118 protein-coding genes, 1 tRNA gene and 1 other RNA gene (1 of these 120 running past the window's edge) are annotated in these 111,217 nt (G+C 57.2%); 46 read left to right on the plus strand and 74 right to left on the minus strand.

Translation table 11 applies throughout. The features are described 5' to 3' along the window. A protein-coding gene (locus ACR0IM_RS02520) for an acyl-CoA dehydrogenase (protein WP_480680722.1) crosses the window boundary here: on the plus strand, positions 1-800 show its 3' portion. Its footprint begins 430 nt before the window's first position; 800 of the gene's 1,230 nt are visible here — the last part of the coding sequence; the start codon falls outside the window, past its left edge; it ends in the stop codon at positions 798-800. 112 nt (positions 801-912) lie between these two features. Continuing rightward, the gene (locus ACR0IM_RS02525) at positions 913-1,680 is read left to right on the plus strand and encodes an SDR family oxidoreductase (RefSeq protein ID WP_480680723.1); all 768 of its coding nucleotides are present in this window, start codon (positions 913-915) and stop codon (positions 1,678-1,680) included. Between the two features lie 2 nt (positions 1,681-1,682). On the opposite strand, the gene ACR0IM_RS02530 is transcribed toward ACR0IM_RS02525, so the two are convergent. Then, on the minus strand, positions 1,683-2,546 hold the full coding sequence (locus tag ACR0IM_RS02530) for an acyl-CoA thioesterase (RefSeq protein ID WP_480680724.1): 864 nt from the start codon (positions 2,544-2,546) through the stop codon (positions 1,683-1,685). A 51-nt stretch (positions 2,547-2,597) separates the two neighbouring features. Next, entirely contained in the window at positions 2,598-3,818 is a 1,221-nt protein-coding gene (locus ACR0IM_RS02535) for a serine hydrolase domain-containing protein (RefSeq protein WP_480680725.1), read from the minus strand. Between the two features lie 174 nt (positions 3,819-3,992). Between ACR0IM_RS02535 and ACR0IM_RS02540 the strand changes: the two genes are divergently transcribed. After that, positions 3,993-4,598, plus strand: a complete 606-nt coding sequence (locus tag ACR0IM_RS02540) for a DsbA family protein (RefSeq protein WP_480680726.1) — start codon at positions 3,993-3,995, stop codon at positions 4,596-4,598. On the opposite strand, the gene ACR0IM_RS02545 is transcribed toward ACR0IM_RS02540, so the two are convergent. Together ACR0IM_RS02545 and ACR0IM_RS02550 are read right to left on the minus strand one after the other, a co-directional pair. After that, positions 4,595-5,617 carry a phosphotransferase family protein gene (locus tag ACR0IM_RS02545; protein WP_480680727.1) on the minus strand — a complete coding sequence of 341 codons (1,023 nt, stop codon included), beginning with the start codon at positions 5,615-5,617 and terminating at the stop codon, positions 4,595-4,597. The genes ACR0IM_RS02540 and ACR0IM_RS02545 overlap by 4 nt on opposite strands. Before the next feature lie 21 nt (positions 5,618-5,638). Beyond that, positions 5,639-6,457: an SDR family oxidoreductase gene (locus ACR0IM_RS02550; RefSeq protein ID WP_480591037.1), complete on the minus strand. Its 819-nt coding sequence runs from the start codon at positions 6,455-6,457 to the stop codon at positions 5,639-5,641. A gap of 138 nt (positions 6,458-6,595) precedes the next feature. Between ACR0IM_RS02550 and ACR0IM_RS02555 the strand changes: the two genes are divergently transcribed. The 3 genes from ACR0IM_RS02555 (at position 6,596) to ACR0IM_RS02565 (ending at position 8,903) form a co-directional block, all read left to right on the plus strand. Continuing rightward, a complete protein-coding gene (locus tag ACR0IM_RS02555; RefSeq protein WP_480640391.1) occupies positions 6,596-7,609 on the plus strand; it encodes an NADPH:quinone oxidoreductase family protein in 1,014 nt (337 codons plus the stop codon). Positions 7,610-7,701: 92 nt separating this feature from the next. Next, positions 7,702-8,151, plus strand: coding sequence for a type II 3-dehydroquinate dehydratase (gene aroQ, locus ACR0IM_RS02560; RefSeq protein WP_480680728.1), 450 nt, complete (start codon positions 7,702-7,704; stop codon positions 8,149-8,151). Continuing rightward, complete coding sequence (locus tag ACR0IM_RS02565; RefSeq protein WP_480591030.1) at positions 8,148-8,903, plus strand: helix-turn-helix transcriptional regulator; 756 nt, start codon at positions 8,148-8,150, stop codon at positions 8,901-8,903. The genes aroQ and ACR0IM_RS02565 overlap by 4 nt, the downstream gene beginning before the upstream one ends. Before the next feature lie 379 nt (positions 8,904-9,282). Here the strand turns inward: ACR0IM_RS02565 and tsf are convergent, their stop codons facing one another. After that, positions 9,283-10,158 (minus strand): translation elongation factor Ts, encoded by an 876-nt coding sequence (gene tsf, locus ACR0IM_RS02570; RefSeq protein ID WP_480591028.1) that lies wholly within the window; start codon positions 10,156-10,158, stop codon positions 9,283-9,285. Positions 10,159-10,234: 76 nt separating this feature from the next. Beyond that, a complete protein-coding gene (gene rpsB / locus ACR0IM_RS02575; protein WP_480591026.1) occupies positions 10,235-11,035 on the minus strand; it encodes a 30S ribosomal protein S2 in 801 nt (266 codons plus the stop codon). Positions 11,036-11,345: 310 nt separating this feature from the next. Here rpsB and ACR0IM_RS02580 point away from each other — a divergent pair, with 310 nt between their 5' ends. Next, on the plus strand, positions 11,346-12,296 hold the full coding sequence (locus tag ACR0IM_RS02580; protein WP_480680729.1) for a hypothetical protein: 951 nt from the start codon (positions 11,346-11,348) through the stop codon (positions 12,294-12,296). After that, on the plus strand, positions 12,287-13,426 hold the full coding sequence (locus ACR0IM_RS02585; RefSeq protein ID WP_480680730.1) for a hypothetical protein: 1,140 nt from the start codon (positions 12,287-12,289) through the stop codon (positions 13,424-13,426). Before ACR0IM_RS02580 ends, ACR0IM_RS02585 begins: the two co-directional genes overlap by 10 nt. A gap of 37 nt (positions 13,427-13,463) precedes the next feature. On the opposite strand, the gene olsA is transcribed toward ACR0IM_RS02585, so the two are convergent. The 3 genes from olsA to ACR0IM_RS02600 form a co-directional block, all read right to left on the minus strand. Further along, positions 13,464-14,318 (minus strand): lyso-ornithine lipid O-acyltransferase, encoded by an 855-nt coding sequence (olsA, locus tag ACR0IM_RS02590; protein WP_480591020.1) that lies wholly within the window; start codon positions 14,316-14,318, stop codon positions 13,464-13,466. After that, positions 14,305-15,060 (minus strand): L-ornithine N(alpha)-acyltransferase, encoded by a 756-nt coding sequence (gene olsB / locus ACR0IM_RS02595; protein WP_480591017.1) that lies wholly within the window; start codon positions 15,058-15,060, stop codon positions 14,305-14,307. Before olsB ends, olsA begins: the two co-directional genes overlap by 14 nt. Positions 15,061-15,158: 98 nt before the next feature. Next, on the minus strand, positions 15,159-15,341 hold the full coding sequence (locus ACR0IM_RS02600) for a DUF3553 domain-containing protein (protein WP_480591014.1): 183 nt from the start codon (positions 15,339-15,341) through the stop codon (positions 15,159-15,161). Positions 15,342-15,383: 42 nt separating this feature from the next. On the opposite strand from ACR0IM_RS02600, the gene ACR0IM_RS02605 reads away from it, so the two are divergent. Further along, the gene (locus tag ACR0IM_RS02605; RefSeq protein WP_480680731.1) at positions 15,384-15,980 is read left to right on the plus strand and encodes a histidine phosphotransferase family protein; all 597 of its coding nucleotides are present in this window, start codon (positions 15,384-15,386) and stop codon (positions 15,978-15,980) included. Here ACR0IM_RS02605 and ACR0IM_RS02610 read toward each other — a convergent pair. The 8 genes from ACR0IM_RS02610 to ACR0IM_RS02645 all read right to left on the minus strand — a co-directional run bounded on the left by ACR0IM_RS02610 (position 15,977) and on the right by ACR0IM_RS02645 (position 22,987). Beyond that, a complete protein-coding gene (locus ACR0IM_RS02610) occupies positions 15,977-17,239 on the minus strand; it encodes a glutamate-5-semialdehyde dehydrogenase (protein WP_480680732.1) in 1,263 nt (420 codons plus the stop codon). The genes ACR0IM_RS02605 and ACR0IM_RS02610 overlap by 4 nt on opposite strands. Before the next feature lie 46 nt (positions 17,240-17,285). Then, on the minus strand, positions 17,286-18,392 hold the full coding sequence (proB, locus tag ACR0IM_RS02615) for a glutamate 5-kinase (protein WP_480640396.1): 1,107 nt from the start codon (positions 18,390-18,392) through the stop codon (positions 17,286-17,288). After that, positions 18,380-19,414 carry a GTPase ObgE gene (gene obgE, locus ACR0IM_RS02620; protein ID WP_170427712.1) on the minus strand — a complete coding sequence of 345 codons (1,035 nt, stop codon included), beginning with the start codon at positions 19,412-19,414 and terminating at the stop codon, positions 18,380-18,382. The genes proB and obgE overlap by 13 nt, the downstream gene beginning before the upstream one ends. Positions 19,415-19,451: 37 nt before the next feature. Further along, entirely contained in the window at positions 19,452-19,988 is a 537-nt protein-coding gene (locus tag ACR0IM_RS02625; RefSeq protein ID WP_480591001.1) for a GNAT family N-acetyltransferase, read from the minus strand. 249 nt (positions 19,989-20,237) lie between these two features. Continuing rightward, positions 20,238-20,507 carry a 50S ribosomal protein L27 gene (rpmA, locus tag ACR0IM_RS02630; RefSeq protein ID WP_010440093.1) on the minus strand — a complete coding sequence of 90 codons (270 nt, stop codon included), beginning with the start codon at positions 20,505-20,507 and terminating at the stop codon, positions 20,238-20,240. 11 nt (positions 20,508-20,518) lie between these two features. Next, entirely contained in the window at positions 20,519-21,136 is a 618-nt protein-coding gene (locus ACR0IM_RS02635; protein ID WP_480640397.1) for a 50S ribosomal protein L21, read from the minus strand. A 208-nt stretch (positions 21,137-21,344) separates the two neighbouring features. Beyond that, on the minus strand, positions 21,345-22,145 hold the full coding sequence (locus ACR0IM_RS02640; RefSeq protein WP_480680734.1) for a DUF2059 domain-containing protein: 801 nt from the start codon (positions 22,143-22,145) through the stop codon (positions 21,345-21,347). Continuing rightward, positions 22,145-22,987, minus strand: coding sequence for a DUF2059 domain-containing protein (locus ACR0IM_RS02645; protein ID WP_480680735.1), 843 nt, complete (start codon positions 22,985-22,987; stop codon positions 22,145-22,147). Before ACR0IM_RS02645 ends, ACR0IM_RS02640 begins: the two co-directional genes overlap by 1 nt. Positions 22,988-23,110: 123 nt before the next feature. On the opposite strand from ACR0IM_RS02645, the gene ACR0IM_RS02650 reads away from it, so the two are divergent. After that, positions 23,111-23,200, plus strand: a tRNA-Ser gene (locus tag ACR0IM_RS02650). Between the two features lie 132 nt (positions 23,201-23,332). On the opposite strand, the gene ACR0IM_RS02655 is transcribed toward ACR0IM_RS02650, so the two are convergent. From ACR0IM_RS02655 to ACR0IM_RS02675, 5 genes are read right to left on the minus strand one after another with little or no spacing between them, the layout of a single operon-like run. Next, positions 23,333-24,397, minus strand: coding sequence for a 2Fe-2S iron-sulfur cluster-binding protein (locus tag ACR0IM_RS02655; protein ID WP_480590975.1), 1,065 nt, complete (start codon positions 24,395-24,397; stop codon positions 23,333-23,335). 12 nt (positions 24,398-24,409) lie between these two features. Continuing rightward, positions 24,410-24,883: a hypothetical protein gene (locus tag ACR0IM_RS02660; protein WP_480680736.1), complete on the minus strand. Its 474-nt coding sequence runs from the start codon at positions 24,881-24,883 to the stop codon at positions 24,410-24,412. Between the two features lie 2 nt (positions 24,884-24,885). Continuing rightward, on the minus strand, positions 24,886-26,052 hold the full coding sequence (locus ACR0IM_RS02665; protein WP_480680737.1) for an aromatic ring-hydroxylating oxygenase subunit alpha: 1,167 nt from the start codon (positions 26,050-26,052) through the stop codon (positions 24,886-24,888). 9 nt (positions 26,053-26,061) lie between these two features. Continuing rightward, positions 26,062-26,325, minus strand: coding sequence for a hypothetical protein (locus tag ACR0IM_RS02670; RefSeq protein ID WP_480680739.1), 264 nt, complete (start codon positions 26,323-26,325; stop codon positions 26,062-26,064). Beyond that, positions 26,322-26,912 carry a TetR/AcrR family transcriptional regulator gene (locus ACR0IM_RS02675; RefSeq protein ID WP_480680740.1) on the minus strand — a complete coding sequence of 197 codons (591 nt, stop codon included), beginning with the start codon at positions 26,910-26,912 and terminating at the stop codon, positions 26,322-26,324. Before ACR0IM_RS02675 ends, ACR0IM_RS02670 begins: the two co-directional genes overlap by 4 nt. Positions 26,913-28,081: 1,169 nt before the next feature. On the opposite strand from ACR0IM_RS02675, the gene ACR0IM_RS02680 reads away from it, so the two are divergent. The 9 genes from ACR0IM_RS02680 to ACR0IM_RS02720 all read left to right on the plus strand — a co-directional run bounded on the left by ACR0IM_RS02680 (position 28,082) and on the right by ACR0IM_RS02720 (position 37,326). After that, the gene (locus ACR0IM_RS02680; protein WP_480640409.1) at positions 28,082-28,606 is read left to right on the plus strand and encodes a hypothetical protein; all 525 of its coding nucleotides are present in this window, start codon (positions 28,082-28,084) and stop codon (positions 28,604-28,606) included. Between the two features lie 219 nt (positions 28,607-28,825). Continuing rightward, complete coding sequence (locus ACR0IM_RS02685) at positions 28,826-29,854, plus strand: alcohol dehydrogenase catalytic domain-containing protein (protein ID WP_480680741.1); 1,029 nt, start codon at positions 28,826-28,828, stop codon at positions 29,852-29,854. Positions 29,855-29,929: 75 nt separating this feature from the next. Beyond that, positions 29,930-30,805, plus strand: a complete 876-nt coding sequence (locus ACR0IM_RS02690; protein WP_480680742.1) for a branched-chain amino acid ABC transporter permease — start codon at positions 29,930-29,932, stop codon at positions 30,803-30,805. Between the two features lie 4 nt (positions 30,806-30,809). Next, positions 30,810-31,907 (plus strand): branched-chain amino acid ABC transporter permease, encoded by a 1,098-nt coding sequence (locus tag ACR0IM_RS02695; protein ID WP_480680744.1) that lies wholly within the window; start codon positions 30,810-30,812, stop codon positions 31,905-31,907. Continuing rightward, on the plus strand, positions 31,904-32,668 hold the full coding sequence (locus tag ACR0IM_RS02700; protein WP_480590951.1) for an ABC transporter ATP-binding protein: 765 nt from the start codon (positions 31,904-31,906) through the stop codon (positions 32,666-32,668). Before ACR0IM_RS02695 ends, ACR0IM_RS02700 begins: the two co-directional genes overlap by 4 nt. Then, on the plus strand, positions 32,665-33,438 hold the full coding sequence (locus tag ACR0IM_RS02705; protein ID WP_480640413.1) for an ABC transporter ATP-binding protein: 774 nt from the start codon (positions 32,665-32,667) through the stop codon (positions 33,436-33,438). Before ACR0IM_RS02700 ends, ACR0IM_RS02705 begins: the two co-directional genes overlap by 4 nt. A 4-nt stretch (positions 33,439-33,442) precedes the next feature. Next, a complete protein-coding gene (locus ACR0IM_RS02710; RefSeq protein WP_480590946.1) occupies positions 33,443-35,329 on the plus strand; it encodes an AMP-dependent synthetase/ligase in 1,887 nt (628 codons plus the stop codon). Between the two features lie 24 nt (positions 35,330-35,353). Next, entirely contained in the window at positions 35,354-36,514 is a 1,161-nt protein-coding gene (locus tag ACR0IM_RS02715; RefSeq protein WP_480680745.1) for an ABC transporter substrate-binding protein, read from the plus strand. Between the two features lie 155 nt (positions 36,515-36,669). After that, complete coding sequence (locus tag ACR0IM_RS02720; protein ID WP_480680746.1) at positions 36,670-37,326, plus strand: YrbL family protein; 657 nt, start codon at positions 36,670-36,672, stop codon at positions 37,324-37,326. A gap of 90 nt (positions 37,327-37,416) precedes the next feature. On the opposite strand, the gene rpsI is transcribed toward ACR0IM_RS02720, so the two are convergent. Then, positions 37,417-37,902: a 30S ribosomal protein S9 gene (gene rpsI / locus ACR0IM_RS02725; RefSeq protein ID WP_480590939.1), complete on the minus strand. Its 486-nt coding sequence runs from the start codon at positions 37,900-37,902 to the stop codon at positions 37,417-37,419. A gap of 5 nt (positions 37,903-37,907) precedes the next feature. Next, positions 37,908-38,366 (minus strand): 50S ribosomal protein L13, encoded by a 459-nt coding sequence (gene rplM / locus ACR0IM_RS02730; RefSeq protein WP_039536983.1) that lies wholly within the window; start codon positions 38,364-38,366, stop codon positions 37,908-37,910. Between the two features lie 237 nt (positions 38,367-38,603). Here rplM and ACR0IM_RS02735 point away from each other — a divergent pair, with 237 nt between their 5' ends. Next, complete coding sequence (locus tag ACR0IM_RS02735; protein ID WP_480590938.1) at positions 38,604-38,966, plus strand: nuclear transport factor 2 family protein; 363 nt, start codon at positions 38,604-38,606, stop codon at positions 38,964-38,966. Positions 38,967-38,970: 4 nt separating this feature from the next. Here the strand turns inward: ACR0IM_RS02735 and ACR0IM_RS02740 are convergent, their stop codons facing one another. Beyond that, the gene (locus ACR0IM_RS02740) at positions 38,971-40,374 is read right to left on the minus strand and encodes an aminotransferase-like domain-containing protein (protein ID WP_480590936.1); all 1,404 of its coding nucleotides are present in this window, start codon (positions 40,372-40,374) and stop codon (positions 38,971-38,973) included. A 99-nt stretch (positions 40,375-40,473) separates the two neighbouring features. Here ACR0IM_RS02740 and ACR0IM_RS02745 point away from each other — a divergent pair, with 99 nt between their 5' ends. Then, on the plus strand, positions 40,474-40,701 hold the full coding sequence (locus ACR0IM_RS02745; RefSeq protein ID WP_480640418.1) for a DUF1127 domain-containing protein: 228 nt from the start codon (positions 40,474-40,476) through the stop codon (positions 40,699-40,701). A 57-nt stretch (positions 40,702-40,758) separates the two neighbouring features. Here the strand turns inward: ACR0IM_RS02745 and ACR0IM_RS02750 are convergent, their stop codons facing one another. Further along, positions 40,759-41,202, minus strand: a complete 444-nt coding sequence (locus ACR0IM_RS02750; RefSeq protein WP_480590932.1) for a PaaI family thioesterase — start codon at positions 41,200-41,202, stop codon at positions 40,759-40,761. Between the two features lie 58 nt (positions 41,203-41,260). On the opposite strand from ACR0IM_RS02750, the gene ACR0IM_RS02755 reads away from it, so the two are divergent. The 4 genes from ACR0IM_RS02755 (at position 41,261) to gluQRS (ending at position 45,180) form a co-directional block, all read left to right on the plus strand. Then, the gene (locus ACR0IM_RS02755; protein ID WP_480680748.1) at positions 41,261-42,046 is read left to right on the plus strand and encodes an enoyl-CoA hydratase; all 786 of its coding nucleotides are present in this window, start codon (positions 41,261-41,263) and stop codon (positions 42,044-42,046) included. 251 nt (positions 42,047-42,297) lie between these two features. Then, entirely contained in the window at positions 42,298-43,638 is a 1,341-nt protein-coding gene (gene trmFO, locus ACR0IM_RS02760; RefSeq protein WP_480680749.1) for a methylenetetrahydrofolate--tRNA-(uracil(54)-C(5))-methyltransferase (FADH(2)-oxidizing) TrmFO, read from the plus strand. 37 nt (positions 43,639-43,675) lie between these two features. After that, the gene (locus tag ACR0IM_RS02765; RefSeq protein WP_480680750.1) at positions 43,676-44,290 is read left to right on the plus strand and encodes a class I SAM-dependent DNA methyltransferase; all 615 of its coding nucleotides are present in this window, start codon (positions 43,676-43,678) and stop codon (positions 44,288-44,290) included. Then, positions 44,287-45,180: a tRNA glutamyl-Q(34) synthetase GluQRS gene (gene gluQRS, locus ACR0IM_RS02770; protein ID WP_480680751.1), complete on the plus strand. Its 894-nt coding sequence runs from the start codon at positions 44,287-44,289 to the stop codon at positions 45,178-45,180. Before ACR0IM_RS02765 ends, gluQRS begins: the two co-directional genes overlap by 4 nt. 5 nt (positions 45,181-45,185) lie before the next feature. Here gluQRS and hisI read toward each other — a convergent pair whose 3' ends face one another. Continuing rightward, positions 45,186-45,575: a phosphoribosyl-AMP cyclohydrolase gene (hisI, locus tag ACR0IM_RS02775; protein ID WP_480590920.1), complete on the minus strand. Its 390-nt coding sequence runs from the start codon at positions 45,573-45,575 to the stop codon at positions 45,186-45,188. Between the two features lie 48 nt (positions 45,576-45,623). Between hisI and ACR0IM_RS02780 the strand changes: the two genes are divergently transcribed. Continuing rightward, positions 45,624-46,076, plus strand: coding sequence for an iron-sulfur cluster assembly scaffold protein (locus ACR0IM_RS02780; RefSeq protein ID WP_480590918.1), 453 nt, complete (start codon positions 45,624-45,626; stop codon positions 46,074-46,076). Between the two features lie 59 nt (positions 46,077-46,135). After that, positions 46,136-46,774 carry a MarC family protein gene (locus ACR0IM_RS02785; protein WP_480590916.1) on the plus strand — a complete coding sequence of 213 codons (639 nt, stop codon included), beginning with the start codon at positions 46,136-46,138 and terminating at the stop codon, positions 46,772-46,774. A gap of 185 nt (positions 46,775-46,959) precedes the next feature. On the opposite strand, the gene ACR0IM_RS02790 is transcribed toward ACR0IM_RS02785, so the two are convergent. The 5 genes from ACR0IM_RS02790 to sciP form a co-directional block, all read right to left on the minus strand. Continuing rightward, the gene (locus tag ACR0IM_RS02790) at positions 46,960-47,082 is read right to left on the minus strand and encodes a hypothetical protein (RefSeq protein WP_480590914.1); all 123 of its coding nucleotides are present in this window, start codon (positions 47,080-47,082) and stop codon (positions 46,960-46,962) included. Between the two features lie 112 nt (positions 47,083-47,194). Continuing rightward, positions 47,195-49,285, minus strand: a complete 2,091-nt coding sequence (gene recG, locus ACR0IM_RS02795) for an ATP-dependent DNA helicase RecG (protein ID WP_480680752.1) — start codon at positions 49,283-49,285, stop codon at positions 47,195-47,197. Continuing rightward, a complete protein-coding gene (gene ligA / locus ACR0IM_RS02800; protein ID WP_480680753.1) occupies positions 49,282-51,408 on the minus strand; it encodes an NAD-dependent DNA ligase LigA in 2,127 nt (708 codons plus the stop codon). Before ligA ends, recG begins: the two co-directional genes overlap by 4 nt. Positions 51,409-51,527: 119 nt before the next feature. Further along, positions 51,528-52,244, minus strand: a complete 717-nt coding sequence (ctrA, locus tag ACR0IM_RS02805) for a response regulator transcription factor CtrA (RefSeq protein WP_480590909.1) — start codon at positions 52,242-52,244, stop codon at positions 51,528-51,530. Positions 52,245-52,327: 83 nt separating this feature from the next. Continuing rightward, positions 52,328-52,621: a CtrA inhibitor SciP gene (sciP, locus tag ACR0IM_RS02810; RefSeq protein ID WP_480640423.1), complete on the minus strand. Its 294-nt coding sequence runs from the start codon at positions 52,619-52,621 to the stop codon at positions 52,328-52,330. Between the two features lie 129 nt (positions 52,622-52,750). Between sciP and mnmA the strand changes: the two genes are divergently transcribed. Continuing rightward, on the plus strand, positions 52,751-53,896 hold the full coding sequence (mnmA, locus tag ACR0IM_RS02815; RefSeq protein WP_480680754.1) for a tRNA 2-thiouridine(34) synthase MnmA: 1,146 nt from the start codon (positions 52,751-52,753) through the stop codon (positions 53,894-53,896). On the opposite strand, the gene ACR0IM_RS02820 is transcribed toward mnmA, so the two are convergent. From ACR0IM_RS02820 to ACR0IM_RS02905, 18 genes are all read right to left on the minus strand, one after another. Further along, on the minus strand, positions 53,893-54,474 hold the full coding sequence (locus ACR0IM_RS02820; RefSeq protein WP_480681433.1) for a cadmium resistance transporter: 582 nt from the start codon (positions 54,472-54,474) through the stop codon (positions 53,893-53,895). The two genes, mnmA and ACR0IM_RS02820, sit on opposite strands and share 4 nt — an antisense overlap. Further along, entirely contained in the window at positions 54,474-55,631 is a 1,158-nt protein-coding gene (gene lpxB / locus ACR0IM_RS02825) for a lipid-A-disaccharide synthase (RefSeq protein ID WP_480680756.1), read from the minus strand. Before lpxB ends, ACR0IM_RS02820 begins: the two co-directional genes overlap by 1 nt. Further along, positions 55,631-56,425 carry an LpxI family protein gene (locus tag ACR0IM_RS02830; protein ID WP_480680757.1) on the minus strand — a complete coding sequence of 265 codons (795 nt, stop codon included), beginning with the start codon at positions 56,423-56,425 and terminating at the stop codon, positions 55,631-55,633. Before ACR0IM_RS02830 ends, lpxB begins: the two co-directional genes overlap by 1 nt. 4 nt (positions 56,426-56,429) lie before the next feature. Continuing rightward, positions 56,430-57,215 carry an acyl-ACP--UDP-N-acetylglucosamine O-acyltransferase gene (gene lpxA / locus ACR0IM_RS02835; protein ID WP_480590899.1) on the minus strand — a complete coding sequence of 262 codons (786 nt, stop codon included), beginning with the start codon at positions 57,213-57,215 and terminating at the stop codon, positions 56,430-56,432. Next, complete coding sequence (fabZ, locus tag ACR0IM_RS02840) at positions 57,212-57,685, minus strand: 3-hydroxyacyl-ACP dehydratase FabZ (RefSeq protein WP_170398715.1); 474 nt, start codon at positions 57,683-57,685, stop codon at positions 57,212-57,214. The genes lpxA and fabZ overlap by 4 nt, the downstream gene beginning before the upstream one ends. Positions 57,686-57,756: 71 nt before the next feature. Continuing rightward, entirely contained in the window at positions 57,757-58,323 is a 567-nt protein-coding gene (locus ACR0IM_RS02845; RefSeq protein WP_480640426.1) for an OmpH/Skp family outer membrane protein, read from the minus strand. A gap of 24 nt (positions 58,324-58,347) precedes the next feature. After that, on the minus strand, positions 58,348-60,708 hold the full coding sequence (gene bamA / locus ACR0IM_RS02850) for an outer membrane protein assembly factor BamA (RefSeq protein ID WP_480590895.1): 2,361 nt from the start codon (positions 60,706-60,708) through the stop codon (positions 58,348-58,350). Between the two features lie 128 nt (positions 60,709-60,836). After that, entirely contained in the window at positions 60,837-60,965 is a 129-nt protein-coding gene (locus tag ACR0IM_RS02855; protein WP_480590893.1) for a hypothetical protein, read from the minus strand. A gap of 89 nt (positions 60,966-61,054) precedes the next feature. After that, positions 61,055-62,407, minus strand: a complete 1,353-nt coding sequence (rseP, locus tag ACR0IM_RS02860; protein ID WP_480680758.1) for an RIP metalloprotease RseP — start codon at positions 62,405-62,407, stop codon at positions 61,055-61,057. 4 nt (positions 62,408-62,411) lie between these two features. Continuing rightward, positions 62,412-63,584 (minus strand): 1-deoxy-D-xylulose-5-phosphate reductoisomerase, encoded by a 1,173-nt coding sequence (gene dxr, locus ACR0IM_RS02865; protein ID WP_480680759.1) that lies wholly within the window; start codon positions 63,582-63,584, stop codon positions 62,412-62,414. After that, positions 63,584-64,366 (minus strand): phosphatidate cytidylyltransferase, encoded by a 783-nt coding sequence (locus ACR0IM_RS02870; RefSeq protein WP_480680760.1) that lies wholly within the window; start codon positions 64,364-64,366, stop codon positions 63,584-63,586. The genes dxr and ACR0IM_RS02870 overlap by 1 nt, the downstream gene beginning before the upstream one ends. Further along, positions 64,363-65,094, minus strand: a complete 732-nt coding sequence (locus tag ACR0IM_RS02875) for an isoprenyl transferase (protein ID WP_480590885.1) — start codon at positions 65,092-65,094, stop codon at positions 64,363-64,365. The genes ACR0IM_RS02870 and ACR0IM_RS02875 overlap by 4 nt, the downstream gene beginning before the upstream one ends. 9 nt (positions 65,095-65,103) lie before the next feature. Next, complete coding sequence (frr, locus tag ACR0IM_RS02880; RefSeq protein WP_480590883.1) at positions 65,104-65,667, minus strand: ribosome recycling factor; 564 nt, start codon at positions 65,665-65,667, stop codon at positions 65,104-65,106. Positions 65,668-65,854: 187 nt separating this feature from the next. Then, a complete protein-coding gene (acuI, locus tag ACR0IM_RS02885) occupies positions 65,855-66,850 on the minus strand; it encodes an acryloyl-CoA reductase (protein ID WP_480680762.1) in 996 nt (331 codons plus the stop codon). A gap of 100 nt (positions 66,851-66,950) precedes the next feature. Further along, positions 66,951-68,054: a dimethylsulfoniopropionate demethylase gene (locus tag ACR0IM_RS02890; protein WP_480640432.1), complete on the minus strand. Its 1,104-nt coding sequence runs from the start codon at positions 68,052-68,054 to the stop codon at positions 66,951-66,953. Then, positions 68,055-68,564 (minus strand): DinB family protein, encoded by a 510-nt coding sequence (locus ACR0IM_RS02895; RefSeq protein ID WP_480680764.1) that lies wholly within the window; start codon positions 68,562-68,564, stop codon positions 68,055-68,057. It abuts the gene before it with no gap. After that, positions 68,561-69,265, minus strand: coding sequence for a DUF1326 domain-containing protein (locus tag ACR0IM_RS02900; protein ID WP_170324851.1), 705 nt, complete (start codon positions 69,263-69,265; stop codon positions 68,561-68,563). The genes ACR0IM_RS02895 and ACR0IM_RS02900 overlap by 4 nt, the downstream gene beginning before the upstream one ends. Before the next feature lie 4 nt (positions 69,266-69,269). Further along, a complete protein-coding gene (locus ACR0IM_RS02905; RefSeq protein WP_480680765.1) occupies positions 69,270-70,061 on the minus strand; it encodes a DUF2182 domain-containing protein in 792 nt (263 codons plus the stop codon). A gap of 86 nt (positions 70,062-70,147) precedes the next feature. Here ACR0IM_RS02905 and ACR0IM_RS02910 point away from each other — a divergent pair, with 86 nt between their 5' ends. From ACR0IM_RS02910 to ACR0IM_RS02940, 7 genes are all read left to right on the plus strand, one after another. Then, on the plus strand, positions 70,148-70,879 hold the full coding sequence (locus tag ACR0IM_RS02910; protein WP_480590874.1) for a FadR/GntR family transcriptional regulator: 732 nt from the start codon (positions 70,148-70,150) through the stop codon (positions 70,877-70,879). A 10-nt stretch (positions 70,880-70,889) separates the two neighbouring features. Further along, positions 70,890-71,252 (plus strand): DUF4345 family protein, encoded by a 363-nt coding sequence (locus ACR0IM_RS02915; RefSeq protein WP_480640436.1) that lies wholly within the window; start codon positions 70,890-70,892, stop codon positions 71,250-71,252. Between the two features lie 36 nt (positions 71,253-71,288). Beyond that, positions 71,289-71,661, plus strand: a transfer-messenger RNA (tmRNA) gene (gene ssrA / locus ACR0IM_RS02920). Positions 71,662-71,761: 100 nt separating this feature from the next. Further along, positions 71,762-72,193 (plus strand): ester cyclase, encoded by a 432-nt coding sequence (locus tag ACR0IM_RS02925; RefSeq protein WP_480590871.1) that lies wholly within the window; start codon positions 71,762-71,764, stop codon positions 72,191-72,193. Positions 72,194-72,321: 128 nt separating this feature from the next. Beyond that, complete coding sequence (locus tag ACR0IM_RS02930) at positions 72,322-73,137, plus strand: chromate resistance protein ChrB domain-containing protein (protein WP_480640437.1); 816 nt, start codon at positions 72,322-72,324, stop codon at positions 73,135-73,137. Next, positions 73,134-74,387 carry a chromate efflux transporter gene (gene chrA, locus ACR0IM_RS02935; RefSeq protein ID WP_480680766.1) on the plus strand — a complete coding sequence of 418 codons (1,254 nt, stop codon included), beginning with the start codon at positions 73,134-73,136 and terminating at the stop codon, positions 74,385-74,387. Before ACR0IM_RS02930 ends, chrA begins: the two co-directional genes overlap by 4 nt. Positions 74,388-74,463: 76 nt before the next feature. Beyond that, positions 74,464-74,922 carry an SspB family protein gene (locus ACR0IM_RS02940; protein WP_480640439.1) on the plus strand — a complete coding sequence of 153 codons (459 nt, stop codon included), beginning with the start codon at positions 74,464-74,466 and terminating at the stop codon, positions 74,920-74,922. Between the two features lie 14 nt (positions 74,923-74,936). On the opposite strand, the gene ACR0IM_RS02945 is transcribed toward ACR0IM_RS02940, so the two are convergent. Next, on the minus strand, positions 74,937-75,464 hold the full coding sequence (locus ACR0IM_RS02945; RefSeq protein WP_480591089.1) for a hypothetical protein: 528 nt from the start codon (positions 75,462-75,464) through the stop codon (positions 74,937-74,939). A 231-nt stretch (positions 75,465-75,695) separates the two neighbouring features. On the opposite strand from ACR0IM_RS02945, the gene fumC reads away from it, so the two are divergent. The 6 genes from fumC to ACR0IM_RS02975 all read left to right on the plus strand — a co-directional run bounded on the left by fumC (position 75,696) and on the right by ACR0IM_RS02975 (position 79,064). Next, positions 75,696-77,093 (plus strand): class II fumarate hydratase, encoded by a 1,398-nt coding sequence (gene fumC, locus ACR0IM_RS02950; protein WP_480680767.1) that lies wholly within the window; start codon positions 75,696-75,698, stop codon positions 77,091-77,093. Continuing rightward, the gene (locus ACR0IM_RS02955; RefSeq protein ID WP_480680768.1) at positions 77,090-77,266 is read left to right on the plus strand and encodes a DUF4169 family protein; all 177 of its coding nucleotides are present in this window, start codon (positions 77,090-77,092) and stop codon (positions 77,264-77,266) included. Before fumC ends, ACR0IM_RS02955 begins: the two co-directional genes overlap by 4 nt. After that, positions 77,263-77,490, plus strand: a complete 228-nt coding sequence (locus ACR0IM_RS02960) for a ribbon-helix-helix domain-containing protein (RefSeq protein ID WP_480590860.1) — start codon at positions 77,263-77,265, stop codon at positions 77,488-77,490. The genes ACR0IM_RS02955 and ACR0IM_RS02960 overlap by 4 nt, the downstream gene beginning before the upstream one ends. Positions 77,491-77,572: 82 nt before the next feature. Beyond that, positions 77,573-78,154: a TetR/AcrR family transcriptional regulator gene (locus ACR0IM_RS02965; RefSeq protein WP_480590858.1), complete on the plus strand. Its 582-nt coding sequence runs from the start codon at positions 77,573-77,575 to the stop codon at positions 78,152-78,154. Positions 78,155-78,166: 12 nt separating this feature from the next. Beyond that, positions 78,167-78,454: a YciI family protein gene (locus ACR0IM_RS02970; protein WP_480590856.1), complete on the plus strand. Its 288-nt coding sequence runs from the start codon at positions 78,167-78,169 to the stop codon at positions 78,452-78,454. 7 nt (positions 78,455-78,461) lie between these two features. After that, positions 78,462-79,064, plus strand: a complete 603-nt coding sequence (locus tag ACR0IM_RS02975) for a DNA-3-methyladenine glycosylase I (RefSeq protein WP_480680770.1) — start codon at positions 78,462-78,464, stop codon at positions 79,062-79,064. Between the two features lie 6 nt (positions 79,065-79,070). On the opposite strand, the gene ACR0IM_RS02980 is transcribed toward ACR0IM_RS02975, so the two are convergent. The 4 genes from ACR0IM_RS02980 to ACR0IM_RS02995 form a co-directional block, all read right to left on the minus strand. After that, positions 79,071-79,952 (minus strand): fructose bisphosphate aldolase, encoded by an 882-nt coding sequence (locus ACR0IM_RS02980; RefSeq protein WP_480590852.1) that lies wholly within the window; start codon positions 79,950-79,952, stop codon positions 79,071-79,073. Positions 79,953-80,025: 73 nt separating this feature from the next. Then, positions 80,026-81,375, minus strand: a complete 1,350-nt coding sequence (locus ACR0IM_RS02985; RefSeq protein ID WP_480680771.1) for a cytochrome P450 — start codon at positions 81,373-81,375, stop codon at positions 80,026-80,028. Further along, entirely contained in the window at positions 81,372-82,586 is a 1,215-nt protein-coding gene (locus tag ACR0IM_RS02990; RefSeq protein WP_480640447.1) for a hypothetical protein, read from the minus strand. Before ACR0IM_RS02990 ends, ACR0IM_RS02985 begins: the two co-directional genes overlap by 4 nt. Positions 82,587-82,649: 63 nt before the next feature. Then, the gene (locus ACR0IM_RS02995; RefSeq protein ID WP_480590846.1) at positions 82,650-83,402 is read right to left on the minus strand and encodes a cytochrome c biogenesis CcdA family protein; all 753 of its coding nucleotides are present in this window, start codon (positions 83,400-83,402) and stop codon (positions 82,650-82,652) included. Between the two features lie 105 nt (positions 83,403-83,507). Here ACR0IM_RS02995 and ACR0IM_RS03000 point away from each other — a divergent pair, with 105 nt between their 5' ends. Next, positions 83,508-83,741 (plus strand): sulfurtransferase TusA family protein, encoded by a 234-nt coding sequence (locus tag ACR0IM_RS03000; protein ID WP_480680772.1) that lies wholly within the window; start codon positions 83,508-83,510, stop codon positions 83,739-83,741. 125 nt (positions 83,742-83,866) lie between these two features. On the opposite strand, the gene ACR0IM_RS03005 is transcribed toward ACR0IM_RS03000, so the two are convergent. From ACR0IM_RS03005 to purC, 9 genes are all read right to left on the minus strand, one after another. Beyond that, positions 83,867-84,217 carry a hypothetical protein gene (locus ACR0IM_RS03005; protein WP_480680773.1) on the minus strand — a complete coding sequence of 117 codons (351 nt, stop codon included), beginning with the start codon at positions 84,215-84,217 and terminating at the stop codon, positions 83,867-83,869. Positions 84,218-84,343: 126 nt separating this feature from the next. Then, positions 84,344-87,187, minus strand: a complete 2,844-nt coding sequence (locus ACR0IM_RS03010; protein ID WP_480680774.1) for an Rne/Rng family ribonuclease — start codon at positions 87,185-87,187, stop codon at positions 84,344-84,346. Positions 87,188-87,690: 503 nt separating this feature from the next. Next, on the minus strand, positions 87,691-89,025 hold the full coding sequence (locus ACR0IM_RS03015) for a sigma-54-dependent transcriptional regulator (RefSeq protein WP_480590839.1): 1,335 nt from the start codon (positions 89,023-89,025) through the stop codon (positions 87,691-87,693). 13 nt (positions 89,026-89,038) lie between these two features. Then, positions 89,039-90,817: a sensor histidine kinase gene (locus tag ACR0IM_RS03020; RefSeq protein ID WP_480640449.1), complete on the minus strand. Its 1,779-nt coding sequence runs from the start codon at positions 90,815-90,817 to the stop codon at positions 89,039-89,041. Positions 90,818-90,853: 36 nt separating this feature from the next. Continuing rightward, positions 90,854-91,522, minus strand: a complete 669-nt coding sequence (gene purQ, locus ACR0IM_RS03025) for a phosphoribosylformylglycinamidine synthase subunit PurQ (protein WP_480680775.1) — start codon at positions 91,520-91,522, stop codon at positions 90,854-90,856. Between the two features lie 11 nt (positions 91,523-91,533). Further along, the gene (locus ACR0IM_RS03030; protein ID WP_480680776.1) at positions 91,534-92,577 is read right to left on the minus strand and encodes a zinc-dependent alcohol dehydrogenase family protein; all 1,044 of its coding nucleotides are present in this window, start codon (positions 92,575-92,577) and stop codon (positions 91,534-91,536) included. 4 nt (positions 92,578-92,581) lie between these two features. Then, positions 92,582-92,812, minus strand: a complete 231-nt coding sequence (gene purS, locus ACR0IM_RS03035) for a phosphoribosylformylglycinamidine synthase subunit PurS (RefSeq protein ID WP_109311572.1) — start codon at positions 92,810-92,812, stop codon at positions 92,582-92,584. A gap of 116 nt (positions 92,813-92,928) precedes the next feature. After that, entirely contained in the window at positions 92,929-93,591 is a 663-nt protein-coding gene (locus ACR0IM_RS03040) for a MarC family protein (protein WP_480590832.1), read from the minus strand. A gap of 131 nt (positions 93,592-93,722) precedes the next feature. Continuing rightward, positions 93,723-94,478: a phosphoribosylaminoimidazolesuccinocarboxamide synthase gene (gene purC / locus ACR0IM_RS03045; RefSeq protein WP_475209549.1), complete on the minus strand. Its 756-nt coding sequence runs from the start codon at positions 94,476-94,478 to the stop codon at positions 93,723-93,725. A 187-nt stretch (positions 94,479-94,665) separates the two neighbouring features. Here purC and ACR0IM_RS03050 point away from each other — a divergent pair, with 187 nt between their 5' ends. Then, on the plus strand, positions 94,666-94,983 hold the full coding sequence (locus tag ACR0IM_RS03050; protein WP_480590830.1) for a DUF1476 domain-containing protein: 318 nt from the start codon (positions 94,666-94,668) through the stop codon (positions 94,981-94,983). Between the two features lie 123 nt (positions 94,984-95,106). Then, complete coding sequence (gene bmt, locus ACR0IM_RS03055; RefSeq protein WP_480590828.1) at positions 95,107-96,120, plus strand: betaine--homocysteine S-methyltransferase; 1,014 nt, start codon at positions 95,107-95,109, stop codon at positions 96,118-96,120. Positions 96,121-96,123: 3 nt separating this feature from the next. Here the strand turns inward: bmt and ACR0IM_RS03060 are convergent, their stop codons facing one another. The 10 genes from ACR0IM_RS03060 to ACR0IM_RS03105 all read right to left on the minus strand — a co-directional run bounded on the left by ACR0IM_RS03060 (position 96,124) and on the right by ACR0IM_RS03105 (position 107,568). Continuing rightward, the gene (locus ACR0IM_RS03060; protein ID WP_480680777.1) at positions 96,124-96,900 is read right to left on the minus strand and encodes an enoyl-CoA hydratase-related protein; all 777 of its coding nucleotides are present in this window, start codon (positions 96,898-96,900) and stop codon (positions 96,124-96,126) included. A 74-nt stretch (positions 96,901-96,974) separates the two neighbouring features. Then, positions 96,975-97,430 (minus strand): cytochrome c-type biogenesis protein, encoded by a 456-nt coding sequence (locus ACR0IM_RS03065; RefSeq protein ID WP_480680778.1) that lies wholly within the window; start codon positions 97,428-97,430, stop codon positions 96,975-96,977. Then, the gene (locus ACR0IM_RS03070) at positions 97,427-99,391 is read right to left on the minus strand and encodes a heme lyase CcmF/NrfE family subunit (protein WP_480680779.1); all 1,965 of its coding nucleotides are present in this window, start codon (positions 99,389-99,391) and stop codon (positions 97,427-97,429) included. Before ACR0IM_RS03070 ends, ACR0IM_RS03065 begins: the two co-directional genes overlap by 4 nt. A 75-nt stretch (positions 99,392-99,466) precedes the next feature. After that, positions 99,467-100,045 carry a holin family protein gene (locus ACR0IM_RS03075; protein WP_480680780.1) on the minus strand — a complete coding sequence of 193 codons (579 nt, stop codon included), beginning with the start codon at positions 100,043-100,045 and terminating at the stop codon, positions 99,467-99,469. Next, positions 100,036-100,647 (minus strand): holin-associated N-acetylmuramidase, encoded by a 612-nt coding sequence (locus tag ACR0IM_RS03080; RefSeq protein ID WP_480680782.1) that lies wholly within the window; start codon positions 100,645-100,647, stop codon positions 100,036-100,038. Before ACR0IM_RS03080 ends, ACR0IM_RS03075 begins: the two co-directional genes overlap by 10 nt. A 148-nt stretch (positions 100,648-100,795) precedes the next feature. Beyond that, positions 100,796-101,242 (minus strand): cytochrome c maturation protein CcmE, encoded by a 447-nt coding sequence (gene ccmE, locus ACR0IM_RS03085; RefSeq protein WP_421599844.1) that lies wholly within the window; start codon positions 101,240-101,242, stop codon positions 100,796-100,798. Between the two features lie 7 nt (positions 101,243-101,249). Next, positions 101,250-102,278: an N-acetyl-gamma-glutamyl-phosphate reductase gene (gene argC / locus ACR0IM_RS03090; protein WP_480680783.1), complete on the minus strand. Its 1,029-nt coding sequence runs from the start codon at positions 102,276-102,278 to the stop codon at positions 101,250-101,252. Positions 102,279-102,372: 94 nt separating this feature from the next. Further along, positions 102,373-103,182 carry a glutamate racemase gene (locus ACR0IM_RS03095; protein ID WP_480680784.1) on the minus strand — a complete coding sequence of 270 codons (810 nt, stop codon included), beginning with the start codon at positions 103,180-103,182 and terminating at the stop codon, positions 102,373-102,375. A gap of 8 nt (positions 103,183-103,190) precedes the next feature. Beyond that, positions 103,191-104,069, minus strand: coding sequence for a lysophospholipid acyltransferase family protein (locus ACR0IM_RS03100; RefSeq protein ID WP_480680785.1), 879 nt, complete (start codon positions 104,067-104,069; stop codon positions 103,191-103,193). A 79-nt stretch (positions 104,070-104,148) separates the two neighbouring features. Beyond that, positions 104,149-107,568, minus strand: coding sequence for an indolepyruvate ferredoxin oxidoreductase family protein (locus tag ACR0IM_RS03105; protein ID WP_480680786.1), 3,420 nt, complete (start codon positions 107,566-107,568; stop codon positions 104,149-104,151). A 169-nt stretch (positions 107,569-107,737) separates the two neighbouring features. Here ACR0IM_RS03105 and ACR0IM_RS03110 point away from each other — a divergent pair, with 169 nt between their 5' ends. Further along, positions 107,738-108,646: a LysR family transcriptional regulator gene (locus ACR0IM_RS03110; protein ID WP_480590811.1), complete on the plus strand. Its 909-nt coding sequence runs from the start codon at positions 107,738-107,740 to the stop codon at positions 108,644-108,646. A 279-nt stretch (positions 108,647-108,925) separates the two neighbouring features. Next, complete coding sequence (locus ACR0IM_RS03115) at positions 108,926-111,211, plus strand: mechanosensitive ion channel family protein (protein WP_480680788.1); 2,286 nt, start codon at positions 108,926-108,928, stop codon at positions 111,209-111,211. Positions 111,212-111,217: the final 6 nt, after the last annotated feature.

Raw genomic sequence — 111,217 nt, forward strand, 5'->3', positions numbered from 1 at the left:
GTGGTGAATGGATCGGCTGTTTCGGTCTGACCGAGGCTAATGCAGGCTCGGACCCGGCCGGCATGAAGACTAAGGCCGAGAAGATTGACGGTGGCTATCGTCTAACCGGCAGCAAGATGTGGATTTCCAACGCGCCGATTGCGGATGTGTTTGTTGTCTGGGCCAAGTCCGATGCTCATGACGGCAAGATCCGCGGTTTTGTTCTTGATAAGGGGCTAAAAGGTCTGAGTGCCCCGAAAATTCAGAACAAACTGAGCCTGCGCGCCTCGATCACCGGCGAAATCGTCCTGGATCGTGTTGAGGTCGATGAAAGCGCGTTGCTGCCGAATGTTCAGGGCCTCAAGGGACCGTTCGGCTGTCTGAACCGCGCGCGTTACGGTATCAGTTGGGGTGTCATGGGGGCTGCCGAAAGCTGTTGGCACGCCGCACGGCAATACGGCTTGGATCGGAAGCAGTTCAATCGACCATTGGCACAGACACAGCTGTTTCAACGCAAGCTGGCGGACATGCAGACAGAAATCGCCTTGGCGCTGCAAGCGAGCTTGCGGGTCGGTCGCCTGATGGATCAGGCCGAAGCCGCGCCCGAGATGATCTCGATCGTCAAACGCAACAACTGCGGCAAGGCGCTGGATATTGCGCGGATGGCGCGCGATATGCACGGGGGCAACGGCATCTCGTTGGAGTTCCACGTCATTCGACACATGGTCAATCTTGAGACCGTGAACACCTATGAAGGCACGCATGACGTTCACGCGCTGATCTTGGGGCGGGCGCAGACTGGGCTACAGGCATTCTATTGAGGATATCGTGTAATTGGTATTATGGTTAAAAACCATAATGCCCAAATACCTGATTGCACAACAAGTCTAACAAGTTACGGTGTGAACCCGAACCAACGTTTGGGGTTGTGATATGGAACTGAGCGGAAAAACTGTGATTGTCACCGGAGCCGCTCAGGGTATCGGCAAAGGACTGGCTGAACGTTTTGCCCGCGACGGTGCCGTTGTCGTTTGTTCTGATATCGACGCCGATGGCGTTCAGCGTGTGGCTGAGGAAATTGGCGGCCACGCATTGGTTTGCGATGTTTCGCAAGAAGCTGACATCAGGATGATGATCGAGACTGTTGAGGATACCATTGGCCCGATTGATTTGTTCTGTGCCAATGCTGGCATTCTGACGCTTGGTGGCCCGGAAGTTCCTGACGATGATTGGGACCGGACCTGGAAGATCAATGTCATGTCCCACGTCTGGACCGCGCGGCACCTCGTGCCGCGTATGATTGCGCGTGGCAAAGGTTACATCATGATCACGGCTTCCGCTGCGGGATTACTGAACCAGCCCGGCGCAGCGCCATACTGTGTGACGAAGCATGCAGCGGTCGGGTTTGCCGAGTGGTTGTCCTTGACCTACGGGCACAAAGGTTTGCGCGTGTCGGTCCTGTGTCCGCAGGCCGTACGGTCCGAGATGACGCGTGGACACGAGGTTTCGGTCGCGTCGATTGATGGCATGTTGGAACCTGAAGACGTGGCGCAAGCCTGCGTCGAGGCCATCAGGTCCGAGCAGTTTCTGGTGCTGCCACATCCTCAGGTTTTGGACTACATCCGCCACAAAACCGGAGATTATGACCGTTGGCTTGGCGGGATGCGTAAGCTAAATCAGCAATTTACCGAAGACAGCTAAGGCTACTTGCGCGCTTTCCGCATAAGACCTTCCTGTGCGACCGACGCGACCAGGGTGCCGTCCTGTGCGAAAATCGAGCCGCGGTTGAAGTTGCGTCCCTGCCCGCTCCAGGGCGATTCCATCGCATAAAGATGCCAGTTTTCAAAGTGAACCGGCTCGTGGAACCACAACGCATGATCCAGGCTGGCAAAATTGACCTCACTACTGAACAAACTCAGCCCATGCGGCCGCAATCCTGATGTCATCAGGTACATGTCTGACGCGTAAGCCAAAAGAAGATGCTGGGTTACCGGATCGGCGCCAGCGGCAGCGCCCATGCGGAACCAGATCTGATTGTGATCGTCTGATTTTTCGGGACTGAAGGGATTCAGATGGTTCACTTCACGCACCTGGATTGGCCGTTCACGCAACAGCTCTCCGCGCAGTTTTTCAGGAACCAGATCCACGTAACGTTGCCGCAATTCTGATCGTTCTAGGTAGTTCTCCGGGGCCTCGGTCTGCGGCATGTCATGTTGGTGGTTCCACCCTTCGTCCTGAACATGAAAAGAGGCCGACATGTTTAGGATTTGCTTGCCGTGTTGGATCGCGACCACGCGCCGTGTTGTCATGGAGCCCCCATCCCGTGCTCTATCAACTTGATATATAACGGGAATGGATGGGTCGCCGGCGCGAATGAAATAGGCGTGCAGAGAATGGCACAACCGATCTTCTACGGTTTGATAAGCGGCCGCCAGAGCTTGGGCAATAACCTGACCACCGAAAATGCGGGTTGGAGTCTCGCCGCCTGATCCCGTGCCGCGAAACAGGTCGACCTCAAGCCTTTCGATGTTCAAAAGGTCCAGAAGGATGCGTTCTGCTTCGGTCATACTGGGGTCTCCGGTTGGTCGTCTCGGGCTTGGGTATCAGCGCCGGAATGATCATTCAATCATTGCCCCAAGGACAACCGCTTTCAACTCAGCCCGCGACGGGTATGAACTGGACGGCGACAGCTGCGTGAAGAAGACCGTTGTCAAATCATTCACCCGATCAATCCAGAAAAAGGTCGAGGCCATGCCGCCCCAGCTGAAATCGCCAACAGAGCCCGGCACCCGGGTTCGACCTGGGTTCAGCACCACCGAGCCACCCAGCCCGAACCCGGTGCCTTCCATGGGTTGTTCAGCAAAGCTCTGCGGTCCCATCGAGGCAATATCGCCCGGTAAGTGGTTGCGCAGCATATAGTCCACGGTTTTTGGGCCCAGCAGGTATTGTCCGTTACCCAGCCCTCGGTTCCGCAACATCTCGGCAAACAGGGAATAGTCGTCGATTGTCCCGACAAGACCACCACCGCCTGAGAATGTAGTGGTGTGTTCAAATGGCGATTCTCCGGCCTGATCAACAAGCCGCAGGGTTTCGCTGCCGGCTTCGGCAGAGTTCAGCGCCATCGCGTCCCCGGCCAATGGCGTGTAGAGCGAGGCAAATCGATCCCCTGCCCCAGGTGGCACCCGGAATCCGGTTTCCTGCATCCCCAGCGGTTCGAAAATTTCCTGCGCGAAGAACTGATCCAGCGACTGACCCGTGACCACCTCGATCACGCGGCCCAGAACATCTATGCCGACGGAGTATTCCCAGCGAGCGCCGGGTTGAAATGCCAGCGGAAGGTTCGCCAGATCGACCACACGGTCAGCAAGAAGGCCCTGATTTGGTTTAAACATCAGGTCCTGCTCATCCATCGCCCTGGGCAGAACTCCGGGATTGAACGGATAGCTGAGACCGCTCGTATGGGTCAGCAACTGATGCAGCGTCGGTGTCGGAGCATCCTCGGTCTGGTCCAATCGTTCCGCCCCTGGGATCAGAGCCTGCATGTTTCGAAATTCCGGAAGGAAATCCGATAGTTGTGCGTCAAGGTGAAATAACCCGCGCTCGGCCAACATCATAAGTGCTACCGTGGTCACCGGCTTAGTCATCGAGTAGATGCGTGCGATCGTATCGCGCTGAAACGGTAGATCGTTTTCGACGTTTCTTTGACCGCAGGCGTGGAAAAACAACTCGGTCCCTTCGTGTTTTACCAGTAAGGAACTGCCCGCATATTTCCGCTCATCGACGTAGCGTTGCATCCAGTCGGTGATACGGTTCAGGCGATTGAGGTCGAACGCAGCCATCTTTGATTTGCCCTCTGCATTATAGTCCAGATCTTGCGATGTTAAGCGCTGAATTGACAGGAAATTCGACCGTAGCGGTACGCCCGGCCCATCGGCTGATACACTGAGTGGGTAGCGGATTCGCTGGTTACGAGTTGGAGACATTTCGCCACCCAACCTTCCCGGAGGATAAATATGACGCAACGTATTGAATTATTGTATGATTTCTGTAGTCCGAATGCCTTTCTCGCCTATAAGGTCCTGCCCGCACTTGCTGCCAAGCATCGCGCCAAGGTCACGCTTATTCCAGTTCTGCTGGCTACGGTTTTCAAGGCTACTAACAACCAGAGTCCCTTTCAGGCGTTCTCGGAAAACCGCCAGAAAACGGCATACCTGACCCATGACCTGCACAGGTTTGCGCGGACCCGTGGCCTGAGTTTTCACATGAGCCCGCACTTTCCGGTCAATACCAGATTCGCCATGCGCGGGGCCGTGTATGCGTCTGGTAAATCCTGGGAAACCAAGTACATAGATGCAATATTTGATGCCATCTGGGTGCATGGCCAAAAGGTCGATGAGGTTGGTGTTCTTACCGAAATCATGCAGGAGAATAAGTTGCCGGTACGTAAGCTCCGCGAAGCGATGACCAGCGTCGAAGTCAAGCAGCAGCTCAAGGATCAGACCAAGGCCGCCGTAAAACGTGGCGTGTTCGGTGTTCCCAGCATGTTCGTGGGTGCCGAGATGTTCTTTGGCAAGAACAGTCTGGGAAATCTGGAACTGGAGCTTTCAAAGGAATCCTAGGCTTTTAGCGCGGCCAGACCATGTTGCGCGAATATCGGGACATAGGAACCAAGAACCAAGGCGCGCTTCGGGTCCGAGGCGTTGCCATCCTGCGCACGTTTGAAGACACCCTGCAGAATTCCCGCCATGCGGAAGAAGTTGAAGGCCAGATAAAATCCGAAATTGTCGATGCCGGAAAGGCCGCGACGCTGGCAATACTGATCGATGAAAGCCTGATCTGTCGGCAGACCCACGCTGTCCCGATCTATGCCCGCCAGACCGCGACCTTCAGTACCGGGCGGCATTCTCCATTGCATGATCACGGCAGCCAGATCCGCATAAGGGTGTCCGATGGTCGAAAGCTCCCAATCCAGTACACCGATGCACCGGGTTCCGTGTTTCTCGAACATCAGATTGTCGATGCGATAGTCGCCATGCACGAGCGTCCTTTGCCCGTCATCCTCTGGCACTGCATGCTCTAGCGCGCCAATCAGCGCGTTCATCTCGGGGATTTCCGAAGTTTCAGAGGCGCGGTACTGTTTGGTCCATCGTGCAATCTGACGTTCAAAATAGTTCCCGGGCGGGCCATAATCCGAAAGCCCGGCAGCCTCGATATCGACCATATGCAGCGCGGCCAGAACCCGGTTCATTTCATCCAGAACGGCGGTGCGTATCTCGTTGCTTTCGCCTTTCATGGTGGGTTCCAGAAAGATGCGTCCGTCAAGGTGCTCCATGACATAAAAGTCCGAGCCGATCACGCTGTCGTCCTGACACAACAGATGCATCCGCGGGACCGGTACAGCACTGTCGGCCAAAGCTGTCTGTACTCGATATTCGCGGTCCACCGCATGTGCGGACTTCAGCAGCACTCCCTGGGGTTTTCGACGCAAAACATACGCTTTTTCAGGGGTTTGCAGCAGAAAGGTCGGGTTGGACTGGCCGACCGAGAACTTGGTTGCCTCCAGCGGGCCTCGATACCCCGTAAGATGGGTGCTGAGATAGGTGTCAACGGCTGCGATGTCCAATTGCGTGCTGCTCATCCTGCGCCTCCGTGTCTCTGCTTATAAAGCTTCGGCAAAGATGTTCCCGGCCGTCACCACATTGATGCCGCCCGACACCGGAATAACCGCGCCGGTCACATAACTGCCGCCGCGACCGCACAGAAACAACATGCAGCCGGCGATATCGTCTTCGCGACCAACCCGGCCCAAGGGAACGGATTTACCAACTTTTTCCCGTGTTTCTTTGTCGCCTGTGGCAAAGGCAGTCATGCGCGAGACAAAAGGCCCAGGCGCCAGCGCGTTGACCGTGATGTGGTAAGGTGAAAACTCCTTGGCCATGATCTTCGTCAGGTGCAGAACAGCCGCTTTCGACGCCGAATAGCTGTAGGCGCCGTCACCCATGGGAACCTCCCCCATGACCGAGCCGACATTGATAACCCGAGCCGGATCGTCAGCCGAGCCAGAATTCATCAACACTGGCAACAGTTTTTGGGTCAGGTCAAACAGGCCCGCGACATTGACCGACATGACTTTGTCCCACGCTTCGTGAGGGAATTGACCCATCGGCGCACCCCAACTGACGCCTGCATTGTTCATCAGGATATCAAGCCGATCCGTGCGATCCCTGACCTCGGATGCAAGTGCTTCGACACCTTCTTTGGTCGCGACATCGCCCCCGAATCCAACGGCCTGACCCGAGGCGTCCAACGCATTCAGTTCCGCCGCGACGGCTTCGCAGGCCTCGGTCTTGCGCGACGCGATCAGAACTCGCGCCCCGGCCAACACCAGCGCTTCGGCAGCCATGCGACCGATCCCGGTCGCCCCACCGGTGACAAGCGCAGTCTTGCCATGCAATGAGAAAAGCGTTTCGGGGGTCATTGTCTGCTCCTGTTTATTTGTGGCGGGCGCATACCCTTTTCGGGAATTGGTGCGTCGTCGAAACCGGTGGTTTCTTGACAAGACCAATTGCTGCACCAAAGCTCGTACTAACCGAATAACAAGGATAACGGGTCTGATATGCAAGCTTTACTCAGCGTCGCGCCGGGTGGACCGGAAACACTGGAACTGACCACCCTACCCGATCCTACTCCGGGACGCGGTGAATTACTGATTGGAATCAGGGCGGCGGGCGTCAATTTTCCGGACACACTGATCATACAGGACCTATATCAGATCAGGCCGCCGCGCCCCTTTGCTCCGGGCGGTGAAATTGCGGGGGAAGTACTGGCCATCGGTGAAGGTGTAAGCGGCTTCGAAGTCGGTGACCGCGTTCTGGCACTGACCGGGCATGGTGGGTTCGCTACGCATCTGAACGTCCCGTCAGCTACCGCAATCAAGTTCCCCGACACCATACCGTTTGAAGACGCGGCCTGTTTTATTTTCACCTACGGCACCTCTTATCACGCCCTGAAGGATCGGGCCGATCTGCAGCCCGACGAGACGCTGTTAGTGCTTGGCGCCGCGGGTGGTGTCGGGTCCGCTGCGGTCGAGTTGGGCAAGGCTATGGGCGCGCGGGTAATTGCGGCCGTATCCTCGCGGGACAAGGCGGATTTCTGCCGGAGCCTAGGGGCGGACGAAACAGTTCTGTACGCGCATGACATGGACAAGGACTCTCAGAAGAAATTCACTACAGAAATCAAGGACCTGTCCGCGCCATTGGGGGTGAATGTTGTCTATGACGCAGTTGGTGGAGACTATGCCGAACCCGCGTTGCGCAGCATGGCCTGGAATGGGCGCTATCTGGTGGTTGGCTTCCCGGCTGGCATCCCCAAAATCCCGCTGAACCTTCCGCTCCTCAAGGGGTGTCAGATTATGGGCGTGTTTTGGGGTGCTTCGGTGATGCGCGATCCCGTTGGGCATTCGGAAAACGTGAGGGATTTGTTCAGGTTATACGGCGAAGCGAAGATAAAACCAAAGATCCATGCGCGATACCCGCTGGACCGTGCGTCCGAGGCCTTGGCGCATATGACAAGCCGTTCCGCTCTGGGTAAGACCGTGGTGACAATGCCGGTTCACGCCGAAGGTGAGTGACGTAGCTTCCCCAACTCGCCCTATGCGCGCGCTGGCCGGTGGACATTGACACCAGTTAGCGTCTATGAATTTCCAATGGGAACAGTGAAATAATGCACAAAGCTCTGATTTTGAACGGTCCGAACCTGAACCTCCTGGGTACAAGACAGCCCGAGGTCTACGGCGGCACCACTTTGGAAATGGTTGAGGACTTGTGCCTGAGCCATGGGTCTTCCATCGGGGTTCAAGTGTCGTGCTTTCAGTCCAACCACGAAGGTGCGTTGATCGATGCCATCCATGAAGCCAAAGGGGATCAGGACGGGATCGTTCTGAACGCCGGGGCTTATACGCACACCTCGATTGCACTGATGGACGCCATTGCGTCGGTCGAGCTTCCGGTGATCGAGGTGCACCTGTCCAACATCCACGCGCGCGAGACATTCCGGCACGTGTCCTATATCTCAAAGGTGGCTGTCGGCCAGATTTGTGGCTTTGGTGCGCGGGGATATGTTCTGGCTCTGGATGCATTGGCCGCACATCTGAAAAGCGGGTCATCTGAATGAAGCTGAGTGAATACCTGCACTTTCTCAGCTACACCAAAACTCTGGAAGAGCTTTGGGATGCCCATTGTCGCCAGATGGCGAGTTTCGGATTTGATCGCCTGATCTATGGTCACACTCAGTACCGTACTGAAACCTCACTTGGTGACCCCGAAGATTTCGTGATCCTGACCAATCACGAAAAAGCTTACCTGGATGGGTTTCTGCGGGACGGGATGTACTTCCACGCTCCGATGCTGAAATGGGCGCTGCACAATGAAGGCGCGGCCAGTTGGAGTATCGCGCAGGAGATGGTGGCGAACGGAAAGCTGACTGCAAAAGAACTAGACGTGCTCGAGTTCAACCGATCGCAGGGCGTGACCTTCGGGTACACGGTCAGCTTCACCTCGGTCTCGATGCGGTCTAAAGGGGCGATTTCCCTGTCGGCCGGGGACGCGGCCAGTCAGGCCGAAGTGGACGCGACGTGGGCTGAACACGGTGACGACATCCTGCTGATGAACAACGTTGCGCATCTGAAAATCCTCACCCTGCCCTACAACGCCCCCAACCGGGCCCTGACCAAACGCCAGCGCGAAGCGTTGCAATGGGTCGGAGACGGCAAAACCACGCAGGACATTGCGCTGCTGATGGGGCTGACATCGGCAACGGTTGAAAAGCACCTGCGCCTCGCACGTGAGGCCCTTTCTGTCGAGACCACGGCGCAGGCCGTTCTGAAGGCGTCTTTGCAGAATCAGATGTTCGTAATGGAGGCCTAGCGCCCCGGAATCTGACGCTAAATTGCGTCAATTTACCCTAGGTAAGGAAAACATGACTTTCCATTCCAGAGGCGGGGTTGCAAAGTGAGATAGTTCCGTGAGTGGTGGCTTTAGCCAGGGAACATTTGGTTGGATCTTTGCAATTCCAGAGCTCTCCAGCCGCTCTGACAATAAGGCGCCAATTTGTCCGCGTCTAATTGCCGGAATTTTGGGGGGCCTCGACCATCCCCATCATGCGGGGCCCCTCAATCCAATCTACAAATGCCAAGACGCTTCGGCGTCTTTTTTTGTTTCGACACATAAAAAAACCGGCTACGTCTTGCGCAACCGGTTCCGACATTTTCATGTCCGGACCTCTTGCGAGGTCCGGAGGTATTGCTTAGCCCTGAGCGGCCTTGGCAACTTCGGCTGCAAAGTCTTCTTTTTCGACCACGATGCCTTCGCCAACTTCTAGGCGGATGAAGCCGGTGATGGTTGCGCCTGCTTCTTTGGCCGCTGCTTCCACGGTCAGGTCAGGATTCACAACGAACTGCTGGTTCAACAGGGTCGATTCAGCCACGAATTTCTTCATGCGGCCCTCGATCATCTTTTCGATCACCTGCTCCGGTTTGCCGGATTCGCGGGCGATGTCCATCTGAACCTGCTTTTCTTTCTCGACAACGGCCGGATCCATGTCCGCTTCGGACAGAGCCGCCGGGTTAACAGCCGCGATGTGCATCGCAACCTGCTTGCCGATCGCTTCGTCACCACCGGTCAGAGCAACCAGAACACCAATTTTGCCCATACCGTTGGTGGCCGCATTGTGGACGTAGGACACAACCGTGTCGCCCGACAGTTTGGCCATGCGGCGAACCGACATATTCTCGCCGATGGTGGCGATCTTGTCGGTCAGGGTGTCGGCAACGTTCTTGCCGCCCAGATCGGCAGCCAGCAGCGCTTCGACATTGTCGACGCCTTCTGCAGCGTAGGCGATCTTGCCGACCATTTCCTGGAAATCGGCGTTTTTCGCAACAAAGTCGGTTTCCGAGTTCACTTCGACAGCAACACCATTGCCACCGTTGACGTGAACTGCAACCAGACCTTCGGCTGCGGTACGGCCCGATTTCTTGGCCGCTTTGGCAAGGCCTTTGGTGCGCAGCCAGTCAACGGCTTCGTCCATGTTGCCGCCGGTTTCGGTCAGCGCTTTTTTCGCGTCCATCATGCCTGCGCCGGTCTGATCGCGCAGTTCTTTAACCATTGCTGCTGTGATTGCCATCTTTAGGCTCTCCTCAATTCAAACGGAATTGGGGCAGGTCTACCCTGCCCCATATGTCATTTACGTGACGGGCAGCTTACGCTTCGGCTTTGGCTTCCGGCGCGGCTTCTTCTGCGACGGGCTCTTCCGCAACGACTTCTTCGACCGGTGCTTCTTCGAACGCACCCAGGTCAACGCCTGCTGCACCCATCTGTGCGGTCATACCGTCCAGAGCGGCACGCGCGGCCAGGTCGCAGTAAAGCGAAATTGCGCGCGCTGCGTCGTCGTTGCCGGGGATGATGTAGTCTACGCCATCGGGCGAGCAGTTGGTGTCGACAACAGCCACAACCGGGATACCCAGTTTGTTGGCTTCGGCGATGGCCAGTGCTTCTTTCTTGACGTCGATGACGAATAGCAGATCCGGAACGCCGCCCATTTCGCGGATACCACCCAGCGATGCCTGCAGTTTGCCCTGGTCACGTTCCATGCCCAGACGCTCTTTCTTGGTCAGGCCTTCGGCACCCGATTCCATGGCTTCGTCGATCTGGTTCAGACGGTTGATCGACTGGGAAACGGTTTTCCAGTTGGTCAAGGTGCCGCCCAGCCAGCGGTGGTTCATGTAGTACTGAGCCGACTTTTCAGCAGCTTCAGCGATCGGGCCAGCGGCCTGACGCTTGGTACCAACGAACAGAACGCGGCCACCTTTAGCGACGGTATCACGAACAGCCTGCAGCGCCTGGTCCAGCATCGGAACGGTCTGGGTCAGGTCCATGATGTGGATTCCATTGCGCGAGCCGTAGATGAACGGGCCCATGCGGGGATTCCAACGCTGTGTCTGGTGACCAAAGTGAACGCCAGCTTCCAGCAGCTGACGCATGGTGAACTCGGGAAGAGCCATGCTTTTCTTTCCTTTTCCGGTTTACGCCTCGGCGGGGGTGAAAGAAGCGGATGCTCCAACCGGCGGGCCAGATAGGGATGTCTCCCCTACAAAGCCCAAACCCCGCCTGCGGGTTTGAATGGCGCGCGTATACGGCAGGTTTTGAGGCAGTGCAAGCGAAGTTTCAAATTCTCCAGGATTTTGGAGAATTTTACCCGATGTGCTACATTGAAACTCATCCCCGACGAGCAAAGGCTTTTGGGGGCATTATTATTACGAGTAAATCAATTGCCTGAATTTCATACCGTTACATTTTTTCGGAGAACAATAGATGGGTCGCCGAATTACGAGAAAGAAAGCGAACGACGAAAACCAAACAGGATCAGTTTGGCGTTCACGAATGGCCAGCCTTGCCGGTTTCCTTAAGGACGCAGGGATCATTCTTGCTGTTGTTGCAACCCCAGCTATTTTCATTCTGGCGTTAACGTGGACAGGGGTTGTCCGGCCGTGGCTGGCTTCCGAGCTATTCGAGGAACTTCGGGATAAAGACGAAGAAAAAGCCTACGATGAGCTGACCACAGAATTTGTTCTAATGACGCTGTCCAACTTTGATGACGACGTGGTTCAAAAGTGGATGAATCACTCTGGCCCAATTATCGAGCGCCTGGATCGATCTCCGACTTCAGAAGACATGACTATTCTTTTTTCTTCTCCCGAGTTCCGGCAGCAATTTCTAAGAGAAATTTTGATGGCGTTGCTAAACAGACAAGAAGAAAAAGTGAATGAGGTACTGAATGAACATGCCAATAAAGACTTAGTTGAAAGCTGGTTACAAAGCCAAGTTTCCGATCTGTCGCAAACAGTCGTGCAGCAAGTAGATGATGTTCACGTCAGAAGGATGTACTTCAAATATGGAGAAAACGAGCAAGAGAACCCGGATGCAAACACTGTAGATCGATTTTATGCCAGCAGAAATCAGATTTACTCGCTGGAAGTCGATGTTAACGCCTTTGATCACTTTGACGAGGTGGTTGAACAACACAATCGGGCGCTGTTTTTGAAATTGGGCAGCGAGCGTCCCAGAATAATTCGCAATGGCGCTTTATCAGCAAGGGATATTACATGCGAGGTTCGCAAAATTCTGACATCTCCGTCGGGTTTTGTCCGATTGGAGGCCGGTGTTGCCGAGCAAGACGGAGTAACGCGCGCACCCATTCCCAAAGGCGGATTTGACATCACAGTAATTGTCGCGGCGAAAAAAGGGCGGAAGATATGCAGCTAATATTGGCCGTTTTTGTACTGCTTTTCTTTTTTTCGAGCGCTGTTAGTGCTGAAACAGGAAAGTGGACAGAGACGAATGAAGATAGCGCATTTTGGACAAAAGAAGGTGCTCGTTTTATTCCGAAGGATAATGCCAAAAGGCAGTTTCAGTATTCCGCGTTGAGGTTTGATCGATCCCGTTACTCCTATGAGTTATTGGATCTTGAGAGGTTACTCGACACTGCATTCCCGGAAAAAACTAAAGATGGCTTTGTATTTGACAAGAGCACGGGCCAATACAGGGCGATTCAAGCCAGCGTACTGCAAGCTTGGGAAGCTTTTCAGGAGGACAAGTCCGTCGTAGCGCTGGTACCAATGGGTTTCGCCAGAACTGCGGGTGAACCACGCATCGTTGGTTACCGGAAAATAGACGGTAAGCTGTTCAGGGGACTGTTCAGCGCCAGCAATTTAGACACTATTCTTTGCTTGGATGACGTCGGCGACCCCCGTAAGAATAGATATCCTTTTCAAGTGCCTCTGATAGTGGGCATTAATTTTCCAAACCAAAAATTCACTTTCAACTACTTGGGAGACTTGGCGCCAATTAATTTGTCCGGGAAAGAAACGAAAAGTAGCGCCGAACAGATTGATTACTATAAGTCACGCCTGGACGCATGCCCCGATGCCGTACAGGTTGGACCGAGGATTCTACAGCCTCGTGATTACGAACCAGCAGAAAACGCTCCTGGTAGATTGGCCTATAGCATAAACAGTGTCGCCAGCGACAAAAGCACGAGCCGGATCGTGATGCTATACGACTGGAATGGATGGGTAAATTTTGTCAGAACAAGTGGAAACTCAACGCTTTACGATATCGGCACCTTACTCAGTTCTGACGCGTTCTACGACAAGGAGCCGGGAGACCCCAGAAAATGTAAGTGGGGCCCTCTACCACCTTCTCTGAGCTGCGAGTTATGGGCGGTAACGGTGGCAGCCTTTGATAATGCAGCGGTTGCAATCCGCAAAGGGGACGAAGTGGAGTTCTGGGGTGATCCAAATCGTTTCACCCCGGGTGTTTTGGTGATCCGAAAACGACCGGAAACAAATACGATCTCCTCGCAAGTCGAAGAAGATCAAATTGAGAACCAGTAGCCTGATTCAGTGTTTTTCTCAGAGCTGGATATCGCCCTCAAACTCGGGCTCGAACAGCAGCATGAGAATTCCGTATCGCCCGTTCGCAATGCGCGGCCAGCGCCTTGCGGTTCGCAAAGTCGCTGACCTTGGCCGGTGTGTGATAGATCAGTTCCACGGAACCCTGTCTGCGCGCGCCAAGTGTTTTGAGTAGATGCGGCCCGAACTCCATGTCGCCCCACCAGCCATAGAACCTGTCCGGCTGACCGTCGGGTGCATGAAAGATCACCGAGACCGGTTGGACATACATAAAGTCACGCAGTTCCTCCACGAAGAACGCAGCAAAGAGTGTTGTTTTAAAAGGTAAAACGCGCAGTCCGTCCGTCGACGTCCCTTCGGGAAAAAACAGTAATTTGTGACCGGCTTTCAGGCGGGTCTCGAACACTTTCGTCTGTTCTTTGGCTTTCTTGCGGTCCCGCTCGATGAACACAGTGCCGGTTGCGCGGGCCAACCATCCGATGCCAGGCCATTTCGCAACTTCGGCCTTGGACACAAAGTACACACGCTTTCGCGCGTTCAATGCAAAAATGTCCAGCCAAGACGTATGGTTCGCAACAACCGCCCCTCGCTGCCACATCAGTTCTCCCGAGGTTCGAAAGCCCATCCCCAGGATACGAAACGCATTGCGGCACACAAACTGACTGATGAATGGTGTAATCGGACGGCGCACGCCAAAAAACGGAAGTTCGATCAGACGAATGGTCAAAAGGATGATCAGACCGCCGAACACCAGAAGGGCGAGGGGCACACCCCTCAGGATGACCAAAATCCAACCCACCAGACCCAGATCGATTGGGTCCGGCGCATCCTCACTGTTCCACAGCGCGTCGTTCACCGGGCTACGCTCCGCCATAAATGCGTTTCTGCCGCTCGTTCATCCGGGCGATGTCGAGGATCAGGCAAATGTCAGTCGTGTTGAAGGCGTGGTCGATGAAGGCCCCCTCGCCCACGAAACCACCCAGCCGCAGATAGGCTTTGATCAACGCCGGAACCTGCACCATCGCAGCGCGACGATCGAGGTTGTCCGGTGCCACAAGGTCCATAGATTGAAACGCGTCTGGTTGTGCCCTCACCCGCAGGTCCGGCGGCGCCAGATGGTTGTGATGCAGCATCGACAAAGGCTGCGCCAGATCCTGAACGTTCGTGCCGTGAAAGCTGGCAACACCGAACAGAACCTCGATCTCTCGTTCGGAGACATAAGCCGCCAACCCGTTCCACAGGTGATACATGGCCGTGCCGCCGCGATAATCGGGATGCAGGCAGGATCGACCCAGTTCCAACAACTTGCGGCCGCTTTGTTTCAGAACGGTCAGATCATATTCGTCCTCGGAATAGAACTGCCCCAGTTCTGCTGCACGTTCGCCCGGTAACAGCCTGTAAACGCCAACAGTTTCCCCGGTCAGGTCATCAATCGCCAGCATGTGGTCGAAATACGGATCGAACTTGTCGCGCTCCAACCCGGTCTCGTGATCGACCATCTCTCCGCCACCACCCAATTCGCGAACGAACACGTCATAACGCAGCCGTTGGGCAGCGTGCAGCTCGTCCTCGGATTCGGCGAGTTTGACGGTAAAGGAAGGGCCTGCATCCGGCATCGGTGTTTCCGTTCTTGTTTTTGCGCTGATACCGCAGTTTCCGGGGGGATGGCAACAAGAGCGGATTTGCCGGGATGTTAACCATTCCTAAACCAGTTTCACGGATCAAAGACCGGCACTAGGGCGATGCGTGTTCCGTCAATCACCACTTTCCCCTGCTCGCGAAAGTTGACGGTGATCTTGCCCCGGATGTTGGACTGAACCTGTCCAACGCCCCAGTCGGGGAAATCGGGGTGGCGGACATACATGCCCGGTGCAAGAATGGCATTGAGGTCTGACATGTCTGGGCTCCGGTCCGGCGGCAGATGCAGCAGGAGGTACGCATGAGCGACACCACAGTCAACCTGGCCGAGTTGATCGGTGCTCGGATCTGTCACGATCTGATCAGCCCCATCGGCGCGATCACCAACGGTCTGGAGCTGCTTGAGATGGTTGGGGGCACTCAGGGCCCCGAGATGGAGCTGATTTCGGGCAGTGTCGGCAGTGCCGGGGCGCGGATACGGTTTTTCCGCGTCGCATTCGGCTCGGCCAGCGACCAGCCCTTGGGGCGGACCGAGGTGTCGGACCTGCTGAAGGATGTCGAACGCGCGGGCCGAGTGCGGGTCAACTGGCACCTGACCGAAGCTGTGCCACGCAATCAGGTGAAACTGGCGTTTCTGGCACTGATGTGCTGCGAAAGCGCGATGCCTTTCGGTGGTGAGGTCACGATCGCGAATACCGGGGATAGCTGGACGGTTATCGGATCGGCCGACAAACTGAATCTGGACAATGATCTGTGGAAGAACCTGCCTCTGGGTCGGTTTGCCAATAAAGTCACTCCTGCGCAGGTGCAGTTTGCCCTGTTGCCCGAGACCGCCGCGTCGATGGGGCGGCGGGTTGCGGCTGAAACCACTTCAACCCGCATTGTGATCCGGTTCTAGGACCGGGTCGTTCCGTTCCCACGTACAAGATACTTGAAGCTGGTCAACTGCGCGGCACCCACGGGGCCGCGTGCGTGCATCTTCCCGGTGGCGATACCAATCTCGGCACCCATGCCAAACTCGCCCCCATCGGCAAACTGGGTCGAGGCGTTGTGCATTAGGATTGCGCTGTCGAGCCGCTCAAAGAACCGCGCGACAGCGTCCGTATCTTCGGTCATGATACAATCGGTGTGGTTCGAGCCATACTGACGGATATGCTCGATGGCCGCGTCGATATCCGCGACCGTTTTGGCGGCGATGATACTGTCGAGGAATTCCTTGCCCCAGTCGTCATCCGTGGCGGCGACCGTGCTTTCCGTGGCCAGCGCCCCCTCGGCGTGAACCTCGACGCCTGCAGCCAGCAGAGCCGCAACCACGTCCCGACCCAGCGTTTCGGCCACGTCCTGATGGATCAGCAGGCATTCAGCGGCACCGCAGATTCCGGTCCGGCGGGTCTTGGCGTTCAGCACCACATCCAGCGTTTTCTGCGGGTCGGCATCCTTGTCGATATAGATATGCACGATGCCTTCAAGATGTGCAAAGACCGGCACGCGGGCTTCGCGCTGCACCAGACCGACCAGACCTTTACCCCCGCGCGGTACGATGACGTCCACATAGTCTGTCAGGGTCAGGAGTTCCTGAACCGCTGCTCGGTCGCGCGTCGGCACCAGTTGGATGGCGTCCTCGGGCAGGTTTGCGGCCTTCAGGCCCTCGACCAGGCAAGCATGGATCGCGCCAGAGGAATGAAAGCTTTCCGAGCCGCCGCGCAGGATCACGGCATTGCCGGATTTCAGGCACAGTGCACCTGCATCCGCTGTCACGTTCGGACGGCTTTCGTAAATCACGCCGATCACGCCCAAAGGTGTGCGCACGCGTTGGATGTTCAGGCCCGAGGGCATGTCCCATTCGGTCAGCACCTCACCAACCGGGTCCGCCTGATCTGCCACGGTACGCAAACCGTCAACCATGCCCTGAATACGCGCCTCGTCCAGCATCAGGCGGTCCATCATCGCCGGGCTAAGGCCCTTTTCGTTGCCGAACTCCAGGTCTTTCTTGTTAGCCTCGATGATGTCGGCCCGGTTTGCCCAAACCGCATCCGCTGCGGCAATCAGCGCGGCGTGTTTACGTTCGGCGCTGGCACAGGCCAGATCGGCCGAGGCCGCCTTGGCGCGTTTTCCAAGATCGGCCATCAAGGTGGGAATGCTGTCGAAATCCTTCATCTCATGTGCCTTTCGATCGGTCTTTTGGTGTTCTAACATCGCGCGCCTACAGCGCCAAATCGTCCCGGTGGATCAAAACGGCCCGGCCCGGATAGCCCAAAGTTGCCTCGATTTCCGAGGACTTCCGGCCTTTGATCGCATCCGCCTCTTGCGCGGTATAGCGGCTGAGGCCTTGCGCCAGTCGGCGCGAGTTTGGGTCAAGGATGGCCACGGGATCACCGCGACCAAAATCTCCGGTCACTTCGACGATGCCAGCGGGCAACAGGCTTTTACCATTACCGAGTGCCCGGGCGGCGCCTGCATCCACCACGATCTCTCCCCGCGGTTTCATCGCCGAAATCCAGCGCTTGCGTGCTGCATGTGGGTCCAGCGTGGCCGTAAACCAGGTGCAGTTCGCGCCGTTCGCAAGGGTTTTCAACGGGTTCAAGGGCGATCCTTCGGTGATCGCCATGTCGCAGCCTGCCGCCGTGGCCATTTTGGCGGCCAGCAGCTTTGTCTTCATGCCGCCCTTGGAAAGGCCCGATCCGGCATCGCCTGCCATCTCTTCGATCTCAGGCGTGATGTCGACGATCACGTCAAAACGCGTGGCTGAGGCGTCTTCGTTCGGGTTGCCGGTATAGAACCCATCCACGTCCGAAAGCAGGATCAGCTGGTCCGCTCCAACGGTGACTGCGATCTGCGCAGCCAAACGGTCATTGTCGCCATAACGGATTTCATCTGTCGCAACTGTATCGTTTTCGTTGACAATGGGCACCACACCGAGGCTCAGCAATGTCTCGAGCGTCGCACGTGAGTTTAGATAGCGGCGCCGATCGGTGCTGTCTTCCAGCGTCACCAACACCTGTGCTGTGGTGATCGTGTGCGGGGTCAATGCTTCTTCATAGGCTCGCGCGAGCCGAATTTGACCCACGGCGGCGGCTGCCTGAGATTTCTCGAGCGCCAATGCCTCCATCGGCAGGTTCAACACCCCGCGCCCCAGGGCGATTGACCCGGATGAAACCAGAATGACATCCGTCCCCTGCCCCTTGAGCCACGCCACATCCTGCGCCAGCGAGTGCAGCCATTCCGACCGCAACAACCCCGTATTCCGATCCACCAGCAATGCGGACCCGATCTTGACCACCAAACGTTTGGCCGAGGTCAGGGTTGCCACGACTTCGCCTCCTCAGCGGGCTTCTGCCGCAGGCGGTTTTCGTCGATCTGAGCGCGCAGCGCCCGCAGCACCTCGGTTACGCCCAGATGTGCCACGCCAGACATGGTCATGACGGGGCCGCCAACGGCTTCTTCCAACTCGGCCTTGGCCAGATCGCGCTCTTCATCGTCCAGCGCATCGACCTTGTTCAGCACCGTGATGCGGGGCTTTTCAGCCAGTTCACCACCATAGGCTTCAAGCTCATGGATGATGGTTCGATAATCGTCGGCAACGGTCTCAGAAGTTCCATCAACCAGATGCAACAGAACGGCGCAGCGTTCTACGTGACCCAAAAACCGGTCGCCGATTCCGCGGCCTTCATGCGCGCCTTCGATCAGACCGGGGATATCAGCCACGACGAATTCCACATTATCGACGCCAACAACGCCCAGATTGGGGTGCAGCGTCGTAAACGGATAATCGGCGATCTTCGGGCGCGCGTTGGACGTTGCCGCCAGAAAGGTCGACTTGCCCGCGTTGGGCATACCCAACAGGCCCACATCCGCGATCAGTTTCAGCCGCAGCCAGATAGTGCGATCGATCCCCGCCTGCCCCGGGTTGGCGCGGCGCGGGGCCTGGTTGGTGGCCGATTTGAAATGCAGGTTACCGAAGCCGCCATTGCCGCCCTTGGCCAGCAAGACCCGCTGGCCGACCTCGGTCAGATCGCAGATTACCGTTTCCTCGTCTTCATCCAGAATTTCGGTGCCAACGGGTACGCGCAGGACGATATCGTCGCCATCCTTGCCTGTACGTTGCTGCCCCCGTCCGGGTTGGCCGTTCTTGGCAAAGAAATGCTGCTGGTAGCGGAAATCGATCAGAGTGTTCAGCCCGTCCACGACCTCGGCCCAGACGGACCCGCCTTTGCCGCCGTCGCCACCGTCGGGACCGCCGTATTCGATATACTTTTCGCGCCGGAAGCTGACGCAGCCGCCACCTCCGGCCCCAGACCGGATGTAGACCTTTGCAAGATCGAGAAATTTCATGACTGTCCCCTACTGCAAAGGCCCCATCGGCCACAAGTCAGAGTTTTTTACTGTATGTCCAGGTGGGCACGTTTGCATCACGCGCTACCGAGTAGTTTTCGGCATCGCCAAGGTACTGGAACCCGCAATGGGTCAGAACCCGGGCCGAGGCCGGATTGTCTTGAAAAACGCTGGCAAACATGGTGGCGTTCTCCAGCGGGTTTGCATTGACCAGCGCCTCGACGGCCATCGATGCGATACCGGTGTTCCAATACACCGGTGCGACCCAATAGCCGACCTCGGACTGGTTGCGATCCAGTCGTGTCAGCGTGATCAGACCGATCAGTTCAGGGCCCCCATCCTTGGTGGCATCCATGACCCAGACGTCCTCGTCGCGTTCCTCGGACATGGACCGGGTCACGAAGGCCTCGGTCGAGCCGGGCGGCAACGGATGCGCGATGCTGGTTGTCATGCGCGCCACACGCTCGTCGCCTGCGTAATATTCGATGAGACCCATATCCGACCGACGCAGGGGGCGCAGGTCGAACCGCTCGGTTTCTATGACCGGCTGGTTAATTATCGTCTCAAGTTTCATGAGTTCGTTCCTCCTCCGAACAACACGTAAATCGCGGACGCAACGGTGAAACCAATTAACGTCCACATCAGATATTTCCGGCCCATCCGATCTTCAACCGCAGGGGCGATCCTGCCCTGAATCAGGGACGGGATTATGCTTGCTGAGTTTGTCATTGGAGCCATTGTTCAAAATTGCGTTAAAACGAGAAAGGGGACCGGCATTTTCTGCCGGTCCCCCAGGAATGTTTCAAACCTTATGGGTTTCGGCTTACTCTGCGGCCTCCGCCACTGGCAGGACCGAAATAAAGGTGCGGTTCTTGAGGCCCTTGTGGAACTTCACGGCGCCATCAACAGTTGCAAAGATGGTGTGATCTTTGCCCATGCCCACGCCTTCGCCCGGCCAGAACTTGGTACCGCGCTGACGCACGATGATGTTGCCTGCGATGGCAGCCTGGCCGCCATACAGTTTCACGCCAAGGCGGCGACCAGCTGAGTCGCGACCGTTACGGGAGGAACCGCCAGCTTTTTTATGTGCCATTCTCTCTCTCCTTAGCCTTGAGCCAGCTCTTTGGCTTGCTCAACCCATTCGGGCTTCACTTTGATGGTGTCGATAGCAGCAATCTGCTCGTCCGACAAGGCAGCCAGAGCGGCAAAGCTCTCGATACCGGCCTCAACCAGCTTTTTGGCGGCGGCAGGGCCGACACCGTTCAGCTTGGTCAGATCGTCCGCGGCAGCAGCAGCGGCGGGTGCCTCTGCTTTGGCTTCAGCTTTCTTGGCAGGCTTTTTCGCCGCCGGAGCAGCTTCGCCAGCCGGTGCCGAACCGGTTGCAGCTTTGATGCCCGACTTGTCAGCGCCCGACGAAAGGATGTCGGTGATCTTGACCAGGGTCAGCTTCTGACGGTGGCCAACGGTACGCTTCGAGCTGTGCTTACGACGGCGCTTGACGAACTTGATGACCTTGTCACCTTTGACCTGTTCGATCACTTCGGCCTGTACACCTGCGCCTTCAACGAAAGGTGCGCCGACAACCGGAGCGTCACCGCCCAGCATCAGAACATCGTTGAATTGAACTTTTTCACCTGCGTCGGCAGCCAGCTTTTCAACGCGGAGCACATCGCCCGCCTGAACCTTGTACTGCTTGCCGCCAGTCTTTAGGACCGCAAACATGCGTCTTTCCTTTTCTAACCCGCGTTCTGTGGTCCCCGTTTGGGTGTTGCCGGCCTCAGCCACCTCGAACAGCGCGCCCTTTTCGGGCTGTGTGACGACCCTTGGGACACGCCCTATGGGTCAACAATAACGAGACCCGGCGCGGAAAACCGGCCGGGATGCGCGCTTATCCATAGATTGCAGGGGAAAGTCAACATCAAATACTGGTTTAAAGATCGGACCCTTGCAGCACCTGCGCGACGGCCTGGCCGAGTTGAAAATAGATATTGTCGAACATCTGGTCAAAGCTTTCGAACAGGGCATCATTGATCGCCCTGCCCGCCTCGGTTCGGGAAAACGCGATATTCTCGCGTATCTGGGCCTCGCTCAGCGGTTGATAGGCCAGCAGAAAGAAGGAATACAGCCAGGTCTGGGTCTCTTCACTCATGCTGTCCTTTTGCGTCAGTAGCTGGGCTAAAAGCTCGGCATCATCCACATCACCACCCAAGTCCATCCCGCGGAAAAAGTTGTAATCGGCGCTGATGGAGTTCTGAACGTTTTCTTCAATCAGGTTGTTGACCCGAATGTACTCATCAACCAGGCGGTAAAACACTGACTCTCGGTCACCGTTCGCATAAGTGTCCTGCGCCATTTCTTCGATGGTTTCATCAGCAAGTGCGATGCGGGCAGTAATTTCAAGCGACACGATGGCCTGGCCCAGATCGCTTTCATAAAACAGGATGGCGCGGTCCAGTTCTCTTTCGGTCAGGGTCTGATCGAAGACCTCCACAACCTGATTGCGCATCCTGTCAGCGTCGTAAATCCGGTCGACCTGTTTCTGAAAAACCTGCCCGCCATTGTTGTTCAGAAAGGTTTCCTGAAGGGTTTTGCCCATCATGCCACCTTCATCCCGCAGAATCTCGATGATCTCATCCAGTTGCAGGGCTTGCAGCAGGCGTTCGACCTTTTCTTCGGCCTGCAGCGGCACGGACCACAAAAACAGTGCAGCAGACACCAAAATCAGTCGCATTAAATATCCTGTGCCGGGTGCAGTTCGGCCATTCGTGAGGCCAGAGCTTCGAACTTCATGGCCATGATTTCGTATTGAACCGCGTTGAGTAGCTCATAGACCTCCTGCATGAGCGGCTGCTCCAACGCCTCAACATAGGTGATGACATCGGCGTCCGAGAAATCCTGATAGGTGTATGCGGCCCCTGCAAGCGCGGATAGTTGCAGCGCTTGCCGCATACTGGTTTCGTTCTGCTTCATCATTTGTCGCAGCTCATCCGCGCCCAGTTGCAGGTCGATCACTCCGGATGCGCTGGCAGCCAGCAGAAAGCGCAATTGGACTTCCTGCAATGCCCTCAACGCCGTGCCGCTGGAATCAATGGCAGCGTTCATGCGCTTAAGGCTCTCGACCCGCCTAGACCCGTCCTTGATCAGACCGGCCACGATTTCCTGCCCCTGCTGCAGTTTGGCGTCGTCGTCTTCGGCCATGTGAGACTCATTTTCTGCCACGACCAGCCGCTGTCCCAGTTCCGAGGCATAGAATTCGACCGCATGGTTCAGCGCGGCGTCACTCAGCGTCTGTTCCAGGATGGTAACGGCGGTTTCGTGCATGTCGTGGGTATCAAACACCTCTTCGGTCAGGCGTGCCCAGTCCGAGCCGAACCCTTCGGGATCGATTCCCAGCATCCGAGGGGCCGAGGCTGACGCAAGCGCTATGCTTTCCAGTGCCACGTCAAAGCCGGTGGTGGTCAGAAAGGCCTCTACCCGGTCGCGTTCGGCAGCAAAAGTTTGCGCAGATAGCGTGGCAAGCGTGAATAGCAACGGAAAAAAGGTCAATGCGAAGCGGCGAAGGTGATATGTCATACTCAGAAGCCTAGGTGTTTTATGCCATCTGGCAATGGAAAATCCCTTGTTGGTGAATTTCCGGAATTTTCTGCTTGCACCCCCGTGCGTTCCTCACTAAATCCCCCCCTCACAGACCCCCGCGGAGAGGTGCCGGAGTGGTCGAACGGGGCGGTCTCGAAAACCGTTGTGGGTGCAAGCCCACCCAGGGTTCGAATCCCTGTCTCTCCGCCACTAAGCTTCAGAACATCATAGTGTTTTTGTATGAGGCTTGGAGTTACTGAGGCTACCAACGTTCCTCAATGCTGAAAGCCGTTCCAATCACCACATAGGTTCAGCACCTGACGGACTATTATTTTCGTTTGTCTAAACTTGGCCCTCAAAAACCAGTTCGATGTTCTTTTGCGTGGCAACACTTTGGCAGCACAGTATGAAACCCTTGGCGATGTCATTGTCTTCAAGTGCAATGCGGCTCCGCATATGGACGGTTCCATCGGTCAGACGGGCCATGCAGGCGCCACAGACGCCAGACTGGCAACTGAATGGCGGGTTTAGTCCGCCTGATCGGGTGGCTTCTAGTATGGTTTGACCGGCAGCAACCGGAACGTCTTGCCAAGCACCGTTTAGTTTTATCCGGGCCGTTGCGGCGATCCCCGACACGCTTAGGTCGCTTTCGGTATCTCCACCGAAGCTCTCTATATGAATGCGACCATCGGGAACGTCCAGATTTTGTAACGCCCTCCGAATATCGGTGTTCATGCTACCGGGACCGCAGATCCAGTACTGGGCGTCTTGTGCAACCGGGGGCGCTTCGGCAATAGCGGCCTCAATGGCGTTTGCCTCCAACCGCCCCGTACGCCAAGGGGTGAACCAACTGAACATGGAAGGCCGGGACAGAACGTGGCGGAGGGTGAACCGCTGCGGGTATTGCGCTTGCAGTTGCTCCAGTTCCTCCCGGAAAATAATGCTGTTCGCGTCCGAGTTGCCAAGGACCATGTGCGCTGCAGAATGCGGCTCATCTGCCAAAACTGCCTTGATCATCGCGTAGAGCGGAGTAACTCCACTGCCGGCCCCAATAAAGTAATGGGTACGCCGTTTCAGGGCACCGGGCGACAGCGTGAACTTTCCGAAGGGGGGCATCACCTCTACTCTATCCCCTGCCTTAAGAGTGTCGCCGATGTGGTTCGAGACGACTCCCCCTTTGACGCGTTTGACAGTGATACGCAACGCGGCCCCCGGCAGGTTCGAGATAGTGTAGCTGCGCCTGTGCTCCTCTCCTTTGATCAGAAACCTGACCGTCAGGTGTTGCCCGGCCGTCCATTGGAACAAGCCCGTCAGAGAGGATGGAATGTCGAAGATGACAGTGGTGGCCGCGCCGCCGATCTCTTTGCGGATTTCGGATACCGTCAGTGAATAAAAGTCACGTTGCATGAAGGTTTCCAATCACCGGTAATCGTAGGTCGTGGTCAATGACCGGATCACGGCCCCGCCAAGATAGGATGCAAAAACGAACTCGTCCGTCTGACGCATTTTGCCCGAATAGCTCTGCCAGTCATAATCGACATGGGTCACGGCGGTGACATGGGACACGCCATCTTCGAGCCGCGATGAAATCTCGGGCGCCGATCGTGCGGTTTCCGTATACCCTTCCAATGCCTTTGCGGTCTCGGGGTCATCCAGATCGCTCTTCTCTGTGACCCTGTACGAAAAGACGTCATCCGGTTGCCGCATTCCGTATTTGAGGATGATTTGATGCGTGGCCTCGGGGTGCCAGTCGTCCCACGTGGCCAGCAGGCTTTGTTCGTCCTTTGCCTGCAGGATACGCGCGACAACTTCTTTGGGCGCGTCTGCTTGGGCGGTCAGAACCAGAGAGGACGCGAGTAAAACGCCAATCAGAGTGGCTTGAACAGGCTTCATGATCACTCTCCGCGGCTCTGGTTTTCCTGCATGAAACTCAGCACCGTTTTCTGGTGCTGAGTAACCGGGCCTTCGCCAATCCCGGCAGGACCGACCTCAAAGTAAGGGCTTTTCAGAGACTTCTGCTGCTGTTCGCAGGCGTAGATATCCTCAGCTGTGAAGTCACCGGAAGCCATAGGGTCGTCTGCACCGGTGGCATCGTCCTCTTGGTATTTCGCACCGCCAAAATCCTTCCAGAAGCCCAAGCTCTTCCACTGTTGCTTCTGAAAAGCCCAATCCGATACGTTGGCCAGCTTTGTGCGGTTCTCGACACGTGTCAGATCGGGAGCCAGCGGTGTGATGATGAACAGGTTCCAGCTTTCCTCACTTGCACCGATGCCAATACCCGGAAAAAGCATCGGAACCCAAGCACCGACATGAGGTTCGGGGATCGTGCGCGGCATCGGCAGGTTGGCTTCGTGTCCCTTCGCATAAGCGGCTGATGGGGGCTCCCAGAAATGATAGTGCGGCCCCTTCCACCCGTATTCGGCCTTGGCATGGTCATACATGTGCAGCGTATTCGAGTGCAGATGGCTCAGGTGGTAGACGTCGATGTAATTCTCGACGACAATTTTCCAGTTGGCCTTGATCTCGTAAGTATTTCGCCCTTCAGCAAATTCGACCAGTTCTTCCGGCTTGTGAGGCCCGAGATTCGGGTCAATTTCCCCGAACCATTCCGCCAAAGTCGGCGCATCCGGGTCGGGGTGAACGAACAACATGCCGCGCCAGACATCAACGCTGGCCGGTTTGAGGCCAAGGCAGGATTTATCGATACCGTTTGGAAACTCGGATGGCTCATCGGGAACCGAAATCAGGTTGCCTTCCAGATCGTAAGTCCAGTCGTGATACGGACATGTCAGCGCCTTTTGCGTTTTGCCAACCGCCCGGATCAACTGGGTGCCCCGGTGGCGGCAGATATTGTGAAAGGCGCGCAGGCGGTGGTCGCGTCCCATTACGATGAAAAGGTTGTTCAGGCCTGCCTGAACCGACAGGTAGTTCCCCGGCCCCTCAATATCCTCGACAAGACCGGCAAACCGCCAGGTTCGCGAGAAGATAAGGCTTTGTTCCCTCTCGAACCAATCCTGCGAGGTGTAGGCCTCGACCGGTAGGTGGTGGTACATTTTGGTCATCTCAGTCCCTCAGGTAAGCAGATAGGCGTATTGGGGAAACAGGCTTGCGGCGATCATCATCAACCCCGACAAAGCCCAAAGGCAAACAATGGCCCAGTAGAGAAACGGGTCGTCGTCCCGGTTAATCTCAAACATCAAAAAAGCCCGTCCGCTCATTAGTGACGGGACGACCCACCAAAGGAAAAGCAACCCCCATACCCAGTAGAGACCAAGCGCTGCGGCCACCAACAGGATGGGCAAGGCAATGTAGTTCGTGGTTCTCGCGAGACTCATTGCTTGGCCTCCAGAACCGAAGCCAGAAGCGTGGCGGCTTGTCTCAATTCAGAGCGCCATTCTTCAGGCGGATTCAGTGGGGTCAGAGCATCCATACTCACAAAGATCGCCGATACTCCCTGAGTGACCGCGCGAATGCGCGTGTCAGGCACCGTAGGGGCTGCCCGCGCAAGGATTGCTTCGACCAAATCAAAGAAATCCGTGAGGCTGTCCATCAGGCCGTGGCGAAGATCCGGCCGGTCAGGAACCACCGTTACCAACGCCTGATAGGCCAGCATCAATCGGGGATCGGTTCCAACCCCTTCTGAAAACAGAGCGTCCACAAGATCTGAAGGCGTTGCATTGTTTGGCAGTGCCTGACGTAGCCCTTCCAGCGAAGCGGCAAAGCCGGCGATGGTGTGGTCGGCCAGTGCGGTTATCATTTCATCCTTGTTTCCAAAGTAATGACGCAAAAGAGGACGCTTGACGCCAGCTTCCTCTGCAATCCGTTCCTGAGTCGCACCATCGAGCCCGAACCGCGCTACACATGTGAGGTAAGCGTCCAGAATCTCTTGTGATCTTTGGTCTTTCAGCGAAGGTCTTGGCATTTCGGCCTCATAAACTGTCACCATTGACAAATAACGATCAATGCTACTTTGTCAATGGTGACAATAAACTTCTTGAACCAGCTACTAAGGCGAAACCGTCCTAGGAACAGAAAAGTCCTGCTAAGCTAAGCCGAAACTATGCATTGGAGGTTTTCAAGCGAGGTTTACCTGCTACCAACCTCTGCATCGCGACGGGGTCGACAACCAGCGACTTCAACATCCGTTCGGACCACTGCAATGCGCCCGAAGTCAAAAGAAACGTCTCAGGTACGACGACCCGCTCTCCGATCCAGACGCCGCCGGACCGCTCATGTTCTTGCAGGGTCAGTTCCCCAATCTGTTCAGCATGTTGGCGTCCCAGACGGGCAACCGCTTCGCCGAGTTCCGAAGCCCGTTGGTTTTTTGTGTGTCATCGCAGAGGATGCACCTTTGCCCGGCTCATATCCGGTCCAGCAGCCGTATGAGCCACCGCCGCTCAAACTCTGGATTGTCCGTTACAGCAATTCCGGTGCTTTTTGCCTTGAACCATTGCGCAACCCTCTGGGGATCGTCGCCCTCTGCTTCAAGATAAGCGCGGCTTAATCCGTGGATTCGTACACTGGCGTCCGACCAGCCCGCCGCGTCCCAATCAGGATGGGGTTTGATGAGACGCGATCCGGTGATCACTTTGCCTTTGACTACGCGTGCAATGCCAATCTCAATTGGCTAACTGATCGCGCTTAGTGAACTGGCTTCGAAATCGAGGAAGTATGCGGGCTGAGTCAGGAATAGATTCTGAGTTTACTCGGTCAAAACAGGCTATCCATACTATGCGCAATACGCTCGTACGAAAGGCATCAAGCCAAAGCTGCTTGTTCGAGGCAGGAACACTCACTTCGAACGCCGTTCTGAGATCGGCTGACGTCCAAGAGCGCAAGAAGTTTGCGCGATCTTCGAGAAGAACGGCGCTTCCGATCACCAAAGTGGCAACGGAACCGATAGTACATTTCCAACAATCACAAGCAGCCCGTGCTCGGACAAAGTGTTGTGGCATGTTATTGCCATTGCGGTTCAACGGATAGGCATAGCATGGCTCAATCCACGGATTTGAAAAGAACTTCCGGGATTTCCCCTTTGCATCCGGTTAGATTTAACCCATCTCGGCGACACATTTTCCAAAGGAGAGACACATGTCGCGCACTATCCTATTAGCTGTAGCCATCGCCGCCATCGGCGCTGGCGCGTATTATTACTTTACTCAACCTGAACCCACACCAGCCGAGCAATTGCAATCGGCGGCACAAGACGCTGGCGACGCGGTCAGCGAGGCAGCCCAGGATGCAACCGATGCTGTCAGCGAGGCCGCAAGCTCGGTCGCGGATCAAGCAACCGAAGGCGCCTCCTCCATCGCGGAACAGGCCAATGATGCGGCCGAGCAGGCCGGTCAAGCGGCCACGGATCTGGCCAATCAGGCCGGTGAAGAAGTTGCTGCATTGGCGAACCAGGGTCAGGACCTGCTGAATTCGTGGGTCGAGAACGGCGCGCTGAGCCTTGAGAATTTCGACTATGACACGATGGTGGCTTCGATTCAGGAAAGCGAGCTGGCGCAGGACCTGAAAACCCAGGCCATCAAAATTCTGGACGACATCAAGGCTTCGCCAGAGACAATCGCGGTGAAGTTTCAGGAACTCCGCGACCTGCTGTCGGGACAGTGAAGCAGTCGGGTCGCCCGGTTCGGGCGGCCCACCTTGCGGGCGTGGCGCAGGTTCCATCCACGTCAGGGCGTCGGCCGATTGACGCGCAACGGCTCATTTGTTTGGCTGTCATCAAGTTGGAACAAACCCAAATCCATGCTTTTGACGACGCGGTTATGAGTAGCCGCCAGTGGCCGGGTTTCATCAACGATACGATCAGTTCAGAAACAAGGAACGACTATGACCACCCTGCCCTCGACTATGTTCGCAACTGTTCTTTTGCACGACGGCTATTCCGGCGAAGCCACCGGCCCTTATATCCGTGACGCTGCTGACTGGCTGGCCGAGGCCGAGCTGCCGGTTCCTGAACCCGGCCCCGGACAGGTTCTGGTCAAGCTGCGCGCGGCATCGGTGAACCCGTCCGATATCCACTTTATCAAAGGTGAATACGGGCAGCCTCGCCTCAAAGGGGCCGCCGCCGGGTTTGAGGGCTGCGGTGACGTGGTTGCAACCGGAAAAGGCGCAGAGGCGCTGCAGGGTCACCGCGTTTCATTTATCACCGCCAGTTCCGGCGCTTGGGCGGAATACGTTCTTGCTCCGGCAATGATGTGCATCCCTCTGCGCCCCGAGATTTCCGACGTAGATGGTGCGGCGCAGATCGTGAATCCTCTGACCGCCATGGCCATGGTTGACATCGCGCGGAGCGCCGGGGATGCATTTGTGATCTCGGCCGCCACCAGCCAGTTGGGCAAGCTGATGTGCGGTCTCGGGCGCGACCTCGGGCTGAAACCTATCGCGCTGGTCCGGCGCGGGGAAACTGTCGACACATTGAAAGATCTCGGAGCTGCTGAGGTTTTGGTGACCACCGATCCGGACGTTGCGCAGAACTTTGCCAAAGTCAGCCAGGCACTGAAACCCCGCGTGTTCCTGGATGCCGTGGCCGACCAATTATCCGAGCAGGTGTTCTGCGCCATGCCCAACCAGGCGCGCTGGGTCTGTTACGGTAAGCTCAGCGCCGAACTGCCGCAATTGACGCAGATGGGCCAGCTGATCTTTATGGGCAAGCAGATCGAAGGGTTCTGGCTTACCAATTGGGTCACCTCAACCCCACCGCAAGATCAGGCGCGTGTCGTGGCCGAGGTGCAGGCCCGGTTTGCTGATGGTCGCTGGAAAACCGATATATCCGAACGACTTGCGTTGAAGGATTTAATCCCAAATCTGGCCGAAGCGCTGAAAAAGAGTGACGGGAAGGTGATTATCACGCCATAGTAGAACAAAGCCCCGGGTGACGGAGGACCCCCGGGGCGTTCAATACGCCGGGCGCACCGGCGTGGGAGGGTGAAATTGGACAACGCGCAGCTGCTGATCAGCGGGCTGGCAAATGGCTGTGTCTATGGCCTGATCGCGCTTGGTTTCGTGTTGATCTACAAAGCAACCGAGGCGGTGAACTTCGCGCAGGGCGATTTTATGATGCTGGGCGCTTTTGTCACCATAGGGCTTACCAATACCGAATATATGGGACTGCCCTTCTGGCTGGCCCTTACGATCTCGCTGGGGATCATGGGGGCGCTGGGGTATCTTTTAGACCGGTTGATCATCCGCCGCCTGTTTGGGGAAAGCCAGACCGCAGTGGTGATCCTGACAATCGCTTTGGGCTTCGTGATCCGGTTTGCTGCGGGTCTGATTTGGGGACATGAGCCGCAAACTTTGCAGAACCCTCTGGCTGGAAAGGAATTCCGTTTCGGAGGCATTGTCCTGGGAATGGAGGATGTGGCGGTCATCATTGTCACCGTATTGCTGACTTGGGGGATGTACGTGTTCTTCAACCGAACCAAGCTGGGGCTGGCAATGCAGGGTGCGTCGCAGAACCAGTTAGCGGCCTACTACATGGGCATTCCTGTCAAACGCGTTCAGGGGTTCATCTGGGCCTTGGCCGGAGTGGTGGCCGGTATTGCGGGCGTGTTATTCGCCGCCAAGGGCGCGGTTGACCCGACAACCGGCCTTTTGGGGATCAAAGCCTTCGCTGCCGCTGTAATTGGCGGGTTAGGTAGCCTTCCGGGCGCGTTAGCCGGAGGGTTGATCGTCGGTGTCATCGAACCCTTTGCCAGCCGCTATATCGCTGCGGGCTACAGTCAGATCGCACCATACGCGCTGCTGCTGGCGGTACTGATTTTCCGCCCTAACGGGCTGTTCAGTCAGGTTCGGGTCAAGAAGGTCTAGGCCCATGCGGATCGTGTTCAAAACCGACTATATGCAGGATATCCGCCCCTGGAAGGATCGCTATCAGCTCATCCTCTACCTGATCCTGCTGGCACTCGTCGCCCTGGCGCCGAGGTGGCTGGATGATTTCTACCTCGGAGAACTGACGAACGTCCTGATCTGGGCCATCGCCGGGCTGGGTTTGATGGTTCTAACCGGCCATACCGGGCAGGTCAGCCTGGGCCATGCCGCCTTTCTGGCCTTTGGGTGTTATGCGAACGTCATCCTGATCGAAGCGGGTGTTCCATTTCTGGTCGCCTTCCCTCTGGCCGGTGTTCTGACGGGGATTGCCGGTGTGACGGTTGCTATCCCTGCCCTGCGACTGCACGGAATCTATCTGGCGATCTTCACCCTGGCGCTGTCGATCCTGATGGATGACGTGATCGTCCTGACGGAACCGCTCACCGGTGGCGTGGCGGGCAAGTATCTGGGCGGTGTCGAGATTTTCGGCTATCTGGTCGATCGCTGGGCCACACCCGATCAGTTTTTCTGGCTGGTTCTGGGCGTGGCCGTTCTGGTCACCCTCGGCTATATCAACCTGCTGCGCGCACCATTGGGGCGGGCCTTCATCGCGGTGCGTGACTCCGAGATTTCGGCGCAGGCGATGGGCATCGATATCGCGCGCACCAAGATGATCTCGTTTGCCCTTTCCTGCGCCGTCACGGGCTGGGCGGGTGCGCTGATGGGCATGTACGCGGGCGCGTTCAACAACGAAACTTTCAGCGTCCTGATTTCAATCCAGTTGCTGATGATGATTGTGATCGGCGGGCTGGGTTCGATCCACGGCGCATTTCTGGGCGCTATCGTGATCGGATTTCTGCCGCAGTTCCTGTCGATCTCGAAGGAATACGTGGGCGCACTGTTTGGCGGCAACACGGTCGCCATTCCGGGGCTGGAGTTCGGCATTTTCGGGATGATCCTGATTGCCTTCATCCTGTTCGAACCGATGGGCCTCTATGGTCGCTGGCTGAAAATTCGCACATGGTTCGAGCTGTTCCCCTTCTACCGAAAGGACATGTTCAAACGACAGAAATCCTACCTCAAGACGGAACGTCTGCGATGAGCCTGATGGAGTTCGAAAACGTCACCCTGAAGTTCGGGGGCTTGATTGCCGTCAACGACCTGTCCTTCTCGGTTGACCGAGGTGAGGTTTTTGCCATCGTCGGCCCGAACGGTGCGGGCAAATCCACCGTCTTCAACCTGATATCGCGGTTTTATGAGCCTTTTGTGGGGGCGATCCGTTTTGACGGCCACGACCTGTTGCAGGTCAAACCGTCGGGCGTGGCGGCCTATGGCGTGGCGCGCACATTCCAGAATATCGAGCTGTTCGAACACGCCACCGTCCTGCAGAACCTCTTGGTCGGGCGGCACCGGCATCGCCGTACCAACATGGTGTCAGAGGTGCTGTTCCTACCCTCCGCCCGAAGGCAAGAGGTCGAAAACCGAGAAAAGGTGGAAGAGATTATCGACTTCCTAGATCTGCAGGCTTATCGCGACAAGATGATCTCGGGCCTACCTTATGGCGTGCGCAAGGTGGTTGAGGTCGCCCGCGCACTGGCCACCGATCCCAAACTGCTGTTGCTGGACGAACCGGCCTCGGGGCTGTCGGTCGAAGAAACCACGGACATGCGTTGGTGGATCGACGACATTCGGCGGCAAATGGGCATCACGGTGCTGATGGTCGAACATGATATGGGACTGGTTTCGGGCGTGTCCGACAGGGTTCTGGCCATGGCCGATGGCGCGAAACTGGCGCTTGGCACGCCCGCAGAGGTGCAATCCCACCCTGCGGTGGTCGAGGCCTATCTGGGGAAAGCCTCATGAGCGATCCTGTCCTGACCATCCGAAATGTCGAGAGCTTTTACGGTCCCATCATGGCGATCCGGGGTGTGTCTCTGGACGTGCATCACGGGCAAATCGTCTCGATCCTTGGGGCCAATGGTGCTGGGAAGACGACCTTGATGAAAACCATCTCTGGTGTGATGGACCCCGAAAAGGGCAAAATCACGTTTGATGGCATCGAAATACAGGGGTCGGAGCCGCACAATGTCGTCGAAATGGGCATCGTCCACGTCCCCGAAGGACGTGAGGTCTTTCCCCTTCTGACCGTTGAAGAAAACCTCAACCTCGGCGCTTATACATTGGCCGACAAATCCCGGATCGATCACCACCAAGAGCTGGTTTTTACCTACTTCCCGATCCTGAAAGAACGCCGGAGGCAAGAGGCTGGCACTCTGTCGGGCGGCCAGCAACAGATGCTGGCCATTGGCCGTGGCCTGATGGCCAACCCTAAGATCATGCTGTTGGACGAGCCGTCACTGGGCCTGTCCCCGCTGCTGGTGCAGGAAATCTTTGGCATCCTGAAGCGTCTGAACGACGAGCAGAACATGACCATGATGCTGGTCGAGCAGAACGCAAAGGCCGCGCTGGAACTGGCTCAGCACGGATATGTGATGGAGGTCGGCCGAATCGTCATGGACGGCGCGGCGGATGTGTTGATGCAGTCCGAGGACATCCAGAACTTCTATCTGGGCGTACAGGAGGAAGGCGCGCGGGAAACCCGCCGCTGGAAACGCAGAAAGACGTGGAGGTGAGCGGTTGAATATCAGCACCCTGCCTCCTCAGGCCAATATCAACGGCGTCTGGTTCAACGCCACCGCCGGTCAGCGTCCGGTGCATGTGGATGAGTGCACCACCATCACTCAACTGTTTCAGAAACGCTGCACCGCGCTGGCTGACCGCACCGCGCATCGCGAAAAAGACCTTGGGATTTGGAAGTCCTATTCATGGACTGACTATTGGCAACACGCCAAATGGATTGGGCTAGCCCTGCGCAAACTAGGTTTGAAACGCGGCGAGGTCGTTTCGATCCTGTCCGAAGACCGCAAGGAATGGGCGTGGTTCGACATGGGCATTCAGGCCGTCGGTGGTATCGCCTCGGGCGTCTACACAACAGACTCGTGCCACCAGTTGGAATACCTGATCAATGACAGCGACAGCCGCTTCCTGATCGTCGAAAACGAAGAGCAGCTGGACAAGTTTCTTGAGATCGAATCCGAGGTGCCCGGTCTGCGCAAAGTTGTCATACTTGAGGATGAGGGCCTGCACGACCTGACCCATCCCCGCTGCATGATGATCGACGATCTTTATAAGCTGGGCCAACAGGCCGAGGCCGATGATCCAACGCGGTTCGAGGCGGAACTTGCGCTGGCATCCCCCCAGGACACGGCCCTGCTGATTTACACCTCGGGCACCACCGGCAAGCCCAAGGGCGCCATGCTGAGCCACGAGAACATTCTGGCCGCCATTGAAAGCGGTGCCCGCGCCCTGCCCGCCTTTGAAACCGACGAACAACTGTGTTTCCTGCCGCTCTGTCATATCCTGGAACGTGCGGTTTCGATCTATTTCCCTCTGGCCGCGAAATGCGTCGTCAATTTCGCCGAAAGCCCCGAGACCGTTTTTGCCAACCTGCAAGAGGTCTCCCCCACCACCTTCGTTGCCGTGCCACGCGTGTGGGAGAAGATCTATTCCTACGTCCAGATCATGGCGCAGGACGCGACGCCAACGGGCCTTGCCGCGTATCAGATGGCGCTGAAGGCCGGGGTTGCGCGGGCTCAGTATCTGTGCGCGGGCCAATCCGTTCCGGTAGGCGTTTCGGCGCGGTTCTGGTTGTGGGATCGTCTTGTGCTGCGAAACCTGCGGCGAATGCTGGGGCTGGACAAAATTCGGCGGGGCGGTACCGGTGCGGCGCCGATCTCACCCGATTTACTGAAATGGTACTGGGCCATCGGCGTACCGTTGATCGAAGGGTTCGGGATGACCGAAACCTCGGGGCTGGCGACGATAAACAGCGTCGAGACCAACAAGATCGGCACTGTCGGGCAGGCCATCGCCAGCAATGACATCCGTATCTCGGACGACGGGGAAATTCAGCTGAAAGGTCTGAACATCTTTCAGGGTTATTGGCGCAACAATGCTAAAACAGCCGAGACCTTCACCGCCGATGGCTGGCTGCGGACCGGTGATTTGGGGCATATCGACGATCAGGGATATGTCACCATCACCGGGCGGCTTAAAGACGTCATCATCACCGCGGGCGGCAAGAACATCACTCCGGCCGAGATCGAAAGCCGGTTGAAGTTCAGTCCCTATATCTCGGACGCTGTGATCATCGGGGACGCCCGGAAATACTTAACCGCCCTGATCATGATCGATCAGGAAAACGTCGAGAAATACGCGCAGGATCAGAAAATCCCGTTCTCAAATTTCGCCTCGCTCTGCGCGGCACCCGAGGTCAAAGATCAGATCGGGGTCGAAGTCTCGGCGGTCAACAAAGAGTTCGCGCGCGTTGAGCAGATCAAGGATTTCCGCCTGATCGACGTTTTATTGACCGCTGATGATGACGAACTGACCGCGACGATGAAGCTGAAACGCAGCTTCGTGGAACAGAAGCACGCGCATCTTATTGAAGACATGTATAAATAATGAAATTCACAGGGAGGAGTAATCATGATCAATGGGATCAAAGGCTTGGCAACCGCGACCGCTCTGGCGGTGTCCGCAACCGTGGCCAATGCCCAGACGCAGGGCGTCACGGATGATGAGATCGTCATCGGTTCGGTCAATGACCTGAGCGGTATTTTTGCCGCTGTTGGCGTTCCGGCAACCAAGGGCGCAAATGTGGTGTTTGATCGGGTCAACGCGGCCGGCGGCGTACACGGTCGCACCATCCGCTATGTGGTCGAGGACAACGGTTATCAGATGCCGCGCGCGATGCAGGGCTATAACAAGCTGCTGAACCGCGACAAGGTGTTCGCCATGCTGCAATCATTAGGCACCCCTATGAACCTTGCCGGATTCAAGCTGCTGGATCCCAAGGGCATTCCGAACGTCGCCCCCCTGACGGCTTCAAGCTTGATGTTGCAGGAACCGATGAAAAACAAGTTCATCTCGTTTTCCACCTATTTCGACCAAAGCCGTATTGGCGTGAAATATCTGGCCAATCAGTTCGGGTCGCAAAACGTCTGCACCATGTATCTGCCGACGGATTTCGGCGAAGAAATTCTGGAAGGCAGCAAAGCCGGTGCCGAAGAGGCCGGCATCGCCTTTGTCGCTGAGACCACGCACAAACCGGATGAGACCGACTTTGTCGGCTCGTTGAGCAAGCTCAAGGAAGAAGGCTGCGATATAGTCACGATAGCGCTGGGTGTGCGTCAGGCGATCACGGTTGTGGGTACGGCCAAAAAGATGGGCCTGACAGATATGAAGTTTCTTGGCACAGCTGCAAGTTTCCTGACTGTTGTGGCGCAGGTTCCGGGTGGTGTGACGGACGGGTTCTATGCGGCCGCCTCCTGGCAGGATTTATGGGCGCGTGCCGATGATCCCGCCCCGGCCGCGTTTATCGAGGAATACAAAGCCGCAACCGGCGAAGACCCCGTCGGGTTTTCCATGTTGGGCTACTCCTCCGCTGAAATGATGGTCAGGGCGCTGGAGGCCGCAGGCCCCGATCTGACTCATGAAAGCTTTATCGCGGCCATGGAAAGTCTGGACTATGACGACGATTTGGTTGGAAACCGCCTCACCTACGGTCCGGATGATCACCAGGGCGCGGACATTGTCTTTGTCAACGTGGTGGAAGACGGGGCCTGGAAGTTGGTTTACGAGGAATAAGTCCCAGCACTCAAAGTCTTTTCCAGGAAACTGAGCCCGTCGATCCCCGGCGGGATTGCCAGTGCTTTCAAGGCGCCTGTCCGAGCGTCGGCTCAGTTTACGCTGTCACAAAACTGTTATAATCAGGCAGCATAACAACCGCTGGAATAGAAAACATGTTGAAGCTGACCAATTGCGAAGTCATTGCGCAAGGGAACCGGCAGTTTGTTTACCAACATCCTGACGCGCCGGATACGCTTCTGAAGATACCTCAGCCTGACACAATGGATGGTCGGGCCAATCTTGTGACGGACACGTGGTTTGATCGAACATTTCGTCGATCAACGGTTTTCAAAGGGTTCCTGCGCGAGTTTCACGAGTCATTTGACCTGATGGTTCGCTATCAGAACCGAGATGATCCTATTCCGGTTTGCGAGGTTCGTGGCGTCGTTCAAACGGATATGGGCCTTGCGCTTATGTATGAACGGATTTCCGAGCCGGACGGGCAGTTGTCACCCAGCCTGAAAGAACTGGCAAATAGTGGGCGCCTCACACGTGAGCATCTGACCGCACTGCACAAACACTTTGACCAGTTGATCGAGCAACAAGTTCTGATCAGCAACAAGAACACCGGTAACATTGTGTACCAGACGTTTCCTGACGGATCGGCACGATGGGTTTGGATAGACAGTTTCGGCTGCAAGCAGATCATTCCAGTGCGCCGCTGGTTTGGGTTCTTGAACAGACGCAAGATCAATCAGATCAGGGAAAGGTTCATCAGTGTTGCCGAGACGGCGTTGAACAAAATGTCGGCTGAGAAAACCGAGGCATAGGAGCTTTATTATCATAGGTCGTCGTTTGACCCGACAAAGCAAAACGGCCGCAATTTCTTGCGACCGTTTGAAATTCGTATTCCGCAGCGATTAACGCTTCGAGAACTGGAACGAACGACGCGCTTTGCGCTTACCGTATTTCTTACGTTCCACAACACGGCTGTCGCGGGTTAGGAAGCCAGCGGCTTTCAGCGCGCCGCGCAAGGACGGATCATACAACTGCAGCGCTTTCGAGATGCCGTGCTTGACCGCACCGGCCTGACCGGTCAGGCCACCGCCTTTGACGGTTGCAACAACGTCGAACTCGCCTTCAACACCAGCAACCTGGAACGGCTGGCGCAGGATCAGCTGCAGAACGGGACGCGCGAAATACTTGTCCTGATCTTTGCCGTTCACAGTGACTTTGCCGGAACCCGGCTTGATCCAAACGCGGGCAACAGCGTCTTTACGCTTGCCGGTGGCATAGGAGCGACCCAGCTCGTCACGTACGGGTTCACGCACGATGACTTCTTCGGCCACGGCTTCAACGCCTGCAACGGCGCTCAGCTCTTCGAGAGTATTGATCTGATCAGCCATGGTCATTAGCTCCGGGTGTTTTTCTTGTTCATGGACTTGACGTCCAGAACTTCGGGCGCTTGCGCCTCATGGGGATGCTCGGCACCAGCGTAGACGCGCAGGTTGGTCATCTGCTGGCGTGCCAGACGGTTGCCTGGCAGCATGCGCTTGACCGCTTGGGTCACGACGCGCTCGGGGTGTGCACCCTCGAGGATCTGCTGCTTGGTGCGCGACTTGATGCCGCCCGGGTGGCCGGTGTGCCAGTAGAAGTTCTCTTCGCGCTTCTTGCCGGTCATCTGGATTTTGTCAGCGTTGATCACGATGACGTTGTCGCCCATGTCCATGTTCGGGGTGAACGACGCTTTGTGCTTGCCACGCAGACGCATGGCGACGATCGAAGCAAGACGGCCCAGAACAACGCCCTCGGCGTCGATCAGGATCCATTTCTTGTCGATGTCTGCAGGTGTTGCAGAAAAGGTTTTCATGGCAGGATAGTCCTGTTTGATGTGAAAGACCGCCCAAAGACAGAGCGGCCCGAATTCGATGGAGCGTATTTAGAGGGGAGTGTTGCGCAGGTCAACAACAGTAATGTCTTTTAAATCGTGTAATTTCAACGACTTAAAAAATAGGTATTATTTTACCCCAAGTATATGGGCCTTTACCCCTGCCCTGCCTTACCCGCTATAGTGATAGAGCAAACCGACTAAGGGAGCGCGGACAATATGGAGTGGCAAAAAACCATCGCTGATTACGGTGCATCCTGGCAAGAAACGGACCCGGATAAGCGCCTCATGCTTTTGGCGAAGTGCTTTGCTGAAAATGGTCGCTATGTCGACCCGACCGCAAATGTGAGTGGCCGCGCGAACCTGTGCGATCATATAGGTGAGGTTCTTCAAAGCTCAGGTGGACGCGTTGAATTAACGAGCAAACCCTCCAATCACCACGATGTTGTCCACTTCACGTGGCACATGATCGGTCCGGACGGTAGAATCTTTGTGTCAGGCCACGATTTTGTTCAGTTGGATGTCGACGGTAAAATCGCTTACTTGGCGGGTTTCTTTGGCGACCCTGCCCCATTGAATTGAAGGATCAAACGCTGATCTGTTCAGGCGGATTGTCCAGCAGTCGCCGCAACCGCTGCATCGCGTCCTCGAACCGTTCCAGTGACACATGTCCATTCATCGCAATGCGCACTGCGTTTGGCGCCCGCCCGTCCCGCAGGGCAAATTCATCAGCGGACCTGAGTTGTATCCCTTCCCTCTCAGCCGCGCGTGTGAACGAACCAGCGCGCCAGCCGGACGGAAGGTTGAGCCAGACAAAGGGCACATCGGGCGCCCAGTTGAGGTCAAACCCACCCAGCGCATTTACCGCCACACGGACATAGTCGCCCATCCGAACACGCACATCCCTGGCGATCTGAAGAGTCCGGGGATCGGACAGCAGTAACCGGGTGAGTTCAGCCAGCGGCTGCGCCAGACCGAAGTAACCGTATTCAGCCGAACGCCGCAGATCGACGCTTCTCTCTCGGGGCGCGATGGCAAATCCGACGCGCAGTGACGGTGTCAGGATTTTCGAGATCGAGGACACATGCCACCCCCGTTCAGGGGCCAGAGCCCGATAGCTGGGCTCACGCGCGTCACCCATGCGATAGCAGTCGTCCTCGATGATCTGCAGGTCAAAGCGCCGGGCGACCTCAACAACCTCTTTCCGGCGTTCAAGCGGCGTGTGTGAACCTGTCGGATTCTGTACTTCAGGCGAAACACAAACCGCTTGCGCCGCAGTTTGGCGCAACAAATTCTCCATTGCCTTGGGGTCGATCCCCCATTTGTCCATTTTCACACCAATCACGTCGGCGCGCATCAGTTCACCAGCGCGGCGGAATCCGGCGTAAGACAGGTCTTCGACCAACACCACGGGCTTAGGCCCACGCAGAATGGTTTGAAACACAAGGCAAAGACCATTTTGCCCGCCATGAGTCAGTACAATGTCGTCATGGGTCAGCGCACCCAACGGCAGATCCGACAGCCATTCGACGACTGCCTGCCGCATGGGCTGATATGCATCGCGGGTCGGATAGTTCAGAAACAAGCCCGGATCGGCTTGTGACACCTTCTGCAAACACTCCCGGATCAGAGACACCTGCCCCATATCCGCCAAACGCGGGCTGAAAAGGCTGACATTGGCGTTGTATTTGTCATCCCGCAGATGCAGTTGTCTGGCCCACACGTCATCCAAAATTGGGGATTTCGGTGGGGCAACAAATGTACCACGCCCGACCTCGGCTTGTAACAATCCCTCATCGGTCAGAATCGTATAAGCCCTTGCGACAGTGCCCGGCGTAATTTGTAGTCGATACGCCAGTTCCCGTACCGGAGGTAGCTTCGTGCCGACCTCGAGAAGCTTGTTATCAATGGCTTTTCGGATTGTGTCGGCAACCAGAGTGTACTTCGGACCCTTGGATTTCGGCAGCGCCTCTGGCCAAATTGTATCCATTACAATTCTTCCTTTGATTTTGACACAATCCTGAATGTATCAATCGCATATACCGAACATACATGCTTTGTGTCAATACAATTTGAAAGGATACCTACTATGACACGCGCAATGCACAACCCCGCCCTCATGCTGCTGAACGACAGTCCCCGGCTGCCGCTGATCGCCGCGCTGGCCGTGCGGTTTGCGGCGACAGTGACAAAGTGGGAACGCCAACGCCGCAGCCGTGTTAATTTGTCCAATCTGGATGACAGGCTTCTGAAAGATGTCGGCCTGACAAAATACCAGGCCCGCAATGAGTATACCCGCTACTTCTGGCAGGAGTGAAAATTCCCCAGTCCCTTGACGGGACCTCTTCCTGGCCGGGCTCTGCCCGGCCCTTTTTTACCCAAAAGCCGCAGCCGCAGACCCCTCGGGTGGAAGCGAGTAGGTCATGGTCGCCCGGGCCACTGGTTTGTCAGACCCATCCGAGAACATCAGAACATCTCCGACCGCCAGACTGCGCCCAAGTTTCAGCAAGCGGCAATGAGCTATCAAATCCTTACCGCCCTCGGGTTTGCGCAGAAAGTCTAATGAGCTGTTTGTAGTCACCGCCAGTGATTGTCGTCCCTTGCGGGCCAGAACCAACGCATAGACGCTAACATCGGCCAATCCGAACATGGACGGCCCGGACACGGTTCCACCGGGGCGCAGATGCCTGTCTTCGACAACCAGTCGCATGACAATCGAATCTTCTTCCAATTCTTCGACGACAAAATCCCGATGCACCTGCGGAAAGATCTGTTTCATGTAATCCATCAGATCTTTCCGGCCCATTACCAACGCCATGCTTCCCCTCCTCGACTTGCCGACCTAGAGTTGGCCCGACATCAGATCGGAGGGCAAGATGGCAATTCTGGAACGTGACGACACAGACGCGGTCGCGACCCTTAAAATGAACGCGCCCGAGCGCCTGAATGCCTTGAGTGATGAAATGCTGGCCGCGCTACAGGCCGAGTTTGACGCCTTGCGGGATGACAGGTCGATTCGCGCCGTGATCCTGTCTGGGGAAGGCAAAGCGTTTTGCGCGGGTCACGACCTGAAACAGATGACGGCCGGGCGTCAGTCCGAAGATGGTGGCAAGGCCTATTTCCAGGACCTGTTTGCCCGATGCGCGCAGATGATGCTGTCGATCCAGTCTCTGCCCCAACCTGTCATCGCGCAGGTCCATGGTATCGCGACTGCTGCGGGGTGCCAGTTGGTCGCTACTTGCGATCTGGCTGTTGCCGCTGAGGGCACTCGATTTGGCGTCAACGGAGTTAACATCGGACTGTTCTGCTCCACTCCAATGGTTGCGCTCAGCCGGAACATCCCACGCAAGCGCGCGTTCGAGATGCTGACGACCGGCGACTTCATCTCGGCCGAAAAAGCGGTTGAGCTGGGGCTGATCAATCGTGTGGTGCCTGAAATGTTGCTGGAACACGAAACGGCAACCCTTGCCGGTCAGCTTGCGGACAAGCTGGGATCAGCCGTGAAGATCGGCAAGCAGGCTTTCTACAAGCAGTTGGATATGTCGATTGAGGAGGCCTACGCCTATACCGGCGAGGTAATGGCACAGAATATGCTGCACCGGGATACCGAAGAAGGGATATCTGCATTTATCGAAAAAAGACCGCCAAATTGGCATCAATAAGGCGATTGTTGCCAACATTTTTAAAGACTGTCCTCATTTTTGCACTTTCCAAAAAGGCGACACTGTGGCAAAGCTGGGTCAGAGCATATGCTCTGGAGACACTTTTGGGTCGCCGTGGGCGGAAGGTCCCTCCAAGCTGGTTTCTCTCACCGGCGTCGACATTCCCGCAGCGGTGACCCCAAAATCCCCTTAATTCATAAACGATACGCCTCGTGTTGCGTTGAGCGGTGCTGTGCCCTATGTGGCAGCGCATGACACAGAATTTGCATATCGTGGGCGGCGGCATGGCCGGGTCCGAGGCCGCGTGGCAGGCGGCGGAAATGGGCGTGGACGTTGTGATCCACGAAATGCGGCCCAAAGTGGGCACGTTTGCGCACCAGACCGGCAACCTGGCCGAGATGGTGTGTTCGAACTCGTTCCGATCGGACGACGACGAACAGAATGCAGTAGGCCTGTTGCATTGGGAGATGCGCCAAGCCAACGGTTTGATCATGACGACGGCGGACGCGCACCGTCTGCCCGCTGGTGGCGCGTTGGCCGTGGACCGCGATCCTTTTGCTGAAGCGGTCACCGAGAAACTGCGCGCCCATCCCCGGGTTGAGGTCACGGGCGAAGAGGTGACGTCCCTGCCCGATGATGGCCATTGGATTTTTGCCACCGGCCCCCTGACCTCGGCCACGCTGGGTGAGGCTATTAGGATCGAGACCGGCGCCGAGTCGCTGGCTTTTTTTGATGCCATCGCTCCCATCGTTTATGCCGACAGTATCGATATGAGCAAAGCGTGGATGCAGTCACGCTATGACAAGGGCGAAACCGAAGAAGAACGCACTGCCTATCTGAATTGTCCCATGGACCGCGATCAGTATGAGGCGTTCATCGACGCCCTGCTGACCGCCGACAAGACCGAGTTTCACGACGGCGAAACTGCTGGGTATTTCGATGGCTGCCTGCCGATCGAAGTGATGTCGGAACGGGGGCGCGAAACCCTGCGCCATGGCCCGATGAAACCCGTTGGCCTGACCAACCCGCACCAGCCAAACGTGAAACCTCATGCAGTGGTACAGCTGCGCCGGGATAACGCCCTTGGCACGCTGTTCAATATCGTGGGCTTTCAGACCAAGATGAAATACGGCGCGCAGACCGAGGTGTTCCGCATGATCCCCGGCCTGGAAAACGCCAGCTTCGCGCGTCTGGGCGGTATTCACCGAAACACCTTTATCAACTCGCCCACCCTGCTGGATTCGCAGATGCGTCTGAAATCTAAGCCGAACATTCGTTTCGCGGGGCAAATCACCGGTGTTGAGGGGTATGTCGAAAGCGCCGCCATGGGGCTTCTGGCTGGTCGTCTCGCCGCGGCCGAAATTCTGGGCCATTCCTTGCCCGAAGTGCCGCAGGACAGCGCCATGGGTGCCCTGATCCACCACATCACCGGCGGTGCCGAAGCCAAGACCTTTCAACCCATGAACGTTAACTTCGGCCTGTTCCGCCCTGTGGACGGTCTGAAGGGAGGGCGCCGAGGCCGCAAGGATCGTTACAAGGCCTATACCGATCGGGCCAAGGCCGAATGGACAAGCTGGCTGAGGCATTGCTGACTGGACGCACCCCTGCCTGAAGTCCTAACATCGGTATATGAGCGACAATAAAATCAAAGAAAGCTACGGTTTAGATACTCCCGAGGCATCGCGGGCTCATTACCAGAAATGGGCTTCCTCCTATGATGCCGAAGTCGGTGCACACGGCTACGCGACCCCCGGACGCGTGGCCGAGGCGCTCTGGTCCAAGATGCCCGAACCTCAAACACCTGTATTGGACTATGGATGTGGCACCGGCCTGTCGGGTGAAGCCCTGCACGCCGCCGGTTTTCAGGTGATTGACGGGATAGACCCAACCCCCAAAATGCTGGAAGGAGCCGAGGCCAAGGGAATCTATCGCAAGCTTTCCTCTTTCGAGATCACGGACCCAAACCCATTGGAGGAAGGTGCCTACAAGGCGATTGCCGCCATTGGCGTCATCAGTGTTGGCACAGCACCGCCCGAGGTGTTTGATATGCTGATGCGCGCCCTGCCCAGAAATGGTCTGCTGGCTTTTTCCTTTAACGATCATACGCTTGCGGATAAGTCCTATACTGTTCGGCTGAATGACTGGCTGGATATGGGGGCCGCGCGACTTCTGTTCCGGGAATATGGTCCCCATCTGCCCGGCATGGACTTGAAATCTGACGTATATGTTGTTGAAAAAGCGTGATTTTTAAAACCCGATTTGCGCCATCTCCTACTGGCCCCCTGCATTTGGGCCATGCCTATTCGGCATTACTGGCTCATGATCTTGCAATGGCTGAGAACGGACAGTTCCTGCTGAGGATCGAGGATATCGACCGTTCGCGGTCGCGGCTCCATTGGGAAGATCAGATCTTTGACGACTTGCAATGGCTGGGCCTTCAGTGGCCTAAACCAGTAATGCGGCAATCTGATCGTATGGCCTCGTACGACAAGGTGTTGGACGGTCTGTGGGCGCGCGGGTTGCTCTACCCGTGCACTTGCAACCGCAAAGATATCGTAGCCGCCGCCAGCGCGCCGCAGGAAGGCGCGCCTTTGCATGGGCCGGACGGGATCATCTACCCTGGTACGTGCCGAGAAAAATGGAATAATACCGCAACGGACAGCCCGCGACCCAAGGATGTTCCGTTACGTCTACACATGGCTGCGGCTGGCAGGTTGCTTCAGAGTTCGGGGAATACAGGCGCAATAGTTGGATCATTTCAGGAAACCGGCATGGGGCCGGACGGCGAAACCGGGCCCATTGGTTTTACGCTGGAAGAACTGACAGAAACCATCGGCGATGTCGTATTGTCCCGGCGCGATATGGGCACGTCCTACCATCTGTCCGTGGTATTGGATGACGCCGCGCAGGGCATCACCGATGTCATACGCGGTCGGGACCTGTTTGAGGCGACACGTATTCATGTTGTATTGCAGGCCCTGCTTGGATTGCCGACACCGCGCTACCTCCATCACCGGTTGATCCGGGACGACGCAGGTAAGCGTCTGGCAAAACGTGATGATGCGCGGGCAATCTCGAAATACCGGGCCGAGGGCGCCTCACCAGCAGATATCCGGGCAATGGTCGGGCTGTAACCAGGTCACTTGATCGGTGACATCAACTCAACTTCGGCCCCTTCACGAACGGCAGTGTAGAAACACGAGCGGCGGTTGGTGTGGCACGCGGCACCGGTTTGACGCACCAGAACCAGCAAGCAATCGCGGTCACAATCAAAGCGGAAATCTACCAGCTGCTGCACATGGCCCGAAGTTTCACCTTTAATCCAGAACGACTGGCGGGACCGCGACCAATAGGTGACGCGCCCGGTTTCCAGCGTTTTCTCAACAGCTTGGGCGTTCATCCAGGCCATCATCAATACCTCGCCCGAGCCTTCATCCTGAGCGATGGCAGGGATCAGACCGGACTCGTCATATTTCAGTTTGGTCGGGTCAAATGTTACAGTAGAGGACATGAGAAAAACCTTTTGCATCCCGGTGGATGCTCACTATGTATGGGGAACAGACAACGAGGGAAAGCCATGTCCGGCGAGAACGATCTGATAAAGCTCTATTCCGGCCGCATTCTGGCGCTGGCCGCGGATATTCCGCATCTGGACCGTCTCGACAACCCTGATGCCACCGTGAAAAAGCGCTCGCCCCTTTGCGGGTCGACTGTGACCGTGGATGTGAAGATGCAGGACGGAAAGGTCTCAGATTACGGGCAGGATGTGAAAGCCTGCGCGCTGGGTCAGGCCTCGGCTGCAGTTGTCGGCGGTGCCATTATCGGCGCAACACGGGCGCAGGTGGAAACCGCGCGTGATCAATTGTCGGCCATGCTGAAAAAAGACGGGACGGCACCCGACGCCCCTTTTGACGGGCTCGAAGTTCTGATTCCTGCGCGTGATTATAAGAACCGTCATGCCTCGATCCTGCTTGCACTTGAGGCCACGGCCGAAGCCATGGAGCAGGCCGAACAGGCCAATTGCGCCTGAACGTGGCTTTCTGAGGCAAACCTGTCTAACCTCAGCCGAACTTTTGGGGAGTGTCTGGTTTGAACAATTTGCTTGAGCATTTCGTTACCCTGTGGGTTGTTATCGACCCCATCGGAACAATCCCCGTCTTCATCGCGGTCACGGCAACTCTGACCGCATCCGCCCGTCGCAAAACGGCACTTCTTGCTGCTCTGGTCAGCGCCGGGGTGCTGTTGTTCTTCCTTGTTTTCGGACAATTGCTTATCGAAGCACTGGATATCGGTCTGAATTCTTTTCAGGTTGCGGGCGGCATCATTCTCTTTCTTTTCGCGCTGACGATGATTTTTGGCGAAAGCAAACAGGTCGTGGAACAACACGAGGCCGAAGAAGAGCTCGAAAGGCCGTCGCAACGCCCCAATCCGGCTATATTTCCTCTGGCAGTTCCGTCCCTTGCCTCACCTGGGGCGATGTTGGCCATTGTCATCCTGACCGACAACAATCGGTACAGTGCCGCAGATCAGGGCATTACGGCCTTGGTGATGTTGTCTGTGGTGCTAATCGCCTTTGTTCTGATGCTGCTGGCGGACCCGATCATCCGCCTTATTCGATATTCGGGTGCTGCCATCATCAGCCGTGTCATGGGGATGATCCTGGCTTCGGTCGCGGTCAATTCCGTGCTGTCGGCGATGATTGAGATCATCAAAACGGGCGAACTATAAGAAAAAACCGCCGCACCTTCCGGGCGGAAAGGGCGGCGGTAGGTTGTGCGTGTCTCGCGTGGGGTCCGGATAGCCGCGCGGGGCCGAGGCAGGCCCCTCAAGGGAAATGGGACAGGCAGGTCACCCTTGACTGAAATGGGTATGACAGAGCGGTATGATCGGCACGAGATCGCAGGCAGAAAGGGTCAGAACGTTCCGGGAAGGTGAAGGGCAACCATCAGCATCACCACCAAAGATACGGCGCCCGCAGCATCTTGCAAAATCGTCGACTGCGAGCGGCTCAGGGCGGTCTTGATCTGGTTCAGCATGGTTTCACCTCCGGTCAAAGCTTTAATCCTTTGTTGACCTTTTGTTCTCATATTTCGTTGAGTCGGTAAAGAACTTTTTGAGAACATTTGCGAACTTACAAGAACAAAATTCCTAACCCACTGAAATCAAACGTATTGCCTGATCCTGTTTCATCAGCCACAAAAGAACGCGCGCCGCCTGGCCTCGGTCCGAGTTCAGTTGCGGGTCAGCTGAAAGCAGCGCACGGGCGTCCGTTTGGGCGACGGCCATCAATCCGGCCTGACGTTCAAGGTCCGCGATCCGGAATTTCGGCAGACCGGACTGCGCCGTGCCGATCAGATCACCCGCACCGCGCATTTGCAGGTCGGTTTCCGAGATTATAAACCCGTCTTCGGTTTCGCGCAGAACCTCAAGTCGTTTCCGCCCACCTTCGCTGAGCGGCGGTTGATACATCAGCAGACAGGTGGAATCCGCCTCGCCACGCCCTACTCGACCACGGAGCTGGTGCAGTTGCGCCAGCCCGAAAATCTCGGCCCGTTCGATCACCATGATTGAGGCATTGGGAACGTTGACCCCGACCTCGATCACGGTCGTGGCGACCAAGACCTTGGTTTGCCCCTCCTGAAACGCTTTCATTGCCGCATCTTTGTCGGCCGAGGGCATCTGGCCGTGCACAAGACCGACCGTTCCTTCGCCCAGAATCGCGCGCAAGCGTTTAAACCGTTCCTCAGCAGCCGTCAGATCTGACACCTCGGATTCATCGACCAGCGGACAGACCCAATAGCACTGGCGCCCTTCGGCAATGGCGCGGCGCAGATGGGACACGACCTCATCCATACGTTCGGTGCTGACAATGGCCGTTTTGATAGGCTTTCGCCCGGGCGGTTTTTCATCCAGCACCGAGACATCCATATCGCCGTATTGTGCCAGCGCCAGACTGCGCGGGATCGGCGTGGCCGTCATCACCAAGACATCCGCGCCCTTCCCTTTTTCCGACAACTCCATCCGCTGCCGGACACCAAACCGGTGCTGTTCATCAACGATGGCAAGGCGGAGCGCCCTGAATTCCACATCGCTTTGAAAGACGGCATGGGTGCCGACCAGAATGTGAATATCGCCGTTCTTCAATGCCGCCAGTTTGGCGCGTCTTTCAGCGCCCTTGTCGCGACCGGTGAGAATGTCCAGAACAACTCCGGCCTCCTCGGCCAAAGGCTTCAGGCCTTCCAGGTGCTGCCGGGCCAGAATCTCGGTCGGGGCCATCATGACACCCTGTCCGCCTGCTTCGACTGCAACAAGCAGCGCCATGAACGCCACCAGAGTTTTTCCCGCGCCCACGTCCCCCTGCAACAACCGGTTCATCCGCGCGTCCGCGCCCATGTCGGCAGCGATTTCATCAATCGCCCGTAATTGCGCACCGGTAGGCTTGTAAGGAAGGCTGGCCAGGACCTTCGCCTGCAACGTTCCTGTTCCGACGCTGACAATGCCCCGGACTTTCCGCTCACGTTGACGCGCCAGCGCCAGCGTCAGTTGGTGCGCAAAGAGTTCATCATAAGCCAGTCGCTCCCGTGCGGGCGCATGAGCCGCAACATCATCCGCCCCCTGTGGGTTATGCGCAGCCAAAATGGACACCGACCAGCCCGGCCAATCTTGTTTCGTTACAAGAGCCGGGTCTATCCATTCCTCCAATTCCGGCGCACGCGCCAAGGCGCTGCGCGTAGCTTTGTATGCCGTTTTTTGCGTGATCCCCTGTGTCAGATGATACACCGGTTCAAAGTCCGGAATGTCCTGAGCCTCTTCTGGTGGCAGCATGTGATCCGGGTGGACCATCTGCGCCATGCCATCGAACAGTTCCAGCTTGCCCGAAATCACACGCCGTGATCCCTCAGGCAAGACCCGCTTAAGATAGTCTCCGCGTGCATGGAAGAACACCAGCTGAAAATCGGCCTGACTGTCCTCGACATGCACCCGATACGCACCGCCCTTGTTGCGTGGCGGTCGGTGAACCCCAACCGTCACCTCAACCGTCAATGTCCTGGGCAGGTCGGCACCCTGAATGGTGTCGCGGCGTCTGCGGTCGATAACGGCGTAAGGCAGGCTGAACAAAACGTCCCGCGGCGACTCCGTACCCGCCTGCGTTAAAACCTGAGCCGTTTTCGGCCCTACACCGTCCAGCGTTTCCAAACCCGCGAACAGCGGGAATAACTGTTCAGGTCGACCGCTCATGAGGTTCCGATCAGCTGCAGCCAGCCATCCTCATCCAGCGTTTCAATCCCCAACTCAGCAGCCTTTTTCGCCTTGGACCCCGCCCCGGGTCCCGCCACCAGAATATCGGTTTTTTTGCTGACCGAGCCTGAAACCTTGGCCCCTAACGCCTCGGCGCGGGCCTTGGCTTCGGCACGGGTCATCTTTTCCAGCGTACCGGTGAATACAACAGTCTTGCCTGCGACCGGACTTCCGGTGGTGTCCGGGCGTTTGGCCTCCTGCACGTCCAGTTGTTCGACAAGCGCATCGATGCTGGCGCGTTCAGCCTCTTGCGCAAAGGCGGACACGAGAGCGCGTGCCATGACTTCACCAACACCGTCGACACTCAGCAAATCTTCCCATTCGGCCCCCTCGAAACTTGCTGCGGCGGTCACGGCGGTTTCAAAATCCGACCACGCGCCATAGTGGGTTGCGATCAGGTTCGATGCGGCCTCACCCATGTGCCGGATGCCCAAAGCAAACAGCAGCCGTCCAAACGGTATACTGCGCTTTTCATCAATCGCGCTCCACAGGTTGCTGGCGCTCTGCGCACCCCATCCCTTGCGATTGGCCAACTTGTTCAGGTTCGCAGCATCACGCGCCCGTAAGGTGAAAATATCGACCGGTGTTCTGACCGGCAAGTCAGGGTCGTCATAGAACATCTCGATTTGCTTTGCCCCCAAGCCTTCGATATCGAAAGCCTTGCGCGAAACAAAATGCTTCAGCTTTTCAACAGCCTGCGCTGGACAGATCACACCGCCGGTACAGCGCCGGACAGCATCGCCTTCCTCGCGCACAGCATCGCTGTTGCATTCGGGACAAGTCGTGGGAAAATCGAAAGGCTTAGCCCCTTCTGGGCGCTTTGAAATATCCACATCGGCCAGTTTCGGGATCACGTCACCGGCACGATAAACCTGCACCCAGTCACCGACGCGGATGTCCTTACCGTCACGGATCGTACCGCCCTTGGCATCGCGACCCGCGATATAATCCTCGTTGTGTAGCGTGGCGTTCGACACGACTACGCCGCCCACAGTCACCGGATGCAGCCGGGCAACCGGGCTGAGCGCACCGGTCCGGCCCACCTGAATGTCGATCGCTTCAAGCCGGGTCCAGGCCAACTCGGCGGGAAACTTATGCGCGATCGCCCAGCGAGGCGTCGTGGACCGAAACCCAAGACGTGCCTGCAGCGACAGATCGTTCACCTTGTAAACAACACCGTCGATGTCATAGCCGAGAGTAGACCGCTGAGCCTCAATATCCCGATAATGCGCCAACATCTGCCCGACGTCTTCACAAAGCCGGGTCAGCGGGTTGGTAGAAAACCCAAAAGCTCGCAACCTATCAATCGCACCCATCTGGGTGTCGGACAATGGCTCAGACAATTCGCCCCACGCATAGGCAAAGAACCGTAGCGGTCGCATGCGCGTAACCGCTGAATCCAATTGCCTCAGCGAACCCGCAGCTGCGTTTCGCGGGTTGGCAAAGGGCTTTTCACCAGCCTCTTCTTGCCGCGCGTTCAGCTTTTCGAAGTCTTCATGAGACATATAGACCTCACCACGCGCTTCAAGCACTTCTGGTGCATCAGCTATGGTTTGCGGAATGTCAGAAATCGTCCGGGCATTGGCGGTGACGTTTTCTCCGACCTCTCCATCCCCGCGGGTGGCGGCCTGAACCAGATGCCCGTTCTCATAGCGTAATGACAGTGACAAACCGTCAATCTTAGGCTCAGCAGTGAAGGGCAAAGGCTGTGTTACTGCCAGTCCCAGGTACTTTCGGATTGAGCGGTCAAAATCCTGAACGTCTTCGTCGTCAAACGCATTGCCCAGCGACATCATGCGCACGGCGTGGGTAACTTTGGAGAACCCGTCAGCCGGTCGCGCCCCCACCTGATCCGAAGGGCTGTCGGTCCGTTTCAGCTGCGGAAAACGCGTCTCGATCTCGGCGTTTCGGCGTTTGAGCGCATCGTATTCGGCATCGGAAATCTCTGGCGCGTCTTTGGCGTGATACAGTGTATTCGCCCGCGCAAGCTGTTCCGCAAGCTGCGCCAATTCCGCCCGCGCGGCGTCCTCAGTCAGATCAGATACCGGAATCAATTTGCTCATGGCCTCGCCCTGTCACGTATTCTTGGACCTCAGTGATAGGGCGAGGTCATGGTCAGGTCCAGACGTGCTGTTCAGTGAGTGAAGGAGGTCGCCCCGGACCACAGGCGACCGTGTTCAAATCAGGCGCCGACGACCATCCGAGTTTCGTCCAGGCCGTTGCTTTGCGGATCGCGCAAGACATACCCCCTGCCCCAAACGGTTTCGATATAGTTATCGCCACCGGTCGCGTTGCTGAGCTTTTTGCGCAGTTTGCAGATGAATACGTCGATAATCTTCAACTCGGGTTCATCCATGCCACCGTATAGGTGGTTGAGGAACATTTCTTTGGTCAGCGTGGTGCCCTTGCGCAGGCTCAACAGCTCGAGCATCTGGTATTCCTTGCCGGTTAGATGAACGGCCTTGCCCTCCACTTCAACCGTTTTGGCATCCAGGTTCACAGCCACTTGTCCCGTCTGGATAATGGACTGGGAATGCCCTTTCGATCGCCGAATGATTGCGTGAATACGGGCCACTAGTTCCTCGCGATGGAAAGGCTTGGTCATATAATCATCCGCGCCGAAACCGAAACCCTTGATTTTGCTTTCAGTATCATCCGCGCCCGACAGGATCAGGATTGGCGTTTCCACCCGCGCAATACGCAACTGGCGCAGCACTTCATGTCCGTTCATGTCCGGCAGGTTCAGATCCAGCAAGATCAGATCGTAATCATAGAGCTTTGCAAGATCGATGCCTTCCTCGCCGAGGTCTGTCGCATAGACGTTGAGGTTGGCGTGCGTCAGCATCAACTCGATGCTCTTGGACGTTGTCGGGTCATCCTCGACAAGAAGTATACGCATTTACTGCTCCAATTCGGGTCAATTTACCAATTTCAAATTGAGCCTGCTCAAAAATGGTTAATCTGACGTTACCGTTGAATCATTTATTCACTTTCGCCTATAGGTTGTCGATATTTTTTTAGCGCGGTGACTTTCAGAGCATCCGTACCGTGGTCCGCGACCGCAGAAACCCACGAGTTGAACTCCTCATCACTCAGCCCATATCGGTTCTTGGCGTCAGACAGGGTAATCAGCCCATAAACCACGCCCCGAACGACAATCGCCTTGCGCGAGGCCACCCATCGGGTCGTATCTTCTGGCGGCAGGTCGGCGCGCGATAAAACCGTTCCATCCGGCAAGGTTACGGACCTTGGTCCTTCTACTTTGTGCAAATACATCTTTCGGTCCTCTTCGTGCTGCGACAAAGCTGACACCAGCCTACTTAATGCAGAGTGAAACCGCCCCTTGAGAGTGTGTAGAATTTTCCTATATTCTGCCGGTCTTTCTTAACCCGCACTGGAATCGTCATGGCACTCGACACCGAGACACCGCTGAACTCGCTTGGCTTTGCCAAACCCCCGTCGGAAACTCGGGTGGTTGTTGCCATGTCGGGCGGCGTGGATAGTTCCGTTGTGGCGGCCCATCTGGCCGATCAGGGCTATGACGTGGTGGGCGTGACGCTGCAGCTCTATGATCACGGAGCAGCGCTGGCCAAAAAGGGTGCCTGCTGCGCGGGGATCGATATTCATGATGCGCGCCGCGTGGCCGAAGAACGTGGCTTTCCCCATTACGTCCTGGACTACGAGAACATCTTCAAGGACGCGGTGATTGACGAGTTTGCGGACAGCTATCTGGCCGGTGCAACACCAGTGCCGTGCATTCGTTGCAACGAACGGGTGAAGTTCAAGGACCTGCTGGAAACGGCCAAGGACCTTGAGGCCGACTGCATGGCAACCGGTCACTATATCCAGCGCAAGATGGGGCCGAATGGTCCGGAGTTGCACAGTGCCGAAGATGCAAACCGGGATCAGTCCTACTTCCTGTTTTCGACCACGCCCGAGCAGCTGGACTTCCTGCGCTTTCCGCTGGGCCATCTGCCCTCGAAAGACGCAACCCGCGAGATGGCGGCGCAATACGGGCTGGCCGTGGCCGACAAGCCCGATAGTCAGGACATCTGTTTCGTGCCCGATGGCAACTATGCCAGTGTGATCGAGAAACTGCGCCCTGGTGCTGCGGAACCCGGTGAGATCGTGCATGCCGATGGCCGTGTACTGGCACAACACAACGGCGTCATCCATTACACAATCGGTCAGCGGCGTGGTCTGGGGATCGGCGGCCTGAGCGAGCCGCTCTACGTGGTCAAGCTGGATGTTGACAAACAGCAGGTTGTTGTCGGTCCGAAAGAGATGCTGGCCACGCGCACCATTCCGGTGCGCGAGATCAACTGGTTGGGGGATGAGCCCTTCACCTCACGCAATGAATGGCATGTGTCGGTCAAGGTCCGCTCGACCCGTCCCCCGCGCGAGGCGATCATCCGCCCCCTGTCCGACACCACGGCCGAAGTCGAACTGCTAACGCCCGAAGAAGGTGTTTCACCGGGCCAAGCCTGCGTGTTCTATGCTTCGGAAGGTAGCCGCATCTTTGGCGGCGGCTGGATCTGGCGCGGCTATTAAACCGCGTCGGTCCACGAATTACTGAGGATGTAAAGCCCGGCGCAGATCATAACGTAAGGTACCAGTCGCTCCAGTCGTCGGGCCAGAGCGCCGCTCATGAACGGCGCTTTTGATCCAAACAGTGCGACCGTGGCCAGGCTGGCTGCAGCAAGCGCTGCGCCGATCACGCCAGCAGTCCGAAAGCTGGGGGCCGAGTCGGCCAGTAGAGGCGCCAGTACCGCGAATGTGTCCATAGACAGGCTGATGAACAGCAGCGTGACCATGATCACCGATGCCCCGGTTTCCAGATTGGGATTTGTCTCGGTTTCTTTCCCGCTTTTCCTCCGGAGCAATGCCATAATGCCGAGGCTCAGCGGGATCACCCCCAGATATCCCGCCCAGTGCGGTACTACATCCTCGACCCCCAAAGCCAGCAACAGCGCAGCACCGATCACAATCGCCTGCGCCATCAGGAACCCGAAGATCGACCGCTTTGCCCCTGAGACCAACGACAGCGCCAGCAGCGCCGCCAGATTATCCAGATTTGTCAGGATCTGTGCCATGAAGGCCGACAGCCCAAAAAGCGCAAAATCCAACATCACGCGTTCATCCGGGACAGAACCGCTTTGGCCGCCCGCAGTCCGGGCGCCTCGCCGCCGCGTCCGAGCCGCAACATCGTTGTCTCCATGGCCTCGTGCTGCGCATTCGGGTTTGCAGTCACCTGTGAAAGAGCGTCAGCGATCCTGCCCGGCTGGCAGTCATCCAGCAGGCATTCGGGAACTGTGCGGGTCTCCGACACCAGATTGACCAGTGTCACCGTGTCGAGGTTGACCATGCGCCTGGCGATCAGGGTCGTGAGCCAGTTGAGGTTATAAGCAATCACCATCGGCGTGGCCTGCGCCGCCAGTTCCAGCGAGACAGTGCCCGAAGCCGCCAACGCCAGTTCAGACGCTGCGAAAGCGGCCCGCTTCTGTGCGACAGCCTGATCAGAGGGCAGGTTGCGCGGATCTACAACCACCGGATCGCCCGGCCAGCTTTGCACGTGCTGTGCGACGGTATCGACCATATGCGCCACCGCGGGCACTACAACCCGCACGTCCGACCGGTTTTGCAGGTATTGCTGCAGCGCCTCGCCAAAGACCGGGGCCAGTCGATCAATTTCTCCCCCGCGCGAGCCCGGCAGCGCCAGAAGGATCGGCTCAGCGCCGAGATCATAGGCGGCGCGAAACTCTCGGATATCGCCTTCGGTCGCCACCGGTTCACTAGCAACCGGGTGGCCAACGAAATCACATTCCATGCCCGCGCGTTCCATATAGGGCGGTTCGAAGGGCAGCAGCGCCAGAACGTGATCGATCACCTTGGCCATCTTGTCGGCCCGACCCGGCCGCCACGCCCAGACACTGGGGGCCACGTAATGCACCGTCCGGATATCGCTCTGCGCCTTGACGATCTTGGCAACGCGCAGCGAGAAGTCAGGGCTGTCGATGGTGATCAGCACGTCCGGCTGCGTGTCCAGAACCGCCTGTGCAGTTTCGGCAATCCGGCGTTTGAGATGGAAGAACTTGGGCAGAACCTCGACCAGGCCCATCACCGAAAGCTCGGCCATCGGGAAACGGCTTTCCAAACCCTGCGCCTGCATCAAGGGGCCGCCAACGCCATCGAACTGAACTTCGGGAACGAGGGTTCGAAGCCCCTCGATCAATGAACTGCCCAATCGGTCGCCTGAAGGTTCACCGGCGACCACGAACACCCGCATCAGCTGGCCCGCTCTCGCACGTAAAGAAACAGGCCAAGGCGGTTACATTCGTCGAGGACGCGATCCTGCTGCAAAACGATGACGCCACCCTTTTCGATGACGATCCCGGTCAATCCCGCGGCCACTGCCGAGGAAACCGTACCCGGACCAATCGTCGGCAAATCGGCGCGGCGATCCTGATCCGGTTTCGGGGCTTTGAACAGAACCCCGCCCCCCGCATCCGGGCGTTGGGTCAAAGACTGCAACATCCAGTCTGTGCCAAAGATGCTTTCCACCGCCAATGCCTGCCCTTTGGACACGGCACAGGCCTGCCCGATATCCGCCGCACCCATGGCCCGGAGGATACCCGCAGCCCTGTCCGCATCGGCCAGATCATCCTCCGATGGTTGCGCCTCGGTCAGGCACCCAAGTTGCGGCAGCAATGCGGACGCGATCTCATGGGCCGCGCGAACGGTCAGCCCGGATTCCTCGAAAATGCCGATTACGGCACGCAAGGCTCCGTCATCCCCGGACATGAGCGCCTGTTGCAGCACCGGGACCAGGGGCATCGTCGCCGCGTCGATACGTGTTGGATCAATCACCGGACGCCGCACCGCGCCTGCCAGGCAAATCTCGGTCACGCCACGCGCTTTCAGATCGGCGATAAAACTGCCTAGCCGTTCCAGCGGAAATACGATGTCCGCGGTCAGGATGTCGGGCGTGAACCCCTCCATCGCACAGATCACCGGGCGGTCGGCCAGGTGTTTCAACACTTCGCCCGGCAGCGCGCCTGTTCCAGCAATCAGCGCCAACATCGGTCTACTTCCTCGGTGTCAGGAAAGAGCGATCAGACTCTCCGGTCACGAAATCCACGATCCGTTGCACGTATTCGCTTTCGTTGTCGGCACCCACCCGATGAGCGCGCTCCATGAACGTCCCCTCACCCGATGACAATTCGCGGAACGCAGCCCGCAGAGCCGCGATATCCTCGCGCGAAACACCGCGCCGTTTGAGACCCACCAGGTTCAGGCCGTCCAACTCACCCCGAGGGGCCTGAACCAGACCGTAGGGGATCACATCATTGGCAACCATGGTCAGCGCGCCGATGATCGCACCACGACCCACGCGCACCCATTGGTGCAGACCCGAGATGCCACCGACGATCACGTCATCTTCGATGACACAATGACCCGCCGCGCCGGCATGGTTGACCATGATCACCCGATTGCCGATCTGAACGTCATGCGCCACATGGACACCAGCCATTAGCAGACAATCGTCACCGATCCGGGTCACTCCACCGCCACCTTCAGTTCCGGTATTCACTGTCACATGCTCGCGGATACGGTTGCGCTTGCCGATCTCCAACCGCGTATCTTCACCGCCGAATTTCAGGTCTTGCGGAATCTCTCCGATCACCGAGAAATTGAAGATCACCGTTTCATCGCCAACCGAGGTATCGCCGGTTACGACAACATGCGACTTCAACTCAACCCGATCGCCCAGCTTGACCTGCGCGCCGATATAGCAGAACGGCCCGATGATGCAGTCTTCACCAATCTGAGCGCCGTCTTCGATAATTGCGCTTGGGTGGATACCGCTCATGTTGTTTTTTCCATGTCCCAATCGACATAGGCCGAGAATTCGGCCTCTGCTGCGATCTCGCCTTCAACGGTCGCTTTGCCGCTAAACTTGAATATCTTGCCGCCTTTTTTGCCGCGCACGGTTTCAACATGCATCTCAAGCACGTCACCCGGGATCACTTTGCGGCGGAACTTACACTTGTCGATATTCATGAAATAGATCAGCAGCTCGCTGTCGATTACATCCATACCCACGCCCAGCATCACGCCTGCGGTTTGCGCCATCGCCTCGACAATGGTCACGCCCGGCATGATCGGAGTGCCGGGGAAATGGCCCTGAAAATGCGGCTCGTTCATAGTGACATTCTTGATGCCAACGGCCGACTGATAGCCCGAGATATCAACCACCTTGTCGACCAGCAGAAACGGATAGCGATGCGGCAAGATCCGTTGGATCAGCTGAATGTCGGCGCTTTTGGTTTCCGTGCTCATAATGTCGTCGTCCCGTTCTGGATTTCTGTTTGCGGCGTGGTAGCAATACAGCGCCGCAAGGGCAAGCAAACCTATTCGCTGGCCTCGTTTTCGATAGTGCTGCCATCGCCTATCACCGTGTCGATCCGCGTAATGGCCGCATCGGTGATGTCAGTTCGGTCCGAGCTGAGAAAGACACTGGACCGTTCAATGATGATCGACGCGCCAGATTCTCGCAGCAGATCAATCAAAACCGGTTGCACCAACTCAAAGAACCTTTGCCGGGCCTCTTCGCTACGGCGTGCCAATGCGTCCAGCTTGGCGCGTTGCCCTTCCCGGTGAGACTGAACCTTTTCGTCAAATGCATCAGCCAACGGGCGGAATTCATCCGCGGTCATGGTCGCGCGCTGTTCGGTCAACAGCCTTTCTTCCCGGCTCAGCTCGGCCACGATCCGCTCGTTTTCTTCTCCCAGCAGGATACCTTCGGTCTCGATCTCGCGCAGGATTCGCTGCCCAAAGGCCGAGTCGGAAAACAACCGTTCGCTGGACAGAGTCACAACGCTGCTTTGCGGCACCCCCAGTTGCTGCGCCACGACCGGGGCTGCAAAGGCAATAGCTAGAAAAACACACAGGGCCCGAAAAGGGCCCTGCGGTTTCATGAACACATGTTTCAACATTGAGGATCAGAACCGGGCCTGAACAGTCAGGTCAAAGTTCTGCTCTTTGTCGAAGTCCTCTTTCTTCAACGCTTTCGAGAAGTTAAAGCGCAGCGGACCGAAGGGCGTTTCCCACAGAACCGACACACCGATCACGTGACGGATCGAGCCATCTTCGCCAACGATGTCCGCGCCTGCAGTGTTCACGTCATTCAGGTTGTAGAGGTTACCGAAGTCATAGAACACACCACCCCGTAGACCCAGTTCCTCGGGCAGACCCAGCGGGAAGTCTGATTCCAGACGCGCAACCCAGTAGTAGTTGCCCCCGATCGCATCATCCTGTCCGTTAGACAGATCGCGTGGACCGATACCTGCGGGCTCGAAGCCGCGGAAGATGCTGGGTCCCAGAACAAAGCGGTCGAGGGTCCGGCTAAAATCATCGCCGCGCCAGTGCAGTGCACCCACTTCGACGGATGCGCGCAAAACGACTTCCTCGTTCCAGACACGGGTCTGGGCGATGCCGCGGGCGGTGGTTTTGTAGAACTCATTGTCCCCACCCAGCCCGGCCGCATCGACACCGGCTTCGAACAGCACGCCTGCATTCGGGTTCAGGCCGCCGAGGCGGCTGTCATATACATAGGACAATCCCAAAGAACTGGTCGTGCGCTCACCCTGATCGATTTCCGAGGAAATGACTGCGCCGTTGACCTCATCATCCTGCTGAGTCATCTCGCTGTTTTCCCAGCCATAACGCAACCGAAGCGCGGACAACTCACCAATGGCGTAGCTCAGCTGAGGCCGGAAGAACAACGTTTCAGTGTCATAGCTGGCAAAGCTCGAGTTGGTCGTCGAAAGGCCTAGCCCCACATCGAAGCGCAGTTTGCGCCCTAATAGATAGGGTTCGGTGAAGTCCAGCGTGTATTGCTCCGAATCCTGTGCAGTCGACAGGGTCAGACCAACCGTTTGTCCACGTCCCAGAAAGTTGGTTTCTCGCAGTCCGATCGCGACCCCGAAACCATCGGAAACCGAGTAGCTACCACCCAGGCTCAGAGAGCCGGTCGGTTGCTCTTCTACGTCAACGTCCACAATCACCTGGCTGGGCGAAGACCCTTCACGCGGCTCCACATCTGCAACCGCAAAGAAACCCAGCGCGCGAATACGCTCGGCAGCTTGGCGGATTTCACGCGGGTTGAAGGGGTCGCCCTCAACCGTATCGAACTGACGACGGATCACACGGTCCAGCGTTGTGGTGTTGCCCTCGATGTCGATCCGTTCAACAAAAATGCGCGGTCCGCGGGTCAGTACGAACTGAACATCCAGCGTCAGATCCCGCGCGTTGCGGGTCACGCGGGGTTCGACCCGCAGGAAATCTACACCCTGTTTAATCCCCAGACGCTCCATCCGGGCGATCGAGTTTTCAACCAGAGACGGTGTATATGTCACACCCGGTTTGATCTTGAGCGCAGCCTGGTACGGAGCGGGGTCCACACCCGGGATCTCGCTGACCGTGCTGATTTGTCCAAACGAGAATTTCTGCCCTTCTGTGATGTTCATCACCAGGAAAAAGGCGTCCCGTTCACGGGTGAACTCAACATTCGCGCTGTTGATGCGGAAATCCACATAGCCGCGGGACAGGTAGAAATCCCGAATGACCTGTTTATCAAACTCGATCCGGTCGGCGATGAAAGTATCACCGCTGAGGAATGTCCGCAGAATGTTGGCCTGCTTGGTTTCCAGAACCCGGCGCAGACGACGATCGGAATAAGCGCGGTTGCCGACAAAACTGACGCGCTCAACTTCGATCGTGGTACCTTCGGCGACTTCGAAAACCAGATCGACCCGGTTGTCGCTGCGGCGGATGATGCGCGGAATGACCGTGGCGGATACACGCCCCTGCGACGAGTAGATCTCGGCGATCAGATCCGCATCGGTTTCCGCGACCTGAGGCGTGAAGACCCGCCGGGACTGCGAGGTGATCGCTTCTAGCAGCACTTCATCCTTGACGCGCTGGTTGCCCTCGATGCTGATCTGGTTGATCGTCGGATATTCCTCGACTTCTATCAGCAGCGTACTGCCGCGCGGGGTCAGTTCGACTGTCTCAAAAACACCACTGTCAAGCAAACGCTGATAGGCATCGTTCAGCTCGCCGGCAGTTACGGACTGCCCCGGTTCGATGCCTGTGCGCGCGATAATCGTCGATGTTTCGATGCGCCGGTTACCTTCGACATCGAATGAATTGATGACAAAGTTTTGCGCCCACGCAACCTGCGGAAACGGCACAAAACCTATCAATGCCAGAAGGAAAATATACGTTAGTGACCGCCACAAAATCTTGTTTTCCGGCTTCTGCCCCCCGCAGGATGTGCCCGCGCCTCGCCTATCAGTCATTTTTTTCACTACCCAATATTTTTGGACTTTAATGCTGAGTAGCGAGAATATTTATCCTTGTCAAAAGACCAAAAAACAAAGCGGCCGAAAGGGCCGCCTCAAGTGGTTTTCACGACTGGTGCTGAGAATCACATCGTTATCAGGTAAGCCCAGCCGCCCATCGCAACAGCGGTCGCGCCGAAAAACAGAAGCATGTCCCAGTTCAACACGAACAGGTATCCAACGCTTTCGGCTGATTTACGCAGAGCCTTTGACATCACAACCTCTGACACATTTACTTTTCGCAGCAGAACTTACGCCCGAAATGGGGCGGAATTGCGGCATCTTCATGCAACGCGCGCCACAATCAGCAGAACAAATCGTTCGTCACTGAAAAGACCATCAACCCAAGGATCAGTGACACGCCGACCCCCATCAGAACCCGTAGCACGGCGTCGCTGGGTGGTTTACCCGCCACGGCCTCATAGGCGTAGAAAATCAGATGGCCACCATCCAACGCTGGAATGGGGAACAGGTTCAGCAATCCTACGGCAGTCGAAAGAACCGCAATAAAGAATATGAAGTTCTGCGCACCCTGACTGGCCATTGCGCCCGAGGTTTCGGCAATACCGATGGGACCGGACATGTTACAAGTACTGATCGCCCCGGTGATCATGTGCCAGACGCCCGACAGCGATCCGTCGATGATGCGCCAAGTCTGCCGCACGCCACCGGACAGGGAGGCTACCAAGCCCGCTGGTTCGGTCGCCGGTTCCAGGGCCATCCCGCCAACAATCCCGATGCGCCAATGGGTCACAAATCCACCTTCGGGCTTTGGTTCATCGGTGCGGCGTGGGGCCAGCGCGAACTCAAGTTCGGCTCCGTCGCGCCAGACATCCAGCAGTAGAACCTTACCGTCCGATCCTTCCACATGCTCCTTGAGCTGTTCGAAGGCGAAAACCGGTTCTCCGTTGATCGCCGTGATCACATCGCCGGATTTAAGGTCGATATCCATAGCTGCGCTGCGCGGGGCAACCTGCTGGATCAGCGGCGGGAACAGCCAGGGGCCGGACACATCCATCGTTTGCCCGTCGCGGATCACTGTGTAATCCAGCTCGGGCTCAACCGGCAAAGCGTCGGTGAAATCGGACCAGGCCCCCTGCTGATCGAAATTAGGCACAGGAACGCCCGCGACGGCAACGATCTCATCCCCGTCCCGCAGCTGCTGTTCCGTACCCGGCAGAGAATACAGCTTGCCAACGGTCAAGGGTTCGCGGGTCACGCCCTGAGAAAAGAATATCAAGCCGAACACCAGAATGGACATCACAAAGTTGAACGCAGGACCCGCTGCAACCGTGGCCGCACGCGCCCACAATGGCGCGCCATGCATAGTGCGGCGCAACTCTTCGGGGCTTTGCTCGATGATTTCCATCATCGCCTGTTCGTCCTTGCCAGACGCGGCGTTGGCATCGCCCAGAAACTTGACATAACCGCCAAATGGCAGCGCGGCGATCTGCCATCGGGTGCCGCGTTTGTCGACGCAGCTCCACAGCACCGGACCAAACCCGATCGAGAACACCTCAGCATGGATGCCGGACCACCGCCCCACTATATAATGGCCGTATTCATGCACCGCGACGATGACGGACAGCGCAATCACAAAGGCGAAGATGGTATACAGCAGGTTGCCGAATTGAGGGATCAGAGAGATTAGGTCCAAGTTTTTATCCTGCAGACTGGATGGCGGCCTCGTCGGCCCACTTACGTGCCAAATGGTTCGTTTGCAGCACGTTATCAAGGTCTAATTGGGCATCAAGAAGGCCGTCTGACGCCTCAAACCTGTTCAGAACCGCCTCGACAATATCAGCCATTTCAAGAAAGCCTACACGACGCGCGATAAAGTGATCCAAGGCGCGCTCTTTGGCGGCGTTGAAAACGGCGCCGGACAGGCCGCCCCGCTGCATCACATTGCGGGCCAGACGCAAGGCCGGATAACGTGCCTCGTTCGGCTCCTGAAACCGCAATTGACCCAGTTTGGCAAGGTTAAGGCGTTCAACCGGCAGATCGCGTCGGTCCGGCCAGTGCAACGCGTACCCAATCGCGTGCCGCATATCAGGCGCGCCCATATGGGCCATGACAGCCCCGTCATTAAAACCGACCAGCGAGTGCACGATGGATTCAGGATGAACAAGCACTTCGATCTGATCCGGCGAGACGCCGAAGAACTCTTTGGTTTCAATCAGCTCCAGCGCTTTATTGAACATCGATGCACTGTCGATGGTGATCCGCTGACCCATGTTCCAGTTCGGATGGTTCGAGGCCTGTTCAACCGTAGCGCTGGCCAGATCGCTCAGCGGCCAATCGCGGAAGGCACCCCCGCTGGCGGTGATGATGATCCGCTCGACAGCGTCCATATCTTCGCCGACCAGAGCCTGGAACACCGCCGAATGTTCACTGTCTACCGGCAGTAGGCGCGCATTGTTATCCCGCGCTGTTTCCAGTACCAGCGCCCCGGCGCAAACCAGTGTTTCCTTGTTGGCAAGTGCCAGCGTCGCGCCCTGTTTCAGCGCCTCAAGCCCCGGCGGCAACCCAGCGGCTCCGACAATAGCGGACATAACCCAATCGGCTGGCCGCGCCGCAGCCTCGGTCAAGGCCGCCTGCCCCGCCGCGGCCTCGACACCGCTTCCGGACAGTGCGACACGCAAATCCTCAAGCCGATCTTCATGCGCGGTCACGGCCACGTCGGCCTTCAGGCGACGTGCATCTTCGGCCAGTTTTTCGATATTCGTCCCGCCGGTCAGCGCCACAACGTCATAGGCCGACGGATCCCGGTTGATCAGATCAATAGTGTTCTGCCCGATCGAGCCGGTTGCACCAAAAATCGAAACTTTGCGCATTACATGCCCCCGGGGGAATAGATCAGGCCCGCGATCAGAACAAACAGGGCCGCGCCCATCATGCCGTCGAACCGATCCAGAAAGCCGCCGTGGCCCGGGATCAGGTTTGAGCTGTCTTTAACCCCAAACTTCCGCTTGGTTGCACTTTCGACGATGTCCCCGGCCTGACTGGCCATCGAGGCAAGCACCGAGATCGCCACAAACATGATACCGAAGCCAGCATGGATCGCGAAAACTGTGCCAACAATAGCCGCCGCAGCCCATCCGCCAGCGGTCCCCGACCATGTCTTCTTGGGGCTGACCTTGGGCCAGAATTTCGGGCCACCTAATGTTTTGCCAACAAAATACCCGGCCACATCCGTTGCGACCACCACCGAGATTAGCCACACCATCCAGCCAAACCCCATGTTCTCGCGGATCGAGATGAAGCCTAGCCCAGCCGCTGCAATCCAGATCGCAAACAGCGCATAGGTCGTTTTGGATCGGCTGATCTGCCCGGCCCCAACCAGGGCCGGAGCAATCAAGATCGGCAATTTGTAAAGCGGCGGCAGATGATAGCTGAGCAGAACTGCAACACCGGTCAGAATACCAAGCTGCAAGGCCGCCCCGGTTTTGTCCGGATCGATCATCCGCACCAGTTCCCAAATCATAAGACCACAGGCTATCGCGATGAAGGTTTCGAACCATAGCCCGCCCAGCCAGACCTCGACCGAGCCTACAAGGACCAGCACAACAGCCGATAGAACCCGGGCGGTCAGGTCAGACCATTGGCCGTCACTCATGCCGGAACTGCCCCGAAACGACGTTCACGGGAACCGAAATTACGGCACAAGTGCTCTAACTCAGCCGCAGTGAAATCTGGCCACAGGGTGTCAATGAATTCATATTCGGAATAGGCCGACTGCCAGAGCAGAAAGTTTGAAATCCGCGCCTCTCCGCTGGTTCGGATGACCAGGTCCGGATCAGGAAGAACGTGCGTATCCAGATACTTGGGCAGCGTTTCCTCATCCACATTTTCTGGGAGGAGACGCCCTTCTGCCACGTCCCGTGCCAGACGTTTGGTGGCGCGCGCTACCTCATCCCGCCCGCCGTAATTCAGGGCGACAGTAAGATGAACCAGGTCGTTTTCTTTGGTTTCCTCTTCCAGCGTATCCATCAACTCGGTCAGCTTCTTATCGAGCCGCACCCGGTCCCCGATAAAGCGTACCCGAATCCCGTTTTTCTTCAGGGTTCGGGTTTCCTTGATGATATAGCGCCGAAAAAGGCTCATTAGCCCGGCGACCTCGGCCTGCGTGCGCTTCCAGTTCTCTGTCGAAAAGGCAAAAACTGTCAGGTATTTGATCCCAAGCCCCGGGCAGGCCTCGACCACTTCGCGTACACGTCGCGCCCCGGCGTGGTGGCCGAACAGCCTTGGCCGACCACGCGCCTGCGCCCAGCGACCGTTTCCGTCCATGATAATAGCGACATGGCGCGGCCCGTTCGCTGGCTCAGTATGTGGGGCGTTGAGCATATCCCGGTCTCAGACCTGCATGATCTCTGCCTGCTTGGTCTCAAGCGCGGCATCTACAGATTTGATCATCTCGTCAGTCAGATCCTGAACTTCAGTTTCCCAAAACTTCTGATCGTCCTCGGACATGCCGTCTGCCTTGGCCTTCTTGACCTGATCCATTCCGTCACGGCGAACGTTGCGGATCGAAACCCGCGCGTGCTCGGCGTATTGGCCGGCGACCTTACCCAATTCGCGGCGACGCTCTTCGTTCAGCTCCGGAATTGGCAGCATGATGATAGTTCCGTTCAGCTGAGGGTTGATTCCCAGTCCGCTTTCACGAATGGCCTTTTCGACTTTGCCGACCAAACCCTTGTCCCAGACATTGACCGTAACCATACGCGGCTCGGGCACGTTGACCGTTCCAACCTGATTGATCGGTGTCATCGAGCCATAAGCATCGACCATAACCGGTTCCAGCATAGAGGCTGACGCCCGACCAGTCCGAAGCGAGGCAAATTCGGTTCTGAGGTTGGACATGGCGCCTTCCATGCGCCGTTTCAGATCATCAGTATCCAGTTCGAAATCATCAGACATGCTGCTCACTCCCCCGTCTTCAGGTGCTGTTTGCATGGCTCATAAGCCATCGCAGTTGGGATGTATAGCAATGATGATGCGGAATTGCGCCAATGACCAGAGGTGTTTCCGGCATTTTCTGGGAGTTTCAATGACACCCGGACCGATCTGCGCTCAGGGCAACCGGTCCGGGTGCAAGCCCTGTCGATCAGGCGTTTACGTCGACAACGACGCGACCCTGAACCTGACCTTTCAGGATATCGGCTCCCAATTGCGGAAGATCACTTAGGGTTGCAGGGTGAACCATCGCTTCCAGCTTGTCCATGGGTAGGTCCGTTGCGATGCGCTGCCAGGCGCGTACGCGGTTTTCATAGGGCTGCATCACGCTGTCGATGCCCAATAGATTGACCCCGCGCAGCAGGAACGGAATCACCGTTGCAGGCAGAGCCGCACCTCCGGCCAGACCCACGGCCGCAACCGACGCGCCGTATTTCATTTGTCCCAGCACACGCGCCAGCATCTCGCCACCAACCGCATCGACGCAACCGGCCCAGGTTTCGCTTTCCAGCGGGCGTTTGGTGGTCTCGTTCAATTCCACACGTGGCACGATGGTGCTGGCCCCCAGAGACTTCAGGTAGTCACCCGTTTCAGGGCGCCCGGTGACGGCCGCAACCTCATAGCCCAGATTGGCCAGAATGGCAGTTGCCACCGAGCCCACGCCACCCGCTGCCCCAGTCACCAGAACCGGACCGTGGTTGGTTGTCATGCCGTGATCTTCCAGCGCCATGACCGCCAGCATCGCCGTAAAACCGGCCGTGCCCACGGCCATCGCCTGCCGCGCATCCAACCCTTCGGGCAAAGGAACCAGCCAATCGGCTCGGGCATTCGCCTTTTGCGAATAGCCACCCCAATGAGCCTCACCCACGCGCCAGCCGGTCAGAACCACCTTGTCACCGGGCTTATAGCGATCGTCCGAGGACGCCTCGACCGTGCCGGCATAATCTATCCCCGGCACGTGCGGGTAAGAGCGCACCAAGCCGCCACCCTTGGCGGACGTGCACAATCCATCCTTGTAATTCACCGTCGAGTACTCGACAGCCACCGTGACCTCACCCTTAGGCAGATCATCAAGCGAAAGCTGTTTCACCGACGGGCTGGCCAGTCCGCTTTCTTCATCCTTCTCCATGACCAATGCGTTGAACATCTTATTTCCTTTCGTTTTTTCATGGCCAGATCGCAATCTTCACCTGGCTAAAAATTCCCGAGGGCGTCGCACAGCGACGGGGCAGCGCCCCCTACCGCAATCAAATCCAGAACCGCTCCTGCACTGTTGCGCGGCGCATACCGTCAGGCGTTTCGACCTCAACAACTGTTCCGGCGTCCCAATGACTCAACCGCAGCATTCCAATCGACACGTTGATCGAAAAGTCCGGAGACCAAGCTGCCGAGGTCACCTGCCCCACCCGTTTTCCACCGGCAACTACCGGCCACGGACGGTCACAGGGCGGCACGACATCGCCTTCGATGGCAATCGGACGAATCTGCTGTACCGGGCCTTCCTTGGCCACACGCAGCAAGGCATCGCGCCCGATGCACCCAATAGCCGTATGCGTGTTGCAGAACTTGCCCAAACCGCACTCATGCGGTGTGTTATCGTCGGTCATGTCATTGCCATAAGACAACAACCCGCCCTCGATCCGCTCAATCAGGTTGGGACAGCCCGCACGCACCTGCAGGTCCTCGCCTGCAGCAAACAGAGCGTTCCACAGCGGCATCCCGATGTCGGAACCCTCGACGTAAATCTCAAACCCGCCCTGTTTGGAATACCCTGATCGCGCCACCGCCAGATCGCGGCCCTCAAATTCGAACATGTCGAACTTGAAGAACCGGATATCGCGCACCCGATCGCCAAAGACGCGTGACATCAGGTCATCCGCCTTCGGCCCCTGTACCGCTAGCGGCGACACGTCCGGCTCGTCCACCAGAACATCCAGTCTATACCCGTTGGCGATTCCTTTGACCCACAGCAAGAGGTCACTGTCGGCGATGGAAATCCACCAGCGATCATCGGACAGTTTCACCGCCACCGGATCGTTCAGCATCCCACCGGTTTCATCGACGATGGGTACGTAAAAGCATTGCCCCGGCAGCATCCCTCGCAGATCGCGCGGCGTCAGCATTTGCATTAGCCTGGCGGCATCCGGACCACGCAACTCGACCTGCCTTTCGCAAGACACATCCCAAACCTGTACATGGGACTTCAGGTGACGGTAATCCGCCTCGACGCTTTCAAAAACCGTCGGCAACAGCATTCGGTTATAAACCGTGTATCCCTTGACCCCGGCGGCCTCGACCCCGTCAGAGAACGGTGTCCGCCGCAACCGGCGTGACATGGAAATCTGCGGCATTCAGGCCTCCTTCGGCATAAAGACCAGATCACTGACAGGCGCGGCTGATCCGGTTTCGGTCAGCATCTGGTGCAACTGTCCACGATGGTGGGTCTGGTGGTTGAACATGTGGATCACACATTGCGCGTAAGGCAATGTAACATCAGCTTCTTTTGCGGCCGAGAACCAGGTGAAATCACCGGTCAATGGCGCATCTACCAACGATCCCGCCCATTCAGCGATACGGGCATCCACTGTTTCGCACAAAGGCAACCAATCAACCAGATCGGCACATAGCGAAACGCTTTCAGGTATACCGCCTCCCGGACCTGCTCCTTTGTCAAAACGGGACACCCAAATCCAATTGCCCCAAAGCAAATGGTTGGCCGTTCCCATGATCGAGCCGAAGAATGCACCGCGTTCCTTAGTCAGCTCTTCGGGCGCGAGTGATTGCAGAAACCCCGATAACTGCTTGTTTTGCCATCGGTTGTACCGCGCCATTTCCAGTGCATAGGCGCCTGTGATCATCATTTTGGACCGTGCCAGTCGATCGGGCAGATCTCCGCAGACTTGCCACCAAAATCCCAAACACGGCCATAGTCGCGCACCTTGGACTTGGTGCCGCGTGCCACGATGATGTCGGGACCCATCCAGTATTTCGAGTTCGATACCATCACCGGATGCTCAGGATCCTTACCAGCCAACATTTCAATCTCACCCTGAATCTTGCGGCCAATCACGATCCGACGCTTATTGCCGTCACGCTCGATCTGGACCGGAGCCCGCTCGGCCCCGATGATTTCACTCACCAGCATGGTGAATAGACCGGTTGTGCCACCTGCCTGGCCGCTGAAAATCTGCAGCAACCCGTTATAAGCCTTTCCGCTGGCGCGTTCGTCCACATAGGCCGCGACTTTCCACTGGCCCTCTCCCATGCGGCCCGGAATGTCGACAAGCAGACCCACGTTCAGGCCCGACAGATCCTCGCCCTCGTAATGGCCTTCGTCGATGATGACGCCCATCCAGGCGTGGCAATGCCCTTCAGTCGGAGGGTGCGCGCCCAGAGACACAACGCAGGGACAGAACACATCGCACGAGCAGTTCAGGATCAGTTCACCCTTGATGGCCCAGTCCGTCGGGCTCATTTCGCGCCGTTTGGGATTGGGCATACGGCTGTCAATGCGTTGGCTGATCGGCAGCCTGTCGGCCTCAGGTTTCCTGTTTTTAGCCATATACTTATCCTCCGTAAGCAAAGGGATAGACCAGCAGGGCAAGCCCCCCTGCGATCAGTGCAAACCCCATTGGCCGCGTCACCGCGTGCCCGATTTGAGGCAGTTTCTCCAAAACCATGAACAGTGTCGCGAGGCCCATCCAGAGCAAGCTCATGACACCACCAACAAACCCAAGCGCCATAAAGCCCCAGCAGCACCCAACGCAGAACGCGCCAAGCGCAAGCCCCATACGCAGACCGCCCGTAAACCCGGTTTTCCAGTGGCCCAGGAAATAGGTCATAGGAGCGTGACATACGCCGTGACAAACCTCTTTCGCGCGGGTGAACTGAAAAGCTCCGACCAAGATCATCAGCCCACCTGCAAACAAAGCGGACTTGGCGATGCCCAGCATATCGACGAAGCCGCCGAAAAGCAGACCCAGTTGAACACTGGTGATCAAAGCGGCAAAACCCACCCAGACGACGAAATACCCAGCCAGCACACCGATCCAACCTGCTCGGGTGCCATTGGCGCTGCAGATCAGGTCGTCGTAGCTGCGCAGGGTCGGCACCAATGTCGGCAGCATCATCGCAGCCATCATGATCGCCCACATCCAGAACAGCGGGCCGAATTCGGCCATGGGCATATACATGTCCATACGGGGATCCATGGCGGCCATAGCCTGACCCATAGGACCGGGCCTGCCGATCCAATCCAGATCCATGTCGCGGCTCATGGTGAACATTACCCACCAAGCCCAAAGGATCAGAATGTAGAATCCCAGCCACAATCCGCTGCGTAGAACTGCGCGACTCACGTTTTCCTCCCGACTCAGTCCTTGCATTTCAAATGTCAGACTTTTAAATGTCAGACAAATAAAATTTCGCCGGCGATCCCAGGAACATGAAAATCGTACCTCAAAAACCTTCAGATTTATCCGCGCAGATCGCTCAGGCCATACGCGACGCTATTATATCGGGCGAACTGATCGTGGACGAAAGGTTGCCATCCGAGGCTGAATTGTCCGATCAGTTCCAGGTTTCGCGCCCTACAGTGCGCGAGGCCCTCAAACGCCTTGCGGCGCAATCACTTATCCGAACCCAGCGCGGAGCCAGCGGTGGCGCTTTTGTGAACCGGATCAGCTTTGAGGACGCCTATTCGCAGCAAATCACAACTTCGACCTTGCTGCTGTCGATGAACGCGATCAGTTTCGACACTGCATGCGAGGCTCGCTTTGCGCTGGAACGTGCCTGCGCCCCGCTCTCTGCCCAACGCCGCACTGCCGATCAACTCGCCACCATGCGGACCGAGATTTTCCGTCAGTCACAACCCGGCCTGACGGATGAAGCGTTCTGTTCTTCGGATGTCGCCTTTCACCGTGCACTGGTCGATGCGGCCGGGAACCCGGTTCTGTCCTATCAACTGGCCGGTGCCGTTGAGGCGATGCAGCCGCTGATGAACATGATCACCTTTACGGCCCGATCCCGCCAAGAGATCATTGACCTGCACAATCGCATCGCCGACGCACTGGAAGCGCGCGATGCAGTAAAAGCAGACGCAGCGCTGATCGAGTTGGAAAACTACACGCGGAAACTGGCGCGGGATGTAGCACAGCAACACCGTAAGCCAGCATGACGGAGGTATAATGGTTACAACGCTGAACGTAATTGCTGCTCTTCTAACGATTGGCTTTGGTTTGTTCGGCTTCCTCGCCCCGGCATTTACCGCCGCATCGCTGGATCTGACACCAACCGACAGCAACATGGGGCTAAGCGAGATGCGCGCCTCGGTCGGTGGGCTGTTCGTTGTGACCGGTGCAGTCGTGCTGTGGCTGAACAATCCGATGGGTTATGCCATGCTTGGGGTTGTCTACGCAGGCGCAGCACTGGGTCGGTTCGTTTCAGTCATTCTGGACAACCCACCTGTGGTCAAGGCGGTGACATTCGGGGGAATCGAACTGGCCTTGGCGTTGTGGTTGATTCTGGCAAACTTTAACAGATCCGCCTAATCGTTTGTTTTCACGCTAACCATTCCCGAAATTTCCCGGTTTGCATCCGCGCGTGTGCTCACCTATATAGGATATGTCCTTCGGGACTATGGACATAAACGCGCTCGTAATAAGCGGATCGGACCCGGGGGCGGTACCCGGCGGCTCCACCATATACCTTCTGGAAGAATCCTTCGTTTGAGGAACTCTTTCAGAATCGGGGGGCCGAAACAGGATCGACGAACGTCTAAAGGGGTTAGCTTTGTCTCGGCTGTCTGCCACCGTTACCGGCGAAAACAGTACAATTGCAAACGACAATCGTGCTCCGGTTGCAGTTGCTGCGTAAGCAGTAACAAGACCGAAACTTAAGCCCTTGCGCCTAGCCGCGTAAGGCGGGGTTCGCAGGTACCTGGCAACAGAAACCTGCATTTCCCCCTTTTTGTCTGCGGTTTATCTGTGATCTTGTTCACGTTCAGGGTTTCTTCATCCTTTCGCTTCATTCTCAGCCAAACAGGAAAAGGAGAGCTGGGATGTCACACGCAGATATACTCAGAAACTGGTATGCCGAGGTTTGGGAAAACGGGAACACAGATGCCATCGACCAGTTCTTTGCCCCCGACACCATGGCCGAGGGGCTGATCCCAGAAATGCAGGTCGGCGCGGATGATTTTCGCGATCTGGTCATGGCCTTTCGGCATGTGCTGGGGGATATCAAGGTCGATCTTCCGAAGATTATCGAAGACGGTGATTGGGTCTCCGCGATCCTTCACGTCAGCACCACCCGCGCAGATAATGGGGCTCCGTTACAGGCAACCGGCAGTGTTATCGCCCGGATCAATGATGGCTGCATGGTCGAGGCTTATAACCAGTTTGACTTTATCTCTCTGTTCGAACAACTCGGCCAGTTTCCGCAAGACACCCTGCCTGTCTGCATGACCGGACAAAGGTTGGATTGGGCCTGACACCAGCAGCGCAATCTTGACCCCTAAGGCGCTTGGTCGTAAGCAATGGCCATGGGGTAAGATTGCGAACGCCCCGTGAGGCGCCAGCCCAAGTTTCGCATGTATCCGTTTGCATCAGGAGACATGCTATGCCCGCGCCCAGTTCAATCAGTCCAAAACAGTTGCTACGCCTGATCGGAACACCGCAGGCACCGGTCTTGATCGATATTTGCTTGGACCCGGATTTTGAGGCCGATCCCTACCTTATCCCCGGTGCCGTTCGCCATTCGGCCAAGGATATCGACGGCATTGCCCGCCGAATTGGCAATCGTAACGCCGTCATCATTTGCCAAAAGGGCAAGAAGCTTAGCCAAGGCGTCGTGTCCTGGCTGCGTAGCAAAGGATGTGAGGCCGAATTTCTGGAAGGCGGAATGTATGGTTGGCGCGACATGGCGAAGACCCCACGGATACCGGCCTCAGCTTTACCAACGACGGAAGATGGGCGATCTGTCTGGGTAACACGCTACCGGCCGAAAATCGACCGGATCGCGTGCCCGTGGCTGATCCGCCGCTTCGTGGACCGCAACGCGCAGTTCCTGTTCGTAGCCCCGTCCGAGGTCGAAGCAACCGCTCAAGCCTTCGATGCGACACCGTTCGATATCGAGGAAGCGTTCTGGTCCCATCGAAACGACCGCTGCACCTTTGACACCATGCTGGACGAGTTTCAGTTGCACACCCCTGCCCTCGACCGGCTGGCCACGGTGATCCGCGCTGCGGACACCAACCGTCATGATCTGGCGCCTGAGGCCGCCGGCTTGCTGGCGATATCGGTGGGCCTGTCGCGGCAATACCGGGACGACCATCAGAACCTAGAGGCGGGCCTGCACCTTTATGACGCCCTGTATCGTTGGGCAAGGGACGGTTTTGACGAACATCACGACTGGCCGACGGATCGCAGATCATGACGCCATCGATTGCGGAGCTCATCCGGGTGTTCAGCCGCATCGGCCTGCTTTCCTTCGGAGGCCCGGCAGCGCAGATTTCGCTTATGCACCAGGAACTGGTCGAAAGACGTCCCTGGCTGGACGAGCAGACCTATCTGCGAGCCTTGTCGCTGTGCATGTTGCTACCGGGTCCCGAGGCAATGCAGCTGGCAACCTATGCAGGCTGGCGTTTGCGCGGAGTAAACGGCGGTTTGGTCGCCGGGGCCTTGTTCGTGCTGCCCGGAGCCTGCGTCATCGCAATTCTGGTCGGTCTGTACGCCGCCTTCGGTGATTTGCCTTTGGTTCAGGCCGGGTTTCTGGGGGTGAAAGCCACGGTAATCGTGATCGTCCTGCAGGCGCTTCGGAACCTGTCGCGCAAGACGCTGACGGATACACAGCACCGCGCCATCGCAGGGCTTGCTTTCCTCGCCATCTTCGCGCTGAACCTGCCCTTTCCGCTGATCATTCTGGCCGCAGCGATTTGGGGATACGTAACTTTTGACGGTCAGGCACGGGCGGACGACCTTCCCCCTGCCCCCAAAGTCACCGGTACGTTCCAAACTGCCGCCTTCTGGCTGGCAATGTGGCTGGGCCCGCTGCTGGCACTGACCTTAACGGGGCAAAAACTTCTGAGCGATCTGGGCTGGTTCTTCGCCCGCCTCGCCGTTGTCACCTTTGGCGGAGCCTACGCCGTTCTTGCCTATATGACCCAGACCGTCGTGGACAAGTACCATTGGGTCAACACGGACCAGATGATCGACGCGCTGGGCCTGGCCGAGACCACTCCGGGACCGCTGATTCTGGTGACCCAGTTCGTCGCCATGCTGACCGGACAGATGAGCGGTGGTGCATCCCTGGCGATCGCAGCCGGAGCCGTTGCCCTATGGGCCACATTTGTTCCCTGTTTTCTATGGATTTTTCTTGCGGCCCCTTATCTGGACCAACTGGCCGCCCGTCCCAGATTGTCCGCCGCCCTGCACGGGATTACTGCGGCTGTTGTGGGCGTGATTCTCAACCTGTCCCTGTGGTTCAGTCTGAACGTTCTGTTTCATGAAATCCCCGAAGCATCATTGGGACCTGTGACACTGCCCTGGCCCGAGCTGACCACCCTCAACCCCGCCGCGCTGATCCTAACAATGCTCGCTGGGCTGTTGATTTTTAAGTTTAAATTTGGAATGGCAACCACATTGGTGATCATGGCCGCGATAGGAAACGGACTGCATTACGTTTAAACAATCCTCACACAGGCGGTCTTTCGTTTCCGATGAAATCCCCTATGCTGAGGGTAACCACTTTTGAGGATGACACATGTCGCAAGACATCGACTATGGGAACCTGATGCACACCGCCATGCGCGGGCTCATCAAGACCGTTCTGACCAGCGTTTCCGATAATGGCCTGCCCGGGGCGCATCATTTCTTCATCACGTTCGACACTCGCCAGGAGGACGTCAAACTGGCCGACTGGCTGCGTGAGCGGTACCCAGAGGAAATGACCATCGTTATGCAGCACTGGTTCGAGAACCTTGAGGTCGGCGAGAACGGATTTTCGATCACGCTGAATTTTGGCGATGCGCCGGAACCGCTGTATATCCCCTATGCGTCGATTAAAACCTTCGTCGACCCTTCGGTTGAATTCGGGTTGCGCTTTGAAAGCCCCGAGGATGAGGATGAAATCGAACCCGTCGTCGAAGAATCGATCGAGGTAGAAGAAGAAGCCGATCACCACGATGCCGAAGTGGTCTCGCTGGACAGTTTCCGCAAGTAACTACCTGGCGGGCGCTACTGCTTTTTCAGAAACGTTTCGACCGATCGCGATTTTACCCCATTCCGGAACCGCGAAAACGACAGGTCCAGACCGCCCTCTGCCAGAGTGCGGTCGAACTGCTGGAGCTCATAATTCCCCGTCTCGCCGATAAACAGCGAGAACACAGTCAGGGTGTCACCTTCGATCCGCCCCCAGACAAACGGTTCGCCCTGCATCGGGTCCAGCGGAACCTCATGCCCGAACACGTTGCGCTTCATCGCGGCGGAATACACGTCGGACCTGTCCGACTGCTTGAAATCTATTGAAAATTTCTGATCTTTTACCCGACCGTCCGCCTTATAGGTTGTGGTCGTCCAACTGACATTGAAGCCGTTTTTCAACTCTTCAATTGACACGCTCATGTCGCGGGGCGTTTCGCTTCCGTCTTCATCCACGACATTTGCAGACCCGACGTAACTGCCCACAAAGGGGGCAATATCCGCCGCGTGGGCTTTCAGTCCAGTTAAAGCGGACGAAATCAAGATGCCCAATAAAAAGGCCATGATTTTCAGGGGATAAGTTCGAACCAATGTGCCCACCTTAGCCTCCAACAAGATGATCCACCTATTGTAGCTGACCCGATAGCGTACACAATGCGTTTCCGACCGAATTTACCAATCCCTTCCGGCTATACCTCTGGCCCCCTTGAGTTTATGGTGCGCGCAACTGGCCGATTGCACGATGACACTGTTACGGGTAAACGGCATGCGACTGCATACACTACGGAGTGACCGATGTCTCAGACCCGCACCGAATCCGACAGCTTTGGCCCGTTGGAAGTCCCTGCCGACAAGTATTGGGGTGCCCAGACACAGCGTTCGATTATGAATTTCCCCATTGGCTGGGAAAAGCAGCCCGTTGCCATCGTGCGCGCGCTGGGCGTGATCAAGAAAGCCTGCGCAATAGAGAACAAGGCTATCGGCAAACTGGATGCGAGAATTGCGGATGCCGTCATTCAAGCCGCTGGTGAGGTGATCGAAGGCAAGTTTGACGACAACTTCCCTCTGGTCGTCTGGCAGACCGGTTCAGGCACCCAATCCAACATGAACTCGAACGAGGTCATCGCCAACCGCGCGATTGAAATCCTGGGTGGCGTGATCGGATCAAAAGACCCGGTGCACCCGAACGACCACTGCAACATGGGTCAATCCTCGAATGACACATTTCCTACGGCCATGCATATCGCCACCGCGATGAGCGTTCGTGAAGTGCTGCTACCGGGGCTTGAGAAATTCGCCACAGCGCTGGAAGCCAAAGCGAAAGAGTTCGCAGGCATCATCAAGATTGGTCGCACGCACACGCAGGACGCAACGCCACTGACGCTGGAGCAGGAATTCGGTGGTTACGCGCACCAGATCCGTCAGGGTATTGCCCGCGTTCACGCCTCGATGCCCGGAATTTACGAACTGGCTCAGGGCGGTACGGCCGTTGGCACCGGTCTGAACACCCACAACGGCTGGGATGAGGCCGTGGCCAAGAACATGGCAGACATCACCGGCCTGCCCTTCGTAACCGCACCGAACAAGTTCGAAGCTCTGGCAGCCCATGACGCCATGGTCTTCCTGTCGGGCGCGTTGGCAACCATCGCGGGTTCTTGCTACAAGATCGCGAACGACATCCGCCTGTTGGGTTCTGGTCCCCGCTCGGGTCTGGGTGAGCTGATCCTGCCGGAAAACGAACCCGGCTCGTCGATCATGCCCGGCAAGGTGAATCCAACGCAGGCCGAAGCGCTGACGCAAGTCGCTGCTCATGTGATGGGTAACGACGCGGCGATGAAGTTTGCCGGATCGCAGGGGCACTTCCAGTTGAACGTGTACAACCCGATGATGTCTTACAACCTGCTGCAGTCCATCCAGCTGCTGGGCGACGCCACCGACAGCTTTACCGAGCGGATGCTGCTGGGCATAAAGGCCAATGAGCCGCGCATCGACAAGCTGATGAAGGAATCGCTGATGCTGGTGACCGCTCTGGCACCGACCATCGGCTATGACAACGCCACCACTGTCGCCAAGACGGCGCACAAGAACGGCACGACCCTCAAGGAAGAGGCCATCGCGCTGGGCTTTGTCGATGAAGAGACCTTTGACGCCGTTGTCCGCCCCGAACATATGATCGGCCCGAAAGACAAATGAGCAAACCGGTCAATCTGAACCGGTATCGAAAAGAAAAAGCGCGGGCCAAAAAAAAGGCCCGTGCTGATCGGAACTCTGTCAAATTCGGCCGCAGCAAGGTCGAAAAGACCAAGGCCAAGTTCGAGCGGGAAAAACAGCGCCGCGAGTTGGATGATCGAGAGTTGGAAGAATGAGCGGTCGCCCGGTCAAACGATCATTAACTCTGAAAGGTCATCGAACCTCAGTGTCCCTTGAGGACGAATTCTGGCATGCCTTTCGCAACATCGCCAAGTCTAAAGGTATTGCAATTAACGCCTTGGCAGCTGAGATTGACGTTGAACGAGACCCTGAGGTGGGATTGGCTTCGGCCATACGGGTTTACATCCTCAATTGCTATCGTGACGCCTCATCTTCGTAGATTCGAATTGAGTTGACGCTCTAGGACACTTGTCCTAACATCACTTTAGGACAAGTGTCCTAGAGCGGGAGAGTGCCGTTAAATGCCAGATCGCAGTACCAGCGAGCAAATTGTTCAGGTCGCGGATGAACTGTTTTATCAAAACGGTTTCGCACAGACGTCATTTGCCGAAATCGCCAAGGCGGTCCGCATCTCTCGCGGAAATTTTTATTATCATTTCAAGACAAAGGATCAAATTCTCAAGGCTGTGATAGACCTGCGGTTAAGCAGGACAAAACAGATGCTGGACGATTGGAAGCAGGACTTCCCGGATCCGAAACAGCGCATCCGACAGTTTATCGGAATTATGATCATGAACCGCGCAAAGATAGTGCGTTATGGCTGTCCGGTCGGAACACTGTGTACCGAGTTGTCCAAGCTAGAACATGCTGCGCAAGACGACGCCAACCTGTTGTTCGACCTGTTTCGAGACTGGCTGGAACGACAGTTTTCTATGGCCGGCCTTTCGGAAGATGCGCCGGAACTGGCTATGCGTTTGTTGGCACAAACCCAGGGAATCTCGTCCCTCGCACAGGCTTATCAAGACGAAGCCTTCTTAGACCGTGAGGTTCGGCAGCTGAATATCTGGTTGAACGATCTACTACCTCAAATTGATGCAACCTGAATAGGGCTTCTCATGTATATAATATTATTGCGTTTTTCCGAGAACAAAAATCTTGCCCCTGAATATATGGATGGACACCGCGCCTGGCTGAAGCAGGGATTCGACACGGGTATGTTCCTGCTCGCAGGGAGTTTGAAACCTGGCATAGGTGGTGGCGTTTTGGCCGTTGGGAACAGTCAAGATGAGGTTTCCAATTTCGTCAATCAGGATCCTTTTGTTGTTGCCAATGTGGTGACGGCCGAAATTCTTGAGATGGAACCGGCCCGCGCAGACAACCGCCTGAACTTTCTTTTGAACTGAGGTTTCCATGTCCAAAATCGTTTCCGGTCCGGACGGGCAACCGCGCTGCGCGTGGTGTCAGGCAGCCCCCGAGTTCTTTCAATACCACGACACTGAATGGGGCTACCCGGTAGCAGATGACCGACGCCTGTTCGAAAAACTGTGTCTGGAGAGCTTTCAATCGGGCCTCAGTTGGCGCACGATCCTGGCAAAACGCGAAAACTTTCGCAAAGCGTTTAACCAATTCGATTTCTATGCTGTAGCTGCGTTTGGTGAAGCTGATTTTGAACGCCTGTTACAGGACGCGGGCATCATTCGACATCGCGGAAAAATCGAGGCTGTCATCAATAACGCGCGCCGCGCGCAAGAGCTTGTAGCGACGGAAGGATCGCTTGCCGCTTATTTCTGGCGATACGAGGCAGACAACCCGCCCGATCCACAAACCGCATCGACCTCGGCGGAATCAATCGCGATGTCGAAGGACTTGAAGAAACGCGGTTGGAAGTTTGTCGGGCCGACAACGGTATTTGCCTTCATGCAGGCCATGGGGTTGGTGAACGACCACGCCATTGGGTGTTCCATGCGTGAAAAAGCGGCGCAGATGCGCCGCGAATTCACCAAGCCGGAATAGCGCCTTTTAGATCGAGGCGCGGAAAATTTTGTCGATGTTGCCGCCCAGTGCCGCATTGAACTCGGCGTCTGATTGCTGTTTTGACAGGCCTTCGGTCAGCGCACGCGAGAAGGATGCAATCATCTTGCCGTTCTGGTTCAGCAGATCGCAGGCTTGCTCGGTCGAATAACCACCAGACAAGGCTACAACGCGGACAACGCGTGGGTGGTCCGCTACTTCGTCAAACAAGTTAGCTTTGGTGGGCAGCGTCAGCTTCAGCATGATGTCCTGCCCCTCGTCCAATTGATCGAGATTCTTCAGGATTTCGGTCTTCAGAATATCCTCGGCCTCGGCCTTGGTGGCCGAGTTGATGTTTACTTCGGGTTCGACGATCGGAACCATGCCCGCGGCAACAACCTCGCGCGCGACATCGAATTGCTGTGCAACCACAGCTGCGATGCCTTCCGCGTTGGCCTCATGGATCACCGACCGTTCTTTGGTGCCAAAAACGCCTTCCGCTTTGGCCAGCGTTTCCGCCAGCCCAGGGATAGGTTTCATCATCTGAACACCGTTGGCTTGATCTTCCAGACCTTTGTCGATTTTCAGGAACGGTACGATACCTTTTTGCGACCACAGGTAATCAGCAACTTTGCGGCCATCGATTTCCTCGCCCAGGGTGCGTTCAAACAGGATCGCACCGATCACTTTGTCCTTGGTAAAGTCGTCAGCCAGAATGATGCGAGCGCGCATTTTCTGGATTTCACCGAACATCTCTTCGTCTGAGTTATACTCAGTAGCCTCTACCCCATAAAGCGCCAGCGCTTTGGGTGTCGAGCCGCCACTTTGATCCAGGGCTGCAATGAAACCCGCGCCGTTGGACATCTGCTCGCGCTGTTCTGCTTTGGACATAAGACTTTCCCGTTCAATAATGATTCCGCGTTTTTCCATCGCATACAGCAAGGCGCAAGGCGATGGTAGTTTGTTAGCGCTCAACCACGCGCAACCATATCCCTTCCTTCGACCGCACCGTCAGATGTGCCTCCGGAATGGGAATGCGCCCTTCTACCACCTCGAACCGGAAGTGCCGTAGCAGCATCGACAATAACAGAGGCCCCTCGACCATGGCGAACCCGGCGCCGGTACAAACACGGGGCCCTGCAGAAAACGGAATGAATGCCTGCCGCTGACAGGTCTTGCCGTTTTCGGTGCTCCAACGGGTCGGATCGAACTCGTCAGGACGGTTCCAAAGGCGTTCCTGCCGGTGTAGGTGCCATGGACTTACGACAATCTGCGATCCACGGGCCACATCCCTACCCCGGAACTGTTCCGGACAGGTCGCTTCGCGCACCATCATCGGTACGGGTGGGTAAAGGCGCAGCGCTTCGCGAAACACATCCCGGCTAAGCCGCAGCTTGGACACGGTGCCAAAATCGGGATCATCCAAAACCTGCGCCTCAGCGCTCAGCTTTTCCTGCCAGTCGGGGTAAAGCGCCATCAGGTACATGGTCCAGGCCAACGCCGATGCGCTGGTTTCGTGCCCTGCCAGAAAAAAGATGGCAACCTGATCGACCATTTCTTGGGTGTCAAAGCACTGCCCGGTTTCGGGATCGGGCGTGGTCATGATCTTGGTGGCAAGATCGTCGGGTGCCTCCCCCTCGGCGATCAGCCTGGCTCGTTCTGCCGTCAGACCCGTGATCAACGCGCGAATAGCCTTGGCATTCCGCCGCGTATTCCGTGCGTGCAAGCGCGGCACCCAACGCGGCAAGGGAACAAACGCCGCCAGATTCAACAAGGGTTGCTGCCGCTGATAGGCCCGAAACTTCTCGAACACCTGCGCGGCCACCTCATGTTCGATCGGAACCGAGAACAAGGTTCGGAAAATCACATCCGCCGCAGCGTGGCTGGTGAGTTCCTCGCATTCGATCACCTGCCCCGCCTGCCCTCGCAACCGCGCAACGCACGCTTCGGCGGCCTGCAGCATGGCCGGAAAGGTATCCTTCAACCGACCACCCTCAAAGGCCGGGTCGATGATCCGTCGCTGCCGTTTCCACGTCTCTCCATTGGTCAGAAAGACCGAGTCACCCAGCAGCGGCCGCAACCCCTCGCTGATACGACCGGATTTGGGAAAATCATCGGGACGTTTCCTGAGAACCGTATCCACAAGCTCGGGCTGGTTGATCATGTAGGACCGGAAGAACGGCGTGCGAAATTCGGCCATCCACGCGCGATAGAGCCGCTGTGGCTGCGCCGACAGCAAATCCTTGCGGAACAGTTTCAGGTACCGCCATAGCGAAACCTTGTCCGGGCGGGGTGTTGGCTTTGGCGGCTTCATATACGTACCGACCTGTATTTCGAGACTGATTGTTCGATGCGCGATTTCGACGGAACGCGGCCATCAAACCTCTGTCCCAAAGTCAAAGGACCTGCAGTAATGCGGAAATAGTCGTACTCTTTGGGGCGATCGAACGCGCAAAGATACTGGAAATGCAGCCGGAAAAAGCGCCAGCGCAGCTCTTGCCAGCGTTCCGGCGACAAGGTTTGCGTAAAGGCGGCTGAAAGAACCAAAGGCCAACGTTTCTGGTCGGTTGCAACACCGCTGACACCCACCGGATCACAGAGGGCAAACGCGCAGCCGTCGCCCGGCGCAGACACGTCGACCCAGGTGATGCCTGGTTGTTCGGACAGGAATTGCAGATCAGTGCGCAGGTCTTCGGCTTCGGGCAGAAACGAAACCATGGGCACCACTTGCCCCAATGTGAGGAAGGACAATGCCGGCCCAGTATCAAACATCCCGCCTTCGCGGATCAGATCGGCCAGAACCATCACCCCAAGATGCGCGCCCGAGGAATGACCGACAACCAGAACCTCATCCACATCCGCCTCAAGTGCGTTCTGAATATGTGCGCCAAACCCGCCCAAGCGGGCCTTCAGTTCGGCTGGAACCGCCCCTTTCTGCGCTGCCGAATAGGCGTAGTCATGCATCAGGTAATAGGCAAACAGGCGGTTGTCGATTTTTCGGAACCATTGCAGCAAGGCATATGCCGCCGCAACTGCTGGCACCAAGGCCAGCCACCCCGCAATGGCCCATAGTAGTGCGGTCATTGCCCAGAGTACGAGAAACGCCAAAGCCAACTGCACAATCAGCATCCCAACGGGATAAAGCGCGGCGATCACCGGCCCCTTCCGCAGCCGCATAAGGCGCCACAATGTACCTGATCCGATATAAGTCCATGCTGTGCGCAAAAGCTGCACATAGGTCGCAGGGATCGAGTTTGACATGCTCTCGCGCACGATATCCGACCAGACCAGAACGTCGATATCCGCCTCGATGTCCGCGCCGTCCTGATGTGATCGGACATGCCAACCGTATGGTTCTTCACCGGACTTTGGAGAAATCGAAATCTCATAACCGGAAATCTCGGCCTGAGCCCGACTTTCCTTGCGGTACAGCTCACGATATCGGCGTGGGTGAATCGGATCATAGCCGGGGATGTAAAACACCCGACGCCTGCATACCCGAGGCTGATTTGTGTGACCGCTCATGCCCTTACCTTCTGCGGCGCAGGTTAGCGCAGCCTTACCGCCAAGGTAAGCCGGATCAGTACATCACCCGAAATTGGCCAGCGCCGGGAAGGTCTCCAGCAGCCACCAGCTGAATTCGGTGAACAGGCCGGTGATCAGCATAATGCCGACGAACAAAAGCAAACCACCCATGACCTTCTCGATCGTACCCATATGGGGCTTGATCCGGTTCATGACCGACATCGACCGGTTCAGGAACATGGCCGCCAGCAGGAACGGAATCCCCAGCCCTGCGGCATAAACACCCAGCAGCAGAGTTCCCCGCGCAACCGAGGCCTCTGACGCCGCCAGCGACAGGATTGCGCCGAGCTGAGGCCCAATGCACGGAGTCCAGCCAAATGCAAAGGCCAGACCCAGAATATAGGCACCAAAGACCGAGCCACCTGAGTCGCCCGCGTCGATCCGCGCCTCGCGATCCAGGAAGGGAATGCGGAACACGTTCAGGAAATGCAGGCCAAAGATGATCACGACTGCGCCGGACAACTTGGCAAACAGAACCTGATTCTGCAGCACAAACGCCCCAAAGGCCGAAGCCGTGAACCCAAGCAGCAGGAACACTGTCGACAGGCCCAGCACAAAGAACAACGCGGACAGGGTCGCCTTGCGCCGCGCCGCTGCCTCATCCTGCATCTCGTTGATCGTCACGCCGCTCATATACGCCAGATAGGGCGGCACGATGGGCAACACGCAGGGCGACAGAAAGCTGATCAGCCCACCCAGCATCGCGATGAACATGGCAGGCAGCAAGCCCGCGTCGATGATATCAATTCCGAACATGGATCAGCACATAGGGTATCAAACCGGCCACGTCACGGGGCCATTCGGTCACATCCCCGTGCATGGGCGCTGGACAGTCCGGCAAAGTGGAAATATCTGACCCTCATGTCAAATCCCACCGAAACGCTGGATGCGCTGGGTCTTCTGTGTCCCTTGCCCGTCCTGAAAGCCAGAAAACGCCTTAAATCCATGCCCTCAGGGGCTGTTTTGCGCATTTTGGCCGACGATCCGGCCGCCATCATCGACGTTCCGCATTTCTGCGCCGAAAGCGGGCACCAGTTGTTGTCGCAAGAGGACGTGGACGGGCATCAGGTGTATCTCATTCAAAAAGCCGGCTGAGGCAAAAGTTCAGGGGAGCCTCACGTTCCGAAACTTCGGCCCACCGATTAGATTGGAATCTTTTCCTGCAGGAATTCGACCTAGTTCTTTGCATCTCCCTTCCATTTTGACGCGAACTTGTCGTTTCAAACTTTCGCGTGTTTCGTCAGGAATACAAAGTCGGCTTGCGTGAAGATCTCTCCCTTCCGATCCCCAATTGGAATTTTGAAATCCACATCGTCGGTGTACGCCGATTGCCGTGCAGGGTTTTCAGCTTCCCCATAGACCTCATCCAGCAACGACATCTGGAAGTCCTCGCGCGCCATGCGTGCCTCCATAGCGCATTGGCGGGAAGCCAAAGAAGTCTGAGCGTTCTCAAGCTCATCCTCGAGTTTAATCCGCTCATGAAACAGTTTATTGAAGTGAGCGTAATCATCCTTGAGGCTCCGCTGGTTCTGCTTGACCTTTTGCGTTGTGTGACCCTGCAAATACGCCATTACACGCTCGCTCCATTACTAATTCGAAATCTCCTGCAACCCACAGAACAATAAAAAGAAAACGCGTCGACGTAAGCCAACGCGTTCTCGAAGATTATTGCGTGGGTAACCCCACTGACGGCTTTCTTACTGCCCCAAAGACCACCAGCCACGCCGTTTCGGTTTGGCCGGTTCGCCGGGCTGTTCGGGCTCTTCCGCGACAACTTCAAGCACGGGTTCGGGGGTCTCCTCGACCACTTCTTCCACTTCCACCGCGGTTTCGATCTCTACCGTTTCCACATTTTCAGAAACGGTTTCAGACACCTCTTCCGTTGCTGGTTCGCTTGTCTCCTGAGGTTCAGGTTCCGGGACTTCTTCCGCAGCCGGCTCCGCCGTGGCCGCAACCGGTTCGGGTTCTTCGCTCACCTGTTCCGCTTCGGGTTCAGTCACCGGCTCGCCTTCAGGCGCGACGGCTTCCTCTGCCGCCTCAACTTCGGCCTCTGCTGGGCTTTCTTCGACCACTTCCACAGGTTCCGCGTCCTTCTTCTTGCGGCGCGGAGCCCGGCGACGTTTGGGTTTTTCCGGCTTCTCTTCCTGAACGGCCTCTTCCGCCTCGGGTTCGGACGCGGATTCATCCGCCGCCTCAGCTGAGGCCTCTTCCTCAATCCCGGTGTCGGTCTCGGAGCCTTCTCCGCCAGCATTGCTCTTCTTGCGGCGACGACGGCGACGCTTGCGTTTGGGCTTGGATTCTTCCTCGGCCTGAACGGTTTCTTCGACGACAGCCTCTTCTTCGTCCGCGTCCACCAAATCCATCAGCGAGGCGTCCACCGAAACAACCGGCGCACTGGCCTCGGGCACAACACGGCTGGCGGTCTTGAACTTCTCCATCGAGAAATCGGGGCTGACGAGGTGCACATCACCTTCGACCCGGACCGAAAGTCCATAGCGCGCTTCGATCTGCGCGATATGCTCGCGCTTCTGGTTCATCAGGAAGTTGGCAATGCTGACCGGGCAGCGCACCAGAACTTCGCGCGAGCGGCGGCGGGTGCCCTCTTCTTCGATCTGTCGCAGGATCGACAGTGCCATATTGTCATCCGAACGGATCAGACCGGTACCATGACAGGCCGGGCAAGGCTGCGTGGTCGCTTCAAGCATACCTGGACGCAGGCGCTGACGGCTCATCTCCATCAAGCCAAAGCCGGAAATCCGGCCGACCTGAATTCGCGCGCGGTCGGTCTTGAGCTTATCCTTCAAACGCTTTTCGACGGCTGCGTTGTTCTTGCGCTCGTCCATATCGATGAAATCGATCACGATCAGACCGGCCAAGTCACGCAGACGCAATTGGCGGGCTACCTCTTCAGCGGCCTCAAGGTTGGTCTTGAGCGCGGTTTCCTCGATCGAGCCTTCTTTCGTCGCCCGACCCGAGTTCACGTCGATCGCCACCAGCGCCTCAGTGACGCCGATCACGATGTAGCCGCCGGATTTAAGCTGCACCGTCGGGTTGAACATACCGGTCAGGTAGCTCTCAACCTGATAGCGCGCGAACAGAGGCAGCGCGTCCTCATACCGTCTCACGTTCTTGGCGTGGGACGGCATGATCATCTTCATGAAGTCCTTGGCGATACGGTAACCGCCTTCGCCCTCGACCAGAACCTCGTCAATCTCGCGATTATACAGGTCGCGGATCGAGCGTTTGATCAGGTCGCCCTCTTCATAAATCTTGGCGGGCGCAATGGATTTCAGCGTCAGTTCGCGGATCTGCTCCCACATGCGCTGCAGGTATTCATAATCGCGCTTGATCTCGGATTTGGTGCGCTTGGCACCGGCTGTTCTAATGATCAGGCCTGCACCGCTTGGAACGTCGATTTCCGAGGCGATTTCCTTCAGCTTCTTACGATCCGGCGCATTGGTGATCTTGCGGCTGATCCCGCCCCCGCGTGCGGTGTTGGGCATCAGAACGCAGTAGCGACCAGCCAGCGACAGATAAGTGGTCAGCGCTGCACCTTTGTTGCCGCGCTCCTCCTTGACGACCTGCACCAGCAGAACCTGACGCACCTTGATGACTTCCTGAATCTTGTAGCGGCGCGGACGCGGCTTGCGCGGCGGGCGAATGTCCTCGATGTCATCCTCATCGGCCACCGACTCGATGCTGTCATCCTTGGCGGTCGCGTCCGGGCGAGACTCTACTTCCGCCTCGTCGTCGTCAGCCTCAGTTTTGCTTTCGTCCGCTGCGACTTCGTCAGCCGCTGCTTCCTCGGCAACGTCCACATCATCTGCGGCACTCTCGGCATCAGCGTCGGCAGATGCCCCAACCACTTCACCTTGAGACTCTTCGGCTTCCGCAGACGCTTCTTCCGACGTGCCAGTCACGTCTTCCTCAGCCTCGGCAGAGGGTTCTTCCGCAACCTCAACTTCCGCAGCAGGAGCTTCGGCTTCTTCCGACACCTCCGCTTCATCAACAGGCTCTTCAACCGGCGTCTCAGCGACATGGTCCATCGGAGAGGTGCCTTCGGGAACCGTCAGATCAGCGCCCTCTTCACCTTCATCCAGGTCGATTGTTTCCATGCCCGACGGTTCGGAGGAAACTTCAATTGTTTCGACCGGATCGTCGGATTTCACGTCCGCCGCCTTGGTGCGCGACCGCGAGCGGCGCTTCCTGGGCTTGCTCTCTTCGGCTTCATCCCGCGCCTTCATCGCCTCGGCATAGGCGCGCTCTTCTTCCATGAGCGCTTCGCGGTCGGCGACAGGGATCTGGTAGTAATCCGGGTGAATTTCCGAGAACGCGAGGAAACCGTGCCGGTTCCCGCCATAATCAACAAAAGCCGCCTGCAGCGACGGTTCGACCCGTGTTACTTTTGCAAGATAGATGTTGCCGGCAAGCTGGCGTTTGTTTTCGGATTCAAAGTCAAACTCCTCAACCTTGTTTCCGTCGACCACCACAACGCGAGTTTCCTCCGCGTGGGTGGCATCGATAAGCATTTTCTTAGCCATGTGTCCTTGGTGCACCGCGCCAAACGCGTTGTCCTGGCCCGTCCGGGAGGACAGGCGCTTTTGGGGTGGTGTCTTGTCAGGGCGATATCGGACGGCGCGCGGCAGGGTTTGGCGCTGTGGCCCCCTGCCCGTATATTCGTTCGTTGCGCGCGCGTCATCGCGGTTCTTCTCCGACAGGCGCGGTTTGCCGCGACCTGCCCATTTATTCCTTTTGCCCGAAAAAACGGGCTCAGGCGTTCATCTGCCCCAATCTGGGGCACAATCGGTCTGCTTTGCCTCGTGGGATTGTCACCATCCGCGGCAAAGCAGCGAAACTCAAAGATTCGGGGCTTAGGGGCACAAAAAGGCCCGGCCCGTTCGGACACAATAAAAGCAGTCCTGTGGAAAAGACAATGGGCAAACTGCATCAGAGGTCCTGAACACTGCTCAGGATATCTTTATCTGGTAAAATATTTTCCCGGGGGAGCGCCAGAAGGGCGGCGGGGGCAGAGCCCCCTGCCTGATCACAGATAATCCGAACGCTGCAGACCGTATTTAGCCATCTTTTCGTTCAGCGTTCGCCGCGGCAAACACAGTTCATCCATCACCGAGGCAATCGAGCCCTTGTGACGGCGCATCGTGTTATCAATCAGCATCCGCTCGAACGCTTCGACATATTCCTTGAGCGGTTTGCCCTCGGTCGTCATCACCGGCTGCATTTCCTCGTGATCCGACATCAGCAGCGACGCAATCGTGCCCGAGCCGCGGCGCGACTGTAGCACGGCGCGTTCTGCGATGTTGATCAACTGGCGTACATTGCCCGGCCACGGGGCCTGCAACAGTTGCGCAGCTTCCTGAGCACTGACCTGGGGCGCATCACATCCGTATTCCTCGGCAAACTGCTCGCTGAGACGGGTGAACAGCGTCAGAATATCCTCGCCCCGCTGGCGCAGGGGCGGCATGGTGATCCGCAGCGCGGCTAGGCGATAGAACAGGTCCGGGCGCAGTACGTCTTCGCTGGTCTTTCCGGCCTCTTGCAGGTTGGAAATCGCAACGATCCGCGTTTCCGCCGGCGTGCCCTGATCATTCATGACACTCAGCAAGCGGGCCTGCAGCGTGTCACTCAGCGCCTCGACATCCTCCAGAACCAGCGTCCCCCCGCGCGCCTCTTCAATGGCGGGCAACTGCGTATCCTCGGGCATCATCGGGCCAAAGAGGCGTTTCGACAGAACGTCTTCCTCAAGCGCCGCGCAGGACACCAGAACGAATTTCTTGCCTGCCCGGCTGCCAACCGCGTGCAGCGCGTGCGCGACCAGCGTTTTACCGGTGCCCGTTTCACCATCAATCAGGACATGACCGTCCGCTTGCCCCAGGTCCAGGATATCCTCGCGCAGACGCTCCATCACCGGGCTGGCGCCGATCAGCTTGTTCATGATCTGCGTGCCACCTGACAGCTCGCGCCGCAGTGCCCGGTTGTCCAATGTCAGACGGCGGGCATTGCTGGCGCGCTTGGCCAGTTCGGACATCCGATCCGGGTTAAAGGGTTTTTCAAGGAAATCGAACGCGCCCACGCGCATCGCCTCAACCGCCATGGGTACGTCACCGTGACCGGTGATCATGATGACCGGCAAAGTGCTGTCGGCCCCCATCAGCTTTTTCAGCAACTGAATGCCGTCCATACCGGGCATTTTGATGTCCGAGATGACAATGCCCGGATAGTCCGGCCCCAACACTTTCAGCGCATCCTCGGCGCTGGAAAAGGTCTCGGTGTCATATCCCGACAGTGCCAGCCACTGGCTGATCGACTGGCGCATGTCCTGTTCGTCATCCACAATGGCGATTTTCATGGCCTGTGCCATAGTAATTCCTTTGTTATTCAGCGGCCTCGAGGCCGTCGCTTCCCAGTATCGGCAGCTGCATCTCAAACACCGCGCCACCGTGCTGGCTGTTGCGGGCGGTCAACCGCCCCCCATGGTCGTTTACGATACCCGAAGATATGGCAAGTCCCAAACCGACCCCGTCTCCGGGCTGCTTAGTTGTATAAAACGGCTCGAACAGGTTCTCGATGTCCTCGATACCATAGCCGTTGTCACGGACTGTCAGCACCGCCATATCGCCTGCTGCCAGAATGATTTCCACATCCGGCTCTGATACAGATTTGGTGGCGTCAAGCGCATTGCGCAAGAGGTTCACCATCACCTGTTCAATCCGCATCCTGTCCCCCATCACAATGACAGGTTCCTCGGGCAAAATCTGTGTGATCTTCACATGCCGCTGACGCAGTTGCGGTTCCATCATCGACAGGGACGAGGCCAGCGCTTCGCCAAGATTTACGGGCGAAAACGCATCCGCTCCCTTACGCGCGTAGGATTTGAGTTGCCGGGTGATCGCGCCCATCCGCTCGATCAAACCGTCGATGCGGCCAAAGCTGGCCAATGCCTCTTCGGGTCGGTTTCGGCGCAGCAGCAAACGCGCGCCGGCCAGATAGGTTTTCATTGCAGCCAGCGGTTGATTCAACTCGTGACTGACGGCGGCTGACATCTCGCCCAACGCGGCTAGTTTCGAGCTTTGTGCCAGCGTCTGTTCGGCAACTTCCAGCGTCTTTTCAACCCTTTCGCGCTCAGCGATTTCCCGCTGCAGCCTTGCATTCAATGCGCGAAGCTCTGCCGACTCGCGCTGGAACAAGGCCATCCGTAGCGTTGCCCTTCGGCTGAGTGCGTAGAAGGCCAGCGCCAACAGAATCGCAAAGCCCATGATCTCAAGCGCGAGAACGCTGTTTACCTTTTCACGGATCGAAGCGTAGGTCGTGAAGGACGTCATCTGCCAGCCACGGAACGGTATGCGTGTTTCCATCCGCATCACAGCCTCGCCCTGCAGATAGGCATCGGGCGGTAGAGCAGTCCAATCCGCCGTGGCCCGGATCGCGCGTTGAATTGCACCTTCCGGAGGTTGCCGCAGCATGGCTGAGTTTTCGTCCAGCCCGCGCCACTGTGGTTCGGTCGACAGGATGATCGCCCCGGTGCTGTCGGTGACCATCACAGCATCGGAAATACCGGCCCACGCAAGCTCGAACTTGTGCAGATCGACCTCGACAACAATCACGCCAAGGTTATCGGCATTGGCATCGATCCGGCGCGAGTAGACAAAACTGTAGCCGCCGGATTCCTTCGGAATGACGGTAAAGATCGTGGCGTTAGAACGTACCGCATCAATAAAATAGGGCGAACTGCGGTGCGCTTCACCCAACCGGTTGCGATCGGTGGACGCGACCAGCCGCCCGTCCCCATCCAACAGCATCAGGGACGCTGCCCCGATCTCTTCGACAAATGAGATCAGGCGTTGTGTAGACAGCGAAAAGTCACCGGATTGCAGCGCCGAGATCAACGCCGGATCACGCGACAGCAGTTGCGGTACAATCGCGTTTCTGCGCAGTTCGCTCAGCAGGTTACCGGAATACAGCGCAAGGCGCACCTCGGCCCGGTTGCGAGTCGACTCGGTGAATCTGTCCGTCAGCAGACGGTTCGTGATCCAGATCGTCGCGAAGGCAGCGACCAACAAGGCGATCACAGCAAACCGCAGGCGCCACCCAAGGGGCGCGCCGCGGAATGGTTTTGTCAGGTTGGACCAGCCGGAACGAAGATCGGAGCTCATCCCGGAAAATTACGCGGGGTTCGGCACAACCTCAAGTCACGCAGGCGCGAGGACACCCGACAATGCGCGGAACAATGCCGTACCGTCGGTGCCACCATGCCCATCATCCGCTGCACGTTCCGGATGCGGCATCATACCGAGAACCCTGCGATTTTCGGACAGGATGCCGGCAATGTCCCCGACCGAGCCGTTCGGATTCTCGGAATAGGTGAATGCGATCCGGTCCTGATCCCGAAGCGCAGACAATGTCGCGTCATCGGCAAAATAGTTTCCGTCATGGTGCGCAATCGGAATTCCGATCACGTCACCCGCATTGTAGCCTTGAGTAAAGGCGCTGTCGCTGGTTTCCACCTTCAGGCCCACGGTCTTGCAGATGTATTTCAAGCCTGCGTTGCGCAACAGCGCGCCGGGCAGAATGCCGGTTTCGGTCAGAATCTGGAACCCGTTGCACACCCCCACGGCGTAACCGCCCCGATTGGTGTGATCGACCACGGCCTTACAGATCGGTGATTGCGCGGCGATTGCACCACAGCGCAGGTAGTCGCCATAAGAAAACCCGCCGGGCACGCCCACGATGTCGATGCCCTCGGGCAGCGCGGCATCCTTGTGCCAGACCATATCGACCTGAAATCCAGCCTGCTCAAAGGCCACTGCAAGGTCCCGGTCACAGTTCGAACCGGGGAAAACGATGACGGCTGCGCGCATTGCGGACCCTCCTAACAGACAAAATCGGTGACCACGGCAACACCCGGCGGCGTTGGAAGGTCAAAGGCGGCAAGTTCATCACTTACCTGGTTCAGAGATATTTTTCGCGTCACCAGCGGGCTGAGATTAACGCTTCCCCCTGAAATCAGTGACAACAGCGACGGATAGCGCCAGCTTGGCATCCCGCGTGTTCCATATACGGCCAACTGGCCTGAATACAGCACGTCCATCGGGAGGGACATGTCCGAGTGCTGCCCTGTTGGCATCCCGATCTGTACCATCCGACCCAGTTTGCGCAAGGATTTCACCGCCGCGACGGTGGTGGTTTCGACCCCCAGCGCCTCGATCGCCACATGTGCCCCGCCGCCGGTGATTTCTTTCACTGCTTCAGGTGCATTGCTGGTGGCCGCATTGACCACCGCGTCAGCACCAAGGCTTTGGGCATAGATCAGCTTGTCGTCGGCGATATCGACTACAACGACACGGGCCCCCAGCGCCTTGCCCAGCAACAGCGTGGACAGACCGACGCCACCGCCGCCAAAGATGGCCAGCCATTCGCCGCCCTGTATCTGCGCCCGACCGACCAATGCCTGCCATGCGGTTGTTACCCGGCAACCCAGGGCAGCCGCAATTTCGGGTGGCAGCGTGTCCGGCAAGGCCGTCAGGTTGGCGTCAGCATGCGCGACAGCGATGTACTCGGCAAAGGCGCCATCACAGGTGAAACCGGGCACGACCTGATCTGCACAGATCGTCTGATGACCTTGCGCACAATCGGGACAATGACCGCAGGCCAGAATGAACGGCGCGATCACCCGATCCCCGGCTTTCCACAGAGACACACGCGCCCCAACCGCGACAACCTCGCCGCAATACTCATGCCCGAGTGTCATCGGCAAGACCACATCCGGGTCAGACCCCGACCACGCGTGCCAATCCGACCGGCAAACGCCGCAGGCCAAAACCCGGACGACAACGCCGTCCTCGGCCGGTTCGGGGTCGGGAATGGTTGTCAGCTCCAGTGGCTGACGATAGGTGATCAGACGGGCGGCCCGCATCTAGTCAGACCAGTTCGATCTCGTAGCGCTCGATGACGGTATTGGCCAACAGCTTTTCGCACATCTCGGTGATGTCCGCCTCGGTCGCGCCTTCAGCCAGTTCCAGGTCGATCACCTTGCCCTGACGCACCCCTTCGACCTGATCAAAGCCCATGGCGCCCAAAGCGTGCCGCACGGCCTCGCCCTGCGGGTCGAGGACCCCGTTCTTCAGCATCACATGCACCCGTGCTTTCATTCCTGCAACTCCAGCTGAGGGCCGTGGTTCCGGGCCCGTTCCGTTGCGCGGGGGATAGCGTGCGAAGCGGCGTTCGACAACCCTTGTCCGCATACAGTTTGACGCAGGCGAGCCGATCAGCTTCCGCCGATCAGTCCCGGGTACCGCGCATCTATGGCGTTGAATGTGCCGGTCAGCACCATTTCAACGGCCACAGCGACAAGGATAATAGCCATGACGCGGGTAATCACATTGATCATGGTCGGCCCGAAAAACCGGGAAATCGGGTCCGCGAACAGCAATCCCAGCCCCACAATGGCGCAGGCAATCAACACTGCGGACCCCAAGGTGACAATCTCGGCCCCGTCGGACAGCGTGTGGGCAAAGACAATTGTGGTCGCGATAGTGCCCGGACCGATGGTCAGAGGTATCGCCAGCGGAACAACGGCGATATTGCTTTTCTTCTTGGCCCCCTCTTCCACCGCCTGCTGATCGCCCTGTGGCCGGTCAGAGGCATTCAGCATCGACATGCCGACCCCCAGAATGATCAATCCACCGGCGATACGGAACGATGGAATATCGATGCCAAAGATGGCCAGAACCTCTTCGCCCACCAGTACGGCGATCAGGGCGACAATCACAACAGTGCCCGTTACGATCAGCGCCACTCGTTTGCGTTCCGAGGCCGAGTAGCCCTCGGTCATGCTTAGGAATATCGGGATGCCGTAAAGCGGGTTGAAGATCGCCAGCAGCGCCGCGAGGAATTTGAGAAAAACAGCCTGATCAAACAATTCGGCCATATCGGGACCACCCTGGTTGCACCTGCCCGACAATGCGAAGGACCGGACGCGCTGTCAAACCACTAGAGCAAAAGAAAAAAGCGCCGTCGGTGCAGACAGCGCTTTCAGCATTTTTTGGACCGAAATACTGCTCAGTTGATAAGCGTCGGTTTCGTCACGTTGCTTTTGGGCAAAACACCCAGACGGCGCGCAACCTCGGAATAGGCATCGGTCAGGCTGCCCAAATCGCGGCGGAACACGTCCTTGTCTAGTTTCTGGCCGGTCTCGATATCCCACAGGCGGCAACTGTCGGGGCTGATCTCATCCGCGATGATCAGTCGTTGGTAGTCGCCGTCATAGACACGGCCGATCTCGATCTTGAAATCAACCAGACGGATGCCCACGGCCAGCATTATGCCGCTCATGAAGTCATTCACCCTCAACGCGAGGCTCAGGATGTCCTCCATGTCCTGCTGGCTGGCCCAGCCAAAAGCGGCGATGTGTTCTTCGGTAACCAGAGGATCACCCAGCGCATCGTCCTTGTAGCAGTATTCCACGATCGGACGCGGCAGTTGCGTGCCCTCTGCGATGCCCAGACGTTTCGACATCGAACCGGCAGCATAGTTGCGCACGATCACTTCCAGAGGCACGATTTCACAGCTGCGCACCAGTTGTTCGCGCATGTTCAGACGGCGGATAAAATGGGTCGGCACGCCGATCTGAGCCAGCCCGTTCATGAAGAATTCACTCAGGCGGTTGTTCAGTACGCCCTTGCCGTCGATCACGTCTTTTTTCTCGGCGTTGAACGCGGTGGCGTCATCCTTGAAATACTGTACAATAGTGCCCGGTTCGGGACCTTCGTACAGAATCTTGGCCTTACCTTCATAGATTTTCTTGCGACGCGCCATAAGCGACCTTTCCACTCAGAACAGAGGGAATGAGTCCCCTCACGTTGGCGTTCTCATAGTGCAAGCCCCCCTTTCCCGCAAGTTTACTGACCCGAGGGGCTTTGACGCAGCGCAAATACCTTGCGAACAGCCGCACGTATAGTCATATCATCAGGAAAGAAGTTGTTATCCAAGAGGTCCCCAACCAATGACCACGTTTGACGAACGCGAATACGCCTTTGAAGCAAAGTTTGCGCATGACGAGGAAATGCAGTTCAAGGCACAGGCCCGCTGCAACAAGCTGCTTGGCCTTTGGGCTGCAGAGAAACTCGGCAAATCCGGCCAAGAGGCTGAAGACTACGCAAAAACCGTCGTCACAGCCGATCTGGAAGAAGCCGGGCACGAAGACGTTGTGCGCAAAGTCTCGGGCGATCTGGGTTCGCTTTCCTCGGATGACGAAATCCGCGCCAAGATGGCCGAGCTTCTTCCCGAAGCCAAAGCCCAGGTTCTCAGCGAAACGGACTAAGGCTTGTTTGACCACCTCATGATCTTCATGAGATTTATGAATTTGATTTGACGTCCCGGTCATGAGACACGGGGCGTCTCTAATAATTGTCAGGCCGATTGCGCCTTTTTTTGGAATATCCCAATGACAAATGCACTGAGCAAGCTTCTCGAAATCAAAGATGCCATTCTGGCAGACGGCGCAACAGGTACGAACCTTTTCAACATGGGTCTGCAGTCCGGTGATGCGCCCGAGCTGTGGAACGTGGACGCCCCGGACAAGATTCGCGCGTTGTATCAGGGCTCGGTCGATGCGGGCAGCGATCTGTTCCTGACCAACACATTCGGTGGCACATCGGCACGCTTGAAACTGCATGATGCGCAGAACCGTGTGGCCGAATTGAACCGCATTGGCGCGGAACTCGGCCGCGAGGTCGCCGACAAAGCCGGACGTCCTGTCGTGGTGGCTGGCTCAGTCGGTCCGACCGGTGAGATCATGGAACCTGTCGGCAGCCTTTCCCACGCCGCAGCAGTCGAGATGTTCCACGAACAGGCAGAGGCACTCAAGGTTGGCGGTGCGGATGTCCTGTGGCTGGAAACCATCAGCGCCCCGGAGGAGTTCCGCGCGGCTGCCGAGGCCTTTGCCCTGGCCGACATGCCCTGGTGCGGCACCATGAGCTTTGATACCGCCGGGCGTACCATGATGGGCGTCACCTCGGCTGAACTGGCGCAGTTGGTCGAAACCCTGCCCAATCCACCGGTTGCTTTCGGAGCCAATTGCGGCACCGGCGCCTCGGACATTCTGCGCACGGTGCTGGGCTTTGCTGCACAAGGAACCGAGCGTCCCGTGATCTCGAAAGGCAATGCCGGTATCCCGAAATATGTCGATGGCCACATCCACTATGACGGCACGCCCGAACTGATGGGTGATTACGCGGCAATGGCCCGGGATGCCGGGGCCACGATCATAGGCGGTTGCTGCGGCACCATGCCCGACCATCTGCACAAAATGCGCGAAGCACTGGACACGCGCCCGCGCGGCTCGCGCCCGACACTGGATCAGATCACCGATGCCCTGGGGCCGTTCTCCTCTGCATCGGATGGCACTGGCGACGATGGCGCACCAGAGCGTCGTACACGCCGTCGCCGCCGTGCCTGAGCTTCAGCGCCCTTCGAATTTCGGGGGGCGTTTTTCCATGAAGGCCACGACGCCTTCGGCGAAATCGCGGCTGCGGCCACAATCACCCTGCAGATGCGCCTCGATCGCCAGTTGCTGCGGCAATGTTTTCTCATATGTCCCGCGGATCGCCTTTTTGATCGCTCCGAATCCGGCAGTGGGACCTTTGGCCAGATAAGCTGCGCGCTTGCGCCAATGGGCGTCGAACACGTCGTCGGGCACGGCTTCCCAGATCAGGCCCCAGTCATCCGCTTGCCGCGCGCTGATCTTGTCGGCAAACAAGGCGGCCCCCATGGACTTGGCAAACCCCATCTGACGCGGCATGAACCACGTACCACCTGCGTCGGGCAACAGGCCAATCCGGGCAAACGCCTGTAGGAAATAGGCGCTTTCGGTCGCAATCACCACATCCGCACTCAGCGCAAGGTTTGCCCCCGCCCCGGCGGCCGGGCCGTTGACGGCGGCAATGGTGGGAACCGGACTGTCATAGATCGTCTCCAGCATCGGCTCGTATTCATCGCGCAGCGTCCGTTCCAGATCGATCTTGCCTGTGCTGGACGCGTCGCCAAGATCCTGCCCCGAACAAAAGGCACCGCCGGATCCGGTCAGAACAATCGCCCGCGCGTGGCGGGCGGCGTATTTCATAGCGTGCGTGACCTCAGCCCGCATCTGCGCTGTCATCGCGTTCATCTTGTCAGGACGGTTCAGGGTCACAACCGCCAAATCGTCCGTGATGTCCAACAGGATCGTTTCGTATTCCATGAACCCCTCACCAAAATTCCGTTCTTTTCGAAACCCTGACTGAAATACAGGGGAAGGAAAAGCGGAACCCTGGGTCAGTCTTCAAGAATTTGGCGCAAACGCTCTTTTTCGGCTTCGGTCAGCTTGTCCTTATCACCGCTGATTTGAACCTGAGCCCGCTTGCGCAGAAAACTCCAGCCCATCGCGGCGGCAATCAGCAACATGACCGGACCGGCCAGCCACAGCATCAGGTTCGAGCCCGATGTGGTCGGTTTCAGCAACACATACTCGCCGTAACGATCCACGATGAAGGCTATTGCCTCTTCATCCGTGTCCCCCGCCACAAGACGTTCCCGCAGAAGTATCCTTAAATCGCGAGCCAGTTCGGCATTGCTTTCATCGATGCTTTCGTTGCGGCAAACCAGACAACGCAGCCCGGTGCTGAGGTCCCGCGCCCGTTGTTCCAGCGCCGGATCGTCCAGAACTTCGTCGGGCTGGACAGCAAACAGAGGCGACGCAATCAGCGTCAGGATCAGGATCAGACGTTTCATTCCGCAGGTACTCCGCCCGCTGGCGTCTTGCGCGCACCGGCTGCTACACGGAACCGGCGGTCCGACAGGCTGAGCAACCCGCCCAGGGACATCAGGATACAGCCGCCCCAGATCCAGTTCGCCAGCGGTTTGATATAGGTCCGCATGACCCAGCCGCCATCGGCCTGCTGATCACCTATAACCACATAGAGATCGCCGAGGAACCGATAGTCAATCGCCGCTTCGGTTGTAGGCATCCGAGCGACCGGATAGTCTCGTTTTTCAGGATGAAGCGTGCCCATAGGCCGCCCGTTCTTTTCAACCACAACATCAGCCATGGTCGAGAAATAGTTCGGCCCCTGTACACGCCGGACATCATTGAGCATCAGGGTGAACTGCCCGACCTCGAACGGCTGACCGGGTTGGGCAACGCGGATGTCTTCGACCTCCCACGCAGTCAGGCCAGCAATGGCGAAAATGGTCACACCCAGACCGGTATGCGCCACAGCCTTGCCCCAGTCTGCGCCCGGCAGACGGAACAGGCGCTTGAGGCTGCGTTGTCGCCCAGTGCGGCTCCACAAGTCAACGGCCGCTCCAAAGGTGATCCATGCGCCCAGGAACAGACCAACCGGCCCCAGCGCACTGCGCCCGGTCTGCGTCGCCCAGACCAGCAAGGCCAGAGCCAGTGCCAGCAGGAAGGCATAGCGCAGGGAAAAAGCCGTTTTGCCAAGTTTGCCGCGTTTCCACGGAAGCATCGCGCCCACCGGCAGAGCAATGCCCAATGCGACCATGAACGGCGTGAAGGCCGAATTGAAGAACGGCGCTCCAACCGAGAGTTTGCGATCGAACGCCATCTCGGCCACCATCGGCCACATTGTCCCGACAAACACGACGAAACAGCTGACGGCCAGCAGGATATTGTTCAGAATCAGCGCGCTTTCGCGGCTGACCATACCAAAGACGCCCTTGGCCTCCATCGCCTGCGCACGCGCGGCAAACAGGGTCAGAGACCCGCCGATGAAGATCACCAGAATGAACAGGATGAACACGCCACGTTCGGGGTCGTTGGCGAAAGCGTGGACCGAGGTCAACAGCCCCGATCGCACAATGAACGTACCGATCAGCGAGAAACCAAAGGCAATGATCGCAAGCAGGATGGTCCAGCTTTTCAGAGCCTCGCGCTTTTCCACCACAATGGCCGAGTGCAGCAGTGCAGCAGCCAGCAGCCACGGCATGAACGAGGCGTTCTCGACCGGGTCCCAAAACCAGAACCCGCCCCAACCAAGCTCGTAATATGCCCACCAGGATCCCAACGCGATGCCGATGGTCAGAAAAACCCACGCGGCCAGAGTCCAAGGGCGCACCCAGCGTCCCCATGCGGCGTCGACGCGTCCCTCGATAAGGGCGGCGACGGCAAAGCTGAAGGCCATGCTCAGGCCCACGTAGCCCAGGTACAGGAACGGTGGATGAAAGGCCAAACCGGGGTCCTGCAACAGTGGGTTCAGATCGCGCCCGTCAAATGGCGCCACGATCAGCCTGTCGAACGGGTTCGACGTGAACAGGATGAAGGCAAAGAACGCCACAGCAATCGCGGACTGAACCGCCAGAACCCGCGCTTTCAGTGTGGGTGGCAGGCCGCCCCCGAAGAACGCGGCCATGGCGCCGAACAACGACACGATCAGAACCCACAACAGCATCGAGCCTTCGTGGTTCCCCCATGTGCCACTGATCTTGTACAGCATCGGTTTAGCTGAATGGCTGTTTTCAACTACCACCCGCAGCGAGAAATCCGAGGTCACAAACGCCCAGACCAGTGCCCAGAACGAGAACCCAACCAGCAGGAACTGCAGGATGGCCGCAGGTTCGGCAAAGGACATCCATCCGGGCCACCGTTTGGCGGCACCAATCAGCGGAACCACTGACTGCACGATGGCAACCAGAAAAGCGAGGATCAGGGCAAAGTGGCCAAGTTCTGTAATCATGGCCCCGGATATAATCCCGTTACCGGGCAAGCACCAATCACTTTCGCCCCTTTGGGGCGAGCATAGTGTCGCGGGTCAGGCTGTGCGTTTGCGCCGCCAGTCCTCCAACGCCGGGTTGTCGCCGGGATGGCTGGCACTTTCGGCCAGTGCAACGTCGGTCCCAGGGTCGGCAGCCCCGATTCCATCACTGCGCAGGGCTTTCAACGCTTGAAGGTTTTCCAGCACCTGGGGCGCGCGCTGCATCGTGGCCGTAATCTCTCGTTGCATATCCTGAACCTTGGTCTGATGACGCGCACCGAAATAGAACGACACGATTACACCAAGCAGCCACCACAACGGCTCGGGCACTAAGGCGATCCCCTGCATCCGCGCCGCGAACCACAACGGATCGACCATGGCGGCAACGAACAAACCCAACGTCCCCAGCGCCATCGCCGGGCGCGGCAACCGGTTGAGCCCGTCCATGACCCGATCAAATGCGCCTTTGCGAGGCACCTGAAACTCCTGACCGAACTGAACCATCGCCTGTTGCTGTAACGTCAGACTGCGCGCAGCCCCGTTCTCGGCATTTTCCCGAAATATTTCAGCAGTTTCGCGCACGACGTTGCGACCGCCTCCGAACAGAAACGTCAAGACGTTCGAGATCAGCCCCATCCCGCAACTCTCCTTTGAAAATCTGCATCGCTTAAGTGATATGCCGGAGAGACAAATTCCTCGGCCCGGCGAATCCACCCGCCTTTGCCACCCGCCCGGCTCCGGGCGTATTTGCGGGATGCGGGCCTGTTGTCGGCAAGCCGAAAGTAAAAGTTACGCCGCGCGACACCATAGGAATCCCGCAAAGCCACCGGATCAGGGTCCGCCGCGTTCTCGCAGGCCCGCGCAGTTTTTGGCCCAACGATTCCGTCAACGGTGACCCCGAACCCCATTTCACGTAGCAGACGTTGAAGAATCTTGACGGCCTGCCCACCGGCGTTGACGTACATGTCAAACACCGAAGGGTGCAAAATCGTCGGGAGCAGGCTCAGCCGGGGCAGCTCAAAGTAATGCTGCACAAAAATATCGACAGCCTGTGATTTGCTGAGCATACGTACATCGGCACCGTTGATCACCCCATCGCCCGAAAGGTCCAGCCCAAGGCGGCGCATGGTGTGAATGGTCACACCGTACTTGGTCGCTCCGCCGGGATCGTCTGGATCGTCCACAAACCCGCCTTCGCGGGCCACAATCTCAGTTGCAATCTGTCGCACCGTCTGCATCGCACCCTCCGCATTTGGTCCGACACACAGTTTCCCAACCCGGTTAAATTCCTCCAACGAAACAGGGCGCTGCCCGCCGGTTGCGCGCAACGCCCTGCATTATTAATTCCAAATCAATTCCCGCCGCAGGCCCGCAGGGCAGCTGAGTTCAGCTTTCGTCTGCTTCCTGGTAAACGCCTTGCTCTTTCAGAGCATCCACGACCTCTTTCGGCATGTAGGTTTCATCGTGTTTGGCAAGAATTTCAGTGGCTTCAAAAACACCATTTACGTATGAACCCGTGCCCACCATACCCTGATTTTCGGCAAACAAATCAGGCAGAACACCGGTGAATGCCACCGGCACACTTTCGCCACCATCGGTCACGACAAAATGCACCGTCTCGCCCTGCCCTCGTATGATCGAGCCTTCCTCGACAAGACCGCCGATGCGGAAAACCTCAGTCGGTTTCGGCGGCTCGGCGATCACCTGACTGGGTGAGCGGAAGAAGTTTATACCGTCCTGCAACGCATATCCAATCAACCCCGTGGCCACGAAAAGAGCCACGACGGCCAGCAGAATAACTTGTACACGACGGCGTTTCTTGAGCGTTTTCATTTCGTCCTCACGGGAACAGCGGGGCCATCATCAGGCCCGCGGTTTCATCCTCACCTAACATCAGGTTAGCGTTCTGCAAGGCTTGGCCACTGCTACCTTTTGTCAGGTTATCCAACGCGCCGATCACGATGGCGCGCCGTTCAATCCGGTCGCCAACCACACCGATATGGCAGAAATTCGAACCCCGCACATGGTGGGTCGAAGGCGTCTCGCCAAACGGCAACATCCGGATAAATGGTTCATTTTCATAGGCCTTACCCAGCGCTTCGTACACACTGGCCGGATCGCCCTTGACGTAAGTGGTCGCCAGAATACCCCGGTTGGCCGGGATCAGGTGCGGCGTGAACTGCACGTGCACGGTGCGACCAGCCAGAGCCGAAAACTCCTGATCAAACTCGCCCAGATGTCGGTGAGTACCACCCACGGCATAGGCATTGTAACCCTCGCTAAGCTCAGCGTGCAGCAGATTTTCTTTCAGCGATCTCCCTGCCCCCGATACGGCGCATTTCAGGTCCAGCACGATATCGTCCAGATCGATCACGCCCGCCATTATCAGCGGCCTCAGCACATACTGCCCCGTGGCCGCATTGCAGCCCGTGCCCGCAACGAGCCGCGCGTTGCGGATATCATTCCGGTAGAACTCGGTCAGGCCATAAACTGCCTCTTCCTGCTGCTCCAGGGCGACGTGCGGATTGCCGTACCACTTCTCGTATTCATCCGCGTCCCGCAAACGGAAATCCGCAGAGAGATCGATGATTTTCAGGTCTTTCGGCAGGTCGCGAATGACCTCTTGGCTGGTCTTGTGGGGCAGCGCGCAGAAGCACAGATCGATTTGCGAGAAATCAATCTCAGCGATTTTGCAAAGGTCTGGCAAATCCATGTGGCGCAGATGCGGGAAAACCTGCGCCATCGACATCCCGGCCTTCCGCTCGGCAGCCAAAGCCGTGATTTCCATGTTCGGGTGCTCGGCGATCAACCGCACCAGTTCGGCGCCGGTATAGCCGGAGGCACCCAGAATTGCGATTTTATGGGTCATGTCAGACCTCTTGTTCCATAGTGTCACATATCACGACGGCCGATGTGACGGCCTTCGAATAAAGGAGAATGCGTTAAGCCGTCCTTGACCTAAGTCAGGCGGCCTCGAACGTGATTTGTCGTCGGAGGAACTGCGTAGCACGGTCGCTGACCGTGCCGGGCTTTCCTGTGGTCAGAAACCCACCTTTGCCCTCACCCTGCATCTTCGGGTGCCGCTGCAAGTAATCCGCAAGGCTTTCAGCCACCAAAGCCCCCTGGCTGAACACTTGCACATCCGAACCCAAGGCAGCCTGAAAAGTTTCGGCCATCAGCGGATAGTGAGTACAGCCCAAAATCGCGGCCTGCGGTTCCGGCATTTTCCGTTTTAGCGCATCCACATGGCTGCGCACCAGCGCCTCGGCCAGAATCATGTCGCCGTCTTCGATTGCGTCGACCACACCGCCACAAGCCTGCGCCTCGACATCCACACCAATTGCGCGAAACGCCAGTTCCCGCTGGAAGGCCCGGCTGGACACCGTCGCTGGCGTTGCAAACAGCGCAACGTGTTTGACAGCGACCTCACGCGGAGGGCTGTTGTCGCCCCATTGACGCTCGGTCAGGGCTTCGATCAGAGGTACGAAGACACCCAGAACGCGCTTGCCATCTGGCACGCCTTCTTCCTGCATCCGGCGCAAAGCAGCCGCACTGGCAGTGTTACAGGCCAGAATCACCAGATCACAGCCGCGGTTCCAAAGATCGTAAACGGCACGCCGTGTCAGGTCATAGATATTCTCGGCATCGCGCACACCATAGGGCGCATGTCCGCTGTCCGCGAAATACAGGAAATCCACGTCCGGCAGACGTTTCTGCGCGGCGTCCAGAACGGTCAGACCGCCCAATCCAGAATCAAAGATACCTACTGCCATTTGCCCCTTTAGGCGCGATGCCGTTCCTCAAATTCATAGCCGTAGTCATAAGACTTCAGCGGCGTTGGGGACAGCTCATACGTGGCTTTGCGCAAGAAATCCATCATCTTGCGCGTATCCTTCGCCAGAGGGTCCAGAACGTCGCGCGAGATGGGGTCTCCGATCACCACTTTGACCGGCGTATCGACGCGTTTCTTGAACTCTTTGATCAGCAAACCCATGCGCAGGGTATTGTGCAAATGACTAGCAATCTGGAAAAGCCGCGAGGTGTGTCCATCAAAGAAAACCGGCACCACTGTGGCGCTCGACTTGGCCACCATTCGCGCCGTGAAACCGCGCCAGCCCGGGTCCATCGGATGTGAGAACGGCTTGACGCCTGTGCTGACCGTTCCTCCGGGAAAAACTCCAATCGCCCCGCCCTCGCTCAGATAGTTCAGCGCGGTCTTGCGGGTTTCCAGATTCAGTTTCATAGCCTCTTTCGATTCATCAAACGAGATCGGCAGAATGATGCGATTCAGATCCTCAGCCTTGCGGAAAACATGGTTGGCCAGAATACGGAAATCACCCCGGGTTTGAGACAGGATGTGGCCCATCATCATCCCGTCGAGAATGCCATAAGGGTGATTGGCAATCAGGATCAGTGGACCGTCTTTGGGAACATTCGACAACGCCCCGCCGACCACATCCAGAGACAGCCCGTAGCGTTCCACCATCACCGACCAGAAATCGCGCCCGTTAGCCACCTCTTTCTCATACCCATCCGCGCGCTTGATCAGGCGCATACGACCGGTGGTGTTCTCCATCAGTTTGATCACCATCTGCCCGCCTTTGGTTTCGGCGGAATAAGCGTAGGAAATGTCACGAGCGACATGACGGCGCGAGGGCATTCGAATCTCCGAGTTTACTGCCTGCAAGATAGGTTTAAGCAACAATTTTGCCTAGGTTCCGTGACAAGACAGTGACGATTTACTCCGCCGCCGCGCGCAGTTCGGGCCCTCCGTTGCGGATCGAGGATAGCAGTTCTTCGCGCCGATTGGCCGCTTTGGCCTCGTTTGCACGCAAAACCGGCCCGAACCCACGAATGTCCAACGGCAATTGCGCAAGGGCGATAATCGCATCCCGCGTTTGAGGTGTAACAAGAGGGATTATCTCTTTGATATCCAGCTCATATTGCTTGATCAGCTTCCGTTCCATCCGCCGTTCGGCATTGTAACCGAAAATGTCCAGCGGTGTCCCGCGCAGGACTTTCAGTTTGGCGAGAACTTTCATAGGCTTCAGCAACCATTCCCCATACGCATGTTTCTTTGGCCGACCGTCCGATCCGGTGCCACCCAGAATGGGCGGGGCCAAATGGAAGGTCATTTTGAAAACCCCATCAAACTCTGCCGCCGCCTTATCCCGACTGTCCAGCATCAGGCGGGCAACCTCGTATTCATCCTTATAGGACAACAGCTTGTGATATCCTTTCGCCACGGCCTTGCGGATGCCTTCATCGTCAAACGCATTAACCAATTTGAGATACCGTTTAGCCAGACGACCACTTTGGTAAGCGGTCAGGTGTTGCACACGAAAACCAATAATCGCGTCCAGAGTCTTCGGCAATTCAGCCGTATTAGGCTCTAGAATCCCTGTAACCTCTTGCGGATGCAAGACGGCCCAACGCCCAATTTCGAAAGCGCGTTTGTTGCGCTCAACCGCCGTGCCGTTCAATTCAATGGCCGACACGATGGCCTGATGGCTGACAGGCAGAAGACCGCGTTGCCATGCCGCGCCGAAGATCATCATGTTGGAATAGATCGAGTCTCCCATCACTGCGCGCGCCAGATCGGTAGCATCAAACAGCGAGACATCCTCTTTCAACCGCGCCTGCAATGACAATTTGAGTCTGTCGCCCGGAATTCTGAACTCAGTATCACGGGTGAAATCACCGGTGACGGTTTCATGGCTGTTGACGACAGCCCCGGTTTGGCCGGCCCGTGTCAGGCCCAACGTCTTGGCCCCGGCGGACACCACCAGATCGCCACCGATCAAGGCATGTGCCTCGCCTGTGGCGACGCGAATGGCACTGATATCTTCGGGGCGGTTGGCCAAGCGGCAGTTGATATGCACAGCGCCTCCCTTCTGGGCCAAACCTGCCATCTCCATCATCCCGGCGCCTTTGCCGTCGATCTGTGCCGCTTGCGCCAGTACGGCACCCAAGGTCACGACGCCGGTGCCCCCAACTCCGGTGATGACCACGTTATGAGTTCCCTTGATCTCTGGCAGCACGGGATCGGGCAAATCCGGCAGGTCGATTTCGGTGATTGCCTCCTTTCGGATTTGCGCGCCTTCCAACGTTACAAACGACGGGCAAAACCCGATGATACAAGAGAAGTCCTTGTTGCAGCTGGATTGGTCGACGGCCCGCTTGCGGCCCAACTCGGTCTCGACGGGCACAATCGAGACGCAGTTCGACTGCACACCGCAATCACCGCATCCTTCGCAGATATCAGTGTTGATAAAGACCCGTTTGTCCGGATCCGGGAACGCACCTTTTTTGCGACGACGCCGTTTTTCGGCGGCGCAGGTCTGGACGTAGACGATGACCGAAACGCCCACAATCTCGCGAAAACGTTCCTGCACTTGAATCAGTTCGGCTCGTTCAAAGGTTTCAACTCCGGCGGGCAGAGCCTTGAAATTTAAATCTTCTTTTTCATCGTAAACCACCGCGACATGCTGAACGCCCATGGCTTTGACTTCGGCCACGATCCGTTCTGCCGTCAGACCGCCTTCGTTCTCCTGCCCGCCGGTCATAGCGACGGCGTCGTTGAACAGGATCTTGAAGGTGATATTCGTGCCCGCCGACAAAGCCGCCCGGACCGCCTGCACACCCGAGTGGTTATATGTCCCGTCGCCGAGGTTCTGGAACACATGTTTGGTGGTTGAGAATGGCGCCTCACCGATCCAGTTTGCACCCTCACCGCCCATCTGCGTGAAGCCGGTGGTTTCGCGGTCCATCCACTGCACCATGTAGTGACAACCGATGCCCGCATAAGCACGGCTGCCATTGGGCAACCGGGTCGAACTGTTATGCGGGCAGCCCGAACAGAAATACGGCAGTCGCGTTGCGATTTCCTCGGCATTGTCCGCCCGGCGAGCATCGGACAGGCTGGCCAGGCCGGCGCGAACACCGTCGGTATCCCGGCCCTCTTCGATCAGAATCTCACCCAGTTTCTCGGCGATCATGATCGGGTCCAGCGCGCCACGCGTCGGGAACAGTTCCTCGCGGTGCAGCGTCCCGGCCCCGCCTTTGTACCAACCGTACACACGGCGACCGCGGCGATCGTCAAAGATGGCTTCTTTGACCTGCACCTCGATCAGTTTGCGTTTTTCTTCAACGATAACAATAAGGTCAAGCCCTTGTGCCCAGTCATGGAATCCGGCCATGTCCAGCGGGAAGGTTTGTCCGACCTTGTATGTGGTGATGCCCAGACGTTCGGCCTCGGCCTCGTCGATGTTCAAAAGAGACATCGCATGGGTCAGGTCCAGCCAGTTTTTCCCTGCCGCGACAAAGCCGACTTTGGCCCCGGGTTTGCCCCAGACCCGACGGTCCATCGTGTTAACGTGCGAGAACGTCTCGGCAGCGAAGCGTTTATAGTCGATCATCCGCCCTTCCTGCAGGTGCGGTGTGTCGCCCAGGCGGATGTTCAACCCGCCGTCGGGCACGTCGAACTCAGGCACGACCAACTTCATTCGATCGGCGCTTCCGTCAACGACCGATGTTACTTCGATCGTGTCCTTCATCGTCTTCAGACCGACCCAAAGCCCCGAGAACCGGCTGAGCGCAATCCCGTAGACACCGCAATCCAGAACCTCCTGTACACCCGCAGGGCTGACAATTGGCATGTACATGTCGACCAGCGACCATTCGGACTGGTGCAGTACGGTTGAGCTTTCGCCGGTGTGATCATCTCCCATGGCCACTAGCACGCCGCCATGCTTGGCCGTACCCGCCATGTTGGCGTGGCGCATCGCATCGCCGGACCGGTCTACCCCAGGCCCTTTGCCGTACCATAGGCCGAATACGCCATCGAACCGTCCGTCCCCGCGCAACCCCGCTTGCTGGCTACCCCATAGGGCGGTGGCAGCCAGATCCTCGTTCAATCCGTACTGAAACGTGACGTCGCTTTCGGCCAGTTGCTTTTGCGCTCTCGTCATCTGCTGGTCCACGGCACCCAGCGGCGACCCGCGATAACCGGTCACCAGACCCGCCGTGTTCAACCCCACCCGCGTGTCCCGCGCCTTTTGGATCAGCATCAGACGCACAAGCGCTTGCGTCCCGTTCAAAAGGACCGGGTTCTTTTCCAGATCGAACCGGTCACTCAACGATATTTGTGGCTGACTCATCAGACGCCTCCCCTCGTCAGATCAGTGTGCTACTTTTTCACCCATTTTAGGTCATAATATCTGACCTGCATAGGTTTTATCCTCTGAATCCTAAGGATTTCAGCGTTTGAATGTGGAAGTTGTTACCTATTTCATATAGGCGTTCCGAGGAATAACGAAAGTTGCGGCGATGGATTGGGACAAGCTTAGAATATTTCACGCGGTGGCGGATGCAGGCAGCCTGACTCATGCGGGTGACAAGCTGAATCTGTCACAATCGGCCGTCAGCCGACAGATCAGAGCACTGGAAGAGTCGCTCGATTCGACTCTGTTTCACCGACACGCACGCGGTCTGATCCTGACCGAACAGGGTGAGTTGCTGTTCGATGCAACTTCGGCCATGTCAAAACGACTGGACGCCGCTGCCGCCCGTATCCGCGACAGCGAAGAAGAAGTCTTTGGCGTGCTGCGGGTCACCACCACTTTTGGCTTCGGTACGCTCTGGCTGGCCCCTCGCCTGCCGAAACTGTACGAACAGTATCCCGACCTCAACATAGACCTGATGCTGGAAGAGCGTGTGCTGGACCTGCCCATGCGCGAAGCCGACGTCGCTATTCGCATGAAAGAACCCAGCCAGGCCGATCTGGTCCGCAAGCGGCTGATGACCGTGCAGATGATGCTGTACGCGACCCAGGAATACATCGAAACGCATGGCGGGATGCTGGAGTCACTGGACGAAATCAAGGACCATCGACTGATTTGTCAGACGCCCTCGGCCCCACAGGTCGGTGCAAGCGCCTCGATGGTACGGCACTTGATGACGTATAACCCCGGTTCGCTGCTGACCGTGAACAACTATTTCGGTGTTCTGCAGGGCGTGCTTCATAATCTGGGCATCGGCGTGCTGCCGGATTACGTGACGCAGGATTTTCCGCATCTTGTTCCGATCCTGTCAGATATCGAAACCGCAGACGTTCCCGTCTATCTCGCCTACCCCGAAGAATTGCGCCATTCCAAACGCGTCGAAGCCTTCCGTGACTTTGTTCAGGATGAGATCATCGCCCAACGCAAGCAGTTGAAGCAGATGGGAAAACTCTAGCTATGCGCACGCAGCATAGCGGGCATGACAAGTAATCAGTCTGAAAAATCTTGATCGTTCACAAACTGATCCCTAAATGAGCACTCGAAGGCGGTGATGCTGAAACGCTCATCATCTTCATACCTCCCTGTTGGACTACGGCCGAGCTTAGTGCTCGGCCTTTTTTTTGGCTTAAGGCCACGTGTGCCAGTCCGATTGCCAAAACTTCTGTGATTTCCGGGCACTTAGACCTATGATCACGAAAAAAATCACGAAGACTTGTGTTCGAGGACAGATTCGATGTTTCAGCCCTTTCGCCTATTGCTGGTGATAATCTCCGTTGTTTGCCTGACCGGGCCTGTATTGGCGCAGAGCAACGGCTCGACCGGTTCCACAGCCCCTGTCAGCATTCCTGAAGACCTGACACCTGAACAGGTCGACGATCTGGTCGCGCGTATGTCCGACGATCAAGTTCGCGCCATTTTGTTGGAGCGTCTGGATGCGGTCGCGGAAAAACACGCCGCTGAGGCAGCGGATCGTGAAGACCCGATAACTGAAATCAACGAGATTTGGGCCGAAATGGTGGCGTCGTGGACGCATGTTGCGGTCACCATACCGAACCTTTTCACAGCGCAGGTTCAAGCGGTCGAGACCTTTGTCGGCACCTTTGGGACCACCGGCGCACTATCTCTTTTGGGCTTGATCTTAAGCGTCCTAGTCGTCGGGTTCGTTGCGGAAAAGCTGTTCGGCTTCCTTACCCGCAATTGGCTTCGCGGGGTTGAAGCGGCCGATGAAAACGACCTGTGGGGGGCAGTCAGATACCTGTTCCGCCGTTTCTGCCGCGAAATCGCAGGACTGGTCGTGTTTTACGTCGTTATCCGAGCGCTGGGACGCGGCCTTCTGACGCCCGAACAAATCATCTACGCCGCGCCCTTTGTTTTCTACCTGATCTGGATTCCCCGATTGGGAGCTGCCGCCTCGCGGTTCATTCTGGCTCCGAACAAACCGCACTATCGGCTGGTGAATATTGATGATCATTGGGCGAAATACCTGCACCGTAATCTGATTGGCCTTCTGTTCCTGATCGGTTTCACGCTGTTCATTCTTCATTTCAACGAACTGAACGGCATTACCGGCCGTGAAACACGTATCGGATTCTGGCTGAACGCTGCGACCCACATCTATATTGGCGTAATAGCCTGGAAAGCCCGTGAGGGGCTTTCGCAAATGATGTTGGGCACAGACCCCGATCACACCAAGTTCGACGAAGAAGTTGCTCATTATTACCCCTATTTCGCCATCGGCGTGTCGGCGGTGATCTGGTTGCTTGTCGAATTCCTTGTCGCACAGCGCAACCCGGTTTACCTGCATATGCTGGTTCAGGGCGCTCACTACACCACCATGTTCTGGCTGCTGATCGCGCCAGCGCTGGACACGTTGATCCGCGGTTTGGTGCGCCATCTTCAACCTCCGATGCAGGGCGAAGGCCCTGTTGCTGAGCGGGCGTATAAATCCAGCAAACGCAGTTATATCCGCATTGGCCGGGTTTTGGCTGGCATTCTGGTCATCCTGATGATTGCCAGGGCATGGGATCTGGACCTGCAGGAAATCGCAGGTGGAGGCGCCGAATCCGGTAGCAAGCTGATCCAGTTCTTCATCATCATCGCTGTCGGCTACATCCTGAACGAGGTCGTCTCGCTCTGGATCAACCGGCGTCTGGCGAAAGAACAAACTGCAGCCGAGCAAAGCCCCGACGAAGAGGCTGGTGAAGGCGGTGGTTCAGGCGGTTCGCGTCTGGCGACGGTTCTGCCGCTGCTGAGAGTGACCGCGCAGGCTGCCATCGCGGTGATTTTTGTCCTGCTTGCCCTTGGGGCATTGGGAATCAATATCACCCCGCTTCTGGCCGGTGCTGGTGTGTTGGGTCTGGCCATCGGCTTTGGCGCCCAGAAACTGGTGGCTGACATCGTCGGCGGCGTTTTCTTTCTGGTGGATGATGCTTTCCGGGTTGGCGAATATGTGGATGTCGGAGGCACCACCGGAACGGTCGAGAAAATCTCGATCCGCTCGATGCAACTGCGTCACCACCGCGGTCCGGTTCACACCATCCCTTACGGTGAAATCCAGAAGTTGACCAATTACAGCCGCGACTGGGTCATCATGAAACTGAAGTTCACCGTGCCATTCGACACCGACCCCAACAAGGTGAAGAAGATCTTCAAGAAGATCGGTGCTGAGATGATGGAAGACGAAACCCACAAGGACGGGTTCCTGCAGCCCTTCAAGTCGCAAGGCGTGTTTGACTTTGACGATGTTGGCATGATCATCCGTGGCAAGTTCATGGCCAAGCCGGGCAAGCAGTTCACCCTGCGCAAGGAAATCTTCAATCGCGTGAAGGCCGCGTTCAAGGAAAACGGCATCGACTTTGCCCGCCGCGAGGTGCGCGTAGCGATCCCTGGACTGGACGACGCCGATCACCTCACTGAGGAACAAAAAACCGCCATCGGGGCTGCTGCCGGTGAAGCCGCCAACCAGCAAGCCGAACAGCAGGGTCAAAAAACCGGTTCCGCTCACGGCGCGCCGGAGTAGAATGAA

Source organism: Ruegeria sp. BF6 (assembly GCF_056538665.1).

Bases quoted from the DNA above. Each gene is read 5' to 3' on its own strand.
- ACR0IM_RS02525 (WP_480680723.1), top strand. From the start codon at position 913: ATGGAACTGAGCGGAAAAACTGTGATTGTCACCGGAGCCGCTCAGGGT.
- ACR0IM_RS02530 (WP_480680724.1), bottom strand. From the start codon at position 2,546: ATGACCGAAGCAGAACGCATCCTTCTGGACCTTTTGAACATCGAAAGG.
- ACR0IM_RS02535 (WP_480680725.1), bottom strand. From the start codon at position 3,818: ATGGCTGCGTTCGACCTCAATCGCCTGAACCGTATCACCGACTGGATG.
- ACR0IM_RS02540 (WP_480680726.1), top strand. From the start codon at position 3,993: ATGACGCAACGTATTGAATTATTGTATGATTTCTGTAGTCCGAATGCC.
- ACR0IM_RS02545 (WP_480680727.1), bottom strand. From the start codon at position 5,617: ATGAGCAGCACGCAATTGGACATCGCAGCCGTTGACACCTATCTCAGC.
- ACR0IM_RS02550 (WP_480591037.1), bottom strand. From the start codon at position 6,457: ATGACCCCCGAAACGCTTTTCTCATTGCATGGCAAGACTGCGCTTGTC.
- ACR0IM_RS02555 (WP_480640391.1), top strand. From the start codon at position 6,596: ATGCAAGCTTTACTCAGCGTCGCGCCGGGTGGACCGGAAACACTGGAA.
- aroQ (WP_480680728.1), top strand. From the start codon at position 7,702: ATGCACAAAGCTCTGATTTTGAACGGTCCGAACCTGAACCTCCTGGGT.
- ACR0IM_RS02565 (WP_480591030.1), top strand. From the start codon at position 8,148: ATGAAGCTGAGTGAATACCTGCACTTTCTCAGCTACACCAAAACTCTG.
- tsf (WP_480591028.1), bottom strand. From the start codon at position 10,158: ATGGCAATCACAGCAGCAATGGTTAAAGAACTGCGCGATCAGACCGGC.
- rpsB (WP_480591026.1), bottom strand. From the start codon at position 11,035: ATGGCTCTTCCCGAGTTCACCATGCGTCAGCTGCTGGAAGCTGGCGTT.
- ACR0IM_RS02580 (WP_480680729.1), top strand. From the start codon at position 11,346: ATGGGTCGCCGAATTACGAGAAAGAAAGCGAACGACGAAAACCAAACA.
- ACR0IM_RS02585 (WP_480680730.1), top strand. From the start codon at position 12,287: ATGCAGCTAATATTGGCCGTTTTTGTACTGCTTTTCTTTTTTTCGAGC.
- olsA (WP_480591020.1), bottom strand. From the start codon at position 14,318: ATGGCGGAGCGTAGCCCGGTGAACGACGCGCTGTGGAACAGTGAGGAT.
- olsB (WP_480591017.1), bottom strand. From the start codon at position 15,060: ATGCCGGATGCAGGCCCTTCCTTTACCGTCAAACTCGCCGAATCCGAG.
- ACR0IM_RS02600 (WP_480591014.1), bottom strand. From the start codon at position 15,341: ATGTCAGACCTCAATGCCATTCTTGCACCGGGCATGTATGTCCGCCAC.
- ACR0IM_RS02605 (WP_480680731.1), top strand. From the start codon at position 15,384: ATGAGCGACACCACAGTCAACCTGGCCGAGTTGATCGGTGCTCGGATC.
- ACR0IM_RS02610 (WP_480680732.1), bottom strand. From the start codon at position 17,239: ATGAAGGATTTCGACAGCATTCCCACCTTGATGGCCGATCTTGGAAAA.
- obgE (WP_170427712.1), bottom strand. From the start codon at position 19,414: ATGAAATTTCTCGATCTTGCAAAGGTCTACATCCGGTCTGGGGCCGGA.
- ACR0IM_RS02625 (WP_480591001.1), bottom strand. From the start codon at position 19,988: ATGAAACTTGAGACGATAATTAACCAGCCGGTCATAGAAACCGAGCGG.
- rpmA (WP_010440093.1), bottom strand. From the start codon at position 20,507: ATGGCACATAAAAAAGCTGGCGGTTCCTCCCGTAACGGTCGCGACTCA.
- ACR0IM_RS02635 (WP_480640397.1), bottom strand. From the start codon at position 21,136: ATGTTTGCGGTCCTAAAGACTGGCGGCAAGCAGTACAAGGTTCAGGCG.
- ACR0IM_RS02640 (WP_480680734.1), bottom strand. From the start codon at position 22,145: ATGCGACTGATTTTGGTGTCTGCTGCACTGTTTTTGTGGTCCGTGCCG.
- ACR0IM_RS02645 (WP_480680735.1), bottom strand. From the start codon at position 22,987: ATGACATATCACCTTCGCCGCTTCGCATTGACCTTTTTTCCGTTGCTA.
- ACR0IM_RS02655 (WP_480590975.1), bottom strand. From the start codon at position 24,397: ATGCAACGTGACTTTTATTCACTGACGGTATCCGAAATCCGCAAAGAG.
- ACR0IM_RS02660 (WP_480680736.1), bottom strand. From the start codon at position 24,883: ATGAAGCCTGTTCAAGCCACTCTGATTGGCGTTTTACTCGCGTCCTCT.
- ACR0IM_RS02665 (WP_480680737.1), bottom strand. From the start codon at position 26,052: ATGACCAAAATGTACCACCACCTACCGGTCGAGGCCTACACCTCGCAG.
- ACR0IM_RS02670 (WP_480680739.1), bottom strand. From the start codon at position 26,325: ATGAGTCTCGCGAGAACCACGAACTACATTGCCTTGCCCATCCTGTTG.
- ACR0IM_RS02675 (WP_480680740.1), bottom strand. From the start codon at position 26,912: ATGCCAAGACCTTCGCTGAAAGACCAAAGATCACAAGAGATTCTGGAC.
- ACR0IM_RS02680 (WP_480640409.1), top strand. From the start codon at position 28,082: ATGTCGCGCACTATCCTATTAGCTGTAGCCATCGCCGCCATCGGCGCT.
- ACR0IM_RS02685 (WP_480680741.1), top strand. From the start codon at position 28,826: ATGACCACCCTGCCCTCGACTATGTTCGCAACTGTTCTTTTGCACGAC.
- ACR0IM_RS02695 (WP_480680744.1), top strand. From the start codon at position 30,810: ATGCGGATCGTGTTCAAAACCGACTATATGCAGGATATCCGCCCCTGG.
- ACR0IM_RS02700 (WP_480590951.1), top strand. From the start codon at position 31,904: ATGAGCCTGATGGAGTTCGAAAACGTCACCCTGAAGTTCGGGGGCTTG.
- ACR0IM_RS02705 (WP_480640413.1), top strand. From the start codon at position 32,665: ATGAGCGATCCTGTCCTGACCATCCGAAATGTCGAGAGCTTTTACGGT.
- ACR0IM_RS02715 (WP_480680745.1), top strand. From the start codon at position 35,354: ATGATCAATGGGATCAAAGGCTTGGCAACCGCGACCGCTCTGGCGGTG.
- ACR0IM_RS02720 (WP_480680746.1), top strand. From the start codon at position 36,670: ATGTTGAAGCTGACCAATTGCGAAGTCATTGCGCAAGGGAACCGGCAG.
- rpsI (WP_480590939.1), bottom strand. From the start codon at position 37,902: ATGGCTGATCAGATCAATACTCTCGAAGAGCTGAGCGCCGTTGCAGGC.
- rplM (WP_039536983.1), bottom strand. From the start codon at position 38,366: ATGAAAACCTTTTCTGCAACACCTGCAGACATCGACAAGAAATGGATC.
- ACR0IM_RS02735 (WP_480590938.1), top strand. From the start codon at position 38,604: ATGGAGTGGCAAAAAACCATCGCTGATTACGGTGCATCCTGGCAAGAA.
- ACR0IM_RS02740 (WP_480590936.1), bottom strand. From the start codon at position 40,374: ATGGATACAATTTGGCCAGAGGCGCTGCCGAAATCCAAGGGTCCGAAG.
- ACR0IM_RS02745 (WP_480640418.1), top strand. From the start codon at position 40,474: ATGACACGCGCAATGCACAACCCCGCCCTCATGCTGCTGAACGACAGT.
- ACR0IM_RS02750 (WP_480590932.1), bottom strand. From the start codon at position 41,202: ATGGCGTTGGTAATGGGCCGGAAAGATCTGATGGATTACATGAAACAG.
- ACR0IM_RS02755 (WP_480680748.1), top strand. From the start codon at position 41,261: ATGGCAATTCTGGAACGTGACGACACAGACGCGGTCGCGACCCTTAAA.
- trmFO (WP_480680749.1), top strand. From the start codon at position 42,298: ATGACACAGAATTTGCATATCGTGGGCGGCGGCATGGCCGGGTCCGAG.
- ACR0IM_RS02765 (WP_480680750.1), top strand. From the start codon at position 43,676: ATGAGCGACAATAAAATCAAAGAAAGCTACGGTTTAGATACTCCCGAG.
- hisI (WP_480590920.1), bottom strand. From the start codon at position 45,575: ATGCAAAAGGTTTTTCTCATGTCCTCTACTGTAACATTTGACCCGACC.
- ACR0IM_RS02780 (WP_480590918.1), top strand. From the start codon at position 45,624: ATGTCCGGCGAGAACGATCTGATAAAGCTCTATTCCGGCCGCATTCTG.
- ACR0IM_RS02790 (WP_480590914.1), bottom strand. From the start codon at position 47,082: ATGCTGAACCAGATCAAGACCGCCCTGAGCCGCTCGCAGTCGACGATT.
- recG (WP_480680752.1), bottom strand. From the start codon at position 49,285: ATGAGCGGTCGACCTGAACAGTTATTCCCGCTGTTCGCGGGTTTGGAA.
- ligA (WP_480680753.1), bottom strand. From the start codon at position 51,408: ATGAGCAAATTGATTCCGGTATCTGATCTGACTGAGGACGCCGCGCGG.
- ctrA (WP_480590909.1), bottom strand. From the start codon at position 52,244: ATGCGTATACTTCTTGTCGAGGATGACCCGACAACGTCCAAGAGCATC.
- sciP (WP_480640423.1), bottom strand. From the start codon at position 52,621: ATGTATTTGCACAAAGTAGAAGGACCAAGGTCCGTAACCTTGCCGGAT.
- mnmA (WP_480680754.1), top strand. From the start codon at position 52,751: ATGGCACTCGACACCGAGACACCGCTGAACTCGCTTGGCTTTGCCAAA.
- ACR0IM_RS02820 (WP_480681433.1), bottom strand. From the start codon at position 54,474: ATGTTGGATTTTGCGCTTTTTGGGCTGTCGGCCTTCATGGCACAGATC.
- lpxB (WP_480680756.1), bottom strand. From the start codon at position 55,631: ATGCGGGTGTTCGTGGTCGCCGGTGAACCTTCAGGCGACCGATTGGGC.
- ACR0IM_RS02830 (WP_480680757.1), bottom strand. From the start codon at position 56,425: ATGTTGGCGCTGATTGCTGGAACAGGCGCGCTGCCGGGCGAAGTGTTG.
- lpxA (WP_480590899.1), bottom strand. From the start codon at position 57,215: ATGAGCGGTATCCACCCAAGCGCAATTATCGAAGACGGCGCTCAGATT.
- fabZ (WP_170398715.1), bottom strand. From the start codon at position 57,685: ATGAGCACGGAAACCAAAAGCGCCGACATTCAGCTGATCCAACGGATC.
- ACR0IM_RS02845 (WP_480640426.1), bottom strand. From the start codon at position 58,323: ATGAAACCGCAGGGCCCTTTTCGGGCCCTGTGTGTTTTTCTAGCTATT.
- bamA (WP_480590895.1), bottom strand. From the start codon at position 60,708: ATGACTGATAGGCGAGGCGCGGGCACATCCTGCGGGGGGCAGAAGCCG.
- ACR0IM_RS02855 (WP_480590893.1), bottom strand. From the start codon at position 60,965: ATGTCAAAGGCTCTGCGTAAATCAGCCGAAAGCGTTGGATACCTGTTC.
- dxr (WP_480680759.1), bottom strand. From the start codon at position 63,584: ATGCGCAAAGTTTCGATTTTTGGTGCAACCGGCTCGATCGGGCAGAAC.
- ACR0IM_RS02870 (WP_480680760.1), bottom strand. From the start codon at position 64,366: ATGAGTGACGGCCAATGGTCTGACCTGACCGCCCGGGTTCTATCGGCT.
- ACR0IM_RS02875 (WP_480590885.1), bottom strand. From the start codon at position 65,094: ATGCTCAACGCCCCACATACTGAGCCAGCGAACGGGCCGCGCCATGTC.
- frr (WP_480590883.1), bottom strand. From the start codon at position 65,667: ATGTCTGATGATTTCGAACTGGATACTGATGATCTGAAACGGCGCATG.
- acuI (WP_480680762.1), bottom strand. From the start codon at position 66,850: ATGTTCAACGCATTGGTCATGGAGAAGGATGAAGAAAGCGGACTGGCC.
- ACR0IM_RS02890 (WP_480640432.1), bottom strand. From the start codon at position 68,054: ATGCCGCAGATTTCCATGTCACGCCGGTTGCGGCGGACACCGTTCTCT.
- ACR0IM_RS02895 (WP_480680764.1), bottom strand. From the start codon at position 68,564: ATGATGATCACAGGCGCCTATGCACTGGAAATGGCGCGGTACAACCGA.
- ACR0IM_RS02900 (WP_170324851.1), bottom strand. From the start codon at position 69,265: ATGGCTAAAAACAGGAAACCTGAGGCCGACAGGCTGCCGATCAGCCAA.
- ACR0IM_RS02910 (WP_480590874.1), top strand. From the start codon at position 70,148: ATGAAAATCGTACCTCAAAAACCTTCAGATTTATCCGCGCAGATCGCT.
- ACR0IM_RS02915 (WP_480640436.1), top strand. From the start codon at position 70,890: ATGGTTACAACGCTGAACGTAATTGCTGCTCTTCTAACGATTGGCTTT.
- ACR0IM_RS02925 (WP_480590871.1), top strand. From the start codon at position 71,762: ATGTCACACGCAGATATACTCAGAAACTGGTATGCCGAGGTTTGGGAA.
- ACR0IM_RS02930 (WP_480640437.1), top strand. From the start codon at position 72,322: ATGCCCGCGCCCAGTTCAATCAGTCCAAAACAGTTGCTACGCCTGATC.
- chrA (WP_480680766.1), top strand. From the start codon at position 73,134: ATGACGCCATCGATTGCGGAGCTCATCCGGGTGTTCAGCCGCATCGGC.
- ACR0IM_RS02940 (WP_480640439.1), top strand. From the start codon at position 74,464: ATGTCGCAAGACATCGACTATGGGAACCTGATGCACACCGCCATGCGC.
- ACR0IM_RS02945 (WP_480591089.1), bottom strand. From the start codon at position 75,464: ATGGCCTTTTTATTGGGCATCTTGATTTCGTCCGCTTTAACTGGACTG.
- fumC (WP_480680767.1), top strand. From the start codon at position 75,696: ATGTCTCAGACCCGCACCGAATCCGACAGCTTTGGCCCGTTGGAAGTC.
- ACR0IM_RS02955 (WP_480680768.1), top strand. From the start codon at position 77,090: ATGAGCAAACCGGTCAATCTGAACCGGTATCGAAAAGAAAAAGCGCGG.
- ACR0IM_RS02960 (WP_480590860.1), top strand. From the start codon at position 77,263: ATGAGCGGTCGCCCGGTCAAACGATCATTAACTCTGAAAGGTCATCGA.
- ACR0IM_RS02965 (WP_480590858.1), top strand. From the start codon at position 77,573: ATGCCAGATCGCAGTACCAGCGAGCAAATTGTTCAGGTCGCGGATGAA.
- ACR0IM_RS02970 (WP_480590856.1), top strand. From the start codon at position 78,167: ATGTATATAATATTATTGCGTTTTTCCGAGAACAAAAATCTTGCCCCT.
- ACR0IM_RS02975 (WP_480680770.1), top strand. From the start codon at position 78,462: ATGTCCAAAATCGTTTCCGGTCCGGACGGGCAACCGCGCTGCGCGTGG.
- ACR0IM_RS02980 (WP_480590852.1), bottom strand. From the start codon at position 79,952: ATGTCCAAAGCAGAACAGCGCGAGCAGATGTCCAACGGCGCGGGTTTC.
- ACR0IM_RS02985 (WP_480680771.1), bottom strand. From the start codon at position 81,375: ATGAAGCCGCCAAAGCCAACACCCCGCCCGGACAAGGTTTCGCTATGG.
- ACR0IM_RS02990 (WP_480640447.1), bottom strand. From the start codon at position 82,586: ATGAGCGGTCACACAAATCAGCCTCGGGTATGCAGGCGTCGGGTGTTT.
- ACR0IM_RS02995 (WP_480590846.1), bottom strand. From the start codon at position 83,402: ATGTTCGGAATTGATATCATCGACGCGGGCTTGCTGCCTGCCATGTTC.
- ACR0IM_RS03000 (WP_480680772.1), top strand. From the start codon at position 83,508: ATGTCAAATCCCACCGAAACGCTGGATGCGCTGGGTCTTCTGTGTCCC.
- ACR0IM_RS03005 (WP_480680773.1), bottom strand. From the start codon at position 84,217: ATGGCGTATTTGCAGGGTCACACAACGCAAAAGGTCAAGCAGAACCAG.
- ACR0IM_RS03010 (WP_480680774.1), bottom strand. From the start codon at position 87,187: ATGGCTAAGAAAATGCTTATCGATGCCACCCACGCGGAGGAAACTCGC.
- ACR0IM_RS03015 (WP_480590839.1), bottom strand. From the start codon at position 89,025: ATGGCACAGGCCATGAAAATCGCCATTGTGGATGACGAACAGGACATG.
- ACR0IM_RS03020 (WP_480640449.1), bottom strand. From the start codon at position 90,817: ATGAGCTCCGATCTTCGTTCCGGCTGGTCCAACCTGACAAAACCATTC.
- purQ (WP_480680775.1), bottom strand. From the start codon at position 91,522: ATGCGCGCAGCCGTCATCGTTTTCCCCGGTTCGAACTGTGACCGGGAC.
- ACR0IM_RS03030 (WP_480680776.1), bottom strand. From the start codon at position 92,577: ATGCGGGCCGCCCGTCTGATCACCTATCGTCAGCCACTGGAGCTGACA.
- purS (WP_109311572.1), bottom strand. From the start codon at position 92,812: ATGAAAGCACGGGTGCATGTGATGCTGAAGAACGGGGTCCTCGACCCG.
- ACR0IM_RS03040 (WP_480590832.1), bottom strand. From the start codon at position 93,591: ATGGCCGAATTGTTTGATCAGGCTGTTTTTCTCAAATTCCTCGCGGCG.
- purC (WP_475209549.1), bottom strand. From the start codon at position 94,478: ATGGCGCGTCGCAAGAAAATCTATGAAGGTAAGGCCAAGATTCTGTAC.
- ACR0IM_RS03050 (WP_480590830.1), top strand. From the start codon at position 94,666: ATGACCACGTTTGACGAACGCGAATACGCCTTTGAAGCAAAGTTTGCG.
- bmt (WP_480590828.1), top strand. From the start codon at position 95,107: ATGACAAATGCACTGAGCAAGCTTCTCGAAATCAAAGATGCCATTCTG.
- ACR0IM_RS03060 (WP_480680777.1), bottom strand. From the start codon at position 96,900: ATGGAATACGAAACGATCCTGTTGGACATCACGGACGATTTGGCGGTT.
- ACR0IM_RS03065 (WP_480680778.1), bottom strand. From the start codon at position 97,430: ATGAAACGTCTGATCCTGATCCTGACGCTGATTGCGTCGCCTCTGTTT.
- ACR0IM_RS03070 (WP_480680779.1), bottom strand. From the start codon at position 99,391: ATGATTACAGAACTTGGCCACTTTGCCCTGATCCTCGCTTTTCTGGTT.
- ACR0IM_RS03075 (WP_480680780.1), bottom strand. From the start codon at position 100,045: ATGGGGCTGATCTCGAACGTCTTGACGTTTCTGTTCGGAGGCGGTCGC.
- ACR0IM_RS03080 (WP_480680782.1), bottom strand. From the start codon at position 100,647: ATGCAGACGGTGCGACAGATTGCAACTGAGATTGTGGCCCGCGAAGGC.
- ccmE (WP_421599844.1), bottom strand. From the start codon at position 101,242: ATGAAAACGCTCAAGAAACGCCGTCGTGTACAAGTTATTCTGCTGGCC.
- argC (WP_480680783.1), bottom strand. From the start codon at position 102,278: ATGACCCATAAAATCGCAATTCTGGGTGCCTCCGGCTATACCGGCGCC.
- ACR0IM_RS03095 (WP_480680784.1), bottom strand. From the start codon at position 103,182: ATGGCAGTAGGTATCTTTGATTCTGGATTGGGCGGTCTGACCGTTCTG.
- ACR0IM_RS03100 (WP_480680785.1), bottom strand. From the start codon at position 104,069: ATGCCCTCGCGCCGTCATGTCGCTCGTGACATTTCCTACGCTTATTCC.
- ACR0IM_RS03105 (WP_480680786.1), bottom strand. From the start codon at position 107,568: ATGAGTCAGCCACAAATATCGTTGAGTGACCGGTTCGATCTGGAAAAG.
- ACR0IM_RS03110 (WP_480590811.1), top strand. From the start codon at position 107,738: ATGGATTGGGACAAGCTTAGAATATTTCACGCGGTGGCGGATGCAGGC.
- ACR0IM_RS03115 (WP_480680788.1), top strand. From the start codon at position 108,926: ATGTTTCAGCCCTTTCGCCTATTGCTGGTGATAATCTCCGTTGTTTGC.